This is a genomic window from Faecalicatena sp. Marseille-Q4148 (assembly GCA_018228665.1).
Taxonomy (GTDB): Bacteria; Bacillota; Clostridia; order Lachnospirales; family Lachnospiraceae; genus UBA9414.
Genome location: CP073692.1, coordinates 461,372 through 576,714, shown reverse-complemented (window position 1 = coordinate 576,714; position 115,343 = coordinate 461,372). Strand labels below are relative to the sequence as shown.

Here is a 115,343-nt window from a genome sequence, read left to right as displayed (position 1 = left end):
CACAGATGATTAATGTATCTCCTGTTCCCGGTTTTTCATTCTCTTTAAAAAATCTGTCATGATCGCCGTGAGTGTCCCCTGTAACAAATAACATAGCATTTTCCCCTTTTACATATTTTTCTGAAGATAATCAAGCAGTTCCTGACTCAGCGGGATTAAAGAACTGCTGCTTTTTGAAGAACGGTCCATAGAAATGATTCCGGTATATTCTTCTGTTGCGAACACCAGATAAATATGATTATACTGCTTGGATGAGATTTGAGCCGTTCCGGTCTTCGCATAAACCGTTCCGTAGGCATCTTCCTCATAGCCATAACTCTCGGCTGTCTTTCGAAGATATTCCTTGAGCCTGTCTGCTGTTTTCTCTGCGACTGCGGTACTCAAGATCTCTCTTTTTCCTTCCCGAATGACCTTCCCATCGTCTGTGATCTTGCTGATCAGATACGGTTTTTGCATCTTACCATCGTTCACAACTGCCTGAAGAATCATGGCAATCTGAAGAGGTGAGATCGTCGTTCTTCCCTGCCCGAACGCTGTCTGCTCTGTAAGCTCACGCTGATAGAATTCAAGATCAAGCTGCGAGGTCAGCACAGTAAAATCCAACGGAAGCGTCTCACCGACAAGAAATTTGGAAGCGCTTTCTTCTAACGCTGCACCGCCGAGAATATGTCCGGCCTTAGCAAAATAGGTGTTGGAAGAGGTCACAAGTGCTTTTTCCAAATCGGTTCGTCCCTGCGGTACTTGACCTGCATTTCGGATTCCATGATATTCTCCGGTCGTGTCTTCATAAACAAAATCATCCATTCCATTTTCAAGCATGGCTGCAGCCGTAACTATTTTCCAGGTAGAGCCCGGAGGATCCTGGGCCAGCAATGCTCTATGATAAAAGAATTCCGGAATCTCCTTATAGGTATCAAAAAGCTTATCGATTTCATTTACATTATATTCGATTGTTTCATCGGAGCGGTTGACCATTGACAGAATCTGCGAAGACTGATTCTCCATGATCACAATACTTCCAACCTGATTTCCTAATAGTTGATAGCAAAATGTCTGCAGAGCATTGTCTGTTGTCAATTCGATTGTTGCCCCTGCCTCATCTTTTCCGCCCAGCAGCAGTTCCGAAGAATAGATTTTTCGGATCCCTGAATTGCCGTATCTGTGAGACTGATAACCGATAAGAGAAGAATAGGCTTCCGGAAACAAACAAATCGCCGGAGTTCCAGGCTCTTCTGCTTGTGTGATTGCTTCCTGATTGCGGTCGATGATGGCGCCCTCCACTGTTTTTTTTGCCTCTTCTGTCTGTTTTAATTGTGCGATCTTGGCATCCACATCTTTGTCCGCTCCCGGAATCACACCGGACTCGATGATCAGGTAATAGAGAAAACACACAATGATAAACAAAATCACGGACAGAACCGCTTTTACTCGTTGAGCGTTACTTTTTTTCGTCTGCATACAGCCTCCCTCCTTTCTTTTGTTTTATCGTAAGCGGCATGAGAAATCGCTCTCCGTGTGTAGATGAGATAGCACACCATAGCAAATGCCACCATCTGACTTGATCCACCTGCCGAAAGAAACGGAATTGCTACGCCTATGATAAGAAACGCATTTGTTGTCCCTAGCATTGCAATTAACGACTGAAGATAAATGGTATACACAAATCCATTGGCAGTCATTTCTTCAATCGCACCGGGAGCATCCCATACTGTTTTCTTGTGCGATACATGATATTCTGAATTTTTGATACCTGCAAAAAGAAACAGTAAAAATAAAATCAGTACAACGATAGCCATCAAAAGTCCTAATTTTAATATCATTGCAACAAACACATACTCACTTTCTTGTACTGGTATCTGCAGTTCATAAGAAGATCCGAGAATCCCCCCAAGCCGGATTGCCTTCTGTGCTGTCAATGCCTGCTGTACACTGCCGAATGGATCCATGCTTTCTGGCGCTGTCAAAATTGTAATGCGGTTTTTGAGTTTCCCCCAAACGGCAGCTGCCATTTCCACAAATACGAAATCTACTTTTCCCGGGTGGTCATATCGAGAAAGAAAATATACTCCCCCAATACCTGCCGCCAGAAGTCCGACCATTGTAAAGAACGAAATGAAGAAATATTTTAACTGACGGATAAATAAAAATGTAAATAAGAAAAAGCATAGAAGAATCAAAAACAGCGTTCCCAATTCTTTGATCATTGTAAGACAGATTCCATTCAATAATACAAAAGCGAACATTCTGAATAATTTCTTCTTCTCTTCTTCCTCTCCCAAAAGTGCTGCCGCCATCCCACAAATACTGAGATATTTTGTAAACTCTGTAATCTGAAAAGACATACCGCCGATATAGATCCATGCCCGCGTACCATTGATATTACTTCCAAAGAGAAATAATACAAGATACAGAGCCGTAACCGTAATGAGACAAAGCATCCATTGCTGTTTGTATGTGACTCGTTTCTGTAAAAGGATAACAGCAGCACATAAAAGCACTCCCCCAAAAAAAGCAATGATCTGCAGAAGAATGTATTTGGTCAGCGAACCTTTGTAGACGAATACTTGTATAAATGTCCCAATTTCCTGCAGAATGAGAACCAAAACAGTAATCTTCTGATCAGATCTTAATGCGGCGGTACCAAAAAGTAGGAGAAGTGAGACGATACCGGCGGGCAAAAAGATTGTCGCATAACTATCCAACACTCCCTTCGCGGCCGCGAGACACAAAAGCATAATTTTTACGGCAATCAGCGCCAGAAGATTTTTTCTGAAAGTCGGATCCTGCATTTCTGTTTTTAAATTCGTCCAATAATATGTTAAATTCATCTTTGGCATGTCTTTTCTCTCCCTTCGTCTCTTCCAAAATCTCTTCCGAAAAATTCTTAATTAAAGTCGTTTTACCCGGACAACTGTTTCTTCCTGTTCAAATCCTGATGTCGGATCAACTGTTTTTTTTAGATTCCTGTCGCTTGGTTCACGCTTAAACGGATTTACTGCTCGAAATTGCATTTTTGCATTGCCAAGATAAAATACAACTCCATCTTTGACGTCCAACTGTTGTACTTTCTTCTGCTCACTGTTGTAAACTCCGTTTGTGGAATTCATATCCTGAAGGAACATCCCTTTTTCATCCTGACCAAGCACAGCGTGCCGATGACCGATATATTTGTAAGGCTCTAATTGGATATCACAGTCATCTCCGATTCCAAGAATCAATCCTTCTTTCGGAATTTTCGTAATATGAAAACTTTTCACTACTTTATCTTCGCTGTTTAACTGTTCCAGAACCCAAAAGGACATAATTTCTGTTTTCAAATCAGCCGAAAATATCTCCTTTTCTAATTCCATTTTCTTCTCTTTTTCAGATCCCTTCTTCAAACCTTCCATCTGTTTCAATACATCCTGTTTTGTTTTCGGGCGGATCACACCAAATAGCGACAAAATCACTACCATAATGATAATAATAATCGCAAGTACTGCAATTTGAGAAATAAATGTTGACATAAATCATACCTTCTTTCTGTTGTTTTTGATATCTCCATGATAACATAACTAAAAATCTTTTCTGTTAAAAAATACCTTGTTGCATAGACCTGTCGGAATCATTTCTATGCAGAAAACATAAAACACAATTAATATAAAATAACACCTCCGATTGTCTGTATGATAACCGAACATCCGGAAGTGTTATTTTTAAAAATATCCTTTCTTGAATTTTACTGTGCTGTCATTTTCTAAACCGAATCGCTCTAATACATATCGTTTTGCTTTCCCAATTATAGAAATGGTATCATATACATTTGCTTCAGTTCATCATAATGGAAAATCTCAACTTGAAGCAGCGATTGAATTTCGCGATCCGGAACGTAGTCCAAATGCTGTTCTTTTAGTCTCTTTAAATACCGGATAGCCGGAATATAACCCTTTAACGCAGCATGCTCTAAATACTTGATACCATGCACTCTGTCCACTGCAATGTTTACCGGCGGTTTTACAAACCCCTGACAAAGCATTCTTCCGTAGACATACCCGCCTATTTCACAGCCGTTTTCTGCCGATTGATGCATGTATGCGATGCCATCTGTTTCTCTCCTCGTATCAAATAAATATAATCCATAGAGATATTGTGCCACTGCATCACCACGGTCTGCTATTTTTTTCAAGCGAACCACTTCACTTTCCGGAAACCGATCATAATCATTTTCTATTTTCATTTTGATGTACATATAAATACGAAAACATGCCGTCGCTTCTTTCGCACTGTTGCAGTTATGGCATCCCTTCACAGCAATTTGCTGCGCCGTTTTGAGATCTCCGTCCAGAATTGCCTGTTTGGCCAAAGATACATATCTATTATAGATAATCGGTCTCGTATACTCTGCATTCGATAAAGAGCGGAGTGCCTGAAGCATTTCAGACGGGTGCTGATATCGATCCCGCGGATCCACCCTGATTGCCTTAAGGATAATATTCCGGAATTCTTTGGAACCCTGTTCGATACATGGAGTTTTATTTCGCATATGAAATCTCTGCGGCAGGTCGCCCTGTGTCATAATATAGAACAGACTCGCACCCAGACTGAAAATATCACTGTTATAACCGTGGATCATTCCACGCTCCAATTCCGGCGCCATAAATGCCGGAGTACCACATATTGTTACCTCCCCGTCCTTAAATAATACCGTCCGTGCAAGCCCGAAATCTCCAAGAACAAATTTAGGTGCGCCGTATTCCCATTTAATAAAAATATTGGCAGGTTTGATATCACGGTGCAAAACCTGTTTTTTCTCTAAGATCACCAATGTTTCCAGGATATCTGTCGCCATTTGAATCAAAAGTCCCTGTGTCAGATTCTGTGTACTGATAAACATATCCAGTTCCTGATATTTTTCCTGAAGAATAAAAAAACACTTTTGGGGAGCATCCAACTCATATGCAGCGATCAGTTTCGTAATTCCCTCACATCCCTGTAGCTCCTTTAAGAAATTTACTTCTTTTCTTGTATTTTCTAAAAGCCTTTTGTAATAATCCTGATATACAACTTCTCTGATAGAGCCGCTGATGTCCTTCAGTAGCTCTTCTAATGCCGCTTCAATGTCAATCACTTTCAAAATCGCATCACAGGAATGTCCTTTTATGTCATACACTTCTCCCATTGCACCTTGCCCGAGTTTATCCCCTAAGGCAAGCGCCGGGGTTATATATTGTTTTAAAATCTCACTGATTTTTTCTCTTGTCATACTGTGCTCCATTCTGCTGCACAGACGGCAGCATTCCATTTTTCTTACAGATTAAGCATATTTTTAAAAATTTTCTCCATATGTACAAATATTTCTTCGATTGACATACATCTCTGTTCTCTCTCGATGGAAAAACTGTTCTGCATCGATTTTGGAACAACGGTATTCTTTTCTATCAACAAAAACATCCATACCCAGTCTGTGTTCTTAATTCTGACTTCTAAGAAATCTAATTCTGTTTCCTTATTCTGCCTCAAATTTTCTTCCTTTAATGCTGCAAATGTTTCTCTAATGCGTTGTGTTTCCAACTCATGTCGGTTCTTCCAGTCTGTTTTCGGATATTTTTGTAAATATCGATCCATTAGGATCATTACAATATAATAGCGATCCGCTCCACAGCGTGCAGTATATTCATATGTATCCTTCCTTTTGTATATTCTGTTAAGGATCCGATATTCTTTGTGATTATATTTCAGAATTTTTTCCAACACCTGTGGATCTTCAATTGTCGTTCGATAATGTTTATACAGCGCTTCCGAAACTGCGATCACATGTTTTGCCGCTTCTGTCCTGTCTTCCCGGCGTTCTTTCTTCGGTGTTTCTTTCTGAATAGAGCCTTCCTGAGACGCTTTCTCCCGGAACAGTTTCTCCTGTGTCTCTTTTTCAGGTTCCTTCTGTTCTTGAACAGCTTCTCTTTTTCCCTCTTTTAATTCTTCATGTTCTTTCATCTGTTCTTCTGCACATGGTACTACGGACTCCGGTTCAGGTTCCTGCTCCTCAAGTATTGCCGCCAACATTGACCAATCATCCATTTTCTCAGATTCCAGTTCTGTCATGGCGTCTAAAAGCTCTCCCAGATCTTCATCCGACGTTACTTGTCCTTTTACAAGAAACGGAGACATCTCCTCTGCCGTTTCTTCCGGTCTTCCAAAGCCTCTGTCTTTAAACATCAGCTGTGGACCATCTGACATCATGACAACCATAGCCGGATGAAGTTCGTCTCTTTTGACTGTCTGAAGAAATAGATGCTCATAGGCGTCCTTACTGACAGTGAAATAGGTACGGTAAGACACCTGGATATTCTCGGGTTCTGATGAAAAGCAACTCTGATGTTTTGCATTTGTCATATAAATTGCGCCGTCGCCCAAATGTCCTGTGAGCACCAGATCCTTTGTGATCACTGCAAATACCAGTGTCGCAGAAAACTGACGCAGATCATAACACTGCACATTATCCGCTTTTCCTGCAATTTCACGAAGACACTGCCCCAAAATCATTTGCTTTTGTTCTGCTTCTGTCTTTGCCAAAAATTCTTCCACAGATATCTGACGAAACAGTTCTAAAACTGCATGTACATTACACTCTGCTCCGATCCGAGCATATCCGGCCTGGCTTGCGCCATCAGAAATTACCAGAACTGCAAGATCCTCTTCGTACTGCATGTATGCAGCCGCATCCTGACATTCCGTCCCGGATTCTTCATGTGCGATCCCTTTTCGGAGAAATCGTAAAATTTTCATTGCTCTGTTCACCTCATACTCTCTACATTATTTGATGAATCAGATCTACAATCTCTGTCTCTCTGTTTACCATAGTAGCGCCGATTAGTTTAATAAAGTCTTTGATCGTCTTCATTCCGGAAATATCTTCAGAAATACATACCACATTAGCGCTTAACTCCCGCAATTTCGGGATATTTGCTGACGTTTCTGATCTTGAATTTCTTTGGATACCGGCCGCAGCAAACTGCAGTTTTCTATTGTCTGTCAGGCGGTGGATTTCTTCGGCAGCAGCCTGATAAGAACGCATAATTTTCCTGTATTCCTCATCCGGCGCTCCCATCCATGCACATGGATATCCGTCTGTAATCAAAAATAAGTTTGGTTGCCAATACTCTATCATCTTTGATTTGTATTCATTTTTCTTCTGATTTAACAACTCCAATGCTTTTAATAAAGCTTTTCCTGTATCTGTATAGCCTGTCACCCGGTCAATTCTTAACCGATTAGGATCAATAGATTCCACTGGCTCAAGATTCACCCGGACTTCTGCTTCCCCATTATAAAAAATGACAAGCAGATCCACACTTTTTTCCAGCTTTTTCGTCTCTCTTACGATGTTATAAAGTTCTTTCAAAGAGCAATTCAGTATCTCTCTTACATCCTCCATAGAACTGCTGATATCACACACAATCCCGATCGGCATACGCTTTGATGGCCCATAATTTTTAGCTTCTACATTCCATCCCATATCTTTTCCCTCTTTCTTCTGTTTATTGACAGGCGTTTGTGAAACACCTATTTTTATTCATATCTTTTCAAACACTTTATGCACAATGCTTTCCGCAAATAATACTACTATACTTCTTCATCAAAGATTTTCATTAAATGTCCGATACTGAAGGTACGCCGGAAATGAAATGCCTCTGCGAAAGCACGCTGGAGTCTCTCCGGAAGATCTTTCCATCGTCTGTTGTGATATTGATTCACATTTGGATTTTCCGAAGCATTTTCCACATAAGGAAATTCAAAATTGTCTCCCCAAAATAGCTGTTTTTGCTCTGCGGCTTCAATCGCTGCTTTTTGATAAAGGGGAGAACTTGTCCCACATACGAGAAGCTTAAACAACAGCACACAGAAAGCAAAATCCTGATGCATCGGCAAATATAAAATGGTATTTTTATTGACGAGATCTTTGTGCCTGTAATCCGGTCTGATCAGAACTCCTGAACCATAATGCATATATTGAAAACTGTCTGTATCAATCAAATAGACATTGCTGTGAGTATCCAACATCAGATTATCCATGTCTAAATCTGCGATTTGGATATGGCACAGATTTAATTCCAGAAGTATTAATGCCAAATCTTGAATTACTTTTACCAGATCAGCTTCTGCATCCGGATCTACAATCGTATCCGTCAAACTGCATCCTATGACTTTTGTGATTCCAATACCGACCGGTTCATCTTCTACATACAATAGCTCTTTTGGAAACATAACATATTTCAAATAAGTCTCCAGATGATTCATTGTACTAAATTTAATCAAATGCTTAATCTTTTTCAAATGATTGGCGCTCAGCTTTTCTTTATATAGCTTTAAGAGCACATTCTGATCCTCTGCCGCTGTGAAAAGCCTCCCCTCTCCACCACTGTTAATGTCTTCTGACATATGATAATATCTGAGAAATCCGTCGTCCGCATTTCGCGCTGTAAGCATAGCCTCCGTGTCCAGCTTTTTCAAAATACGTTTTTCTTCTATGACATTTTTCGCAAACCGCTCACAATCCAGAAGCGAGATCCAATTCTTTGCTGTTGCAACAGATGTAATGCTATCCTCTGATGAATATCCATCTTGCGACCAGCGGTTATGGAAAAAGACGAAATAATTTTTCTTGTCTGCTGCGTATGTAAGAAATTCTTTTAATTTTAGCTGGCTTCCGAAAATAAATATATAGTTTACATTTGGAGCAGATAACCATAGCGAGGTATATCTCTCTGCAAGCTGTGTGATTTCATTTTGCGGTGCATAAAAATCCTCCAGATTACAGCACAGTCTGGGACTTCCATCCGCATTAAATGCATCCTTTTTTTTCGCAAGATTCAATACTTGTTCTGCCTTTTTCCCGAACATCTTCGAACGCTTTAACAGTGTTAATTCATAAAATATATTTTCCGGAAGAAGCCACTTATAGGGCAGTTCATTCGCAATCTTATCCAGCATAATCTGAGAAAAATTTAAGATACTTGTATGAAACACCAGATAATATCTCTCATTCGGTTTCATATATCCTAATTTTTCCAATTCATCATATAACATGACTCTCATTCTCCTTTGACTTTTGTATCTGCTACAATAATTTCATCATCTTCTCCAACATATGATCTTCTCCGGCACGAATCTCTTCTTCTTCCAGACGGTTATATATATACTGGACCAGATCATCTTCTTCGAGATGATCCTCTGCTTCCATCAGATCGCACATCTCTTCTGATAACACGAAGTAGGACGGATGACAAAGATACAGATTCTCCAGATAAAAAATCAAGCGACATTCCAGAACGTCTTTGCTGTACAGAGGCATCATTCCTGCATAATCCAATAATTCATTGATCTTCTCCACATTAAGATTCATGTGGATTCCGAGGGCAATCAGAAAAATTCTGGATGGGATTTTCTGCTCCTCCCGGATATTTTTGATCTCCCGGTAATAAATCTGACTGACACTGTTTTTATCATTCTGAAAGTCAAATTTTGAAATACATGTATCCATCTTTCGCATCTGCTGCTCAATAAAATCAATCAACTTTCTGTATCCGTCTGTGATGGAAGGAATGATCTCTTTCATTGCCTGATCAAATTCCACCGTATCTTTTAATTTCCACAGTGCGATCTGTGTCTCCAGAGGCGCCTGAATGTCATTTCTTTTCTGATAGGCCTTATATAAATCCTGATACCGCTTCTGATAGGCATCATATACTACCGGAATCGGCACGTCTTTTTCCCAACCGTTATGCTCGATCATATGAATCCAGATTGCGTCCTCATAAGACTTTGGATATAGCTTATGAAATCTGGCTTCATGCATAAGCATATAATCAATCTCTTCACGCGTCATGCCAAATACCATTCCAAGTTTGATCACATTGTCTCGTTTAGACGGAATCCTTTTTAAGAAATTTCGACCGGTTTTTTCATTGACACCGCAAAATGCAGCAATTTCCTTTTTGGTATAACCGCTCTTTTTGATATATGGTGCAAGAAAGCATTCCCATGATCCAAACTGGGATTTATGTTCCTCATACATATCTGTAAATTCCTGTATATCCTCACATCGACTGATCTGCACATCGAAAATCTTCGTAGTCAACTGCTTTTCCCTGTCCATGCTCATCCCTCCTCATCTGTTCCTTTATTCAAACTAATACTAGTTTCTGATATCAATTACTATTCTGCGACAATCAGCATAGCAGTGCAATTATCGGAATTTTCAGCCTTTGCAGCCTGCTCTGTCAATTCAGCAACACTGTCAGCCCCCTTTTCCTTCACAGTCTGATAAATCTTCTCACAGTCAAAACACTTTGAAATTCCATCGGAGCAAAGGAAAAATTTATCTCCCAGATGCAGCGTTCCCTTAAAAGTGTGCATCATCTCGCTTCCTGATAGTTCTTTCTTTCCAATATAGTTCAAAAGTATATGCTCATCGCCTTTTTCCGGTACGATATCGACCGATAATTTGTATCCTGCAAGCGTATGTGCTTCACTTAATTCTGTAATACGATCTTCACCAATCTGATAGATCGGACTGTCTCCTATGTTCACTGCCCAAAACTGTTCCTGCTTCCAGGCAAACATTGCGATGGTCGTTCCTCCCTGTTCCTTGAGCTTTTCATATACCTGTGCCAGTTTCCTGGCAATATGATCCATAGTTTTTTCTACGAAACCAGCAAGCTCTTCTTCAGAAGTCTGATTTTTTAAACAAGTCGCAGTCATCTCCAGTACGCTAAGCGCTGCCAGCCGTCCAAGTGTTTCTCCTCCAATTCCATCGCAGACACAGGCAAAATGGATTTTCTCATCAGCTTCCATCATTTCCACTGCATCTGCATAATCTTCTCTAATATAAGGTACTTTTGTGTCAATTTGAAAGTTATCTTGATTTTCTTTTCTGCTGCCCTGATCGGTAACCGCTGTAATACAAATTCTCTGATACATGTTTTCTCCCCTTTCAATCATATAGATTTCTCCGCCGTTCCCACACTCTTGCAACTTGCGGATTTCTAAGTTATCTATACTTTACACCGAAAAATAATGGGGGATTTTCATTTTTTTCCTTTTCCGAATCGCATTGCCCAGTATCCATCAGTAGATGAAATGCTTCCCGTTGAACATCGAATTTTTATATATGTCAATTATACCAATCTCAAGTTGATTTTACATTATATCTACGGTTGATTTTAAACTGATTTACAACAACAAACTGCTTCTATAACACATGCCATGTCGGTTTTTCCTCCCGATAGACCGCATACAACAAATATGCTCCAAGAAAAATACCGCAGGTACATAATCCCGCAAAAATAATCATAAATGGTACACAAATCTGTCCGAAGAGCTGAAGCGGCTGGTCGCTATAATCCCACACTGCCCATCCGCACAGCTTATTCACCAAGATCCCGGTTAAAAATTCCATTGCTGTTACAAAGACAGTACAATAAATTACCTGCTTCCAGAGAGGCTCTCGCCAGGCAAACAGAAGTCCCTGCCAGGTACAGAAGAGAAAACACAGTCCGCCAAGTAAAAACATGCTCCAATGTGAAAACCCTCGAAACAGAATTTCAAAAGAATAATAAATGCACCCTCCGAGGGTAAATAAAAATAAGTATTCACTGAATCGTTTCATAACAAAAAAATGCCCCCACTATGAGATATTCTCTCTATAGTGTTGGCATTTTTTTCTGAATTTATAACAGGAATCTTAAATCGCTTCTCCGATATAATAAAATCCTTTACATTCATTTAATCTGACATCTACAAGTGTTCCGATCAACTCTTCATTTCCCGGAAAATGCACAAGTATGTTATTGCTTAAACGTCCTGTCACAAGGGAAGGATCATGTGCATTAACAGATTCTACCAAAACTTTCTGAACCGTACCGCTGTGGATCGCACATACTTCTGCCGAAATCTTCTGTACTTCTGCAAGCAAACGGTCAAACCGTTCTTTCACAATCTCTTCCGGCACCTGATCTTCCATAATCGCTGCAGGTGTTCCGGTACGTTTTGAATAGATAAATGTAAATGCACTATCGTATCTTACTTTTCTGACTACGTCCATTGTTTCTTCAAAATCTTCTTCCGTTTCTCCCGGAAATCCTACGATGATATCTGTTGTCAGCGAAATGTCCGGAATTGCTTCTTTAATTTTTCTTACAAGCTCCAGATAACTCTCTTTTGTATAACGGCGATTCATTTTTTGCAGAATCCGACTGCTTCCGGACTGAACCGGAAGGTGGAGATGACGGCAGATCTTTTTGGAATGTTTCATGACTTCAATCAGCTCATCTGACAAATCTTTCGGATGAGACGTCATAAAACGAATACGTTCCAGTCCTTCAATCTTTTCGATTTCTGTCAAAAGCTGTGCGAAACTGATTGGATGCTCCAATGTCTTTCCGTAAGAATTTACATTTTGTCCAAGAAGCATTACTTCTACAACACCGTCCGATACAAGCTTTTCAATTTCCCGGATAATATCTTTCGGATCACGGCTCCGCTCCCGTCCGCGCACATACGGTACAATACAATAACTGCAGAAATTGTTGCATCCGAACATAATATTCACACCGGACTTGAACGAATACTTTCGCTCAGTCGGAAGATCTTCTACAATTTTATCGGTATCTTTCCAGATATCAATGACCATCCGCTCAGATTCAAATCTTGTTGCAATCAACTCTGCAAATTTATAAATATTATGTGTGCCGAAAATCAGATCTACAAACCGATAGCTCTTTTTCAGTTTTTCTACAACTTCCGGCTCCTGCATCATGCAGCCGCAAAGGGCAATCATCATATGTGGATTTTGCTTTTTTGCATGATTTAACTGTCCAAGCCGTCCGTACACTCTCATATTCGCATTTTCCCGAACGGTACATGTATTAAAAATGACAAAATCAGCGTGTTCTTCATCCTCTGTTTCCTGATACCCAATCTGTTCAAGAATTCCTGCCAGTTTTTCTGAATCTCTTGCATTCATCTGGCATCCAAACGTAGTGATGCATGCCGTCAACGGACGCCCTGCTGCTTCTTCTGCTTTCTTTACATACTCTTTTGCCTTTTTAATAAAATAATACTGTCTCATTGGTTCTTCTGTCGGCGCCGGCTGACTCAGATCAATTTTCTCCAGAAGAACATCCATTTCTTCTTCTGTATTTCTATGGTACTCTGGCATATGTATTTCTCTCCTTCTTATCTTCATTCATAAAAGTACTGCACCGCCTGCCTAAACAAAACGATTGCTGTCTGCATCATATTTATAATCGATTCCGTCAAGGATTCGCTGAATTTCTGCCGCATCTTCATCCATTGCACGGCACAATTCTTCCAATGACGGATACACATCTCTCAGCTTCATATTCACTGCGCTTAGCAGCATCACAGGATCTTTTTTTGGCAACATGATGTTTCCTCCCTAAAATTTATGATGTGAGTTTATTTTTATTGCCGTATTTTTTGCCCAGATCTGTAACCGTTCCATCTGGATTCTGGATAGAAATATTGTTGAGCTGTCCTCTCAGGTTTCTGCGGATCGCCTCAATATATTCCTGGCGGAGCACCTGCTGCTCCTTCGCTTCTTCTTTTGTTAATCCTTCTGCTTTTGATTTTCTATATAATTCATTGATTCGCGCAATTTTTGCCTCGTCCATGTATATCATCCTCTCTTTCGTATTTTCTACCGTTTCTCATTGTACAGGATTCCACTCCAATTGTCCACTGCTGACGTTTATCTTTTGTATTTATGTTAGAAAACGCTGCACCGTACTAGCTGGAGTAATTTTCCAGAAATCCGTACAAAGTTTTCATATCTCTGATTTTCTTTTTCTCTCGAATCTCTTTTTGAAGTTTCTTCGGAAGACCTGACAGCGGAATACTTGTTCGCTCAAATACTGTCTTTTGATCTGCCAGATATACAATGACATAACCATTTTCTTCTGCCAGATAATATTCTGAACCGATCTTGGCTGTCCCCTCCGTCTGGACAGTTTCTTCCTTTAACTTTGTCTCCTGTTCTGAAAGATACCGTTTTTCTGTTCGCTGATAGCTATCTTGATAAAGCAGCATGATTCCTGCAATCATGACGGATGCTGCAATAAAAATGCCAATACTATATCTGGATTTCATTACAATCTCTCCTTTTTACTGATAGTATTGGCATTTATTTTTTTCGTATACTTGTGAAACTGAAAAATTATTTTTCAAAAAGCGCCGGCAGACAAGTCTCCAGAAGCAGTCCGTCCCTCTCCGGATACACATACCGGCTGCTTGTCTGAATACAACATGCTGTAAATTCATGCGCCATCCGCACACACTCCGAGATTTCTTTTCCCTGCATCCATGCTGCAGTAAATACACCGTCAAACACATCTCCGGTTCCGTGATAATGTCCTCCGCAAGAAGGAAAGAAGAACTGTTCTGCTGTTTGATTCTGATACAATGTTACTGCTTTCTTACCGTCCGGAGCCGGCGCACTTGTCAAAATCACCTTCCCTTCCGGTTTCATCTGTACACAGAGCTCCTGACAAAGTTCACGAAGTTGATCCGCGCCCATTTCTTCACAATATGGCGTCTGGCAGAGAAGACAGGCTTCCGTCAGATTCGGAATGATAATGTCGGAGCGTTTTAGAAGCCGCTTCATTTCTTCACAATAACTGCTGTCAAAATTGCTGTAATAACTCCCATTATCTCCCATAATCGGATCAAAAATCACCGGAACCTCCGGAAAATATTCAAGAAATGCTTCACAGGCAGAAATAATCTCCCTGCTCCCAAGATAACCGACAAAAATTCCGTCGAACCTTATTTGCTGTTCCCGGAAATGTCTCGCACAGTCATGCAGATACGCATTTTCCGTTTTCGTAACCGCTGGCTTTCCATACCCTCCGGTATGGGTAGAGAGCAGCATCGTCGGGATTGGACAGGCTTCTATGCCCATCACACTAAGTATCGGCATCATATTCGTAAGCGCTGCCTTTCCCACTGCACACAGATCGTGAAGCAGCGCTACTCTTTTGACTGGTTTCATAACTACTCTCCCTTATCTGAATAAATGAAAACGGCGACAGATCTTTATGAGCTGCGGCCCTTTCGGAAGCGTACGCATATCTGTTTCCGTCAGTCCGCCAAGTTTCAGTAAGCTAATTCCATATACCAACACCGCCACAAAAAGCGACAAAATTGTTGCAAAGTTAGATCCTATCACAAATGACAGCAATTTGTATACAAGGAATGTAACAACTCCCATAATCGCTGCCGCTTCCAGCGGAAGTAAAAAGCTTTTCCGCACTTCCTGACGATATCCGATCGCTTCGTAGATTGACATCGCATTTAAAATACACATGGACAGGGAGAAAATAATGTTACCGACAATCACAGAATAAATTCCCCATTTAAACATCACCATCATGATGACAAGACACACAAGATGGATTGCCAGCGAGATAGATGCGTTCCGCACAGGTACCGTCATTTTATTAATGCCCTGAAGAACTGCATTTGTTACGGTAGACAAGCAGAAAAATACAATACTAATCGCTCCAATATGCATCATCTTTGTAGGCACTTCCACATTTCCGCTGTAAAGTAGTGAAAGGATCGGTCCTCCCATTACTGTCAGTCCTACAAAACTTGGGATTGCAATCAACATTGCCGAACGAACAACAAGCGTAATCTTTGTATGGATCAATCGCTTATTTCCGGTCGTTACAGCTCCTGTCATACTTGGAATCATAGATGCGCCAAGCGCATTTGCCATTGCCAGCGGTACGTTGATCCATACATTATACTTACCGCTGAACATTCCCCAATATTCCATATATTCTTTTCGTGCCACACCTTGCACAGACATGATTTTTGTAAAAATTGCCGCATCTAAAGACTGACTGATATTATATACCGCAGTACTCAGCAAAACAGGTGCGCAGGTTAGAACGAGAATTTTTACAATTTCGCCATAACTCTCCTGTTTTTTAGAACCGTCCCGCAAAAGCTGTCTCCGGATCGTCTTTCGATATCCCCAGAAAATGATCAGAAGAAACATAAGTGCTGTAGCCGCACCGAGCACCGGACCAAGCGTTGCTCCTGCTGCACCGTAAGCTGCCTTCAGCGCTTTTACATTTTCTCTCTTAGCAATTCCGGCGCCGATTTTCAAAAATGCAGTTGCACCGATAATTGCTGCAATGGCATTCACAACCTGCTCAAGTACCTGTGATACTGCCGTCGGGATCATTGTTCCAAGTCCCTGGAAGTATCCGCGGAATGATGCAAGAATTGCTACGACAAAAAGTCCCGGCGCCAAAAATCTAAGCGGATATGCACTGTATGGCGATGTTAATATATTGGCAGCAATAAAATCTGCTCCAAAATAAAATATACAGGCTGCAATTCCGCCAACAATTACCGACAAGAGAAGCGCCGTCTGAAAGAGTCTCCATGAATTCTTTCGCTCTCCCTTAGCAACTCGCGCTGAGACAAGTTTGGATACCGCAAGCGGCATACTGTAAGACGTCAGAAGCAACGCTAATGCGTAAATCTCAAATGCGATACTATAGTACCCCTGCCCTTCGTCTCCCAGAATATTCGTAATTGGAACGCGATATAATAAACTAATTAATTTTACAATAATTCCGGCCGCTGCAAGGATTGCTCCCTGTGCCAAAAAGCTTCCGCTGCCTTCTTTTTTCTTTCGATTTCCCATGAAACTACCCCTTCACTTTATCTTGTAATTCCGAGCTGCTCCAGAATATCACGCTGTTTCTGTTCCATGACTGCACGCTCTTCCTCTTCCATATGATCATACCCCATCAGATGAAGCATACTATGGGCAATCAAAAATGCATATTCCCTGCGAATAGAATGTCCGTATTCTTCTGCCTGAGCGATTACCCGCTCTTTTGAAATTACAATGTCTCCAAGTACAAGTTCTCCGCTCTCCGGATCAAACGCAGAATCGTCTTCTTCCAGAAAATCAAATGTTCCTGCCTCTTCATATGCAATCATCGGGAAAGACAGTACATCTGTTGCCCGATCAATTTCCCGGAAGTTTCGATTCATTTCCTGAATCTCGTTATTCATTGTTAAGAGCAGGCTGACGGTGGCTTCATAAGGGCATCCCTCATAATCCAGCGCCGCCTCAATTACTTCTTCTGCTAATTCCTTTGTCTCTAGCGGAAGTTGTAAATCGCCTTCTTCTTCAAATAATAATGTCATGGTCGTCTCCTTATTTTTTATTCCTTTGTTTTATTCTTTTTATTTCCTTTTGTCCGCTCCTTTGTTCTGCCTTCCTTTGCTCCGGCTTTCGGTTTTGTTTCATATGCTTCATAAGCCTGAACAATCTTTTGTACGAGCGGATGGCGCACAACGTCTTTACTTGTCAGATTGCATATCTTAATGTCCTCTATCTGACTTACGACCTTCACTGCGATATCAAGACCGGATACCTGACCGGATGGAAGGTCTTTCTGTGTTGCATCACCTGTAATAACAACTTTCGATCCAAAGCCAATTCGTGTCAGAAACATTTTCATCTGAGCCGGTGTTGTATTCTGTGCCTCATCTAAAATAATAAATGCATTATCAAGCGTACGTCCCCGCATGTAGGCAAGAGGCGCAACTTCTATCAGACCTTTCTCCGAATTCTTGATAAAACTGTCTGCACCCATAATCTGATAAAGTGCATCGTAAAGCGGTCTTAAATATGGATCAATTTTACTCTGCAGATCCCCCGGAAGAAATCCCAATTTCTCTCCTGCCTCAATTGCAGGTCTTGTCAGAATGATCCTTCCCACCTCATTATTTTTAAATGCAGTAATTGCCATCGCCATTGCCAGATAAGTTTTTCCGGTTCCCGCCGGTCCAAGTCCAAATACAATCATATGATCCCGAATTGCATCCACATATTTCTTTTGTCCTAATGTCTTAGGCTTTACCGGTTTTCCCATGATTGTATGACAAATAATCTCTTTATCAATTTCGACCAGCGTACCGCTTTCATTTTCCATTGACAGAGCAAGTGCATAATTCACATTTTGTTCCTGAATCTCATTGCCGCGCACAGAAAGTTCTGTCAATTCTTTTAACACAGACTTTGCACGGTTCGCCTGCGCCGGCTCACCGATAATCTTAATTCCATCTGCACGGGGAATGATGCTGACATGAAGTGTCCGTTCAATTTTCTTTACATTTGCATCAAACTGGCCAAATACATTTTGCTCATGTCCGCTCGGAATTTCTATCATTGTTTCGAGAATACTCATTTATTCCTCTCCTTTTATATGATCAGTATCTTTGACGGCCTGCACCGTCTCCCCGACAGTTTTGATGACCGTCAGAGTTCCCTTTGCCACAGCATTGCCGTGATCTTTGTATATTTTAACATTATTTTCAAGAATTTGAACCCCTTTTTTCTTTAATTCTTTGCAAAACCGATCAAATTCTTCTGTCATTTTCCTGCGAATCTCAGAATCCGCATATTCTGCATCGGAAAATGTATATGCCCGGATCTCTTTTAAGCCAATCCTGATTGGAAGATCAAAGTGTTCACCGATTCTCAATGTTTTCTTCTTCACATACGTTTCTGATTCCGGAAACCGGTGAAACAATATCCCTGCCTGAATCGCATATGGACCGGCTTCCAGTAAAAGCGCTTTCCTTTTCTGCCCGGTATACACTTTCTTTTGATATGCTATTTCCATCCGACTTTCGTATGGAATTTCCGTTTGAATGTAAATATCTGCATCTGCAATATGATATTGATAGCCGGTAACTTCCTTATTATCATCCAGTACAGGTACCGATCCGGACACAAGCAGATCCCCTTTTTTAATTTCGCTTCCTGCTTCCATCTGCGGCACGCCTTTCCGTGTAATCATTTCTGTAATAATACCATCTGCGTCAGAAATAATATCTGCCGGCGCCTCAATCTCTTCTTCTGGTTCTTCCCGGATCATATCCATATTTTCCTTCATCTGCACGAAAAGCCTTGTTCCCTGAATAGAAGCAGAAACCCATATCACGTCATCATATTCGCTGCGGATTGCTTTCACAATCTGCTCACAATCAATCTTACGTTTCAACATTCCATGACAAATATCCTTTGACGCAAGAAACTGCAGCATCCCTTCATCGGTATGAGAATAATTACCGCTAATGTGGATATTCCAGATCCGAAGTGACATGAGATATACAAGCAGCAGGCAAAGTATCGCACCTGTAAAAAATGCCTGCCGTTTTCGATTTCGGTTTAGAAAAAAAGGAAGTCCTCTCCGCTCCAGAACTTTTATCTTCATATTTGATTTCCGAAGAATCGGTTTTAATTTTCGAAAACTCTTAACCGATAAGTACATTTCATAAGCGTGTCCGCAAGGTCTCAATCCCCACAGACGGATTTGATGATGACTGCACAGATTCAAAAAGCGTTCCGGAGAATACCCGGTTATCCTGATTCGCACATATCCCCGGATATACTGAATTAATTTTACAATCATGAAACTCCTTTCCGGCATTAAGACAGCGGCGGGTATTCAATACTTTTAATACGTCCGCTTACTTTCATTTCATCATTCGTAAAAAAATCTATCTGCATTCCTTCACCTGTCACTTTAATCTGACCGGCTTTTGTACGGATGCGAATCAATACATCTGTATACTCTAATAAGCCGCCATAATTCTCAATATGAAGTTCTATCTGTCCAAGCATGGTAACAATCGGAACTCCAAGCACCACATCTTTCGGCATATTTACGGCATCTGCCATCCTCGCTCTTCGAAGATTTTTTTCCTGGTTATGTGTCTCACTCATAAGAAATGCCATACCTATACTTTTACTGTAGTATATGTATGGCATTTTCAATTATGATTCAAAACTGATTAGATTTCTAATCAGCCCCAATATCGACAAAAAAGTTTCTGCATCTCCCGCTTTGTACGAATATACTGATGATATCCCATTCCGCGTACGGCCCGGTTAATATTCTGCTTGGATGTCTTGAAAATCTCTGCCAGTTCTGTTTGTTTCGGCGGCTCTTCATATCCTGTTTTTAAAATCGTAATCTCCATAATCATACTTTGAAGCGATTTCCAACGCTGCTGTACAAAATCACACATATGAAGACTTTCATTCAAAAAAGAAAGTTGATCTTCATGTGTATCTGCCATTACAAGGATCCTTGATACTTGATAGTCATTCTCATGCTGCAGACTGTTGAGGGCTTTCTTTGCATATTCATAAGCCGGTCCCGCAGCATTTCCCCCGGATGGCAAAAGAGCTGTGAGCATCTCTCCAATCCCAACACCAAATCTTACCGGTATTTTTCGAAATCGAAATTGAATAATATCAAGAATCTCTAAGACATGTCTGCCCGTATAAAAAAATCCACAAAACTTTCCTTCTTCCGTTGGTATCAGATCTGATGCGATATCTTCCTTATAGTAGGTATTAATATACTCCAACGTGCGCATAAGGTCTTCCCGAATCTTCTCCTGATCATCTGATTTTTCCGAAAACAGCATTTCTCCTATTACCGCATAATACATAAAATGCCCCCTTTTCTCTGATAGTTTTATCATACCACCAGAGTCCAAAAAGTCAACCAAAAATTATTTACATATTTATAATTTGCCCGTTTTTCCATTCATTCAGCAGAATTTTAGTCAACTATTTTTAATAGACTTTTTGTAGATTTGTTTTTCTGTGATAACCATGTCTGCCGCAATATCAGATACTTCCTGTGGAAGCACATCTGCAATCTGACATGCATACGCCAGCCCCACACGCCTGCAGCCTGGAACGTGTTCCAAATATCGGTCATAGTAACCTCCTCCATAACCGAGTCTTCTCCCATCCGCGTCAAACGCTACTCCGGGCAAAATCATTAGACTCTCTTCCGAAGGCGATGCTTCCACAATTCCCTGACGTAAAACCGGCTCCAAAATCCCAAACGTTCCTGATATCAAGTCCGCGCGGGAATGGATCTCAAAAAAACGCATCTCTCTGCCAAATACTCTCGGAACATATAAATGCTTTTGCTCCAGTAAAATTTTGTCAATCAACGCTATCGTCTCTACCTCCGACCGAAAGCTCACATAACAGAAAATATCAACCGCCTGACGATATTCTTCCAACCCGCAAAGTGTCTGGCAGATCTGTTTACTCTTCTTCTTTCTCTCGTCCTTAGATAATGTATCTCGCAAATGCAAATACCTTTTTCGCTCTTTTGCTTTCCATTCTGCCAGATGCAATTTTTTCCACCTCATTCCAAAAATCTTTCAGCTGATTTCTTATCATTATTCTATAAATTTTAAAAGGTCTGCAATGTGATCAATTTTTTCTGTTCCGGAAACAGCTCCAAATCCATAGGCTGCAAATATAAATGGAACTCCCGCTTCTCCGGAAGCTTCACAGTCTCCGGCAGTATCTCCCACATACACCGGATCCGTCAGCTGATTCCGTTCTACGACTGCCTTAATATTCATTCCTTTACTCTTTTTTGTATTTCCGTAACATTCAATATCTGTTACATAAGCCTCCAGATCTGTCTTTCTCAGGAACTGCTCAATATATCCGGACTGGCAATTACTTACAATACAAACGCGGCATTTCCCGGATAACGTAATAAATGTGTCTCGCATTCCTTCATAGCACAGATCTTCTTCACATGCCTCCAGATAACTGTGTTCATATTCGCAGCAGAATTCCATAATTCTTTCCCGCTCTTCCTGAGTAAGTTCCGGAAACAGATCCTCTGCAATTACATTCATCGGTTTCCCAAACTCCCGCTTCAAAATCTCGCCTGTAATATGGTTTGCTTCCATTCCCGCCGATGCGACTGCCTGATTCCATGCCTTTGCTACGACATCCGTTGTATCCCATAAAGTTCCATCCACGTCAAAAATAATATCTTTCATTCTCATTCCTCCATCTTTTTCCACAAATTATAAAATTGCTCTTCTGATTTTTGCTAAAAGTTCACCTGGAATTAATTTAGCATTTCAGAAGAGCAATTTCAATAAATTTATCTGATTCGTTATAAGAATTTTACCAAAGATGCATCGCATGCTGCATTACAAGAGAAACAATCGTGATTCCGATCCAACAGCAAAGTCCCATGAAAATCGGCTTTCCGCCACTTTTGATAAGCTTTACTACATCTGTATGGAATCCAATGGCTCCCATTGCCATAATAATAAAGAATTTTGACAGTTCTTTCAAAGGTACAAACATTTCCGCCGGGACTCCCATCGCAGTCGCCGCTGTCGTAATAATACTTGCGCCGATAAAAAACAAGATAAAAAACGGAAATACACTTTTTAAAGATACTTTCTCTCCGTCTGTTCCTTCTTGCCTTTTTGTCCGCAAAAAGGCAAGCACTAATGTAATCGGAATAATTGCAAGTGTCCGTGTCAGTTTTACCGTTACTGCTTTGTCAAGTGTCTGACTCCCCAAATGGTATATGCTGTCCCAGGTGGAAGCTGCTGCCGTAACAGAGGATGTATCATTGACTGCCGTTCCCGCAAAGATTCCGAATGCTTCTCCCGATGTTGTGGAGAATCCAAGCGCACCTCCTAACGCCGGAAAAATTAAAGCCGCAAGAATATTAAACAAAAAAATAACCGAAATTGCCTGCGCCACTTCTTCATCATCTGCATCAATGACCGGAGCTGTTGCTGCAATAGCTGAGCCTCCGCAAATGGAAGAACCTACTCCTACTAACGTAGAAATATTTCCGGGGATATGCATTGCCCGATGAAGTATATATGCGATTATGAGGGATGTTCCGATTGTACAAAGAATAATCGGCAATGACTGTTTCCCGGTTTCCAAAACCACCTCCAGATTCATACCAAATCCGAGCAGGATAACTGCATATTGAAGTATTTTTTTTGAAGTAAATTTAATTCCCGGAGCAAACGTCTCTTTTTTCTTTATCATTGGCGCCAGCGCCATTCCGATTAAAATCGCAAACACCGGTCCCCCAATGATCGGAAACTGTTTTCCCAACAGGAAAGATGGAACTGCCAATGCAGCACACAGCAATACACCTTTCCAGCTTTGTCTCATTGTATTCATAGATACTGCCTCCCTAATGCTGCGCCGCATGGATGGCTGCAATCGTACCATCTGCCACTGCAGTTGAAACTTGTCTTACCTGTTTTACACGAATATCACCAACTGCATAGACACCGGCAAGTTCTGTTTCCATAGTTTCATTTACCGGAATAAATCCATTTTCCAGAGTAAGTTCCTGATATAGCTCTGTATTCGGGACTGTTCCTGCATAGACAAAGATACCACACCCCGGATCTTCGATTGTTTCCACAGCTCCTGTCCGTTCATCGGCAATTTCCAGCGATTCTACCTGATCTACACCATAGACTCCGTGAAGTCTTGAATGAAGCCTAAGTTCCATATTCGGTGTTTGATTTACTTTGTTGCGAAATTCTGCAATACATCCCAACTGCTCTTCAAAATGAATGATTGTCACTTTCGCTGCATATTTAGAAAGATACAGCGCTTCTTTTATCGCTCCATCTGCTCCGCCCACTACATAGACATGTTTTCCAACATACTGCGCGCCATGCTTGGCTGCGTTTAACGCCATTCCTCTTCCGGCAAGTTCCTGTTCTCCCGGTATTCCCAGTTTGCGCGGTGAAGTTCCATTCGCAAGAATTACTTTTTCGGCTGTATAGGTGCCGGAGTCTGTTACAATTACTTTCTTTGCTTCTTTTAAATGTACTTCTGTCACTTCTGCTTTTATAATCTCCACACCTGCGTCTTCTGCCTGGCATCTCATACGGTCTGCAAATGTTTTTCCCGTTTCATTCTCTACAACTGCTGTATAATGTGTTACAGTCGAAACCTTTCCAATCAGTCCACCCACTTCGTTTTTTTCAATAATTGCTGTTTTCATCCCACGGCTGACTGCGTAAATTCCCGCACTGATTCCTGCCGGTCCTGCTCCGATAATAATTACATCATACATAGTAAACTCCTCCTTAAACGATATTGCATTTCTTTCATTCATAGTTTTTCCTTACACGAATACTATATGATAGTTTTATCATTTTGTAAAATTATAATAAATGATAATTATATAAATTTATCTTATGGTAAAATCGTCCACAAAAAAAGGGCATCCGATGCCCTTTTCTATGATTTCAAAAAAACAAGTTCTTTTGATGAAGAATACGCTTCTGCATACTGATATCCGGATTCCTGAAATTTTTTCACACCTTCCAGTGTGTCAATCTGATTCGCTGCAAGCCAGGCACACATCTGACCACGAGCCATTTTGGCAAAAGTTCCCTTTACTTTTATCACTCCGTCCACTTCTTCTCCAAAAGTGCATGTGACGAAGGAAATATCTTTCTCCACATACGGAGCAATCGCACGGCTGTATTCTTTTGACGCAAGATTTAAAATAACTGCAGGATCTTCCGAACGTTTTTCCTGCTTTGCCTCTTCATGAATTTCTTCCGCCAAAACACGATAGATATCTTCTCCCCAAAACTCGTACAAATCTTGTTTCCCATTGACTTCCAGTTTCGTCTGCATTTCCAGGCGATATGGAACAACACCATCTGCCGCATTTAATATACCGTAAAATCCACTTAAAATTTTCAAATGTTTTTGAACATACTCCCACTGCTCTTTTGTAAAAATCTGCGGTGCCATATTAGAAAATGCCAGCCCCTGATAGGTCAGCACGGCCGGAGATAACCCGTTTCTTAAATCCATGTTCTGATAACGTATATAGTTCTCCTCTGTAATGCGGTCATTTGCGCGAAACAGCTCTTTGAGTCCGGCTCGGTCAAATTCCCGCATCCGGGCAAGTATCTGTTCCGTCTTATCCAGAAGCGGCGGCAATGATCTGGCTTTCATAAAATCATTTGCCGTCTTCATTTGTTTTGCAGGTGAAATAATGATTTTCATTTTCTTCTCCTTTTCCCGGAGCCTTTCCTTGCAGAAGACAACAATCTGTCTTCTTACAATTACAAACTCCAGGCTTCTTCATCAATTCGTTTGTCACGAAAATAATATTCTCTGTCCTTATCTCCGATTTCGCGCAGTACCCGGCAAGGGTTTCCGACAGCGACAACATTTGCCGGAATATCTTTTGTCACAACACTTCCGGCGCCGATTACAGTATTATCTCCAATGGTAACTCCCGGAAGAATCACTGCATTAGCGCCAATCCATACATTGTTCCCAATATGTACCGGACAGTTAAACTGCAATGCTTTCTTTCTCAGAGAAGGTTCTACCGGATGTGCTGCTGTTGCAATCGTAACATTCGGTCCAATCATAACATGATCTCCAATAAATACTTCTCCATCGTCTACAATTGTTAAATTAAAATTTGCATAAAATAAATCTCCGATATGGACATGATGTCCACTCCAGTTTGCATAAAACGGCGGCTGGATATAACAATCTGTACCGCAGGACGCAAACATCTTCTTCATCAGTTCTTCTCGCTCTTTTACTGCGCTTGACGGTAATGAATTAAATTCTCCGAGCATATCCAGATACGGAAATTGTTCTTCCATAATTTCCTCATCATTTGGATTATAAATCATCCCCGAAAGCATACGTTCTTTCTGTGTCATTTTTTCTCCTTCCTTTTATGAATATTGTTTTAAAATGGTATCAATCAGCCTGGAAGCATCTCCTCTCGACATCATTTCCAAATCTTCCGAAAGTTCTATCCCATACCATCCGGAAAGCTTCTGCAAATATTCCTTCTGCTTCCATGTAATACGCTGTTCCTTCTTCGGTCGATAAAACAATGGCTGCGGTTCAAATAATTTCGGCTCTTTCTCTTGAAAATAATGTCCAAGACAGTGATATAACTTTGCTGTTGCCAATGCGTCATGATAGGCTCTGTGCGCAGCCTGATTCTCAATCTGATAGTGTTCACATAATGCTCCGAGGCTTTTTGACTCCAGATCTTTATGTACCTTTCTCGCAATCTTCAGCGTATCAATTCCGGAATGTTCAAATCTATGGCCGTATTCCTTTGCATAGATTTTCATAAATTTATAGTCAAACATAATATTATGTCCTATCAGCACATTTTCCCCACAGAACTTCATAAAGGCCGCTATAATTTCTTCTGTCGGTCTTGCATTTGCCACCATCTCATTCGTAATTCCTGTCAGATTTGTAATCAATGGAGAAATAGGCTCCGGCGGCTTCACAAATTGCGAAAAACGTTCCTGTACTTTTCCATCAATAACTTTCAGCGCGCCAATTTCAATAATATGGTCTTTTGTTTCACTCAGCCCTGTTGTCTCCAGGTCAAATGCCACATACGTCTTTAACAAGCGAAATCCCCCTTTCTGCTGCTTAACAAAGTGCAGCAGCTTTTCTCCCATTATACTGCGATTCAGATTTTAGGACAATCCTGTTTTACATTCTTGTTTCAGAACAATTCTATCCATGATCGTTGAAAATAATTTATAAAATCCAAGTGCATACAACGCACCGCACAAATTATGAAAAATCCGAAAAAAAATTGCTCCATCCACACCGAGGAACGTCATTGCGATTGACATTGCACCCCAGGAATTAAATACCGCCTGCCATCCATAACTTGCCGACAGACCGACTCCGATTCCTCCCAGCACCCCAATATATTCATACATCCATTCCGGCAGTATCATATATAACAGGAGGAATGTAACGCCTCCTAAAATATTTCCCGGGATTCTCCCCTGTATCCTCTTTTTCATGTCTTTCTGAAATAGCACAAGTACAGACATGACCGCAATGGCAGCCCACATCACGCGCGGAAGTCTCAGAAGACCAAAGAGAAAAATAATTGATGAAACCCCAAGTGTCACACAAATCTGCCATCTTGTGCGGGAAGAATTCAGATGAAATTCCTCAAAAATATGACGCAAACTTCTTTTATAAGTACAATTTCTATGGTTTTTGTAAAAAACGATTCCCGTCATCAGGCCACCCACAGCCATTGCGCCAATCCTAAGCAGATAACTCCTTCCCGACACATCATATCCATACAACAGAAGATATCCAAGCAGCAATGTGGATTGATTAAACATTACAACATTATGACATCCAAGCAGCATCAATACAAAAATACAGACACTATTCACAAGCAGCTCTGTCAAAAGATTTCCTGCATTTGCCAGACGCGGTCCAAATGTCATAATCCCCCATATCATCATCAAAGAACTAAGTGCATGAGGCGCGTGAATTCCAAGATCTGCAAATCGAAATGCCATTACACTCAACAGCACCACTACTCCCACAATACTATTATCACTTCCAAAGAGAATACTAAATCCGGTCACAAATGCAACGCAGAATATAAGCGTCAATAATATCTTACATCCATAGACAAAAATATGATATCCTTTTTCCTTTCGGCCTTCTGCCTGTTTGATAAGTTGCTTTGAACCCGCCTGGTTCAATTGCAGTTCCTGATAAAATGTCATTCATGTTCCTCCCTTGTTTCTAAACTTATCGGGGAGGCATTATATCATTCGCTGGCATATTTGTCAATTATTTATGATATGGTTCCCCGTTAATGATACGGTAACTTCGATAAATCTGTTCCAGCAAAATGACACGCATCAGCTGATGCGGAAACGTCATCTTTGAAAAACTCAACGCATAATCTGATCGTTTCAGCACTTCCTGCCCAAGTCCGATGGAACCTCCGATTACAAAACAAATATGACTGATCCCCTGTATACCTAGTTTTTCTATCTTCCCGGCAAATTCCTCTGAAGAAAGTAATTGCCCTCCGATCTCAAGCGTAATAACAAATGCATCTTCTTTTATATATTTTAAAATACGCTCTCCTTCCTTATCCCGAATGTGATTCTCTACCACTTCACTGGCCTGATCCGGCGTCTTCTCATCTGCCACTTCCACGATTTCCAACTTACAATATTTGCTCAGCCGTTTGCTGTATTCTGCAATTGCATCTTTTAAATATTTTTCTTTTAGTTTTCCAACAGTAATCACGGTAATCTTCATTAACTTTTTCTCCTTCTTTCCTCTGTTTTATTATTCAACAGAAAAAGGGGCTGTCGGTTAATACCGATTTTTAGGCTCTAAATCTCAAAATACGAATCTCCTTTAGAAATCAGTGTTTTTCGCACCTGATCTTCTATGAGAGATTCGTATTTTGTCTTTTTCGTATGTATTTTTGGGCACAAAAACCCCTCAACCTGCATATTTAAACGTACACATTTTCTAAGCAACTGTTTCTTCGATTTTTTTCTCAAATTTTTGGATTTTTTCATGAAGAAAACGATGGTATTTATTTATATTTCTTCCAATCGCATACAGCATGAATTCTTTATATACTTTTTCGGATGTCCGGTAATTGAATCGGCGGAAACTGTCATTTTCTTTAATGTCTCCAAAATGTCCCTCTGTCTGGATGGAACGAATCTGACGATTTAAGATCCCTTTCTCACTCTGGATGTTTTTATGGGATTCTTCTTTCAAAGCTTCCCATTGTTCGTTGATCTTCATCACTTTATTTTTCTCTCTATCTTTTTCGGCATCATATTTATAGAGACATTTTGCTTTATGTTCACAACCACTGCAGTCTGCACATCCATACACTTCAAAGGTTTGTGTATAACCAGTCTGTGCTTTTGTTTCTGTTCGGATATGATGCAATTCTCTTCCGTCATGGCAAATATAATACAACTCATCTTCAAATATCTGCGTTTTCATGTTGTAATATTTTCCGATTTCTTCTGTATACGCACGTGTTTTCCGTTTTTCATGATCCTGCAGCTTGATATAGCTGGAGATTTTATGTTCTTTTAAGTACAGTAGGTTTCTTTCGCTGCAATACCCGCTATCTGCTGTCACTTCCTCAAGAATATCCCCAAATGCTTTTTGATGTTTTTCCAAAACCGGAATCAACGTATTATAATCTGTCCGATCATTGCTGACATAAGTCTGGACAATGAAATAATTCTCTACTGCAATCTGAACATTATATGCCGCTTTTAATTGCCCGTTCAGCATATGATCCTCTTTCATCCGCATAAAAGTAGCTTCCAGATCTGTTTTGGAATAACTGTTTCTGTCTGTTCCCATGATCTCAAAACACTCTTTATATCCCATAAGACGTTCACCACAGGCTTCCAATTCTTCGTAAAGCTGCTGGATTTCCGATTTTCTTTTTCCTTTTCCATAAACAAATGTAATCTGTTCCTGTTCTGCTATCTGTATCAGATTTTTTTGGAGCTTCAGTATCTCCAACGGAGAACAATTGTCAATCTCTATGATTGTATTATTGGATAACTTTTTATGTTTTGTCAGTTTTCTTTTTCGGTTCTTTTCAATGACATCCCGTACTTTCTCCATTCCTTCGATCACGAATATATGTGCATGGGGAATGTCATATTTGATGCCATACTCATTTTCATCAATCAAAACGTTATACTTTTGATACAATAAATCAATAGTATCCAGTAGTCCTGCAAGATGATAATTGATTGTTCCTCTCCAGACAAACGTATAACGGTTCGCATTGGCTTCTATTTTTGTACCGTCAATAAAAAGATTTTTTAGTGTGATGAATCCTTCTTTTTGCAGGCGACGAAGAAACTGATAATTCAGCTCATCCAGTACATCAGCGGTCAGTTTCTTATTCTTGAAGTCATAAAAAGCATCCCGTTTCGGCTTCTGACCTTTCGTAAGCCAGATAAAGGCGAGATCTCTTTCACATAATTCTACAATACGGTCAACAGCTCTTATCCCACGCATGTTTGCGTAAGTAACTACAGCATACATCATGATTGGGTTGTACCCGGTTCTTCCCTTATCAGAACAATTGGCTAATAAGCCAGAAAAATCTAACTCCTCCATCACTTTTTTCAGGGTATAGACTGGATCGTCGTCTGGTAAACACAATTCGAAGAAACTGAAGTTAATTTTCTGTTGCCCTAATTCAAAAAAATCGTTATAATAGTCTTTGTTTAGCATAGTTCCATTATAACATGGAACGGAGAAAATGATGGTTGTCGTTAGCCATCTTTTTCTCTTTTTATGGAAAAGTTTCAGGGGCAGGTTTGACTCATACAAGTCAAATCTGCCCCTGTTTGGAACTATCATTTCCCGACAGCCCCTCTCTTACTACATTTATAATTGCTTGGTAAAACAGATGATCCTGTTTACAGCTGAAAATCCGGATCTGACATGAAATGAAAAACCATCCGCATTGCTCAGTTCGCAATCACTGGCAAATTCTGTACATCCACAGTTTCTAGCCCATCTTTCGCACGCCTCCAGAAGTTCTGTTCCTATCCCTTCATTACGTCTTTCTTCCCGCACAAAAATTCCTTCCAGATAGCCAACCGGCGAAGTCTCTGTTCCTTCCACATAATCTGTGCGGAGACTGCACTGCGCAAACCCATTCGGAATATCTCCATCCCAATTCAGAAAAATCACACAACTCTTTTTGGAAATATACTCTTCCATCTCATCTTTCAACTCATCAATTGTGTGTTCCGGCCATAACTCAAATGCCAACTCTGCTATATCATATAGGTCACTTAATTCTGCTTGTTTTACCATTTTTATTTCCTCTTTAATCCTTTTAACCTTTCTTTATCTTCCCTGGTAACCCGATAGGATTCCCTAATTTTCTGAAGCGCTTTATTGTGGGTAAAAACATCCAGCGTTTCTTCCTTTAAAAAACGTTCTGTCTTCTCCGGGAACTTTACATAGCAGACAGAAACTGCCCATGCTACTGCCATTTTTACATAATACGCTTCTTTGTGAAGTGCTGAAAAATGTTCAAACAGATGATCGATATATCTTTCATTCACAAAATAATTGAGAAACGAAACTACCGCAAAACGAATCTCATATTCCTGATCACCGGAGACATATTTGCACAGATATTGATACCAGAATTCCTGATCCTCCGCCATGAAACGGTAAGTGGAACAGCAACTGTCACAAACTGCCCAATTATCAATCTTCGGCACAAACTTATCAAGCCATCTGCATCGTTCTTCCTTACTCATTTGCGCATATCCGATGATCATTCCCTGCAGCAGCAGTTCTTCATAATACTCCGGTGTCGCTTCCAGATAAGAATAGAAAGATTCCTTTGAAAGTCTTTTCGCAAATGCACGCAGTATTGGAATCCTCACTCCGATCATAGGTAAAATCTCTCCCGGAACAAGTGAACGATTAAACGCTCGATAAGCTTCATCCGCAAATGCGTGAAGTTCTTCTCGAATTGCCTCTGTCATAACATATTTTCCTTTCCTTCGACTGTTACTATATTACCATAGACAAACTTTTCACGCAATGGGAAAGTGTTTTATTGACCTCATTTTCAAAAGAGTGTAATATATTGTTTAGATCGTTTTATAAAGGAGACTTACATATGAGATTTAAAGGAAAGATTGCAGCCTGGTGGTACATATTTTTACTTTCAGGAAATGCTATTTGTATCTGGGTTATTTTTTCAAAACAGACCTTTTGGGGAATTCTGGGAGGCGCGATAGCCTGTATTATGTTTGATGTGTTATTCGTGCCGACAATTATAAATAATTATGTCGAACTGCGAAATTCTACACTTCAGATTGTTTTTGGACTATCCAGCCAGTCCATTCCTTATCGTGATATCTCTCTTATAGCAGAAAGCCGAAATCCGATGATGTCAACCGCTGCTTCTCTTGACAGACTATATATTATGTACGAAGGCGGAAACGTAATGGTGTCTGTTCGCGAAAAAGACGCTTTTATAAAAGAATTATTGCGTTATAACAACAAGATACAATATATAAAGAAATAAGATTCTCCGACTTATCCCAGAAGTATATTTCAATAGATATAAAGACAGGGCAGGATTTATCAAAATCCTGCCCCAATTCTATTTATCCATATTTAATATCTGACTATTTGTTGGAAAGATATTCGTGAATACCTTTTGCTCCTGCCTTACCAGCACCCATAGCAAGGATAACTGTTGCAGCACCTGTAACAGCATCTCCACCGGCATAAACGCCTTCTTTTGTTGTCTTACCAGTTTCTTCTTCTGCTACGATACATTTCCATTTATTTACTTCCAAACCTTCTGTTGTAGAAGAAATTAATGGGTTTGGTGATGTTCCAAGAGACATGATAACTGTATCTACATCAATCACAAACTCAGAACCGTCAACTTCTACCGGACGTCTTCTTCCGGATGCATCCGGCTCGCCGAGTTCCATCTTAACAACTTTCATACCACTTACATTACCATTCTCATCCACAAGGATTTCTTTTGGATTTGTAAGAAGATCAAAGATAATTCCTTCTTCTTTTGCATGATGAACTTCTTCCACTCTGGCCGGAAGCTCTTCTTCACTACGACGATATACAACATGAACTTCTGCTCCAAGACGAAGCGCTGTTCTTGCAGCATCCATAGCTACGTTACCGCCACCAACAACAGCAACTTTTGTTCCTGCTGCGATCGGAGTATCATAAGAATCATCAAATGCTTTCATTAAGTTACTTCTTGTCAGGTACTCATTTGCAGAGAATACGCCGTTTGCATTTTCTCCCGGAATACCCATGAATTTCGGAAGACCAGCTCCTGAGCCAATAAATACTGCCTCGAAACCTTCTTCTTCGATCAGCTGATCGATTGTTGTAGATTTACCGATAACAACGTTTGTCTCGAAAGTAACGCCTAATTCTTTAACTTTTTCAATTTCTTTTGCAACAACGTCAAGTTTCGGTAAACGGAATTCCGGAATACCATATACTAAAACGCCGCCCAGCTCATGAAGCGCTTCAAATACTGTTACTTCATAGCCTAATTTTGCAAGGTCACCGGCACATGTAAGACCAGCCGGACCGGAACCGATCACAGCAACTTTATGACCGTTTGTCTTCTCAGCTTTCTCCGGTTTGATATCATGCTCTAACGCGTAGTCAGCAACAAATCTTTCAAGTTTACCGATAGAGATCGGCTCACCTTTGATACCACGGATACATCTTCCTTCACACTGTGATTCCTGAGGACATACACGTCCGCAGATTGCAGGAAGTGCTGAAGATTTACCGATAATTTTATATGCTTCTTCGATATTTCCTTCTTTTACTTCATTAATAAATGCCGGAATGTTAATTGCTACAGGACAACCCTGAATACATTTCGCATTTTTACAGTTAATACATCTGCTTGCCTCTTCCATAGCTTCTTCTTTGTTATATCCAAGACAAACTTCATCAAAGTTCGTTGCACGAACCTTTGGATCCTGTTCTCTTACTGGTACTTTCTTTAATACGTCCATTACTCGTCACCTCCGCAATGACCACATCCGCCGTGATGTGTATCACCTTCCTGTAATTTCAGCATTGCTCTTCCTTCTGCTGTTTTATAAATCTGCTGTCTCTTCATAGCTTCGTCAAAGTTTACAAGATGTCCGTCGAACTCCGGTCCGTCTACACATGCAAATTTAATTTCTCCGCCAACAGAAAGACGACATGCACCACACATACCTGTTCCGTCTACCATAATCGGGTTCATACTTACAATCGTCGGAATCTCAAGTTTCTTTGTAAGCAGGCATACGAATTTCATCATGATCATCGGTCCGATTGCAACACATACATCATACTTGTTGCCTTCTTCAACTAATTTTTCGATCATGCTTGTTACCATACCATGATGTCCATATGTTCCATCATCTGTACAAATATAAAGGTTACCTGCAACCTCTTTCATCATATCTTCAAGGATTAACATATCCTTTGTCTTAGATCCAACAATAACATCTACTGCGATGCCATGCTCTTTCATCCATTTTACCTGTGGATAAACCGGAGCGGCACCAACACCACCTGCAACAAACAGGATTTTTTTCTGTCTTAAGGATTCCATATCTTCATGCACAAACTCAGATGCACATCCTAAAGGACCAGTGAAGTCTCTGAATGAGTCTCCTGCCTGTAATTTTGCCATTTTTTCAGTAGAAGCTCCAACAATCTGGAACACAATTGTAACAGTTCCTGCTTCTCTGTCATAATCACAAATTGTAAGTGGGATTCTTTCTCCCTTTTCGTCCATCTTTACGATAACGAACTGGCCAGGCTCGCAATGTTTTGCAACTCTTGGCGCTTCTACATCCATAAGAAAAATCTTATCTGCCAATGTTTCGGCTTTCAGTATTTTATACATCATAGTCCTCCTCTATTCTTAACTCTACTTATTATAATAAAACATAATTAAAAAAATATCAATCTAATTTTGTCATGTTTTGTGTTTTTCGTTTTTTTCAATAATTTTACTGCAAAATAAGCTCGTAATTCATCTTTTTTATCTCACTGAGACGTCCTTTCCCGTCCACCAGTACTGCACAAAAGATATGATTTCCTTCCGGCATATCAATCGGACCGGTGTATTTTGTTGATGCTGCCGTTGGAGTTTCAATTTCGCCATCCGCACTGCTGATCGTATAGTAAGCTGTATAACCGCTTGGCACCTGAATCGTTATCTGCATCTGGCGTTCATAATATCCCGTTGATGGCGAAACTGCCGGCGCATCTGCAACCGGATATTCTACTACATATGTTTTCGACACTACAATGCTTGGAACTCCTTCGTCATTCACAGAAATAGCGCTGATTGTTGTAGTTCCTTCCCCTATCTGTATGGGAGTTTCATACACCGCACTCGCAGTTGTCGGTTCTGTCCCATCCGTTGTATAATAAATCTTTTGCCCCTTAGATGTCAGGGAAAGTTCCTGCACTTCGTCATAGGTCTTCTCCTCTAAACTAAATTTCGGCTCATTGGAAACATACATATTCAGATCGTCTAAAACCCCATCGTCTTCACACTCATCCAAAAGCACCGGAATTTTACTAAGCTGATCTGTCTGCTGATAAAACTCAATACATCCTCTGTACAGCTCTACATTTCCAGGATACTTACTGATCGCTTTCAGATAATAATCTTCTGCTGTATCCGGTTCATTCTGTGCAATATAGACTTCCGCCAAACCATTATAGGCATCCGCTTTCGCGTCATCCTGTTTCATTGCCTGCTGAAACTTTTCTTCTGCCTGACGATAATCTTTCTGATTAAGATAGCGATTTCCGCCTCTGACAAGACCATAGTATGTATTTAAATAAATAAAATACCCAAGTGCACCGAGAATCACAACAACTCCAATGCCAATCAAAATCCGCATACGTTTCTTTGCTTTTTGCTTTTTACGTTTTAATTCATTCTCTCTCCTGCGCCTCGCACGTTCTTCCTGGTGCTTCCGCTCTCTTAGTTCAGACTGTCTGATACTCTCAGCTCTCTCTTTTCTCTGCTCATCCCGACGGAGCCGTTCTTTTTCTTCTCTGCGTTTCTCTGTCAGATGATGCTCTGTCTGATCTTCTGCATTTGGCAAAGGAATATTCATCGTATATGAAATCATCCCATTAGAATTCTTCAGATTCTCAATCGGTATTCTATTTCTTGTACGATTCGATGGTTCTTCCTCAAGCGCCCCTTTCACCTGAGCTGTTAATACGTCATCCAAAGGATTGTAGTCCGGAACAATCTGTACCTCCTGACCGCATTTTTCGCAGTAGAGATAACCTTCCGGGATTGCGGCACCACAATTCTTACATTTCATTTATACCATCCCCCAAATTAGTTTTCTTTTGTTGATTTACATTTCCGCTGTCGAAAGACAATTCTGTAAAAGCATTGTAATTGTCATCGGTCCTACGCCGCCGGGTACCGGAGTAATCGCTCCCACTTTTGAAAAAACATCTTCATAGTCTACATCGCCACAGAGTTTTCCATTTTCATCCCGATCCATCCCGACATCAATTACCACTGCGCCTTCTTTTACATATTCTTTTGTAATCATCTTAGCCTGTCCGACTGCTACGATCAGAATATCAGCCCGTTTTGTCACTTCAGCCAGATTCTCTGTCTTAGAGTGCGCAATCGTTACGGTGGCATTTTCCTGCAACATCAAAAGCGCCATTGGTTTACCGACAATATTGCTTCTTCCAACAATAACGCACTCTTTTCCTGCAATAGAAATGCCGGATCGTTTTAGCATTTCTACAATTCCCGCAGGCGTGCACGGTTTTGGCCCCGCCGCGCCAATGCAAAGATTACCGACATTATATGGATGGAAGCAGTCTACATCCTTTTTCGGAGAAATGCATTCCAACACGTTTTTTTCGCAAATGTGTTTTGGAAGCGGAAGCTGAACAAGAATTCCGCTAACCTTTGAATCCTGATTTAATTGTTTGATCAGTTCAAGCAATTCCTCTTCTGTCGTTGTTTCCGGCAAATGACGGATATCTGAGGTAATTCCTACAAATTCACATGCTTTTGCCTTATTTCTAACATAGACTGATGAGGCCGGATCATTTCCAACCTGTACAACAGTCAGACCAATTTCCACGCCCTTTTCTAAAAACGCGTGCATTTTTTCTTTCATTTCCATTTTCATGTCTGCTGAAATTTCTTTTCCACTAATGATCTTTGCCATATCGCTTCCTCCTGTCCGACAGCTATGTATTCGCAGCTACAGATACTCTTCCGCATATTGCTCAAATTGCTCCATTGACATAAGCACTTTGCGGGGCTTCGTACCTTCTTCCTCACCAACCACACCGGCTTCAGCTAACTGATCCATAATTCTGGCCGCTCGATTAAAGCCAATTTTGAATACACGCTGCAGCATACCGATAGACGCTTTATCTTTCTCGATAATAAATTTAGCCGCATCCATAAAATAGACATCTCTGTCATCTCCGGAACTGCCGGCGGCAACTGCATTACTTGTATTTACATGGTTAGTAATTTCTTCATTATAGGTTGGACTGCCATTCTCATTCACAAGATAATCTACAACAGCCTGTACTTCCTGATCTGATACAAATGATCCCTGAACACGCACAGGCTTCTGATAACCAGACGGATAAAAAAGCATATCACCTTTCCCAAGCAGTTTTTCTGCTCCGTTCATATCAATAATGGTTCTCGAATCCACACCGGACGATACAGAAAATGCAATTCTGGATGGCATATTTGCCTTAATCAATCCAGTAATAACATTCACTGACGGTCTTTGTGTTGCCAGCACCAGATGAATTCCGGCAGCTCGTGCAAGCTGTGCCAGACGGCAGATTGCCTCTTCTACTTCTCCCGGTGCAACCATCATTAAATCAGCCAGCTCATCTACGATAATTACAATTTGAGGCATTTTCTTTGGTTTTGCCGGATCGTCAATCTCTTTAATGGACTCCACTTTCGTATTATATCCGTTCAGATCACGCACATTATACTGTGCAAAAAGCTGGTAGCGTTTCTCCATCTCTATAACTGCCCAGTTCAAAGCTCCCGCCGCTTTCTTAGGATCTGTTACAACAGGAATCATCAAATGCGGAATACCATTATAGACACTTAACTCAACCACCTTTGGATCAATCATAATCAGTTTCACATCTGCCGAATCTGCTTTGTATAAAATACTCATAATCAACGTATTAATGCAGACAGACTTTCCTGAACCTGTGGCTCCTGCAATAAGAAGATGGGGCATTTTCTTAATATCTGCCACGACAACTTTACCTGCAATATCCCTTCCGACAGCAAATGCAATTTTTGAAGGATGGTTTTTAAACTCTTCTGATTCCAGAAGATCTCTCAACAGGACTGCCACATTTTCCTTATTCGGAACTTCAATTCCGACAGCTGCCTTGCCCGGAATCGGCGCTTCAATACGAATATCTGCCGCCGCAAGATTCAACTTAATATCATCTGCCAGACCGACGATCTTGCTGACCTTTACTCCTTGCTCCGGCTGGAGTTCATACCTGGTTACAGATGGTCCGCAGCTCACATTTGTTACATGGACATTCACTCCAAAATTCTGGAGTGTCTGCTGAAGTTTCATCGCAGTCTCCCGAAGGTGTGCATCCGAATCTCCGCCTCCGTTTTTGCCTTTCTTTAACAGCTTGTATGGCGGAGATACATAAACCTTTTTCGGTTCCTGTTCTTCTTTTCGTATCTTTTCATCCAGTGCCTTTGTCTCCTCAGCCACTTCACTTCTGCTTTCCTTCGTAGACCGTTTTCGATGCTCCGGCATCTCTGTTTGCGGCATTTCCGTTTGTGTCATCTCTGTCTGCGGCATCTCTGTCCGAGACACCTCCATTTGCGACATCTCAGCTATCTCGCTATTCGGAAGTTCTTCATTTGACATTTCGTTCGCTTCCGGAATGTTAAATTCCGTTGGCATTGCCCGGTTAATTACAAAGTCGGGAACTTCTGACTCCGGAGAAGGCGTAATTTCTTTCATCTCCGGCGTCTTTTTTACAAAATCTTCTTCATTCAATGTGGTTGCGAAAGAAACGCCTGATACAACTTTTCGATTCTTTCCGCCTTCATGTAATTCCTGACTTTTCTTTATTTCTGCCTGACGGGCGCGCTCTTCCCGTCTGGCTTCTTTTGCTTCCAGATTTTTTCTCCGCTGTTCCAGCTTTTCTTCCTGCTGGATCGCACGCTCTTCTCTTCGGATTACCGCTGTTTCCCGACGGCGTTTTGCATCCGCCTTAGCATTCGAATAAGCTCTGCGTCCCCCTTCTTTGACTCCTTTCAAAAAGGATCTTTCCGTAATTATGACGATACAAATAATAGAAAGAATGATTACGAATACAAACGTCCCCGCTACTCCGATCGCCGGACAGAACAATTTCGCAAAAACACCGCCAAGCAGCCCGCCGTCTGTCTTATACCGGCTTGCAATTGTATAGTATTCCATATATCCAACAGTTTTATCAAATCCTGACATCATTAACTGGATAAATGTACAGACAAGACATGTCAAAACGATCCCTGCCCCAATCTTCACATAGGCGGTTCCATTTCCCTTATTGGAAACGGCAAATGCAATTCCAATAAAAAATATGATAGGAACAATATAGGCAGTAACGCCAAAAAGACCAAACAAAACGCCGGACACCATATCTCCTATAAATCCACCCACGCCAAAATTACTCAGCATCATTAAAATACTGATGGCGATTGCTATTAAAATCACAATCTCATCCCGCAAAAATCCCTGCTGCGGCAGTTTCTTCTTAGACTGTGTTGTTTTTTTTGTACGAGAAGCCGGTTTCTTTTTTGTTCCTCCCCCGGAAGAAGCCGTCTTCTTTGATTTTGTTGTATTTGAAGCCATAAGCTTACCCCCTTATGTTGTATAAGCATACATACTAAATTATAGCATCAATACAAATCTCTGTCATTAGTTATTTTCGAGGTTTCTTTTTTTCGTCAATCAGCTCATAAAGCTTTTGCATTGCTTCATAAATTCCGCCAACTTGATTGATAATTCTTTCACGAACCGCTTCTTCCCCATCCAGCATGGTTCCCACGTCTTTTACAAGCTGCGTAGAATCCAGCATCAGCTTCTCCAGACGTTCGACTGAAATCCCCGAATGTTCCGAGATAAAACGTGTAATCCGATCCTGAGTTTTCTCCATATTCCGATAACTCTGGATCACACCAATCGTCATCCCGTTTGACCGCACCGGATGAATAATCATCGTTCCGCTTGGCACAATAAAAGAATAATCTGCCGCCACTGCCAGCGGACCTCCGATGGAATGGCACCCTCCAAGAACAAGAGAGACTGTCGGCTTACTCAAAGATGCGATCATCTCTGCGATGGCAAGTCCCGCTTCCACATCCCCTCCCATTGTATTAAGCAGGATCAGCACACCGTCAATCTGTGCATCATTTTCAATCTCAGCTAATTTGGGCAGCAGATGTTCATATTTTGTAGCCTTCGTGCTTCCCGACACCGCCTCATGTCCTTCGATTTCTCCAATGATTGTAAGAAGCTGAATATTAGGCTTTCCACTGCCGTTCTCTAACGGAATGCTTCCTACTTCTTTAATCTGCTCATCCTGCTCTTTTTGTTGTTCCAATACATCTTTTGACTGTTCTGTTTTATATTTGGACATACTAAAACCTCCACATCGCTTTTTCTTAGTATGTGGAGGTTTCCCTGCGTTATACGCTTAAACTTTATTCATTTTTAAATTGTACGGTCAAATCCATGTATCCAGTCTACTTTCAAGAAATAGATCAGGAAAATGATCGAACTCAATATCCAGGTAATCGGATATGCCCAGAATATCACTGCAATATTCGGAATTAATTTTGTAAAAATCGTAATATATGTCACACGGATGATGCACCAGCAAAGCATCATAACAAACATTGGCACGGTAGCCCGTCCCGCTCCCCGCATGATTCCGCCTACGCAGTGAGAAAATGCCAACAGACAATAAAAGAGTGACACAACTCTTGCCTGCTGTACTCCAAATGCAACTACAGCCGGATCGCTGTTAAATGCTGCAATAAAATATGGCGATGCCACATACACGATGATTCCGATCACTTCTGCAAGTGATGCCGAACAAAGAATTCCGAAACGCGCTCCCTTTTTCACACGCTCATACTCTCTTGCACCAAGATTCTGACTTACAAATGTTGACATCGACATAGCAAAGCATGTTACCGGAAGGAATCCGAATCCTTCCACTTTCATATAGGCCCCGCATCCTGCCATCGCAAGTTTTCCAAAAGAATTAATATTTGCCTGCACAATCACATTTGCAAATGAAATAATTGAATTTTGTATTCCGGATGGAATCCCGTTTGAAACAATCAGTCGCAGACATTCTTTATCAAACCGAATCTTCGATGGTACAATACGATAAGATTCCTTTACTCTGCAAAGCCGTATCAGACAAAGCACCGCACTGACAAACTGGGAAATGATTGTTGCAAGGGCTGCTGCACCGACGCCATATCCCAACACTCCAACAAACAGTAAGTCAAGCACAATATTGACTACCGATGAAATAATCAGATACATCAACGGGTGCTTGCTGTCTCCAATAGACTGCATGATACCGACAAATGTATTGTAAAGAACAAATGCCAGCGAACCACAAAAATATACTCGGAAATAAACAACGGAGTTCACAAGCACATCTTCCGGTGTTCCCATCAACACAAGAATCTGCGGCGCCAGTATTGTTCCGATCGCCGTCAGAAGTATTCCTGCAACAATTCCAAATGCTACCGCTGTATGTACTGCTTTTTCTACTTTTTCATTATTTCTGGCGCCAAAAAATCTGGCAATGACAACTCCGGCACCTAATGAAATTCCATTGAAAAAACCTACCATCAGGAAAATCAGACTTCCTGATGAACTAACTGCTGCTAACGCTTCACTTCCAAGAAAATTCCCAACAATCAGGGAATCTGCCGTATTATATAATTGCTGAAACAGATTCCCCAAAAACAGTGGAATTGCAAAATGAATGATTTTTCTGGAAATCGATCCCTCCGTCATCAATGTTGACTGTGAATCACTCATAATCTATTACCATCTCCATCCCTTTAATTAAGTAAATCCCTATTTATTCATCCCAGTTATGATATACTTCCTGAACATCGTCATCTTCTTCCAGAAGATCTAATGTCTTCTGAATATTCTTCAGATCGGTCTCATCTGTTAACTCTACATAAGTCTGCGGAATCATCGTCACTTCTGCCGCTGCCATCGGAATACCTGCTTCCTCTAATTTAAGACGTACATCACTGAATGCTTCCGGATCTGTAAGGATTTCGAAGCTGTCTTCTTCCTCAGCAAAATCATCTGCTCCGGCATCCAGCGCCAACATCATCAGTTCGTCGGCATCCATCTCAAAATCTTCTTTTGCAACGACAATCTGTCCCTTTTTGTCAAACATGAAAGACACGCATCCAGGTGTTCCGACATTTCCGCTTCCCTTTGTAAAAGCATTTCTTACATTGGACGCTGTACGATTCTTATTATCCGTCAATGCTTCTACAATGATCGCAGTACCGCTCGGTCCATAGCCTTCATATGTTACACGCTCATAATTGGCTGCGTTAGCATCTCCTGCTGCTTTCTTAATACTTCTTTCAATATTATCATTCGGCATATTATTCGCTTTTGCTTTCGCAATCACATCACGCAGACGACTATTATTATTCGGATCTGCTCCGCCGCCTTCTTTTACCGCAACAGCGATCTCACGTCCAATCTTTGTAAAAATCTTTCCTTTTGCAGCATCGTTTTTCTCTTTTTTATGTTTGATATTAGCAAACTTTGAATGTCCTGACATTTGTATTTCTCCTTTAAACTGTTTTTCTGAATGTTCTACATACTTTTTTATTTTAGCACTTTTTTTTCACTTTTACAATCACTACATTTTCACATGTAATTTTACATATTTTCGTGTATTTGCACAGTCTTTACTTTAGATTTTCACGATTTTTACTGTCTGAATCATATTATTATCTACTGACAGTATATGAAACCGATACCCTTCATAATCAACCGAAGATGATTCATCTTCTGCCGGTATCCGGTCTAACATATCAATCAGAAAACCATTTACTGTCCCATAATCGCTCTTTTCAAACGCAATTCCAAGAAGATTTTCTAAATCTTCCAGGTCAGCGCCTCCCTGTACAAGATAGCTTCCCTCTGACAGCTTCACAACTTCCTCTACATCTTCGTCATATTCGTCCTGGATATTTCCGACAATCTCTTCAATAATATCTTCCATCGTCACAATCCCGGATGTCTGCCCATACTCATCAATGACAACTGCCATATGGTTTTTTCTTGCTTTCATTTGTTTTAACAGCCGCTCGATATTTCTTGTTTCCGGAATGCATGCCACCGGTTTTAAACAATCTTTCAGCGCATGAAGCTCTACGGATCGATTCTGTTCTGACATATATGCTTTTAAAAGATCTCGAATATGTACAGAACCGATGATCTGATCGATTGTTTCCTGATATACCGGAAATCTGGAATATCTTCTTCCCATAATCTCCTGCATACATTCTTCCAGGGTACATGATGCATCCAGCGCACAAATATGCTTGCGGTGAGTCATCACATCTTTGGCATCCATATGTTTAAATAAAATAACATTTCGCATCATAGATGCTTCTTCCGGGACAAAAATACCTTCTGTTTGTCCTTCACTGATCCATTTTAAAAGCAGTTCTTCTCGTTCATCCTGGTCAATTTCTTCCGAAAATACTGAACGCATTTTTCTTAAAAGACGTTCTTCTTCCATAATGTTCTCCTTCTCATTTTATGTATGAAGCTCCAAACTGATGCGGAGCGCTTCATCCACTCGTCTCATTAGTTCCCGGTCCACATGACAGACAAGCTCTTTCAGTCTTTGCTTATCAATGGTCCGGATCTGTTCCAGCAAAATTACTGAATTCTTCACAATATGATATCTTCTGGCATCCACTTCAATGTGAGTTGGAAGTTTTGACTTATTCATGCGCGACGTAATTGCAGCACATATAACCGTTGGGCTGTGTCGGTTGCCTATATCATTTTGAATAATCAACACCGGCCGTATCCCTCCCTGTTCGGAGCCGACGACCGGACTTAAATCTGCATAATAAATATCTCCTCTTTTTACCTGCATTCTTTCACACTCCGATAATGTTAATGATAATGGATAGTCTTTCCAGATTTTTCGGATGTATTCCAAATGCACGCAAAATCATTTATGCAAAATAATCAATCTGTTCTATGATCTTACCGTCCCGGCAATATACTCGTGGAATTCGCTTGCCAAGATCGCAGACAAATTCATAATTAAACCGGTCTGCCAGTTCACTTAGCTGATCTACCGTAATCGTTTCTTCTCCGTCTGTTCCTATGAGTACTGCCTGATCGCCGAACTTCACGTTGTCAATTCCTGTTACATCGACCATAAACTGATCCATACAGACTCTTCCGATAATCGGCGCCTTTTTCCCGTGGATCAGCACATAAGCCTTGTTGGAAAGGCTTCTCGGATATCCATCTCCATATCCAACCGGAATGGTAGCAATCTGCATTTCTTTCTCCGCCACGAAGGTTCCCCCATAGCTGACAGATGTTCCGGCAGAAATTGTCTTCACATATTCCACATGGCTGATCAGCGACAGTGCCGGCTTTAGTTCTACCGCTTTCTTTGATACTTCCTGAGATGGATACAGCCCATAGATTGCAATCCCGGCTCTTACGAGATCACAATTCGCCTCTCGGACATCGATAATTCCGGCGCTGTTTGAGCAATGTTCATAGGGAAATGTCACTCCCCGCTCTTTCAGTTTTGATGTCATCTCATGGAAAATCGTCAGCTGCTGTCTCGTATAAGTCTTATCCTCCTCATCTGCTTTGGCAAAATGTGTAAAGATTCCTTCTGCTTTCATATGCGGCAGATCAATAATTCGTCTGATCGCCTCTACACTGTCATCCGTCGGAGCAAATCCGAGTCTTGACATCCCTGTCTCCAGTTTCACATGAAAATATGCCTGTCGATCTAACTGTACTGCCAAATCTGACAATTCCTGCATCTGCTCCTCCTGATACACCGTCATTCGAATCTCATGCTCTAGCATCTCTTCAAATTGATCCGGGAAAATACATCCCAGCACCAGGATTGGTTTCCTGATCCCGCTCTTTCTCAACAGCACTGCTTCATCAAGTGTTGCTGTGGCAAATCCCCACACATATTCATATGCTTCCAACATTCTGGCTACAGGAATCGCGCCGTGTCCATAACCATCTGTCTTGACCACACCAATCATCTTTGTCTTTGCATCAATATTTCGATGCATTTGTTCCATATTATATGCAATTGCGTCCAGATCTATCCTGGCCATCACTCTGCTGTATTTCTTCATCTTTCTATTTGCTGCTCCTTTTATTTTTTCAGTATCTCTCCTATGGCATCGATCACATCACTCGCAAGCACACTGTACTCGCCTTTCTTATCTCTTGCCTTATCTCCGGCAAGTCCATGAAGAAAAACACCCGCGCAAGCTGCCTCATAAGGTTTTTGGCCCTGAGCAAGCAATCCGCCAACGATTCCGGCAAGTACATCTCCGGAACCACCCTTCGCCATCGCCGCATTCCCGCTTGTATTTAGATAAATGCGTTCCTCCGCTCTGTGTATCATTGTACGGGCATCTTTTAATACACAGATAACCGGGTATGCTGCTGTCAGTTCTTTGATAGCTGCGATGCGCTCTTTTCTGATTTCTTCAACCGCTTTTCCTGTCAGACGGGACATTTCTTTCATATGAGGCGTCAGAATTACCGGTACCTGACATTCACCCAGTAATCCCATTTCTTCTGAAATCAGATTCAGCCCGTCTGCGTCAACCACACAAGGAATCGTTGCCTCTTTCAGCACCGTGCGCACAATCTGTCTGGCTGTCTGACTTTTTCCAAGTCCGCACCCGAGCACCGCTGCATCTGCCCAGGCAAGTTCTTCCAACAACTGCTCTTTTTCAAAAAATTCATAAGTACTAATCAATGCTTCCGGCAAAAGCTGCTGAAGAATCATCCTGTTTGATTCATCGGTATAGATTTTTACAAGTCCGGCTCCGGTACAGTATGCTGCCTTTGCGCTTAAATAAGCAGCGCCGCACATTCCACGGCTTCCCGCAATTACAAGCACTTTCCCATAAGTTCCTTTATGACTATACTGACTGCGTGCCGGGAAAATCTCTCTAAGATCGTTCATCTCATAAGTATAGGCAACTTCTGTCTGTTCGTCAAACAAATCTGTCTGAATTCCAATATCTTTTACAAAAACAGTGCCGCACCATGCTCTTCCCGGATCACACGCCATTCCATATTTCTCACAGGCAAACGTTACTGTTATATCTGCCCGAAACGCTGTACCAAGAATACTTCCATCAAAGGAAGATACCCCTGACGGAATATCGATGGCCACTTTTGCTCCGGAAAGCCGGTTCATCTCCTCAATCACTGCTTTATAATGCCCTTCCACGGTTCTTGACAAACCAATGCCAAACACCGCATCTATAATAACACTATATGCTTTCGCCGGAATCCCGTCACAATCTTTTATTCCATAATTTTCAAGGATCTTCCGCTGAAGCTTCGTCTCTTCACTCATAGATGCTTCTCTTCCAGCCAGTACAACTGTCACGTCTGAACCCTTCAAATGCAAAAGTCTTGCGACAGCATACCCATCTCCGCCATTATTTCCCGCTCCGCAGACAATCAGCGGTTTTGATAAATCGATTTCTGTTTCTTCCAGTACCTCTACTGTCTTTAGTGCCGCACGTTCCATCAGCACCATCGACGGCACTTGTTTCTGAACGATTGTCTCCTCATCTGCATGTTTCATCCATATTCCATCCGGCAAATATCTCATATCCACACCCCTGTCTGCAGAGCAACACTGTCTGCATTTATTTCTATTAGTATTCCCCAAACCTGTCCTTGTTATCTCTGTTAATTTTTAAACAAACGACGTGTAACAGAACCTTTCTATTACACGCCGCCAAGCAATTTTATTTAGTCTCTTTATGCTGATGCTGACTAACGTTATACGACAGCCGCATCAAACTTTCAGATAAATGTACATTCTCTACAATCACGTCTGAAGGCACATTCAAATCTGTATGTGCGAAGTTCCAGATTGCCTTTACCCCATTATCTACAAGCACCTTCGCTACTTCGGATGCTTTCGCTTTCGGAATTGTAAGCACTCCGATCTCAATTCTGTTTTCTTTTACAAACTCTTGCAGTTCATCCATCATCCGGATCTCCACACCGCGAATGGAAACTCCCGCAAGTCGTGGATTCACGTCAAAAATCCCCTTCAGAAGAAAGCCTTTCTTCTCAAATGAAGTATAATTAGCCAGAGCCTGTCCCAGATTACCGGCGCCAATAATTACCATGTTATGCGTCACATCCAGTCCAAGAATCTTACCAATCTCTTCATAAAGACTCTTCACATTATACCCGTATCCCTGCTGTCCAAATCCTCCGAAATTGTTCAAATCCTGTCGTATCTGAGATGCTGTCACTTTCATGCGCTTGCTCAGTTCATTAGACGAAATTCGCTCAACTCCATTATCCAATAATTCACCTAAATACCGATAATATCTAGGCAATCTTCTTATAACAGCCTGTGATATCTTTCTTTCATTCATTTCGTCAACCTCGTCTTTCCGTAATCCGCATATTTACTAAAATATTATAGCGAATTGTCATATTGATGTCAATTATTTGTTGTAATTTGCAATATTTGCGCTATAATTGAACATGGAGATTTTTATGTCAAAACAGCATAGAAACTTGGCGATACGATCCAGCCAAATGAAAGATAAACAAACAGGAGGATACACATGGTACTCGCATGTCATAATATCAGCAAAGCATTTTTAGAGCAGGTCATTGTTAAATCCGGCTCTTTTCATATAGAAGACCGTGAAAAAGCGGCTTTAATCGGTGTCAATGGCGCCGGAAAATCAACTATCCTGAAAATGATCGTAGGTGAACTTACGCCAGACTCCGGTGAAGTCGTCCTTACCAAAGGAAAAACGCTCGGATATCTTGCTCAGCACCAGATCCCGGATACAGAACATTCCATTTATGAAGAATTAAAAACTGCAAGAAGTTACCTGATCCAAATGGAAAAGGAAATCCGCAAAATTGAAGGCGAACTGTCTTCCCTTACCGGAGACGATCTGGAAGAACGGCTTCATACCTATCATCGACTTACCGCCCAATTTGAACGCGAAAATGGATACGCCTATGAAAGTGAACTCACAGGTGTATTAAAAGGACTCGGATTTTCTGAAGAAGAATTCCAAAAACCGGTCAACACTCTCTCCGGAGGACAAAAAACCAGAGTAGCCCTCGGCAAGCTGCTTCTGACAAAACCAGACATTCTTCTTCTTGACGAACCGACAAACCACCTGGACTTAAATTCCATCGCCTGGCTTGAAACTTATCTTATGAATTATCCGGGTGCTGTTCTCATTGTTTCTCATGACCGCTACTTTTTAAATCGTGTTGTCACAAAAGTAATTGAAATTGAACATGGAGAAATCATGAGTTTTCCCGGAAATTATACTGAATTTGCTGAAAAGAAGAAACAGGTACGGGAAGCAAAACTGAAAGAATATTTTAAACAACAGCAGGAAATCAAACATCAGGAAGCCGTTATCGAAAAGCTGCGCTCGTTTAACCGGGAGAAATCCATCCGCCGCGCAGAAAGTCGTGAAAAAATGCTTTCAAAAATGGTACCGGTAGAAAAACCGCTTGAAGACACAAACGAACTTCATTTTCACCTTGAACCGTCCTGTGTCAGCGGAAATGATGTCCTATCCGTAGAAGATCTCAGCATGTCCTTTCAGACACAAAAATTATTCCAGCATGTAAGCTTTTCTCTGAAGCGCGGAGAACATGTTGCAGTCATCGGAGATAATGGAACCGGAAAAACAACGCTTCTTAAAATTCTGAATGGTCTTCTTGATGCCGATGAAGGACGGTTTCAGCTTGGAACCAATGTACATATTGGATATTATGATCAGGAACACCATGTACTCCATCCGGAAAAAACTATTTTTGATGAAATCTCTGATGATTATCCGACACTTACCAATACCGAAATCCGCAATGTTTTGGCTGCATTCTTATTTACCGGTGAAGATGTCTATAAATTGATCGGAGATTTAAGCGGAGGCGAGCGCGGACGGGTATCTCTGGCAAAGCTCATGCTCTCTGAAGCAAATTTTCTAATTCTGGATGAGCCTACCAACCATCTGGATATTGCCTCCAAAGAGATTCTGGAAAAAGCTTTGAATGACTATACCGGAACAATCCTGTACGTTTCTCATGACCGGTATTTTATTAACCAGACCGCACAGAGAATCCTGGAACTGACGAATCATACTTTCGTAAATTATATCGGAAACTATGATTACTATGTAGAGAAGAAAGAAGAACTGACAAGAATCTATGCCCCGTCTGACGAAAATCCTTCTCACGTTCAGGAAACGCTTTCCGATACAAAACTTGACTGGCAAGCCCAAAAAGAAGCACAGGCCAGAGAACGTAAGCGAAAAAATGAATTTCAAAAAACCGAAAAACGTATCGATGCACTGGAAACAAGAAATGCGGAAATTGATGAATTAATGACTCAGGAAGATATTTATACAAATTCTGTCAAATGCCGGGAACTGGCAGAAGAAAAATCTGCAATCGAAGAAGAACTCTTAGAACTGTATGAAACCTGGGAAACATTGGCAGAAGAACTGTCTTAATTAATTGCCGCCGGAAATGGATTCTTTTAAAAAGAAAACAATTCTCCGGCGGCAGCTTTATTTCTATCGTACTTTTTTGATATTTTTTCTAACGCTTACAGAAGCTTCCTAAGATTCTCTGCAATCGCCTGGATAAATTCTTCACTGTTTAAGGTTATTACATTCTCCAATGCAGTAATCGCCGCCAGATCCTTTGTCATTTTACCGCTTTCGATCGTGTCAATGACCGCTTTTTCAAGGCTGTCAGCGAATTTCATCAGGCGATCGTTCTGATCCAGCTCTCCTCTCTTTCTAAGAGCTCCGCTCCAGGCAAAAATTGTCGCAACCGGATTCGTAGACGTTTCTTCCCCCGCCAGATATTTGTAATAATGTCTCTGTACCGTTCCATGTGCAGCCTCATATTCGTAGTTACCGTCCGGCGTTACAAGAACAGATGTCATCATGGCAAGAGAGCCAAAAGCCGAGGAGATCATATCACTCATCACGTCCCCATCGTAGTTTTTACACGCCCACACATAGCCGCCTTCTGATTTCATAACGCGGGCAACTGCATCATCAATCAGCGTATAAAAATAATTGATTCCTGCTTCCTGAAACTTTTCCTCATACTCTTTTTCATAAATTTCCTGAAAAATATCTTTAAACGTATGATCATATTTCTTTGAAATGGTATCCTTTGATGCAAACCACAAATCCTCTCTTACATCAAGTGCATAGTGAAAACAGCTTCTGGCAAAGCTTTCGATAGACGCTTTCGTATTATGCATTCCCTGAATGATACCTTCTCCGGAAAATTCATGGATCAGTTCTCTTTGTACCGTTCCGTCCTCTGCTGTATACACAAGTTCTGCTTTCCCAGCCCCAGGTACTTTCATCTCTACACTCTTATACACATCCCCATAGGCATGGCGGGCTACTGTAATTGGTTTTTTCCAGTTTTTCACACATGGTTCAATCCCTGCTGCAAGGATCGGCGCCCGAAATACGGTCCCGTCCAAAATTGCACGGATCGTTCCATTCGGACTCTTCCACATTTCTTTCAGATCATACTCTTTTACTCTGGCTGCATTTGGAGTAATCGTCGCACATTTCACTGCTACATGATACTTCTTTACCGCATACGCTGCATCTGCTGTTACCTGATCTTCTGATGCGTCTCTGGACTCCAGTCCCAGATCATAATATGCTGTTTTTAGCTCTACGAACGGACAGATCAAATGCTTTTTAATCATTGCCCACAAAACTCTTGTCATTTCGTCTCCATCCATCTCTACAAGCGGTGTTGTCATCTGAATTTTATCCATAGCCCTTTTCCTCCTGTTTCATTTTACTGATTTCTCATATTGTTTTCCATTACGTTAAATTATCTACTACATGACGGATATGTTCATCTGCCAATTGTTCTGCCAGCCTGGCATCCTTTGCTTTGATCGCCTCATAGATCCCGCGATGCTCTGCAATGGATTTCTCCGCCCGATCTTTCTTCTCTACGGATGTCTCTCTCGCTTTGCGCACATAATTGTGAAAATCTGTCATCACATGCTGAAGAATCCGACTGTTGGAAGCTTCGTACAATACTTCATGAAATTCACTGTCCAGTTCTACTACATGCCCTCCGTCTTCTTTCTTTCTGCCGTAAAATTCCGATAGCAGCAGCACTTCTTCCATCTTCTCTAATTGTTCCTGTGTAATATGCTCTGTTGCCCATCTCGCGCAGAGCCCTTCCAGCCTGGATCGTATTGCATAGATATCTGCAATGTCCTTCTCATTAATTCCGGTTACATAGGCGCCCTTATTTGGAATGATCTTCACAAGTCCTTCCAGTTCCAGCTGACGGAGCGCTTCCCGCACCGGTGTACGGCTGACTCCCATCTCTTCTCCTATCGTAATTTCTCTTAATTCTTCGTTCTCTTTATATTTTCCCGACAGAATATCTTCCCGCAAAACATGAAACACCCGTCCTCGCAGAGAATGATCCTGATATTCCTTCACTTCTATCACTCCAATTCCTGATTTTGTATAATTGTATACAATTATATTTCTTTTGTCAATAAAAAACAGGTGAAATCTCACCTGTTTTCAAAAATTTTATAGATTTATCAGACGATTTAATATAACTTTGCTCCAACCTGACGAGGCTGATATCCTTCCCGCACAAGCGCTTCTAATATTTCCTCTTTATGCTCTGTCCCAAATGCCTCCATCGTAATTCGAAGTTCCACTGCCGCATTACGATTTGTATTCACAAACTGATTGTGTTCCAGACGAATGACATTTCCCTGCGCATCTGCAATTGTCTTGGCAACATGTACCAGTTCTCCCGGTTTATCCGGCAGGAGTACCGAAATAGAAAAGATACGATCTCTCTGGATCAGACCGTGCTGAACAATCGAAGACATCGTAATAACGTCCATGTTTCCACCGCTCAAAATACAGACTACTTTTTTTCCTTTCAAATCAAGCTGGCGAAGAGCCGCCACAGAAAGAAGTCCGGAATTCTCTACGATCATTTTGTGATTTTCTACCATATCAAGGAAAGCACCGATCAATTCATCATCTTCTACTGTTATTACCTTATCTACATTCTCCTGTACATACGGAAAAACTTTCTCGCCTACGCGCTTCACTGCTGTACCGTCTGCAATCGTATTGGCGCTGCCAAGCGTAACAACTTCTCCCGACTTTAGAGCCTCCGTCATACTTGCCGCCTCCGACGGTTCTACTCCGACTACTTTAATCTTTGGATTCAGCATTTTGGCAAGGGTAGAAACACCACTGATCAGACCGCCTCCTCCAATCGGAACAATGATATAATCAACTGTCGGGAGTTCCTGAATAATCTCCATTGTGATGGTTCCCTGCCCGGTTGCCACATCAATATCATCAAACGGATGAACGAACGTATAGCCATGTTCTTCTGCAAGCTCATAGGCCTTTTCGCAGGCATCGTCATAAACATCGCCGTAAAGAACTACCTCTGCACCTAATTCTTTCGTACGGTTCACTTTAATGAGTGGTGTGACTGTCGGCATTACAATCGTGGCTTTACAGCCAAACGCTTTTGCTGCATATGCTACACCTTGCGCATGATTTCCGGCAGATGCTGTGATCAGCCCCTTCTCACGCTCCTGCGGTGTCAGTGTGCTTATTTTATAATATGCCCCCCGCAATTTATAAGCACCGGTATGCTGCATATTTTCTGGTTTCAGATACACTTTCGCACCGGTATCTTTACTCAGATATTCGCTGTATACCAGTTTTGTAGGATTCGTTACTTTTTTTACGAGTTCACTTGCCTCTTCAAATTTCTCTAAAGTAAACATTGTCATTCCTTCTTTCTTCTGTAAAAAACTATTCTTCCTCTTCTTTCTTGACATCAAATAACGCATTCACAAAATCATCTGCATGGAATTTCTGCAGATCGTGAATCGACTCTCCAACGCCAATATATTTTACCGGAATTCCAAGTTCTGACTGAATTGCAATTGCAATACCGCCCTTTGCAGTTCCATCCATCTTTGTCAAAATAATTCCTGTAATATCTGTCACTTCACTGAATTGTTTTGCCTGCGCAAGAGCATTTTGCCCTGTAGTTGCATCAAGTACAACAAGTGTCTCACGAAATGCTTCCGGATATTCCCGCTCCAAAACGCGGTTGATTTTACGAAGTTCTTCCATTAAGTTCTTTTTATTATGAAGTCTTCCTGCCGTATCTACAAGAAGTACATCCGCATGACGTGCCTTCGCTGCCGCAACTGCATCATAGACAACTGCTGCCGGATCAGAACCTTCCTGGCCTCCAATCAGATCCGCATCTGCGCGATTCGCCCATTCTTTCAACTGTTCCCCTGCTGCTGCACGGAATGTATCTGCCGCCGCCAGAACAACCTTTTTATGCTGTTCCCGCATCTTCCCTGCAATTTTCCCGATTGTTGTTGTCTTTCCAACACCATTGACTCCGATGACCAGTACTGCAGAAGTACGATTTTCAAATTCGTAGGCTGCTTCCCCCACATCCATCTGCTCTTTAATACTCTCAATCAAAAGTTCCTTGCATGCCTGCGGCTCTTTGATATGCTGCTCTTTTACCTTTTTCCGCAAATTATCAAGAATCTCCATCGTTGCCCGCACACCGAGATCCCCCATGATCAGAACTTCTTCCAGTTCCTCATAGAACTCCTCATCAATATGGGAGAATCCTTTAAAAATGTTATCGATACCGGACACAATATTATTTCTTGTTTTTGTCAGCCCTTCTACAAGACGTTTAAATAAACCACCTGCCATATGATATCACCTGCTTTTCTTTTTATTACTTTTATTTCTTTTATCTCTATTCTGACTGCATTTATGTCTCCAGCTCATTTTCCAATAAGTCTACGGAGACTAATGTGGATACCCCTTTCTCCTGCATCGTAATCCCATACAGACGATCGGCAGCAGTCATAGTTCCACGCCGATGTGTAATGACAATAAACTGTGTGTTCTTCGTCAGTTTATGCAGATACTGTGCAAAACGAACTACATTATTGTCATCTAATGCCGCCTCAATCTCATCCAGAAGGCAAAACGGCGACGGTTTCAGATTCTGAATTGCAAACAGCAGAGAAATCGCAGTAAGGGCTTTCTCTCCACCGGACAGCTGCATCATGTTCTGCAATTTCTTTCCCGGAGGCTGAGCGATGATCCGGATACCTGCTTCCAGAATATCTTCCTCTTCCATTAATTCCAGTGTCCCTTTTCCACCGCCAAACAACTGTTTAAATACCTGATCAAATTCTTTCTGAATCTCTGCAAAGCGCTCCTGAAACTGTGCTCTCATCGCTGCATCAAGTTCATCAATGATTGCCAGAAGCGTTTTCTCTGCTTCCACGAGATCTTGCTGCTGCGTTTTCAGAAATTCATAACGCTCAGATACATTCTTATAGTCTTCGATCGCATTGACATTGACAGAGCCAAGTCCCCGAATTTCTGTTTTTAGATTCTGAATCTGCTTTTTAATATCTGCCAGATCTACCAGCGTCTCATCCCGCTGTTCTTTTGCGCTATAGTAAGTCAGTTCATATTCTTCCCACATATAATTCGTCTGCTTTTCGGAAGCTTCTTCGCATGTTTCTTTCTGATTTGTTAAACGGAAAATTTCCTTATCAAGATCCCCCATTCGCTTCTGCAAAGACTCTCTTTGCTGAAGAAATGCCTTATGTTTCTGCAAGAGCATTTCTTTTGTTTTCGTATCTTCTGCAATTGCCGCCTTGATTTCTTCAAACAGCTCTTTCGAATTACTGATTGTTTCCTCGATTTCCAGAATTTTTTGCTCTTTTGCTGCAATCTCACCGGACATGTCATTCTTATTTCGCTTTAATTCCTCTAACGCTTCTGCTGATTTTCCAAGTTCTTCTGACAGACGTTCTGTATTCTCTACAAGAAATTCCAGCTTCTGCTCCAAGCCGGCGCAGGTCAAATGAATCGTTTCATTCTTATGCATTGCATCATTTTCTTCTTTACGGGCCTGTTCTGTTTCCTGCTGCCATATTTCTATCTGTGAAGATATATCCCGCTCAAGAGATTCTGAAATCTCAAGTTCCACCTGGATTGACTCCTGATTCTCCCGGATTTCTTTCATCTGTTGTTCCAGATCCGTTCCTTCCCGATAAATCTGATCAATTTCTTCTTTTGCAGTCACCCGTTGGCTTTTTGCCTGTTCCAGATTCATTTTCGCTGTATTTTGTTTCACATAGAGTTCCTGCAGCTGTTCTTTGATCTGTTCCAGTATCCCATAACTGTCGGTACGCTTTTGTTTGCTGGCATTTAGTGCAGTCTCTGTTTCAACCATTTCGTCTTTTAAACGTCGAACCGTTTTCTCAAGCTCTTCAATCTCCCGCCGTCGGCTCAGAAGATTGCTGGAGTTCTTAAAGGCACCTCCCGTCATTGCTCCGCCGGGTGTAATCAAATCTCCTTCTATCGTTACAATTCGGAGTGTCTGCCTATATTTTCTTGACAAAGCAATTCCATGATCAATGTGGTCTACCACAACCGTTCTTCCAAGTAAATGATCCGACAGCTTGCGAAAGCGTTCTTCCACTGTTACAAGTTCATTCGCAAGACCAATCACCCCCGGTTCTTTCAGCGCTTCCGGTGTCCGAAACCCTTGACTTTGTCCAATGGCTGTCAGCGGAAGAAACGTAGCGCGTCCATATTTATTCTGTTTTAAGAACCCGATCATACGCTTAGCTGTATCCTCGTTATCTGTTACAATATTCTGAATACTTCCGCCAAGCGCTGTCTCAATCGCGCTTTCATAATTCTTCTGTACCTTAATGATATCTGCCACAACCCCGAGAAGACCTTTCTCCTTCACACGCTGCTCCATAACGCGGCGGATACTGTTTCCATAGCCGTCATAGCGCTCTGTCATATTTTTTAGAGAATCTAACCGTGAATGTTCTCTGTGATAGGCTGTCTGTCCGACACGAAGCATCTCATTTTTCTTTCCAATCTCCTCCTGAAGTGTCTGGATCTGCTGCTCTACCTTCTTTTGTTCCTCCAGGAGCTTTCGGATTGCTTCTGCTATCTCCTTCAACTCCTCCTCATACACATGACATCTCTCATCGTGTTCACTGTCTGCACTCTTCATCTCGATCAGCCGTTTATGAATCTCTGCACGCCGCATCTGAATTTGTCCAAGCATCGTATCATAATGCTGAATCTTAGCTTTTGTAGAAGAACGGCTATTTAATATCCCGAAAATGTCGCTCTGAGCATTTTCTACTTTCGAAGAAATATCTGCAATCTGAGACTGAATCTGGATAAGAGCTTTCTTAGCCTCTTCTTCTAATATCTGCTTCTCTGAAAGTTCTCTTTTCAGTTTTTGCTTTTCTTCTGCAAACGCTTCTTTTTGCTTCTGTTTCTCCTTCATTTCACTTTGAATTGCCTGATATCTCTGATCATAGTGCTCATCACTCATACGCACACTATGAATCTGTTCTTTCAGAAGATTAATCTCTCCTTCCAGCTGCTGCTTCAAAAGTGTCGTCTCATTCAACTGTGTCTTAGATTTCTCAATTCTGGCATCCACAGCATCTGTTTCTTCTTCCATAGCCTCATATGCTGTCTTCGTCTCCTCATAACTTTGATTTACCGCATCAAGCTCCTCTGAGGCAATCTGTAATTTCTTCTCCAACGCATCCAACTGTTCTTTCAGCCGATCCGATTCCAGAAGAAATAGATTAATGTCATATTTTTTCAGTTCTTCTTTCTTCTTCAAATAAGCCCTTGCCGTCTCCGCCTGACGTTCCAACGGTCCGACCTGACGCTCCAGCTCTGAGAGAATATCATTGACGCGAACAAGATTCTGCTTCTCGTCTTCCAGCTTCTTGATCGACATATTCTTTCTCCGCTTAAATTTCACAATACCTGCTGCTTCATCGAAAAGCTCCCTGCGTTCTTCTGGTTTTCCGCTAAGAATCTTATCAATCTGCCCCTGACCAATAATGGAATATCCTTCTTTTCCAATACCGGTATCATAAAACAGCTCGTTCACATCTTTCAGACGGCATGTGCTTCCATTAATCAGATATTCGCTCTCTCCCGAACGATACAGCTTACGAGTTACCGTCACTTCCTTGAAATCAATCGGCAGCTGTCCGTCGGAATTGTCAAGCGTAATCGCTACCATCGCGTAGCTTAACGGCTTACGGTTCTCTGTTCCGGAAAAAATGACATCCTGCATTGTTCCTCCGCGCAGCTGTTTCACCCGCTGTTCTCCAAGTACCCAACGCACAGCATCTGCCACGTTGCTCTTACCGCTTCCGTTTGGTCCGACAATGCCTGTAATTCCATTATGAAATTCAAATATAATCTTATTGGCAAACGACTTAAAGCCCTGCACTTCGATACTTTTTAAATACATCCTGCACCTACTTCATCTCTCTCATCTTACGGATCGCACAATATGCCGCGGCCTGTTCCGATGCTTTTTTCGTTCTTCCGGTTCCCGATCCATAACAGAAGTCTCCAATGTAGACGGCTGTCTCAAACGTCTTGTCGTGATCCGGTCCCTCTTCTTTGACAAGCACATAGGATAATTCTTCCTCATGTCCGGCCTGTACCATCTCCTGCAGGATAGTCTTGCTATCATAAAAGAGAAGTTTATTTTCCAGATCACTCAGTACAAATCTGTGAATAAACTCTTTTGCACTAGCAAAACCACCATCAAGATAAATTGCTCCGATCAACGCCTCAAGTGCATCCGATGTTACAGAATCTCTCCTGCGTCCTCCCGTTGCCTCTTCGCCTTTGCCAAGCAGCAGATAAGATCCAAGCTCGATTTCCCTTGCACAAAATGCAAGTGCAGGCTCACATACCATACTCGCTCTTGTTTTTGTCATCTCTCCCTCTGATTTCGTCTCATAGTTTAAAAAGAGATATTCACTGGAAATCAATTCCAGTACTGCATCGCCCAAAAATTCCAGACGTTCATTACATTGATATTTTTTTAAATGCTTCTCATTCGTATAAGAGCTGTGCATCATAGCATGTCTTAAAAGTTCAAAATCATGAAACTGATACCCGATGCGCTCTTCTAATTGTTTTAAATTACGACTCATAGTTTCCTCTCTTTAAAACGAAAAAGCCCATGCGGGCTTTTTCGCGAACATCATTTAATTTGTTGCGCTTTTGATTTTTTCAACAGCATCGCCAACTGTTACAATAGACTCTGCCTCTTCATTCTCGATCTCGATATCAAATTCTTCTTCAATTCCCATAATAATCTGGAAAATATCAAGAGAATCTGCTCCTAAGTCATCCACAAAAGCTGACTCCTCTGTAATCTCATTCTCATCCAGGTTTAATACATCTGCAATAATTGCTCTTACTTTTTCAAATTCCATAACAGGTCAATCCTTTCTCTTCTATTAATTTACTCTTCTGAATTTTCTGATATATTCTGCATACATTCCTGTATCTTTTCATTGATACGCTGTTCTTTGAATGTTACGCACTGAATAATAGAATTCGACACTTCCTTCGCTGTGGAACTGCCATGTGTTTTCACAACGAGACCATTCAGTCCCAAAAGCGGTGCACCGCCATATTCACTTGCATCAAATGACTTCAATGTCTTCTTCAGCGCCGGTTTCACTAATAATGCCCCGATCTTACTTCGAAGCGAAGTCATCATGCCATCTTTGATCTTCTTGATCAGTACTGCTCCCATGCCCTCATAAAGCTTAAGGATCACATTGCCGACAAACGCCTCACAGACAATAACGTCTGCTGCACCGTGAGGAATCTCCCGGGCTTCAATGCTTCCGATAAAATTGATATCCGAGCACGCCTTCAACAGCGGAAATGTCTCTTTCACAAGGGCATTTCCCTTCTCCTCTTCTGCTCCGATATTGACAATTGCAACCCTAGGATTCTTAATTCCAACAACATGTTCCATATAAATGGAGCCCATTTTTGCAAATTGTACCAGATGGGAAGCTCTGGCGTCTACATTCGCTCCGCAGTCAATAATAAGTGATACGCCATTCTTCGTCGGAATCAGTGGCGCCAATGGCGGACGTTCCACTCCTTTCACTCTTCCTACAAGTACCTGACCGCCTACAAGGATGGCCCCTGAACTCCCTGCTGAGACAAATGCGTCTGCTTCTTTCTTCTTGACCATCTGCATTCCGATTACAATAGAAGACTTCTTCTTCTTCCGGATCGCCATTACCGGCGGCTCTGCCGTCTCAATCACTTCCGGAGCTTCCACAATCTCTATCTGATCCTTCGGATACGTATAGGCCGCAAGTTCCTTCTGGATTGCTTCTGTAATTCCGACCAGATAAACCTTAATGTCTTTTCTGCTTGTCACAGCAGTTACAGCTCCCTTTACAATCTCTGCCGGGGCGTTATCTCCGCCCATAGCATCCAGGGCAACTCTTGTAATTTCTGACATGTAAATTCCTCCCTGCTTCCTGTCATCCCAGAATTTCTGGTACTGACTAAAACTAATTCTACTAAACATTGGTATAAAAAGCAATATTTGTTGTAAGGTTTTTATGAAAATTTATCTCATTTCTATATTGACTATAGGGTTACTCTATTCTTTATAATATAATCGTACACAAAAGGAGGTAATTTATTTGAAACACAAACTAAGACAGATCCTTAGAAAACTTACTGCCGGTTTATCCTGGCGCAAAGTATTTCCAATTATTCTTGGCGCTACGATCTGCTCTTTCGGAATCTATAACATTCATCAACAGACAGGAATTACGGAAGGCGGAGTCATTGGCGGAATGCTTTTAGTCCACCACTGGTTCGGTATTTCTCCCTCTATCATCACTCCGATACTGGATCTTTCCTGCTATCTTCTCGCCTACAAATATCTCGGCGGAAGATTCATCAAAATTTCGATCGTATCAACAGCAAGCGTTTCTCTGTTCTTCAAGCTATGGGAAATGTTTCCTCCGGTACTTCCGGACTTGTCTGATCATCCTCTTACCGCAGCGATTGCAGGAGGACTTTTTGTTGGAATTGGTGTCGGTCTCATTGTACGTCAGGGAGGTTCCAGCGGCGGTGACGACGCTCTCGCCCTGACAATCTCCAAACTCAGCGGATGGCGGCTTTCCAGAGCCTATCTGTTTACCGATTTACTTGTACTTGCCTTGTCACTGTCCTATATTCCATTTCAGAGAATTGCCTTTTCTGTTATTACCGTCACGCTTTCTTCCTATCTGATTGACTGTATCCAGAACTGGCAGCCGAGATCAGCGAAAGATCCGGAATTGATCTGATTTTCTCATTTAAGGATACTTTTACAAAAGAATGCCTTTACACAGCGGTTATCTAAGCGTTTTAACATCTGTGCAGGCATTCTTTTTTTGACTCCGGTTGACTATTTCTACCAATAGCTTATAATCCCATCTTTGACAGTTAGGAAGAGCAAAAATCGCTGTATCCCTTGTGGTTACTGGGCTGCAGCGATTTTTGCTGTTGTCACGGATTATAGTATTTTATTCTTTCCCTTTACTTTTTTTCTGAATATTTCTCATTTTGCTTTTTGTTATGAACTGATAATCTGTTCGGAAACCACAGACGTCATGAAGATCATCCGTAATTCTTTCTCGTTTGTATAAAGGAATGAATCCCTGTTCCTGTATTTCGGCGAAATTCATTTCTTTTAGAATATCTAATAATTCTTCACATGTATATTTAGCATCCAGTTTTTTCTCAAGGAAGCGGTATATGGTCAATGCAAGAAAACAGATTAGAAAATGTGCTTTGATCCGGTTTTCATCCTGTAAATAGACAGGTCTTGCAGAAAAATCTGTTTTCATAATCCGGAAACACTCTTCTATCTGCCATCTTCCTTCACTTACTTTTAAAATATCACCAACTTCGTCATCTAAAAGATCTGTGCATACTGAGTAAAATCCATCATACTGGGCTTCTTCAAAAATCTTGATTTCATCTAGATAATGCTTTACATCAGCAGCTTCGCCTTCTTCTGTTATAGCCATAGTTCCGATGAAACGTGCTGGATCATTTGGATTTTTGCGGTTCTTTTTTGTGCTCCCTGAATCCAGCATCTTTTGTGCCCGTTCAATCTGTTTGTCTCGAATAGATTTTTGATAAAGGGCATATTTAGGAGAATAGGTAATGATCAGGCGTTGATGCAGCGTCTTTGTGGTGTAGGGCTCGTCTTTATAATAAAGTCCTTTATCATCTTCGGGTAGTTTTGTGATATCAACAGGGGTTCCATCGGATACTCTTTTAAATCCCTGTAAATTTAATGCCCATTCTTTTTCTTCTTTCTTCAGCTTTTTGATGGACTGGGTTACGATATAAGCACGTTCTCCCATGTGATTGTATTCCCGGATTGATTCAGAGCCAAGCCCGGCATCGCTGCAATAAATAAATCTCTGACAACCAAAATCTCCAAGAACTTTCTTTTCTAACGGTTTGAGAGAGGTCTGCTCGTTTGCATTTCCCGGAAAAAGAGAAAAAGCAAGAGGAATTCCATCTCCATCCATAAACAATCCCATTTGGATGATTGGGTTTGGTCTGTGTTCTTTACTTTTACCGTATTTTTTCTTTCCATCTTCTTGTTCAATTTCAAAGTAATAATTCGAGCAGTCATAATAAAGGATCTTATCATTTCTTTTCCCAAGGAAGTGGGAGTTTTTATAAACTTCCGTCTGAATAAGATCACATTCCGTACCAAGTACATCCAATGCCCGGTAGACATCATGAAGTTCGTAGGATGGTTTTTCTAAGAATTCAGATGCAACTTTGTAAGAAGAACGTTTGCTGCAAGGTTCTAAGATTCTTGCATAAATCAAATCCGAGAGGATTGCATTGATATCATACTTGAATTTATATTTTTGTTTCAATTTCCGGCAGATTTTATTCATTTGTAGTTGATAATAAATAGATTGGAGAAACAGATAGCCACCACGGAAGAAGACCTGCTTGTCATAATCTAATTGTCTATCCGCATGGAATGGTATCAATACTGTCTGTGCTTCTTTTTCCTTTTTATATTTTTCAGTTTCTATTTTCACTTCATTTTTCGCCCATGCAACGACATCATCTCTTGTAGGACCATGTTCAGGCAAAAGTTGTTCTAAGGTTCCCAGCTTGCGGACGATAGCTGAAGTAGTGCTGCCATTTGCTTTTGTATAAGATTTACAGATATAAAAGGACTCTGCATTTTTTGATTTTGTTATGTGAAGATTCATCTGTCATCCCTCCTATCCCTTATTATACCATACAATAACATAAAATAACAGCCATAAAAACAGAAAATTTGACATAAAAAAAGCAGGTTTTATGCGACCTGTGAGTACTTTTTTCGATATTCAACTGTCAAACTCCCGTGCAGGCATTCTTTTTTTGACTCCGGTTGACTATTTCTACCAATAGCTTATAATAAATTACATGGAAAACTATAGAAAAAGAAAGGGTAAACTTTACTTATGAAACCACAAACAAAACAAAAGAATCATGCAAGTGTAGAAAATGTCTACCAGCTAAACGGACGTGTTCCGCTCGGAAAAGCAATTCCCTTCGGACTGCAGCACGTTCTTGCCATGTTCGTTTCTAATTTGACACCGGTTCTTATCGTCTGCAGTGCCGCATTGCTTCGTGGAACCAATCAGACGCTAAGCTCCGCAGACATCACACGCCTTCTCCAGTGCGCTATGTTTGCTGCAGGAATCGGTACTTGTCTCCAACTTTATCCCATCTGGAAGATTGGCTCAAGACTTCCAATCGTCATGGGTGTCAGCTTTACTTTCCTCGGAAGTCTGCTTATGATCTGCACGAATCCGGATCTCGGATACGAGGGAATGGTAGGCGCTGTCATCCTCGGCGGTATTTTTGAAGGGATCGTCGGACTCAGCGCCAGATATTGGAAACGATATCTGACACCGGTCGTTTCTGCCTGTGTTGTTATTGCCATCGGTCTGTCACTCCTTCCGGTAGGTATGGATTCCTGGGGCGGCGGCTCCGGGGCCGAAACCTTCGGAATGTGGTATCACCTCGTCATCGGCGGCGCAACCTTAATTGTCTGTCTCGTTTCCCGCTATAAGTTACACGGAATTTATAAAAATCTCAATATTCTTGTCGGTCTGGCGTTTGGATATCTCCTGTCCGCAATCTTTACGATTGCCGGAATTGCTCCAATCATTGACTTCTCCGGAATCACAAAAGTAATTGATGAAATCGGATTTTTCGGTATTCCACAGCTTGTCTTTTTCTCAGACCACAAACCTGTATTTGATCTCGGTGCATTTCTGACGATCGCCATCGTTTACCTTGTATCTGCAGCTGAGACAACCGGTGCAACCACTGCCGTATGTAAGGGCGGGCTGCATCGCGATATTACAATGGAAGAACTTCAGGGCGCTCTGGCTGTTGACGGATTCTCAAGCGCTGTTTCCGGATGCTTCGGCTGTCTTCCTTTAACCTCTTTCAGTCAGAATGTGGGACTGGTCACGATGACCGGTGTTGTAAACCGTTTTACAATCTTAATGGGTGCACTGATCATGATCATCACATCATTATTCCCGCCACTTGGAGCATTTTTTAATTCTCTTCCGCAATCTGTACTTGGCGGCTGTACAGTTATGATGTTTGGCTCTATCATGTACGAAGGCGTAAAAATGCTAAAAGAATGTGAATTCAATGACCGTACTATGATCATTGTCTCCCTTTCCTTCTGCATTGGCGTTGGACTGACTCAGACTTCCGGAGATTTCTTTGCTGCATTTCCATCTTTCATAGGAGATATTTTCAACGGAAATGCTGTAGCCGGAGTCTTTGTTATCTCACTGCTTTTGAGCCTGTTTCTCCCAAAAGAGAAATCAAATGAAATAAAATAAAAACAAACTTTTCCTTTCATATCATAATAAATCCCGAAAGTATCTGTGTTCCTTCAGATTCTTTCGGGATTTATCTTTAGATTTATTATTTTCCATATAAAAATGAGAACTACCACTATGATAGTTCTCATTTTATCTTTTCATTAATCTTCAACGCTTACAACTTCGCGTTTGTTATAGCTTCCACAAGATTTGCAAACTCTGTGAGGCATCATTAACGCACCACATTTGCTGCATTTTACCAGATTCATAGAGCTCATTTTCCAGTTTGCTCTTCTTTTATCTCTTCTTGCTTTGGAAGATTTATTCTTTGGACAAATTGACATGACATTTACACCTCCTTAAAATTGTTGAACAAATCGCGGATAACTGACATTCTAGGGTCAAGACTCGTATCTTCACAGTCACAAGTTCCCTCATTTAGGTTTTGACCACATACACTGCAAACACCTTTACAGTCTTCACAGCATAGAATTTTCATCGGCCATCCTATCAATATCTCATTATAGAGTAATTTGTCTACGTCAAGCTCATATCCGTCAATATAATTTGCTTCGTCTAATTCGTCTGTCGTCACGGCATCTTTATCATCAAGATTCACATGCTTATCAATCGCAATCGCAAGCGGAACTTCCGTTTCTTTCAAACATCTGTCACACGGCGCTTTTAAAATCAATTCAACATGTCCTCTGATCAGCAGCTCCCGGTTCTTGAGATGTGATATCTCAAGATGCAGTGGAGTATCTATCTGAATCGGATAATCTGCTTCTTCTTTTCTGAATTCCTTCAGATCAGGCAGAACATCTTCCTTGATTGTCTTATGCTGTTCAGACAGTACACTTGATAGGTTCACTAACATATCTGTTACACTCCTATTCATACCTAGACTATTATATCATGCAAAAAGATTTTGTCAATAAATATTTTTATATTTATTGAATTATATCTTTTTATTGAATAAATCTTTTACTACACAAGTGCTACTGTCTCGCGGCAGATTGCAAGTTCTTCGTTTGTAGGAATAACAAGTACTGTTACTTTAGAATCTGGTGTAGAAATTACGATTTCTTCGCCGCGTTTTCCATTTGCCTCATCATTGATCTCAATTCCAAGATATCCGAGGTAAGCACAGATTGCTTTTCTCATTTCGCAGTCATTTTCACCGATACCTGCTGTAAATACGATATTGTCAACACCGTTCATAGCTGCTGCGTAGCTTCCAACGTATTTTGCTACACGGTATGCAAATACATCCAGAGCAAGCTGAGCGCGTTCATTTCCTTCTTCTGCTGCACTTGCAAGGTCACGGAAGTCGCTGGATACACCAGAGATTCCTTCTACACCTGATTTTTTGTTCAGAACTGTCATCAGACCATTGATATCAAGGTTTTCTTTCTTAGCGATGAATTCCATGATTGCCGGATCGATATCTCCTGAACGTGTTCCCATTACAAGACCTTCCAGTGGTGTAAGTCCCATAGAAGTATCTACAGATTTTCCATTGTTTACTGCACAGATAGAAGATCCGTTTCCAAGATGACAAACGATTGTCTTTGTTGCATTGTAGTCTTTTCCAAGTACTTCTGCAACTCTCTTAGATACGAAGCTGTGGCTTGTTCCGTGGAAACCGTAGCGTCTTACTTTGTAGTTTTCATAATATTCATATGGAAGACCATATGTATAAGCTGTTGCAGGCATTGTCTGATGGAATGCTGTATCAAATACTGCTACCATCGGTACGCCCGGCATTAATTTCTGGCATGCTTCGATACCGATTAAGTTAGCCGGATTGTGAAGCGGTGCAAGATCGTTGCACTCTTCGATTGCAGCTTTTACTTCATCTGTGATAACAACAGATGATGCAAATTTCTCTCCGCCGTGTACAACACGGTGTCCAACTGCATTGATTTCTTCCAGACTCTTAACAACACCTGTCTCAGCATCTGTCAGAGCATCGATTACAAACTGGATTGCCTCTGTGTGTGTTGGCATTGCTTTCTCAGTTGTAACTTTCTCTCCGCCTGCCGGCTGATATGTCAGTCTTCCATCGATACCAATTCTCTCGCAAAGACCTTTTGCAAGAACGCCTTCTGTGTCAGAGTTGATGAGCTGGAATTTCAAAGATGAACTTCCACAGTTGATTACTAATACATTCATTGTGATTATCTCCTTTTTTTCTCTCTATTGTACTGCTTACGCAGTCAATTTCAAATGTGTGTGATGCTCTTTATGTTCTGAAACGAACTACTCCTGAGCCTGTACTGCCGTGATTGCTGCAACGCCTACGATATCTTCTACGCTGCATCCACGAGATAAGTCATTGACCGGTTTTGCGATTCCCTGTGTCAGAGGACCGTATGCCTCTCCTTTGGCAAGTCTCTGTGTCAATTTGTATCCGATATTACCTGCATCCAGATCTGGGAAGATCAGAACATTTGCTTTACCTGCCACTGGGCTTCCCGGTGCTTTTGATTCTGCCACTTCCGGAACAAGCGCTGCGTCAAGCTGCAGTTCTCCATCTACCAGAAGGTCTGGTCTTGCAGCCTTTACGATCTCTGTTGCTTCTACTACTTTTGTAACGTCTGCATGCTTTGCACTTCCCTTTGTAGAGTGAGAAAGCATAGCAACACGAGGTTCAGCTCCTACAAGCTGTCTGAAAGACTCTGCTGAAGAATCCGCAATTGCTGCAAGCTCTTCTGCTGTCGGATTCTGGTTCAGACCGCAGTCACCATATACAAATGTTCCATTCTCGCCCATATCGCAGTTTGGTACTACCATCAGGAAGAATGCAGAAACAATCTTTGTTCCCGGTTTTGTCTTTAAAATCTGAAGACATGGTCTCAATGTATCTGCAGTAGAATGGCATGCTCCTGATACCATACCATCAGCATCTCCCATCTTAACCATCATTACACCGTAATACGGGTAATTTGTCAGAAGAAGCTCTCTTGCCTGTTCTTCTGTCATTCCTTTATTCTTACGGAGTTCAACCAGTTTTTCAATATATTCTTCTGTCTTAGAATATGTCTTTGGATCTACGATGATTGCGTCTTCGATAGCAAATTCAGCTTTCTTTGCCTGAATTGCGTCTGTATCGCCAATCAGTACAACCTTTGCAATCTGCTCTTTTAAAATAATTTCAGCTGCCCGGAAGATTCTGTCGTCTTCTGTCTCCGGAAGTACGATTGTCTTCTGCAATGCGCGGGCTTTTTCTTTAATTCCATCAATAAATCCCATCTTTAGGACCTCCTCTTTTTTTCTCATATATTGTTTATTATAACTTATTTTCCTCATGTATACAACCCAAATTCTGTCTATTTTCCGATACAATGGTCTACTTCTTTTGTAAATCTGCTCATAATATGATATATTGAATATAATTTTTATAACAGAAGGAGTGACATCACTATGAAATTGACCGGACTGATTACTGAATATAACCCCTTTCACAATGGACATGCCTACCACTTAAAGAAAGCTTTGGAAGTTACGGGCGCAGATGCAGCCGTCGTTATTATGAGCGGTGACTTTGTACAGCGCGGCGCACCTGCCCTTCTTCCAAAACATATGCGGGCAAAGATGGCATTGTCTGAAGGCGCCGGGGCTGTTTTCGAACTTCCGGTCTGCTATGCCTGCGGAAGCGCTGAATTCTTTGCCGGAGGCGCCATTTCCCTCCTGACACAGCTCGGATGCATTGATTCTGTCTGCTTTGGCTCCGAATGCGGTTCTATTGAGCCTCTTATGAAAGCCGCCAAAGTCCTTTCGGATGAACCTGCCGCTTTTCAAAATATTTTACAAGAACATTTGAAGCAGGGACTTTCCTTTCCAAAAGCAAGGCAGAAAGCTCTGATCTCCTTTCTGCCGGAGTTTAAAGATGCCGGCTCTTTCCTTGCGTCTCCTAACAATATTTTGGCAATTGAATATCTCAAAGCCATCTTACAGCAGAACAGTCCGCTCAAACCATTTACCATTTCAAGAACAGGCACCCATTACCATGATACCAGCCTTGACAGCCCTCTAAGTTCCGCATCCGCAATCCGCAGTGCAATTTCAGAGGGGACTGCCCTTGATGCCCTGGAGACTTTTATGCCGGTATCGGCGCTTCACATTCTGAAAGAAGCTTTTTCCTGCGGTTATCCTGTTACTTTGGAAGACTTTCGGCTGCCTTTAAAATACCGTCTTCTCACAGAGTCTCGTGATTCTCTTTGCCAATTTGCTGATGTCAGTCCTGAACTGGCTGACCGGATCTGCAATCAGCTTGGGAATTTTGATTCCCTCGCCCAATTTACTGCACTTCTAAAGACAAAAGAAATGACACATGCGAGAATCAGCCGGGCGCTGTTTCATATTCTGCTTGGAATTACGCAGGAGAAACTTCTTGCATATCGGGCGGAGGGTTTTACTTATTATGCACGGCTTCTTGGATTTCGCACAAGCCAGAAGGAAATCCTGACCGCCGTCAGCAGATCATCTTCCATTCCTCTGCTGACAAAGATTACAAAAAGTTCTTCACTATCGCCTGTCGGACAAGATATGCTTTCTCTCGATATCCGCTCTTCGGATTTGTACGAAATAATAGCTGCCGATAAATACCGGCAGCCATTTCGCTCTGAATATCAAAAACAAATTATTAAATTACCTTAGAGCAGGCCACGGCCATTGCTCCCGGACCAATATGGCATGCCACACTCAGCGACAGGCGTGCCATATAAACTTCACAAGTTGGGAACCTGTCCTCAATCTCTTCTTTCCATTTTGCCGCTTCCTCATCTGAACAAGTATACGCCGCTTCTAAATGGATCTTCTGATTCTGGAAGCGATGCAGCATATCTTTCTCCATCGCATCCAGCATCGTTTTCTTCGCCTGCTTCCAACCCCGTACCTTTGCAAATGCATCTAATTTTTCTCCCTGGATCTGAAGCACCGGTTTTAAATTCAGCACTGTTCCGATTGCTGCTGCTGCAGGTGTGATTCTGCCGCCCTTTTTCAAATATTTTAATGTATCAACTGTAATATAAATACTTGCCGCAAGACGATTTTCTTCCAAAATTTCTTTTATTTCTGCTGCATTTTTCCCTGCTGCGGCAAGCTGCATCGCATCCAGTACCGACTGACGCTGTGTTACAGAAATACGCTGATTATTTACAACATGCACCCTGCCTGCATATTCTTCTTCCATTGCAAGACTCATAGCGGTCTCACAGGAGCTGCTCAAGCCACTTGACATCGGAATATGAAGCACTTCCTCATGCGTGCGCAGCAGTTCATCCCAAAGTTCCATTACATCTCCCGGAGATGGTTGGGATGTGGTGATTTCCGCATCATTTTCTAACTTTTTATAGAATTCTTCCTGCGTCAGCGTAATATCTTCTAAAAACAGTTCTCCGTCAATAAAAAATGGCATTGGAAGGACTGTAATCCCAAGTTCACGCCCTTCTTTTTGTGTGATTCCGCTGTTGCTGTCCGTAACAATTGCTATTTTCCCCATATTATTTACCTCATTAAATCATTACACTTTCTGAAATCTGATCCCTTTTCGCCACTGTGATAGGAAGTTCTTCCCCCCGGTAAGGATTATCTCCCAGTGTCACTTCAAGCTTCACTGTCTCGTATGCAAGCTGTTCATAATTATTCTCTTTGCTCAGATGCCCCAACATAATGCTCTTCATATGATTATTCAAAATATCGCAGAGCAGTCGTCCCGATGTTTCATTGGATAAATGGCCCTTATCACCTGCCACACGCCGTTTCAAATGATATGGATACACACCAACTTCCAACATATGGATATCGTGATTCGCTTCAAGAAGGATTGCGTCCAGATCTCTTAAATGTTCCACCGTATAGTCATCATAAATCCCCATATCGGTTGCTACTGCTACCGATTTGCTGCCGCTTGCAAAACGATATGCCGCCGGTTCTTTGGCATCATGGGAGATCCGAAACGGATTTACTTCAATATTTCCTATGGAAAATGGATGGTCAATCTGTACTTCATGAAGCAATCCTTCCGGCAGCTTTCCAAGAGATTTGCTCTGACGGATGCCTTCAATTGTTCCTCGTGTTGCATAAACCGGAATCTCATATTTACGGCTAAATACGCCAAGCCCCTGAATATGATCAGAGTGTTCATGGGTAATCAGAATCCCATTCAGCTCATTCCCCTTTACATCCAGTTCCTTTAACCCTTCTTCAATTCGTTTCTTACTGATTCCCGTATCTACAAGTAAATGTGTGGATTCACTTCCTACATAGATACAGTTGCCGCTGCTTCCACTGGCAATGCTGCACATTCTCATGTTATCTATCTCCTGATTGTATCATCTATTTCGTTAACATACTGATTCTAACGCATTTTTTAACTGACTGCAAGTCTCTTTCCACAAACCGCTGTTATCGATTGTTCTGTCGCAGGCTTCGCGAAATTCATTCTCACTTTTCTGTGCCTGAAGCATGGAAGTTATTTTTTCATCTGAATACCCCCGGGACGCTTTCAGCCGCGCCCGCCTTATTTCCTCACGCGCGTAAATATACCAGATCTCTTCACAGATCTCTTCGTACCCGTCTTCCAAAAGCAGCGCAGCCTCCAGCACAAACAGTCTTGTTCCAGCTGATTCTTCCTCCCGGATACATTTTTGTACATATTGTTTCACTTTCGGATGAACGATCTGATTCAGCCTTTCCAGCTTTATCGCATCTGAAAACACAATACTTCCAAGTATTTTTCGATCGATCTTTCCATCTTCTTTCAGAATTCGCACGCCAAATTCCGCAACGATTTCTTTATAGCAGCATGCTCCCGGTTCCTGGAGCAAATGAGCAATTTGATCCGCCTCGTATACTTTCGTATCCGGCAATTCCTGAAACCAGGAAAGCACCTTACTCTTTCCGCAGCCTACGCCTCCCGTAATTCCAATAATTTTCATTTTTCTGTCTTCCTTTGCTTCCTGCAAGCGCTTTCTTCTTAAATTCTCTTTGTGATTTCGTATCTCTTTATTATTTAGCGTCATACCAGTTCTCGCCAGTCTGCACATCGATGACAAGCGGAACACTCAGAGAGACAGCCTGCTCCATTTCTCTTGCTAAAATCTCTCTCACTTTTTCTTCTTCTTCCACAAATGTTTCAATCAGTAACTCATCATGAACCTGCAGAACAATTCTGGAACGCAGTTGTTCTTTCCGCAATGATTCATTTACCCCGATCATAGCGATCTTCATAATATCTGCCGCCGTTCCCTGGATTGGGGAGTTCATAGCTACACGCTCCCCGAAGCTGCGCTGCATAAAATTAGATGATTTCAATTCCGGAATCGGACGTTTTCTTCCAAACAAGGTTGTTACATATCCTTTTTCTTTCGCATGAGTCACTGCATCATCCAGAAATTTCTTAATTCCGGGATAGGTTTCAAAATAGCGCTCAATATATTCTGCTGCTTCCTTTCGCGTAATGCTTAGATCCTGACTCAATCCAAAAGAACTGATTCCATATACAATCCCAAAATTAACCGCTTTGGCATTTCTTCTTTGCAGTTCTGTCACTTCCTCAAACGGCGTATGGAATACTTGGGAGGCGGTTGTTCTGTGAATGTCTTTCGCTTCCCGATACGCATCAATCAGCGCCTGATCCCCCGAACAATGAGCCAGCACCCGAAGCTCAATCTGCGAGTAGTCCGCATCTACAAAAATACATCCTTCCTGCGGAACAAATACCTTCCGGATCCGTCTTCCCAGTTCCATTCGTACCGGAATATTCTGAAGATTCGGGTCCGTACTGCTGATCCGCCCGGTTGCTGTAACAGTCTGGTGGAATTTTCCGTGAATTCGCCCGTCTTCTCCAATAAAACCTGCCAGGCCGTCTGCATAAGTAGATTTCAACTTTGTTAACTGTCGATACTCAAGAACCGATGCCACGATCGGATATTCGCCTGCAAGTTTTTCTAAAATGTCCGCTGCTGTCGAGTATCCGCTTTTTGTTTTCTTCCCATGGGGAAGCTGCAGTTTTTCAAACAAAATTACCCCTAACTGTTTTGGCGAATTAATGTTAAACTGTTCTCCGGCCATTTCCCAAATTACTTTTTCCAGTTCTTCGATTCTTCCTGTCAATGCTTCTCCGTACGCTTTTAATTCCTCGGCTTTTACACGGACGCCCGCTTCTTCCATATCGTTCAGTGCAAAGACAAGCGGCAGCTCGATTTCTTCATACAGCTTTTCCATCTGTTCTTCTTCCAATCGTTTCTGTAAAACCGGTGCAAGTTCATACGCCGCATAGGCCTCATAGCATGTCCGGTCTTCTCTCTTTGTTTTCTCACTGATTGAAAGATGTAAGTATTCTTCTGCAATTTCTTCAAATCCATATGCATTTTTCAGTGGATTCAAAAGATATGCCGCAATATGTACATCAAAAACAAATGCTGTCCGGCTCACGTTTGTTTCCTTCAAAAGCTTCTTCAGATCAAACAATGCTATTTTCTTCCCTGCCTTCGCCAATTCAGAAAATGCCTCATAGATCATCTTCATCGTAATGTCTTTGCCTGCCGGGATTCGATAAACTTCTGCATCTCCTATCGCAATCGCAGCCGCACTGTAACCACCCATGCCTGCAAAGAGCGGTAAAGAATGTTCTTCATCCTTTTCAAGAGAAACACCGATCCATTCTGCTCCTTTTGCCTTTTCAAGCACTTTTTGAAGTCCTTCCCTTTCTGTTACTTCAAGGAAATGTTTTTCCACTTCATTTACCGGAACCTCTACTTCAAACTTTGCCAGCAGATTTTTAAACTGAAGTTTCCGAAAATATTCATACGCTTCCGGTGTAAAAAGATTTCCAATTCTGGCTTCCCCTACCTCATACTCCAAATCCGCATTCAGGCAGATTGTCGCCAGCGTCTTACTCATTTGTGCCAGATCGTAGTGTTCCTGAAGCGCTTTTGATGCCCGCGGCGGCTTCAGTTCACTGACATGTGCATACGCATTTTCAACGCTTCCGTATTCTACAATAATTTTCGTAGCAGTCTTTTCTCCAATGCTCGGAACTCCCGGAATATTATCTGACGTATCTCCCATCAGCGCTTTCACATCGATAAACTCTTTCGGAGTTACCTGATAGCGCTCTTTCACATCTGACGCATAGTAATCTTCTACCTCTGTACGTCCCTGCTTTGTCTTAGGAATTCGGATTTTTACCCGATCCGTAGCAAGCTGCAGCAAATCTCTGTCTCCGGAAAGAACAGTCACTTCCATCCCCTGCTCTTCGCAGCGTTTTGACAGTGTTCCAATCAAATCATCTGCTTCTAATCCTGCTTTTTCGATCACGCGAATTCCCATAGCTTTTAGCACTTCTTTCATGACCGGCACTTGCTGACGCAGTTCCTCTGCCATTGGTTTTCTCGTTCCTTTATATGCATCGTACATCTCATGCCGAAATGTAGGTGCATGCACGTCAAACGCAACTGTCAGATACTCCGGCTGTTCCTCATCCAGAACTTTGAATAAAATATTCAGAAATCCATATATCGCATTCGTATGGAGTCCTTCATCATTGGTCAGATCCGGCACACCAAAAAAAGCCCGGTTTAATATACTATGTCCATCGATTAATAAAATTTTTTCGCTCATTGATACACTCCTGTCCCGACGGCAAAAGCCCGTACGTTCTCATACCCATTTATGATATCATATTTTAGAGTCAATGAAAACACGATTATCACAAATCCGGGCAACAAAAAAAGTACCGCAAATGCGATACTTTTCTTATGCCGGCGGCGGGACTTGAACCCGCACGTAGTTGCCCACAACAGATTTTGAGTCTGCCTCGTCTGCCATTCCGACACACCGGCCGGTTTCTCAACCGTTTTGTATCATATCATAGTTTTATGATAAATGCAAGCTTTTTCTTTATAAAACCATCTTTTTCTCACATTTTGTTTTTTAAGCAACTAAATGACAAGATATTTCTCAGCAAGACATCCTTCAAAATACTCTATTACATTCTGAGCTGCCCGAAGATTCATTTCACCAAAATTTTCACTCGTAAAAGATGCTGTATGTGGTGTCAGCACTGCCCGTTCACTTGACGCCAGCAGAGAATCTGTGCACGGCTCATGATCAAATACATCTACACAAGCTCCCCGAAGCTGCTTTTGATCTAACGCTTCTCTCAACGCTTTCTCATCCATGACCGGCGCCCGCGCAACATTAATAAAAACACTCTCCGGCTTCATCAGTGCAAATTTTTCTGCATCAAACATGCCTCGTGTGCTGTCTGTCAAGGGCACATTCACTGAGACATAATCACTCACAGCCAGAAGCTCCGGCAAATCGCAGTAACGAGCATGATATGTTTCTTCCCATTCTTTTTTCGGATGACGACAATAGTATCGTACTTCCATTCCTAACGCGTTGGCACGCTTCGCAATCTCTTTGCCGATTCCGCCAAAGCCCACTAGTCCAAGACCCCGATTCTTAGCTCCGTACATCATTTTCCGATTCCAGATACCACGATGCATCTCTTCATTCTGTAAGAAAATCTCCCTGGCAAAATGAAGGATATACGCAATCACATGCTCTGCAACAGCGCCTTCCACCGTCCCTGTCGTCCGCGCCACAGAAACACCCCGTTTCCGACATGCTTCAATATCAATCGAATCATAGCCGATTCCCCGCCTAGAAATAAACTTCAACTTCGGACATTTTTGAAGTACAAAATCATTAATCTCTTCCATCGCAACAATTGCTGCATCTGCGCCTTCCAGAAGTTTTGCATTTTCTTCTGCTGAAGATGTTCCCTGATTCCATCCGCTTTTATCCACTATTTCACAACCGCTCTCTTTCAAAAGTGTGATTGCTCTTTTGTCTTCTTCCAGTACAAAATTTCTTGCTGTAATGACAACTTTCATTTATTTCATCAGCTTCTTTCCAATCTCAAAACAATCGAATGTCGCAAAATAATCTGCCGGAGTTTCTGCCCTTCGGATCAGCTGCACTTCTCCATTCTCTTTCAGAAGAAGTTCTGCTGACTTTAACTTTCCATTGTAGTTATATCCCATAGAAAACCCATGCGCACCTGTGTCATGAATGATCAGATAATCACCAATTTCAATCTTCGGAAGCATCCTGTCGATCGCAAACTTGTCATTATTCTCACAGAGTGATCCGGTAATATCGTACTTGTGGTCACAGACATGATGTTCTTTCCCGGCAACTGTGATATGATGATAAGCACCGTACATGGCCGGCCGCATAAGATTAACCGCACAGGCATCACAGCCTATATACTCTTTATAGATATGCTTTTCGTGAACAGCTTTCGTTACAAGACATCCATACGGTCCCATCATAAACCGTCCAAGTTCTGTATAAATTGCCACATCTCCCATTCCTGCCGGAACAAGCACTTCCTCATATACTCTGCGTACCCCATCGCCAATCACTCTGATATCATTCGGTTCCTGATCCGGTGTATACGGAATCCCGATACCACCTGATAAATTGATAAATGAGATATGCGCTCCCGTTTCTTTCCGGAGCTGTACTGCCAGCTGAAACAACACTCTTGCCAGCATCGGATAGTATTCGTTCGTCACCGTATTACTTGCCAGAAAGGCGTGAATTCCAAATTCTTCTGCGCCCTTTGCCTTCAGTATCCGAAACGCTTCAAACAACTGCTCTGTTGTCATTCCATATTTAGAGTCTCCCGGATTATCCATAATATCATTACTGATCTGGAACAATCCACCCGGATTGAATCTGCAGCTGATTTTTTTCGGGATATAGCCAATCGTATCTTCCAAAAATTGAATATGGGTAAAATCATCCAGGTTGATCGTCGCTCCAAGCTTCGCCGCATAAGCAAATTCCTCTGCCGGCGTCGCATTAGATGAAAACATAATGTCTTCGCCGGTTGCTCCGATTGCTTCCGAAAGCATCAATTCTGTATAAGAAGAGCAGTCACAGCCACAACCGTACTCCCGCAAAATCTGCATCAGATATGGATTCGGCGTTGCTTTCACCGCAAAATATTCCCGAAATCCTGGGTTCCAGGCAAATGCATCTCTTAATGCCTGCATATTCTTCCGGATTCCTCTCTCATCATACAGATGAAATGGCGTCGGATATGTCTTTACAATCTCTTCAATCTGTTCTTTCGTCACAAATGGTTCTTTCTTCATCAGTAGCACTCCTAGTTATTTTTTATGTTCATGTGTGAATAAATGATCCTGGCAATATTCATAATTGCCATTACACTTTGAGCAATAGCGGAATTCCAGATTCGGATCATCCAGCTCTGTCCTGCCGCATACTGCACAGCGATGCCGCGGCCCGTCTCCTGACGGCGCTGATCGCTTCATTTCCTGCTGAAATTTGCGTTTTCTCTGTATTTCTTTCGGATTGTATGGAGAAAGATTTCTTGTTGATAAGAAAAATACAATAAAGTTCAGAAGCGACGCTAAAATAACACCCTTCGTTGGCCAGCCTCCTCTTAAGAAATCATATCCGATCAGTACGAAATACAAAATTCCCATCCATTTCATCTTAATCGGAATCACAAAATAAAGCAGTACCTGCATCTCCGGATAACTTGCTGCAAACGCAAGGAAAATAGACATATTAATGTAATACGTTGAGAAGAAAGCTCCCATAATGCCTCCGACTCCTGCAAATCCCGGAACAAGTATTGAAAAAATTCCATACAGCACAAATGCACCAATTACCGTAAAGATAATTCCCGAGAGAATATATACATTATACCGGAAAGTTCCCCATGTCTGCTCCAATGTTTTTCCAAGTGAATAGTAAAACAGCAGCATAATGATCGTAAAAAGATCAAAACTTGATGGCGGAATCAGCACCCAGCTTACAATCCTCCAAACCTGTCCTCTCAGAATCAGCGCCGGCTCCAGCGTCAGATACGAAAACATATTCGGCATAAACACGGAAATAGCAAAACCAAGTACATAACATGCAATCAGATAAAATGTTAAATTCGGAATGGCATACTTTCCAAACTTTCTTTCCAGTTTATTCAACCAGTTCATATCATTCTTCCCCTTTTCATTTTTTATATGATAATGTACACATTGTAACTTTTCCTTTGACGTTTGTCAATTTGAAGCCTGCTGTTTATTTCTTTTTTAGAAATTATTAAATTCTCATTTCCAACCTTCGTCAAAAAATGTCATATTTCACAATTTGTTCATAATATTTAACAATCTTTTTAGCTATTTGGAAATTGTGTTTTTTCCCTTTCTGTCGTATAATGTACATTGGTACGCAGAAAGCATATTAAATAAGTAATAACACTATATTTTTAAGATAAAGGAGTGACAGCATGAGTCAAAAAGATTTGTATACACTAGGGATTGACATCGGCTCCACCACTGTTAAAATTGCTGTATTAAACGACCATAACGAAATACTTTTTTCTGACTATGAACGGCATTATGCCAACATTCAGGAAACCCTCTCAGATCTTCTGGGACGGGCAATCTATACTGTCGGTTCTGTCAAAGTATCCCCGATGATCACCGGTTCAGGAGGCTTAACCCTGGCAAAGCATCTCGGGGTTCCTTTTGTTCAGGAAGTAATCGCTGTATCATCTGCACTGCAGGATTATGCACCTCAGACAGACGTTGCCATTGAACTTGGCGGTGAAGACGCCAAGATTATTTATTTTGAAGGAAAAAATGTCGAACAGCGTATGAACGGGATCTGTGCCGGCGGTACCGGTTCATTTATCGATCAGATGGCTTCTCTTCTTCAGACAGACGCTACCGGGTTAAATGAATATGCTAAACATTATAAAGCCCTTTATACCATTGCGGCACGCTGCGGTGTGTTCGCAAAATCAGACATCCAGCCTTTGATTAATGAAGGCGCCACAAAGGAAGACTTATCCGCCTCTATTTTCCAGGCAGTTGTCAACCAGACAATCAGCGGACTCGCCTGCGGCAAGCCTATCCGCGGCCATGTTGCATTCCTCGGCGGACCGCTGCATTTTCTTTCGGAACTTCGGGAAGCCTTTGTCCGTACACTGAACCTTGATGAGGAACATACAATTATTCCAACTTATTCTCATCTCTTTGCTGCCATCGGATCTGCCCTGAATTCCAAAAAAGATGTCGTTACATCTCTGTTGGAACTTAGGGATAAGCTTGCAAACCGAATTGAAATGGAATTTGAAGTAGAGCGCCTTCAGCCTCTTTTTGCTTCTGAACAAGATTATCACGAATTTAAAGAACGACATGACAAGCACCAGGTGCCAATGATGGATCTAAGTACCTATCGCGGGAACTGTTTTCTTGGAATTGATGCCGGTTCTACAACAACAAAAGCAGCACTTGTAGCGGAAGACGGAACACTGCTGTATTCTTTTTATCAGAGCAATAACGGCGATCCGCTTGGCACGACAATTTCTGCCATAAAAGATATTTACCGGCATCTTCCGGACGGAGTACGCATTGCTCACTCCTGTTCCACCGGCTATGGAGAAGTATTGATCAAGTCCGCTCTTTTGCTTGATGAAGGTGAAGTAGAAACAATTTCCCACTACTATGCTGCATCTTTCTTTGAACCGGATGTAGACTGTATCCTTGACATCGGCGGTCAGGATATGAAGTGCATTAAAATCAAAAACCAAACGGTAGACAGTGTCCAATTAAATGAAGCCTGCTCCTCCGGATGCGGTTCTTTCATTGAAACTTTTGCAAAATCTCTTAATTATTCTGTAGAAGATTTTGCTCATGAAGCTTTATTTGCCCGCAATCCCATCGATCTTGGAACGCGCTGCACTGTGTTTATGAATTCTAAAGTAAAACAGGCACAGAAGGAAGGAGCTTCTGTTGCAGATATTTCTGCCGGTCTCGCCTACTCTGTCATTAAAAATGCTCTGTTTAAAGTAATCAAAGTATCCGACGCTTCTGAACTTGGTTCTCACATTGTAGTACAGGGTGGAACCTTTTATAACGATGCTGTCCTGCGAAGCTTTGAAAGTATTGCCGACTGTCACGCTGTACGTCCGGATATTGCCGGTATTATGGGCGCTTTCGGCGCTGCGCTTATCGCAAGAGAACGCTATCAGATGAAGGGATGCACCGGCACAACCATGCTTCCGATCAAAGAAATCGAAGCACTTACTTATACAACAACCATGACAAAATGCAAGGGATGTACAAACAACTGCCGCCTGACAATTAATAAATTCAGCGGCGGTCGGAGCTACATTTCCGGAAACCGCTGTGAGCGTGGACTCGGTAAGGAAAAATCACAGAATAAACTTCCGAACCTGTTCGACTACAAATTCCACCGCTACTTTGATTATGAACCGCTCGCTCTTTCCGAGGCAAAGCGCGGCATTGTCGGAATTCCACGCGTTTTGAATATGTATGAGAACTACCCGCTCTGGTTCACGTTTTTTACCGAACTTGGCTACCGGGTACTGCTTTCTCCGGCTTCCAGTCATAAGATTTATGAAATGGGAATTGAGTCGATTCCAAGTGAGTCTGAATGTTATCCGGCCAAATTGGCTCACGGTCATGTAGAATGGCTGATCCGGCAGAATGTGCCTTTTATCTTCTACCCTTGTATTCCTTATGAACGCCAGGAATTTGAAGATGCAAACAATCACTATAACTGCCCGATCGTCACTTCCTATGCGGAAAACATTCGAAATAATATTGACACCATTGTAAATGGAGAAGTTCGTTTTCTCAATCCATTCCTCTCTTTAAAAGATGAGGCAACATTTACAAACTGTCTTGTGAAAGAACTTGGAAACACTCTTTCAATTCCTGCAGAAGAAATTCGAAAAGCTGCTTCAAAAGCCTGGACTGAACTTTCCAATGCAAGAAATGATATCCGCAAAAAAGGTGAAGAGACGCTGGCGTACATGAAAGAACACCACAAACACGGTATTGTTCTTGCAGGACGTCCATATCACGTGGATCCGGAAGTAAATCACGGAATTCCCGAGCTGATTAATTCATATGATATTGCTGTTTTGACAGAGGATTCCATTTCTCACTTAGCTCCGGTAGAACGACCGCTGCTCGTAATGGATCAGTGGATGTACCACTCAAGACTTTATGCCGCCGCTAACTATGTCAAGACAAGAAATGATCTGGATCTCATTCAGCTCAACTCTTTTGGCTGCGGTCTGGATGCCGTTACAACCGATCAGGTATCCGATATTTTAACCGGATCGGGCAAGATCTATACTTCTTTGAAAATCGATGAAGTAAATAATCTGGGCGCTGCAAGAATTCGTATCCGTTCCCTGCTCGCTGCAATTCGTGTGCGGGAGCAGAAACAGGAGGCACGAGAGCTGCATTCAACTGCCATTACAAAAGTTCCGTTTACAAAAGAAATGAAAAAAGATTATACGATTCTCTGTCCACAGATGTCGCCAATTCATTTTGACCTTGTAGAGCCGGCTTTCCGCAAATGCGGTTACAACATCAAAGTGCTTCCGAACAGCAATAAAGCAGCCATTAACACGGGCTTAAAATATGTAAACAACGATGCCTGCTATCCATCCCTGATTGTTGTCGGTCAGATTATGGATGCGATTTTGTCCGGCGAATATGACACAGATAAACTTGCGGTTATCATCACGCAGACCGGAGGCGGTTGTCGTGCCTCCAACTACATTGGCTTTATCCGCCGTGCACTTGGCAAAGCCGGCTACGGGCATATTCCGGTTATCTCATTGAATTTGAGCGGTCTGGAGAATAACCCTGGTTTTCAGATTACGCTCCCACTTTTGCTAAGAGGCGTATATTCTCTGCTTCTCGGCGACATTTTCATGCGCGTACTCTATCGTACCCGCCCTTACGAAAAGATTCCGGGATCAGCCAATGCACTCCACGAAAAACTAAAGCAGGAATGTATTGATTTTCTCCAGAGCAATCATCTCTCTAAGAGAAAATTCGATCAGCTCTGCCGCCGGATTGTAAAAGAATTCGATCAGCTTCCAATGCTGGATATCCAAAAACCAAAAGTAGGAATTGTCGGAGAAATTCTTGTCAAATTCTCTCCGGTTGCAAACAACTATCTTGTGGAACTTCTGGAACAAGAAGGCGCTGAGGCAGTTGTTCCGGATCTGACAGATTTCTTCCTGTACAGTTTCTATAATATGAACTTTAAGTCCGAACATCTCGGTATGAAGAAATCTTCTGCCTGGAAAGCCAATCTTGGAATTCGTGTACTGGAATCCATGCGAAAATCTGCCTGTGATGCACTCAAAGAAAGTAAACACTTTCTCCCGCCGTCTCATATCAAAGACACCGCTGATATGGCAAAAGAAGTGGTATCGCTTGGAAATCAGACCGGAGAAGGCTGGTTCCTAACAGGAGAAATGCTGGAACTCATTCACAGCGGTACAAAGAATATTGTCTGTACACAGCCATTTGCCTGCCTGCCGAACCATATCGTAGGAAAAGGAGTTATCAAAGAGCTGCGCCGGCTTCATCCCGACTCTAATATCGTTGCAATCGATTATGATCCGGGTGCCAGCGAAGTAAATCAGCTGAACCGCATTAAATTAATGCTTTCAACCGCATATAAAAATCTGGAGTAATTCCTTAATATTAGAACAAAAAAACTCTTTCCCACAGAAAGAGCCTTTCCAAACATCCTTTTATACAGAACGTCCGAGTAAAATAACTTTGGACGTTCTGTTTTTATTGCTTCTATCCAGAAGCTTTCTACTGAAACACCCACAAATTTTTAATCTGCGGCTCTAATATTTCATACTCCCACAATGTTTTGCTATTCTTTTTACTATTAGAATCGTTCACTTTAATTTTTCCATCCTCGATTCCAACTAGTGTAATAAAATGCCCCGTTGTCGTAAAATCGCCCGGCCGCATACTGCAAATAATCGGCTGCCCGTTTTGCAGTGCCTCAAACACCGTATCTTTTGAAAGACTCATTTCTGTACCGGTAATCCCGAAAGAACGAACTCCACTCGTAAACAACTCCCAGCTTGTTCCTACACCCTCAACACAATACCCCTGTTCTTCTGCAAATTTAGCAATCGTATATGGCGTAACTGTATTTTCTCCCGTAAGACCTGCAATGACAGATGCCAGCGCTGTTGGGCCGCATCCGCTCACAGCAATCAAGCTATTTCCATATGCGCCATATCCCCAACGGTGATCCCACTGCAGTAAAAGCGGAAACTCCCCTTTGGTTACTTCTCCGATCGTATCGGCATATACCTTTCCCTTTTTATCCGGATAATCTAATACAAATTCTCTCATTTCCGGATTTCGTGATAACATCTCCAATAACTCTTCCGGATAATCTTCTTTTTGCGTAATCACAGGTAAATTTGCTCCCATTGCCTGCAAGATTATGAATCCACTGCTTAGCGCCCGGAGTGCAATAACTCCAAGACATAAAATTATTATTGTAATGATCAAACGCATCCTTTGCTTTATCTTTCTTCGATTTCGTTTTCTAGCTTTTAACCTCTGTTTTGTCATAGTGTATACCTCCATCTGTGTATTAGTTTATCTAAAATAAAGCAGATGGTTTTCTCTTTTCTCTCTCTAAATTCTTAAGAACTTCTTAGTTTTTACGGCACACAAAAAGACGCAGCTTCCAAAAGGAACTGCGCCTCTATATTGCTTTCTATTCCATTTCTGATAAAAGTTTCTCAATACTTACCAGCTTGACACTTAAAATAAAAATATCCGTTGCCATTGCAAGCTCTTCTTCTGTAGGAAATGTCGGAGCAATCCGGATGTTACTGTCATGCGGATCTTTGCCATACGGAAACGTAGCGCCGGCCTCTGTCATAATTACACCGGCTTCTTTTGCTTTTTCCACAATCTTCTTCGCACATCCGTCCAGTGCATCAAAAGAAATGAAATAACCTCCGCGTGGTTCCATCCAGGAACCGATTTCCAGTTCTCCCAACTCTTCTTTCAGTTTCCCGAGAACAATCTCAAATTTTGGCCGGATAATATCGGCATGTTTTTTCATATGCTGTACCATACCGTGAATATCTCCAAAAAATCTTGCATGGCGGAGCTGGTTTACTTTATCGTGTCCAATTGTCTGAATTTTCATCTGTTTACGGATATCGATCAAGTTTGCATCGGAAGCTGCAATCGCCGCAATCCCGGAACCCGGAAAACTAATCTTGGAAGTAGAAGCAAATTTATAAACCATGTCCGGATGTCCTTCCTTCTTACATTCCATCAGAATCTCAATAAGATAATCCTGCTTATCTTCATATAAATGATGAATTCCATAAGCGTTATCCCAGTAAATACGGAAATCCTCTGCTGCCGGTTCCAGACACGCAAAGCGATGCACCGTCTCATCCGAGTATGTAATTCCCTGCGGGTTAGAGTATTTCGGCACACACCAGATTCCTTTAATAGCCGGATCGCTGCTTACTAATTTCTCTATAAGATCCATATCCGGCCCGGATTCTGTCATTGGAACATTGATCATCTCAATCCCAAAATATTCTGTAATTGCAAAGTGTCTGTCATATCCCGGAACCGGGCATAAAAACTTCACTTTATCAAGCTTGCACCACGGAGTACTCCCCATAACGCCGTGTGTGAAAGAACGTGCAATGGTGTCGTACATCACATTCAGACTGGAATTTCCAAAAATAACAATATTGTCCTTTGGCACTTCAATCATATCCGCAAGGAGCTGCTTTGCCTCTTTAATTCCATCGAGAACACCGTAATTACGGCAATCCACTCCCTCTTCACAGATCAGATCTGAATCACTTGTCAATACATCCATCATTCCCATGGAGAGATCTAACTGCGCCTTTGACGGCTTCCCTCTTGACATATCCAGCTTGAGTCCTTTTGCCTTTACCTCTGCAAATTGTGCCTCTAATTCTTCTTTTAATTCCAGCAGTTCCTCTCTGCCAAGTTCTCTGTACGCTGCCATTGCGTATCCCTCCTACCTGATTTTCTTTTTCACTCCTTGCATCATACTAAAATTTTGACGTTTCGTCAATCATTTCTTGCAATTATTTCTTGTTTCATTTGTATTTTTATGGTTTTTAACATATTTTTTGAAATATATTTATATTATTTATTCATTTTGTTTTCCAACATCCTAATCCACAAGATTTTTTCATTACCAAATTGCATAATAAAACCTTGCATGAAGCTGCATACTCTTGTACGCTTCTCCTTGCAAGGTTTCTCGTTGCCGTTATTTCATCTTCTGCTATTTCACTAAGATATTATTTTTCAATCAAAAGGGATTTTCCTGTCATCTCTTTTGGCTGTTCCATTCCCATCAGTTCAATTAATGTCGGTGCAATATCTGCAAGACATCCACCTTCGCGAAGTCCATACTTCTCATCTGCATTGATTAAGATAAATGGAACCGGATTCGTTGTATGTGCTGTAAACGGAGCGCCTGTTTCTTCGTCAATGAGCTGCTCTGCATTTCCGTGGTCTGCACAAAGGAACATCTGTCCTCCCACTTCTTTTAACGCTTCCACTGTCTTTCCGACACATGTGTCAACCGCCTCGATTGCTTTGATTGCTGCATTTTCCACTCCGGTATGTCCTACCATATCCGGATTTGCAAAGTTCACAATAATGACATCGTATGTTCCTGACTGAATTGCAGCAACCAGTTTATCGCATACTTCCGGCGCACTCATCTCCGGCTGAAGATCATACGTTGCCACCTTCGGAGATTTAACAAGAATACGGTCTTCTCCTTCATTCGGCTCTTCTACGCCGCCATTAAAGAAGAACGTTACATGCGCATATTTCTCTGTTTCAGCAATACGTGCCTGTTTTAATCCATTTGCTGCAAGAAATTCCCCAAATGTATTTGTAATTTCTGTTTTAACAAATGCAACCTGTTTGTTTTCAATTGTTACATCATACTCTGTAAAGCAGACATAAGTTGTTTTTACGCGTTCGCCTCTGTCAAATCCTGTAAAGCTGTCATCACAGAATGTTCTTGTAATTTCTCTTGCACGGTCCGGGCGGAAGTTAAAGAAGATCACAGAATCCTTCTCCTGAATCATTGCTGTAGGAGCTCCGTCTTTCATAATCACAGTTGGAAGTACAAATTCATCTGTCTTGCCATTATCGTAAGAAGCCTGAATGGCATCTGCTGCCGCTTCTGCCGGAACACCTTCACCTTTCACCATGGCTTTGTATGCTAATTCTACTCGATCCCATCTGTTATCACGATCCATTGCGTAATAACGTCCCATGACAGTCGCTACTTCTCCTACTCCGATTTCTTTCATCTTCGCTTCCAACTCTGTCACATACTCTTTACCGGATGCCGGCGGTGTATCTCTTCCGTCTAAGAAGCAATGTACATATACCTTTGAAAGTCCCTGTCTTTTTGCCAGTTCCAGCAGACCATAAATATGTGTGTTATGACTATGAACGCCTCCGTCAGATACAAGTCCGAACAGGTGAAGCGCACTGTCATTTGCCTTTGCATTTTCGCAGGCAGCAAGCAATGCTTCATTTTCAAAGAAGTCTCCGTCCTGGATTGCTTTTGTAATCTTTGTCAGATCCTGATATACAATCCGTCCTGCTCCCATATTCAAATGACCAACTTCTGAATTCCCCATCTGACCTTCCGGAAGTCCCACTGCCATTCCACTGGCATTTCCTTCAACAAACGGATAGTCTGCCATTAATTTATCCATAACCGGAGTTGCAGCTTCTGCCACTGCATTTCCCTTTGTTTCTGTATTTAATCCGTAACCATCTAAAATCATCAATACTGTAGGTTTTTTACTCATCATATTCTCTCCTTCTCTGGTATTTTGAATATATGCTCTTTCCAGAGTTCATTTTACATGATTTTAAAATGGCTTGCAAGTTATATTCTTAACAATTTTGATATAAAACAAGGGATTCATATGGGCGAAGTGTCAAATGTGCTGCTATCTTGGCATCTTCATAATTTGCAATCAGAAGTTTGGCATTCTCTGCGGAAAATTCTTCCGGCACTTCGTAAGACAGCTCTTTTTCTGAAAAATTACATATAACAAGAAGCCTTTCTTCTCCCAGTTTTCTTTCATACACAAAGAGCTCCGGATCTTCCGGCAGCAATAATTGGTATGTACCATATGGAATGATATCGTACTCTTTTCGCAGCCGGATCAGTTTCTTATAAAAATAAAATACAGAATCTTTTCTGGACAGCTGTTCTTTCGCGTTGATTTCTTTATAATTCGGATTGACCATGATCCACGGTGTTCCTGTTGTAAATCCTGCATGCTCACTGTCGTCCCACTGTACCGGTGTTCTTGCGTTATCACGGCTTCTGCAGCGAAGGTAATGCAGCATTTCATCCGGTGTAACACTTCCGCGCCCTACTTCTTCCTCATATGCATTCAGACTTTCAATATCTCTGTAATCTTCCAGTTTTTCAAACGGAACATTTGTCATGCCAAGTTCTTCTCCCTGATATACATAAGGAGTTCCCTGCATCATATGGAGACAGACTGCCAGTGTTTTGGCAGAATACTCCCGAAACTGCGGCGAATCATTGCCAAGCCTTGATACCATTCGCGGCTGATCGTGATTGCACCAATACAGACTGTTCCATGCCTTTCCTTCCAGACCGGTCTCCCATCTGGACATTACCTCTTTTAGTTCCCGCAGATCGATCTTTTTGTCTGTCCATTTTCCAAGCGGTCCATTGGAAGATAGCCCTGTATGTTCAAACTGAAAGACCATATTTAGCTCTTTTCCGTTCAGGGATGCATATTTTGCTGCCTGTTCTACCGTTGCTCCCGCACATTCTCCGACAGTCAAAAGATCATATTTGGACAGCACCCGCCGATTCATCTCCTGCAAATATTCATGTACATGCGGTCCGTGGACACTGTAAGGTCCGTAACTGCCGTAAAGAGCTCCCGGAGCTTTCGGTCCGTCCGGAAGTCCCGGCACTTTCGAAATCATGCTGATCACGTCCATTCGGAAACCGTCAATTCCCTTCTGACACCACCAGTCCATCATATCAAATACTGCATCCCGCACCTTCGGATTGTCCCAGTTCAGATCCGGCTGCTTTTTGGAGAATAAATGCAGATAATACATATCTGTTGTTTTATCATACTCCCAGGCGGATCCGCTGAAACAGGACCCCCAGTTGTTCGGCTCTTTTCCGTCCTTACCTTCTCTCCAAAAATAATAATCGCGGTATGGATTCTCTTTCGACTTACGGCTTTCTACAAACCACGGATGTTCATCAGAAGTATGATTTACAACAAGATCCATCACAATCCGGATTCCACGCTCATGCGCCGCTGCCAGCATCCGGTCAAAGTCTTCCATTGTCCCGAATTCTTTCATGATTCCCCGGTAATTGCTAATATCGTACCCATTGTCATCATTTGGAGATTCGTACACCGGAGAAAGCCAGATTACATCAATTCCCAATTCCTTTAAATAATCCATTTTAGATGTAATACCATTCAAGTCACCAATCCCGTCTCCATTGCTGTCACAGAAACTGCGCGGATAAATCTGATATACTACCGCTTCTTTCCACCATGTCTTTTCCATCGTTTTCTTCTCCTTCATTCTGATTTCATCAGTTATAGGTTTTACGTTAAACTTGTTTTGTAAAAATATACAGGCTCCTTCAAAAAAGCCCGCATATTTTCTTTCTGCTATTGTTTTATCACACTCGTTTTGAACTGTCAATAAGTGTTTTCACAGATTCCCTCTCTACAATCCGCACAGGCAGTCTGATATCTTTTTCTTCGACTATTTCACCGCGAATCTGCCGCAGCAGCTGCTGTACCGCCAGAATTCCTTTTTCCGGAACTCCCTGATGAATTGTTGTAAGACGCGGCGAAGAAAAATGAGACATTAAAATATCATCAAACCCAATGATTGACAGTTCTTCCGGAATCTTAACGCCTCTATGCCGAAGCATGTCCATCAGTGCAAGGGCATAATAGTCCGAACTGACAACAATTCCGGTAAAATTTCTCAACCGCTCCAAATCTTCTCCAAATACGACCATCTGCTCACTCCACATAAGCCCTTTCTCCATACACGCCCTGCGAAACCCATGCAGACGAAGTCCATCCGCACATCGATCAGCTTCCCTTTCTGTAATCCGATGTTCTGTTGCAAATCCAATGCGGCGGTGGCCATGCTCCAGAAGATAATTTGCTGCCAGATATCCTCCTTCTTCATCCTCGGTTCCAACATTGACATACTGTTTTTCATGGAAAAAACAATCTGTAAACACAACCGGAATCTGCAGCCATTCTTTCAACAAATCACAAAAATCCATTCCCAGTCCGACAGTAATAATACCGTCCACATTCCAGTTTGCCACAAGATTTTTGATCTCTTCCGGAGAATCCGAAGCATACAGCATCATGTAATAACCACTCAAACGGATTTCCCTTTCCATTGCCCCTATTATCTCGGCTGTGAACGGACTGTGAAATATTCCGTCTTTCGCTTCCCGGTAACCGTGGATAATCACCCCTATAATTTTCGATTGATTTCGCACAAGCATTCTGGCTCCCATATTCGGAATGTAATGCATTTCCTTCATAATCTGTTGAATCTTTTCAATAGTTGCCGGAGAAACTCTCCCTGTATTGCCGTGAATCACATTGGAAACTGTTGTGACACTGACTCCGGCCGCTTTTGCAATATCCTTAATTGTTGTCATATTGTTTTCTCCACTCCTTGTTTAATCTTCCCGCATCATTCGTTTCTCTGTCATATAAGTAATCAGGAAATATCCTCCGTAAATCAATACAATCACTCCTGCTGTCAGAAACAGGGAAGAACCCATATTCACATATCCTACCGTTCCAAGCAGAAATTGTGCAAACTGAATTCCAAATACCGAATGAATCATTGCCAGAAGCAGGGGAAGACCGAAAAATATCGCTGTCTGCTGCAGCATGGAATGATGAATCATCTTCTCATCCACTCCAATCTTTCGAAGCATCTCATACCGTACTTTGTTATCCAGGTGGTCGGATAATTCTTTGAGCGCCAACACTGCTGCACTGGAAATCAGAAAGATAATTCCCAGATAAATACCGATAAATGTCACAATTGTCCCAAGACCTGCACTGCTCTCCATATGGATAATTTTCGTACTGATTTCAAAAATATAGGCAGCATCCGTTGTCGTTTCCAGCTGACTCAATGCGTTTTTCTCAACAACTTCATTTACTGCATACAGCTTATCTAAAAACGCTTTTTCTGTCTCCTTCTTTTCTTTCTGCGGCACATTATAATCTGCCGTTAATGTGCTAAACACACAGGTCATCTGTTTTACCGCATCATCGGGAACAATGTAAATTCCTGTATTGATCCGGCTTCCGGTCATGTATACATATCCATTCTGACAAGTGTCATACTTTGGTTCGTACGCTTTCCCGTCGATTGTAACCGGAACTCCTTCCTGAAGAGAGCGGTTTCGCACTTCTGCCATCTGTTCAAAACTTGCCAGAAGCACATACTGATTCTCTTCCAGTTCATAAGTCTTCTGTCCTGTCTGTTCAGCCAGTCGATTGTATTCACTAAGTGGAACAAATTCCTCTTTTGTTCCATATGCCAGCATCGGAAATTCCTTTTTTACTGAAGCGCTGAGCGTATCTCCCATCGTCAGTCCGCTTTCGTAAATCCGGACTGTTGTCGGCGCTTTCAGGAGCGCCAGATCTGCTCCTGCTTCCTGGATTTTTGTTTCTACATCCTCTCCCGGTGTTGTAATCTGAACATCCTTCGGGACATTCTCTTCCACTTCCCGTTTTGCCGTCTCATTCAGCGCTAATCCTGCTGACAGTACGCAGATCGTTAAAAACAGCATAAGACAGGTTACCGTCATCGAAAATACCATTGTATGTATCTTACTGTGAAGCTGACGCAGTGTAAAAGAATGAAGCGCCCGAAAATAAATTCGTTTTGTATTCATAACAAATTTCAGCAGCAGTCCGGAAAGAGACCAGAAGATAAGAAATGTAGCCACAATTCCTTCCAAGATCGGAGTTATGAGCGCATCTGCATACTGCATCTCTTCTATGCCTCCGGTTACTTGCCAGTATGCGTGTCCGAGAACAAGTACCGCTATCAGAAATACAATCGTACAGATGGTTGTATTTTTCATTTTCAGCTCTTCATTTTTCCTGCCCGACTGCAGCAGTTCAATCGGTCTGCTCCTTCTTACAGATACGGTATTGAATATCATAACAATCACATACATGATGCTAAAGTATAAAATTGTTTTCCCAAAAGCATCCGGAGAAAATGTAAAGGTAAAACGACTCATATCCACCTGGAACATATTTGCCACTGCAATGGACGCAAGCTGAGCCCCGAACACCCCAATGCAAAGACCGACTGCCAATGATATGACTCCAATAAATACCGTTTCAAAAAATAAGATTCTGGACACTGCGCCCTTCCCCATACCGAGGAGCAGATATACACCAAATTCTTTCTTTCGTCTGCGGATCAAAAATCGATTTGCATATACCATAAGGAATCCAAGCACTGCTGCCACAAATACACTTACAATTTCCAGTGTCCGTGTCATTAATATAATAATAGATTTGGTAGATTCGCTCAGCTGTTCCATTACGGTCTGCGTCTCCAGCGAATTAAACACATAAAAGATTGCAACGCCAATTACAAGTGTGAAAAAATAAATTCCGTAATCTTTTATGCTCTTTTTCATATTTTTTATGGAAAGGCTAAATAACATCATTAAAATCGCCTCCCAATAAACTCATCATATCGATGATCTTATCAAAAAAGGCTTTTCGCCCTTTCTCTCCTTTGCGGATTTCACTGTACAGCCGTCCATCCTTAATAAAGATCACCCGATCGGCATAACTTGCAGTAAACGCGTCATGTGTTACCATGAGAATTGTCGCCTCGCGCTTTTTGTTCAGCTCTAACAGATGCTCCATCAAATTTTTCGCATTTTTAGAATCAAGAGCTCCGGTCGGTTCATCGGCCAAAATCAATTTCGGACGCGTGATCACTGCACGGGCAGATGCAGTCCTCTGCTTCTCTCCACCGGAAATCTGATACGGATATTTGTTCAAAATCTGTTCCAGATTCATAAGGTGTGCAGCTTCCACTACTCTTCGGTCAATTTCTTCCGGTTTTACCTTCTGGATCTGCAGCGCCAGCGCGATATTTTCATAAACAGTAAGTGTATCCAGTAAATTAAAATCCTGAAAAATAAATCCCAGCATCTCCCTCCGAAACCGGTTCATCGCCTCTCCGCGAATCTTTGTAATATCTGTTCCGCTAAGATAAATATGTCCTGCCGTTACCTTATCGATCGTTGCAATCATATTTAGCAATGTTGTTTTTCCGGACCCGCTTGGTCCCATAATCGCCGCAAATTCCCCCTTATCTACGCTTAATGAGATTTTATCAATCGCTTTCGTTAAATTTGACTTATTTCCATAATACTTTTCTACTTCTTCCACTCGCAACATTTCTGCCATGTGTATTCGTCTCCTTTCCTGTTCTTTTCTTACACTTGTGAGTATAGCGAAACAGGTGGATTCCATCCATCGATTTCTATAACAGAACCTTACAGTTTTGTAAGCTTTCTGTCATCTTCCAACACCTGGTAGAACTCATGTTTCCAAAATCGTATTTCAACTTCCGTATAACTGTTCTTCACAGAATGGATCAAAATATCATGTCCCAGCTTTCCACAGAGTTTTTTGCATAAGTACAATCCCATTCCTGTAGAAGACTGAACGCGTCTTCCATTTTCTCCGGTAAAAGATTTCTCAAACACACGAGAAAGTTCACTTTCCTCTATTCCAATTCCATTATCCCATAGAGAAAGTATTGTGCAGTCCTTTTCTTCCCGCCCAGTGATACGGATCTCATCCTCTTCTCCTTTTAAGTACTTTAGACTATTATGCAAAATTTGCCGCACAATAAACTCCATCCACTTGCTGTCCGTCTGTACTCGACATTTTAACCCTTCCAGCTTTAGATGAATCTGCTGTCCCAGAATCGCTTCCTTTTCTGACTGCAGGACTCTTCCAATAATCTGTTCCAGTGAATACGTCTTAATCAGATAATCTTTCTCCGTATTCTGCCCCCGTGTATAATACAGGATTTGCTCTACCGCACATTCAATTCTCTTTACCTGTGCCTTTACTTTCTCTCCTGACAACAGGCTGTCATTATGCAGCATGAGAACAAGGCTTGCGATTGGTAATTTGATTTCATGAACCCAAAGTTCCATGTAGTCTTGTAATTCCTTCATCTCATCCCGGTACTGACGCAAATACTCATGCATTGCCCGGTCAGTCTCATACAAAACCTCTGTCAGCACCTCTCCTTCTCCAAAATCCGGATGTTCCAGAAGCTCCGGCAGAAGATATTTCTGATCAAGCTTTGCAAGTTTTTGAAAAACACTGTCATAAAACCGCTTCTTTTTCCAATAGTCAAAACAAACTGCCAGTACCTGACTCCCAATCATTACTCCGAGAAGTAAGATACTGACTTGTCGGTTGATACGCAGTCCAAAAAGCAAATAGGCAGCCAGAATATCTGCTGTAATAAAAATCAATGCAGGAACAAATTTCCCACGGCAATATCGATTCCATGTCATAATAAAATGTACCCCTGTCCTCTTCTTGTTTCAATTACATCATGCAGCCCCGCCTCTTCCAGCTTTCTGCGAAGACGCGTAATATTAACGGTCAATGTATTATCATCTACAAATTTCTCGTTATCCCAAAGATAACTCATAATCTCCTCCCGAGTTACAATCTCTCCCACATGCTCTAAAAGATAGCTGAAAATCCCGAATTCATTCTTAGACAGCAGAATCTCTTCCTCCCCTTGCACAAGGCAGCTTTTTGCCGGACAGATCTGAAGTCCGCGGTATGCCTGCATCTGTCCGCTCGTTTCCCCTGCCCGCTTCAGTACTGCTTCGATATGCAGAAGAAGCAATGCCGGATGATAAGGCTTTGTAATATAGTCATCTGCCCCATAACTCATGCATAATACTTCATCCATATCTGAATTCTTGCTCGTTACCATAATAACCGGAATCTGTGATGTCTTACGCACTTCCCGCAGGATAAAATCTCCTGTCATTCCGGGAATCTTAATATCCAGAAGAACAAGATCTGCATCCGTATTAATTATCTGCGATACTACTTTTTCAAACACAGTAACAATTTCCGCCTCATAACCACTGTTTACAAGCAATGTATAAAGTTCCTTCTGAAGACTTTCGTCATCTTCAATAATCAGTATCTTTTTCATATGGATTCCTCACTTCAGATTTTTGTAACCATTATACTATACTTGTCAATCCCGGAACAGAATTTCCTGAAAATTTCCCATTGAAAAAAAAGAGGACAGACGATCCTGCCCTCTATCCTGCCAGTTTCCATATAGCAATCCCAATAGAGAATACGGCAATTGCCTTTTTTAAAAATTGCTGCGGAATTCGTTTTGCCTGCAGGCTTCCACAGTAAACTCCGGCTGCATGAGCAATTCCCGCAATCACAAGAGGGAATACAAGTTTTGCCATGTCAGACTGCATAAAATATCCCATTCCTGCCGGAATTGCAATGAATATCGAGTCAAACAGTGACACTCCGACTGCCGTCCGAACTGCCATTCCTCCGGCTACGAGAAGCGGCATCACAAGGATCGGTCCGCCCGCTCCGGACATGGAACAGATTGCTCCTGTTACAAATCCAAGAATTCCTACGACCGCCGTTCCGATTTCTTTTTCACTGTCAGCAGCTCTTTCTTTCTCTCTTCGCACAAAAATGGAAATACCTGATAATAATACAACTAAGTATAAGATCATCTTCACAGTCTGTTCCGGAATCATGGAATTCAAATAAACACCAAGCACCGCTCCTAAAAAGCTCCCTGCGCTAAGCGGTATGGCAAATGACAGATCAAGCGCCCCGGCTTTTTTATAATTCCACGCTCCAATGATTCCTGAGATCAGAAATGCAAAGAAACTAAGCGCCAGTGATTCTGATACTGCCAGGTTCATATAGCCGGCATACAAAATCGGAAGAAGAAATCCTGCGATCCCTGTCATTCCAATCAGACCTCCGACAACAAAGTTTGCGGCTCCGATAATAAGATACTGCATCTACCATTCCTCCTTTTCCAGATACTCTTTTGCCTCATATAAAATGCGCTCCTCGTCCAGCGTTAAGACTTCCCGATTCTTCATGACGAGTTTTCCATTTACAATCATATGTGTTACATCATTTGCATTCACACTTTCAACCAGTGTATTAAGCAGATTTCCACTCGGGAAAATGTGCGGCTGGTCGAGATTGATTCCGATAAGATCTGCCCGGTACCCTTCTTTCAGACATCCACAGCTGTTTTCCTCTCCCAATGCTGCCGCACCGCCTTCCAATACCATTTGCAAAATCTTTTTAGCCGGCATAATAGCCGGTTCTGCCATCGGTACTCCGTGGAGCAGATTCATAACTGAACGAAAAATTTTCATTTCATTCCAGAGACTCATGCCACCATGAGCCGTTCCGTCTGTTCCAAGACCTATAGAGATGCCGCGGGCAAATAAGCCCGGAGTATTCGGCGCTGCTTTGCCGCAATTGCTAAAGGGACAATGACATACTTTTACCTCGTATTCCTTAAGTAAATCCATTTCTTTTTCTGATACAAGGAGGCTGTGTGCTCCCAGAAAATGATCGCTTAAGACGCCAAGCTTTGCAAGATACTCATACGGCCGCAGATGTTCCCGGGTTACAATTGCATTAACTTCTCCGGCATATTCATTCATATGCGCCTGTATCCAGGCATTTCGCTCAGAAGCATGTTCCTTTACAAGACAAACCAATTCTGATGAACATGACATCAGCGATCGAAGGGAATAATACACTTTCAAAGTTTTCTCCTGATTCTCTTTCATCTGCTCCTGAACAAATTCATACAATCGATCTGTCCGTTCCACTGCAGACTGTGCTGTATCCGCGATTGTCTCCGGGAGTCCGGGCTGATCCATTGTGGAACAGGACAATACGCCGCGTAGTCCGGAATCAGCATACACTGCCGCTGCTTCTTCCATAAAATAACTTCCTGCCTCCACAAACCCCGAAGTTCCGGATTTCATCATCTCAAGTGAAGCCAGTTCTGCGCTCAAACGCATCTTCTCCTTTGTCAGCCTGCTCTCAAAAGGCAGCATAATCCGTGTCCAGATCATTGGCAGCTCATCCAGCACCCTTCCTCTTAACAACTGCTGTCCGGTGTGCATATGACTGTCAATCAGCCCCGGAAGAAAAAGCAGATGTCTTCCATCAATCACTTCTTCTGTCTTCTCCCTCACTCTGAAGCAATCTGTACTGGATTTTGTATCAAGAATTTTCTGAATCCGTCCATCCGCGATTAAAATGTCTTTATGGCGTATGATCTCATACTGTTCATTTAAAATGGTTGTATCCAATATACGCATATTTATGTTCCTCTCCTTCGCCAAACTAAATCGCATGTGTTGCAGACAGAACGAACTGCGCAATCAGCGCCGAGCCCAAAAAGGTTCCTGTCATAACAAACACACCGATGATAATCATCTTCCACCCCTGTCTGGCAAATGTCTTAATCTGATCTCCAATTGAAATTCCTGCAAACGCCCCAACCATCGTAAGCGGCGCTGTAAAATTAATCTTTCCGGCTGCCGCAATCACAAACTCTCTGATTGGCGACAGCGGACATGCCAACAAAAGACCAATCAAAGAACAATATGCAACTACCGGAAGTTTCAGCGGAATTACCTTCGTACATACAACCGCCAACATCGAAATGGTCAAAAGTACCGCAATCCCCGGAAGAGATTCGAAAAATCCCACTTCAAATCCTACCAGGTTGGCAAGACCAATGCCAAGTCCGGCAATAACAAATAATACAAACCATTCTACATATCTCATACTACTTTTCCTCCCGTTTTTCATGGCGAAGCTTCGCAATCTTTGGTTCTAAATGTTTATACAGCCAGTTACAAAGCGGAATTGCAATAAACATTGCCACATAAATCCCATCAATGCCGGACAACGTCTCGCTGGTACTTGCAAGCGCAGAAATCTGTTCCGCCATCTCCGGATAAATCTCTGTCAGGCTGGCTGTCGCGCTTGCCATCATAATTCCTGCACCAACACCGGACGCCATTCCCAACGCATACGGATGAAAAATGTTAAATGCCGCTACAACTGCTGCCATAAATCCAAAATAAATCGTACCAACCATTCCTCCTACTACATAAATAGAAAGACTTCCCCGGGCTTCCGGAGAATCCGGACCGTACATATCTGTAATCAGAGCCAGATTCGTTTCACGATTAATCGAATGTGTTGCTCCAATCGCTTCCCGTTTCAGACCGAGCAAAAGCGCCAACGGCATCGCCAGAAAAAGCGTACCCAGATTGCCGATTTCCTGTAGAAACAATGCCGGCCCTGCTGAAATCACTGTCTCAATACTTGCTCCCGCATTGATCCCAAGCTTAGCGATGAACGGACAAATTGCCACAATTACTAATTTTGAAGCTGCCTTTACCTCTTTTCGGTTTACAAGTTTCAGTACTTGCGGTCCGCTTAATACGCCAAGAATAATTGCGTAAAAAATCGGAAACAGGATAAACGTTCCCGGTCCAAAAGGAATCTTAATCTGTCCTATCGTATCTGCAATCAAAATAAACAAAAATGCCAACAGAACAATCTTATATTCTGCTTTCAAACGTTCTCTCACTGAATTATAACTATTCTCACCCATCTTTTTTCTCCTTGTTGTTATCGTTCTTCCTGCATTGTACAGAACAATCTCTGTTTTACAAAAGGACAAATGAGCACTTTTATCACTTATTTTAATAAATATATAGATTTTTCCAAAAAAATTCTGTATAATATTTGTGAATCTTATTATTATTCATTAGTTTTTCTTATATATAGGAGAATTATATGACCATCGAAGAAGTATTAGAAAAAGTACCGGCGCTGCAGGAGTATATTTGCACTATGCCCGAAGATATTCGAAAGCGCTGTGTTGTCAAAGTCCACCCTCCCGGTTTCATTATTCATCAGAAAGATGCGGCGCTCGACTATTTTGGCATTGTCGCATCAGGAGAGCATCGGGTGATCAATGAGTTTGAAAATGGAAACGTATTTATGATTGAGAGAAATGAACCCATCGATTTTATTGGAGAAGTAACAATTCTCGCCAATCAGCCCAGAACCTCCGTTACAATTGAAACAACAACCGAAAATATTATTCTCTATATGAGCCGGCAAGACTTTGAAAACTGGATCAAAACAGATATTCATTTTCTGCGGCTTGTTGCTTCCAAAATTGCATTCAAGCTCTATCGTTCTTCCTATAACCGTGGCGCCAAACTTTTCTATCCTCCTCAATATCTTTTGCTGGATTTTCTTATCCAATATGCATATCAGCATCAGATTGAACGAAAAGGACAGATTACCGTTCCTTTTACACGGCAGGAATTATTCGAAGAAATCGGTGTTTCCGTAAAGACACTCAACCGGACCATCGCAAAATTAAAAGCCGAACAGCTCATAAGCATTACAAAAGGAAAAATTACAATGACCGTCAAACAGATCGAAGCAGCTCAGACGTATCTCAAAGAGATTAAAATGTTTGGCAAATAAAAGAAATCTATTTCTTCTCTAACTTATGATTTGATTGCTGCGGCAGCCGAACAGCTGCCGCGATTATTTACTTAATTACTCTAATTCTTTCTCAAGAATATATCTTTGGACTTCCAGCCCAAGCGATCGATAGAACTGCACCGCATTCTCATTGAATGCCCAAACCATCAGATCCAGTCGTTTTGCACCAAGACGTTTTGCCTCTTCTTCACTCGCTTTCACAAGTGCTTTTGCAATCCCTCTTCCGCGAAACTTTTCATCGACAATCAGGTCATCCATATAGGCGATTTTCTGATCTACCATCATACTTTTGTCACGCATCTGTGTAATTGCAAGGCCGGCAATTTCATTATCCCATTGTGCAATATAAGAGATGATTTCCTCGCTTGCCACTATCTGAAAATATTCATCAAGCGAATATGGATGTTCTTTATTGGCAAACAAATCCGGTCTCGCCTCGACGTGCAGTTTGTGCAGCTTCTGCATCAACCGATCCACTTCATGATAATCGATCATTTTCATCTTTCGAATCGTCAGCATTTTTTCACTCCTCTACAGAAACACATGTTTCAAGTCGTTAAAGAGTACAAAGACCATTAGAAGCATCAATGCCACAAATCCTGCGAAATGTACCATTCCTTCTTTCTCCGGCGGAATCCGTTTTCCCCGGATTGCCTCAAGAATCAAAAATACAAGCCTTCCGCCATCCATCGCAGGAATCGGAAGGAGATTCATTACCCCCAGGTTAGCGCTCAGCAAAATTGCAATATTCATAAAAGTAATCACAACTGCCGATATCCCGTATTCTTTCGTTTCCTGATAAGAGTCATCTACAAAGTCTACAACACCGACCGGACCGGACAGCTGATCCAGACCGATTGCTCCGGTTACAAGCATTTTCAAACTGTCAATAACCGAGTCGATCCAATACTTGACTTCATAGACACCATATTGAAGAGAAGTAAGCACATTTGCTTTTTCATACTGATTCGAACGCATGATCCCCATGAGGTATCCTCCGGACTCTTCATCATATGTTCGCTCAACCATAACCGTATGCTTCTTACCATCTCTCTCAAATTCTACTTCAACAGTCTTATCTTTATTCATCTGGTTAAAGAGTGTGATTTCCCGTGAGAGATGAATTCGCTTATCATTCAGTCTTACAATCTTATCTCCTGCCTGAATTCCCTGTTCCTGTGCGGAAAGACCGTCAATGACATCTGCTACCACCGGAACATCACAGCCATTCCAGGCAACAAGAATCACGGAGAGTACAAATGCCATAAGGAAATTAAACAGCGGTCCGGCAGCAATTACTGAAATTCTTGCCCAGACAGATTTACTATTGAAGCTTCCTTCCTCGTTTGTATCTTCCTCGTCTTCTCCCATCGCGCAAAATCCACCGATCGGAAGAAGTTTCAAGGAATACACGGTACCGTTTTTCTCGGTACTGACAAGTGTCGGTCCCATTCCGATCGCAAATTCAGAAACATTAATACCGTTTTTCTTGGCAAGCAGAAAATGTCCCAGCTCGTGAAACATCACGATAATGCCAAACAGCAATAATGCCAGTATAATTCCCAACTAGTTCCACCTGCTTTCTATTTGTTCATAAGTCTCTGCTTCCGCCGAAAGGATTTCTTCCACCGTCGGCGCTTCTTTTCGTTTATGTGCATCCATGCAGTAATGAATGATTTCCGGAATCTCCAGATATTTTATCTTTCGATTAAGAAACAGACTGACCGCACGCTCGTTGGCAGCATTGAATACTGTCGGCATCGTTCCTCCCGCCCTTCCTGCTTCATAGGCAAGGCGCAGTCCATAGAATGTTTCCAGATCCGGCTGTTCAAATGTAAGCTCTGTCAGCTTCCAGAAATCAAGCCGATCTCCGGACAAATTTCTGCGCTTTGGATAATACAGTGCATACTGGATCGGAAGCTTCATATCCGGTGTACCTAACTGTGCAATGACTGCTCCATCTTCATATTCTACCATAGAATGGATCACGCTCTGCGGCTGCACCACAACCTGGATTTGATCAAAGTCTACATCAAAGAGCCATTTTGCTTCGATCACTTCCAGACCTTTATTAATCATTGTAGAAGAATCAATGGTAATCTTGCGTCCCATTTCCCAATTCGGATGTTTTAAGGCATCTTCCACTTGAATGTTTGCAAGTTCTTCCCGCTTTCTGCCACGAAACGGTCCACCGGAAGCAGTCAGAAGGATTTTCTTAATAGAATTCTTTTCATTTCCCTGCAATGATTGAAAAATAGCGCTGTGTTCGCTGTCTACCGGAAGAATTGATACATGATGTTCCTTTGCAAGCGGCATAATGATATGTCCTGCCGTCACAAGTGTTTCTTTATTGGCAAGTGCAATATTTTTTCCCGCGCAGATTGCAGCAATGGTAGGACGGATTCCAATCATTCCCACGATCGCTGTTACAAGTATGTCTGTCTCTTCCAGTACAGAGATTTCCAAAAGACCATCCATTCCGGATACGATCTTCACAGGAAGGTCTTTCACCCGTTCCCGAAGTTCTTTTGCTTTCTCTTCTGTCCAGACTGCTACTGTCTTTGGCGCAAATTCTCTGATCTGCTGCTCCAACAGCGCAATATTATTTCCGGCAGCAAGCGCTGCCACCCGGATATCCTGATTCTCCCGCACAACCTCCAGCGTCTGTGTTCCGATGGAACCGGTTGAACCAAGAATTGCTATTGTCTTCATCTCATATCATCCCCTATTTCATAAATAGCACTGCCATATAATAAATAATCGGCGCTGTAAAAATCACACTGTCAAACCGATCCAGAATACCGCCGTGTCCCGGAATTAATTTGCCGTAATCTTTGATATTATGATTTCTCTTAATGGCTGATGCTGCCAGATCGCCTACCATGGAGATCAAACCTCCCACTGCGCCGATCGCCGCATACATCCCAACAGGCGCTCCTACTTGTGCAAAGTGATTTACTGCCAATGCATAGAGCGCTCCGATCAGCGCTGCCCCTGCTACACCTCCGACTGCGCCCTCAATGGATTTCTTCGGACTTAATTTCGGCGCCATTTTATGTTTTCCAATCAGCACACCGACACAATAAGCACAGGTGTCACATCCCCAGGAACAGATAAATACAAGCCATACGAGGAATGCACCCTGAGGCAGTTCCCGTGCCTGATATACATAGGACAGCATCATCGCCACATAGAATAATCCAAAAAATGTCATCATCACCTGGTCTGCATGGTATTTGGGATAAGAAAATACATATACAGCCATAAGAAGAATCAGAAATCCAATGCTCATGCAAATAATCCATTCTTCATATCCAAACCAGAGCAGTCCGTAATAAATGATTGCTCCTACATATCCTACGCATCCGAGCAGTTTATTATGCACATCCAAGATTTTATAAAGCTCAGACATGCCGATCAAGCTGATAATCAAAAGTGTCGCAAATAAAATACCGCCCCCACTGATCACGGTCACAAGCGCAACGATCATCAGAAGAATCCCGCTCAGTAGTCTTGTCTTAAACATGTTATTCCTCCTTCACGCCTCCAAAGCGTCTATCTCTGCTATTATATTGTTCGATAGCCTTTGTCAGTTCTTCTTTCGTAAAATCCGGCCATGGAACATCTGTAAAATAAAACTCCGTATAAGCCAGCTGCCATAATAAATAATTCGACAGTCGAAGCTCTCCGCTTGTGCGGATAAGCAAATCCGGATCCGGAATATCGTGTGTATCAAGATAACTTTCGAATATCTTTTCACTAATTGCTTCCGGCGCAAGTGTCCCTGCTTCCACATCTTTTGCCATAGCACGCATGGCACGGATCATTTCATCTCTGCTTCCATAATTGATCGCAATTTGAAAATTCAATCCGTCATTATGTTCAGAAGCCTTCTCCAGTTCCAGAATTCTCTTTCTGATATCTTTATCCAGACGGCTGATATCACCAATAACCCGGACTCTCATCCGATTCTTTTCAGCTGTCTTCAGACATGTTTTCATGTAGTTTCTCAGAAGCTTCATCAGCGCATCTACTTCATCCTTCGGACGATTCCAGTTCTCCGTGGAAAATGCATATACTGTCAGATATTTGATTCCCATTTTATACGCATCTTCACAGATTCGTTCTACATTCTTACTTCCCTGCACATGTCCGTAATTGCGCGGCATCCCCCGCTTCTTTGCCCAGCGTCCATTCCCATCGAGAATGATCGCAACATGCTGTGGTATCTTCATATCCTTCCTCCTCCACTTAGGAATATATATCATACTTTTTTCGTCGATCTTTCATGTAAATCAAGAAGGATAAGCAAGAAGCGTCACCGCCTCCGCTTATCCCTGCCTCATTTCACACTAGACTGTCATAACTTCTTTTGTCTTTACTTCTACAGCCTTATCGACTTCTTTGATATATTTGTCTGTCAGTTTCTGAAGTTCCTCTTCCAGATCTTTGATCTCATCTTCGGAAACTTCACTTCCTTTTAATTTCTTAAATACATCATTTCCATCGCGGCGGATGTTACGAACTGCGACTTTGGCAGCCTCTCCCTTCTTCTTAACATCCTTCGCAAGTTCTTTACGACGTTCTTCTGTCAATTCCGGGAAAATCAGACGGATACATGTTCCATCATTCGTCGGATTGATTCCAAGATCGGATACCTGAATTGCCTTTTCAATTTCACGGATCATGCTTTTCTCCCACGGCTGGATCTGAATCATACGCGGTTCCGGCACAGATACATTGGCAACCTGCTGAATTGGTGTCGGGCTTCCATAATAATCTACAACGATTCTGTCTAATACATGTGGATTTGCACGTCCTGCGCGAATTGTAGCCAGTTCTCCTTCTAAACTGTGAATTGATTTCTGCATCTTTTCATCGTATACTTTTACTCTTTCATTCATGTCTTATTCCTCCGGTTTTATTATTTTACACAGTTACTTTCGTACCTGTAAAACTTCCTTTCATAGTCTCTACGATACTGTTCTCTTCATTCAGTCCAAATACAAGCATCGGCATATGATTCTCTTTGCACAAAATGGAAGCAGTCATATCCACTGCCGCAAGTCCCTGTGCGATCACATCATCAATTGAAATTTCATCATATTTCTTTGCTTCTGGATTGAGCTTCGGATCACTGTCATAAATACCATCGATTGCCTTAGCAAGCAGCATTGCATCCGCTTCAATCTCTATCGCATGAAGTACTGCACCTGTATCTGTAGAAAAATACGGATGTCCTGTTCCTCCCGCAAAGAAAATTACCTTTCCTGCTTCCAAAGCTTCAATCGCTGCATCTTTTGAAAACAATGTCGTAAATGCACCGCAGACAAACGGTGTGAAGATCTCTGTCTGCATTCCTACATGACGGAAAATCTCAGATACATACAGACAGTTCATAACAGTTGCAAGCATTCCGATCTGGTCTGCTTTCACCCGGTCAATCGTCTCACTCGTTCTTCCTCTCCAGAAGTTGCCTCCGCCTGTAACAATTGCAACCTGAATTCCGCTGTCCACAAGCTCTTTTACCTGCTTCGCCACTCCAATACAAGTAGCTTCATCAAATCCTGTCTTTTTATCCCCTGCAAGCGCTTCTCCGCTTAGCTTTAACAATACTCTTTTCATAAGTAATAGCTCCTTATCTTAAGATTTTCATTATCCGTTTGGCAAAAGTATACCATACCTTACATTAAAATGGAACAGCAAAATTAACCTCTCTCCCCTTCGGAGTGCAATTTTTCCCGACAAAGCTGTTCCAGATGATCGTGCACTTCCGCTTCATTTTTCTCATTGGTCAGAATCACGATCATATCGCTTGCCTTTAAGAGTGTATCGCCATGCGGAAGAAGTTCCCGCTCTCCTCTTTTCACTGCCACAAGCAGACAATGCTTCGGCCACACAATCTCCCGGATTCTTCGATTCTCCAATTCGGAACCCAGCATAATCACCTGCTCCTGAAGTATCTTTCCCCGTTCATCCCCTTCCGGCTCTATACCGCGCTTTTGCAGAAGACGTTCCAGAAGGCTCTCATAGATTGGAGCAGATTTCAGAAGTGATGCTGTTACATAAGCAATGATCGATATGATGGAAAGAGACAATAACTGACTTAAACTTCCGGTCATTTCAAAAATCAATATAATTCCGGTCAGCGGCGCCCGCACAATGGCTGTAAAATATCCTGCCATCGAAAGCAGTACAAAATTATTCACATAGTCAAGCTCCATTCCAAAGAAAGAGACGCCCGCCATACCGAAGATTCCCCCGATCAGTGATCCAAGCACAAGGAGCGGGAAGAAGATTCCTCCCGGCGCTCCGGAGCCAAAGCTTAATCCTGCAAAAAGAAATTTCAACAGAAATAGAAGTATCAGAACTCCAAGCGTATATTCGTGGCTTGTCAGCCCTATGATCAGATTGTGGCCGCTTCCCAGCAGTTCCGGCATCGTAAATGCCAAAATCCAGGCTGCCGTCAACGGAATCAGTAGCTTTCCCCACGTTGGAATCTTTGTCAGCTTCTGGTACAGCTTTTGCATCATCAACGTAAACCAGTTATAGAAAGCTCCCATAGCTCCCAAAATCATACCAAGCGGAATTAATAGCCAATAGTAACTGTGCGGCAGTACATTTCCAATATCAAATTGAAACACCGGTTCAATTCCAATGATACTTCCGGCAATCAGATCCGCTGTCAGAGACGATGCCATTGCTGAAACAAGCACAGCTGTGGAAAAATTCTTATGTACTTCTTCCAGTGAAAACATAACTCCTGCCAATGGCGCATGAAACGCAGCAGAAAGTCCCGCACTGGCTCCGCATGTCATCAAAAATTTTTCTTCTGTTCTCCCGCATCTCAGCGCCCGTGCAATTCCCTTTCCGCTCATGGCGCCAAGCTGAATGGACGGACCTTCCCGACCAAGAGATAATCCGCCGAGCAGTGAGAGAAAGCCGCCCACAAACTTAGCCGGAATTACTTTCCACCATGTCTGTTCCAGCTTTCCTGCCATCTCGCCTTCCAGCTGCGGAATCCCACTCCCCGAAATCATTGGTTCATAAGTAACCAGTTTGCCAATAACCAATGCCATTGCTGTAAGGCATAGAAACCATAGTCCCATTCTCAAGCCATTGCCTTCTGCCCATGTAATTACTTCATTCAGCCAAGTAGACGCATACGTCAGCGCAATCCGGTAAGCCAGAACAATCAAGCCACCGACAGCCCCTACAAGAACACCTCTCCCGATCAGGCGCACTTGAAATGCTTCTGCATCTTTCATGACTTCCGATGTATCCTGTTTCATTTTCTCATTCCCTTTCTAATATTTCTGTTTTATCCATCCCATATGCCGCCGTCAGAAAAGCAGATACGCGATTCCAATCCCTACACTAAGAAATGGTCCAAAGACAATTCGATCTTTCAACCTCAGATGCTGCAAAAGAACGCCCGCCGCCCCATAGCATCCTGCTGCAGTTACTCCGATCAATAATCCAGTCAGACTGCCTTTCGGTCCAAGTCCAATTCCTGCAGCTGCCATCAGCTTTATATCACCTCCGCCAAAAGCTCCCGGCGCAACAAGAGTCGCAAGAAACATCGGCACACTCCCTGCTGCCGCTCCCAATAATCCCCGGCAGATACTCCATGTACATTCCGGACAGACAAATATCCTAACCAGCCCGATTCCTGCCAGCCAGATACAACATCGATCCGGAATCCGCTTATGCTGCAGATCATGCCATGACGCCCTTGCCAATATACAAAATACCATTATATCATAACTGATTCTCCACATATGCAATTCTGACTGCCGCATATCTTCTTTCGCTATTATCTTAGCAGAGTTGCTCTCTGCATACAAGGTCAAAACAGTACAACTCCGGTTCTGCGATATATCGAAACAGCAAAAAAGAGCCCTATGGCTCTCTTTTGCTCACACATTTATTTTGAAAGGATTTTCACAAAAAATCTACTCTGCCTGTTTATTGATAGTCCATGACATCAATCCATTTCATTAGAAATTCTTTCTCTAATTCATTATTTTTTGAAAGCTGCGCTGCTGCAACGATCGGAAGCCAGTGCTGCACATATTGTCTCGCAGTATCTGTCTGTTTACAGAATTCTTTCAGATACAGTTCTGCTTTCTTTTCATCGTTCAGTGCAAAGAGGAGATACGTCATTGCTGCATCGGCACTTGCATTTCCTCTTGTTGCATGGGCCCAGTCCACAATTGTCATAGTTCCGTCTTCTGCTACAATCACATTACTTGGATTAAAGTCTCCGTGGCAAAGCTTTGTATGCTTTGGCATCGCTTCCAGTCTTGTCAAAAGCTCATAACGGGCTGTCGCATCCAATTCTTTCAATCCGTTAATCTGTCTTGTCAGCTTCATTTTCATATTCGTCAGAAGCGGGGCAGATTTCTTATGCACTTCTGTCTGAAGCGCTACGAACTGCTTCATATATTCTTCTAATTTCTCCGGATGTTCCTGCATGAGCTCTTCCATTGTCTTTCCTTCTTTATACTCAAACACAAGCGCCCATTTACCGTCAATCTGTGTTACTTCACAGAGTTTTGCCACCGGAATTTCTGCCTCTTCTACTCTTGCTGTCTCAAGAGCCTCATTAAAAATATCTGACTTTGGATGTGTTGTCTCAAATAATTTTACGATTTTATCATCACAGCGATAAACTTTCTTGTAAGGACGTTCCACAATTAAAGTACAAGTTTCTAAATTCATAGTAATACCTCCTGGCGTATACGTTTCTGAATGATTCTATTATAGTTCCTTTAGTTTCCGTAGTAAACTTTCAGATACATTTCTTTGATTTCTTTCATCAGCGGATATCTTGGATTTGCTCCGGTACACTGATCGTCAAATGCCTGTTCTACCATTTCATCTAATGTATCAAGGAAATATTTCTCGTCAACACCATATTCTTTAATTGTCTTCTTGATACCAACAGCCTCTTTCAATTCCTCAATCTTCACAAGGAATTTCTCAAAAGTTTCTTTATCGTCTTTTCCAACAACTCCACAGAATCTTGCGCATTCCGCATAACGCTCCAATGCGTGCGGATACTGATACTGTGAAAATGTTCCCATCTTAGTTGGCACATCTGTCGCATTAAATTTCATCACTTCAGTAATTAAAAGTGCGTTAGCCACACCGTGCGGCAGATGATGGAATGCGCCTAATTTATGTGCCATAGAATGACATACACCGAGGAATGCATTTGCAAATGCCATACCTGCCATACAAGATGCGTCTGCCATCTTTTCCCTTGCAATCGGATCGTTCGCACCATTTTCATACGCTGACGGAAGGTATTTGAAAATATTCTTCATTGCCTTTAATGCAAGACCATCTGTATAATCTGTTGCCATAATAGATGCGTATGCTTCTAATGCATGTGTCAGTGCGTCAATACCGGATGCACTTGTCAGTCCCTTTGGCTGGCTCATCATATTATCCGCATCAATAATCGCCATCTTCGGAAGCAGTTCATAATCTGCCAGCGGATATTTTACTCCTGTTTTCTCATCTGTAATAACCGCGAATGGCGTTACCTCAGAACCAGTTCCTGATGATGTCGGAATTGCTACGAAATAAGCTTTTTCGCCCATTTTCGGGAATGTATAGATTCTCTTTCGGATATCCATGAAACGCATTGCCATATCAAGGAAATCTGCTTCCGGATGCTCATACATTACCCACATAATCTTACCTGCGTCCATAGCAGAACCGCCGCCAAGTGCGATAATCACATCCGGCTCAAAAGATCTCATTGCCTCTGCTCCGGCTTTGGCACATGCAAGTGTCGGATCCGGTGCCACATCATAGAAACATGTATGCTGGATTCCCATTTCATCCAGTTTCTCCTCGATTCCTTTCACATATCCATTATGATATAAGAAGCTGTCTGTAACGATAAATGCTTTCTTCTTACCCATTACATTTCCCAATTCATCTAATGCAACCGGCATACATCCTTTTTTAAAGTATACTTTCTCAGGAACTCTGAACCAAAGCATATTTTCTCTCCTCTCAGCAACTGTTTTAATATTGATCAAGTGTTTTACTCCTACATTTTCTGATACAGAGTTACCGCCCCAAGAACCGCATCCAAGTGTCAGTGACGGAGCCAGTTTAAAGTTGTAAAGATCACCGATACCACCCTGAGAAGATGGTGTATTTACTAAAATACGACATGTTTTCATTGCAGCCGCATGTTTTGCAAGTTTTTCTGTTTCAGCCGGATTAATATAGATAGAAGATGTATGACCATATCCTCCGTCAGCAACTAACTGCTCTGCTTTTGCAAGCGCTTCGTCAAATGTTTTTGCTTTATACATGGCAAGTACCGGTGATAATTTTTCATGAGCAAATTCTTCTGAAATGTCAACAGATTCCACTTCGCCAATCAGAATTTTTGTATCTTCCGGAACGTTAACCCCTGCAAGCGCTGCTATTGTATGTGCAGTCTGTCCAACAATCTTTGCATTTAATGCACCATTGATGATGATTGTTTTTCTTACTTTTTCAATTTCGTCTTTTTTAAGGAAATAGCATCCTCTCAGTGCAAATTCCTCTTTTACTTCTTTATATACATTTTCCAGAACAGTTACAGACTGTTCAGAAGCGCAGATCATACCATTATCAAATGTTTTTGAGTGGATAATCGAGTTCACTGCCAGTTTCACATCTGCAGTATCATCAATGATAACCGGTGTATTTCCCGCACCAACACCAAGAGCCGGTTTTCCTGAAGAATACGCCGCTTTTACCATTCCCGGACCACCTGTAGCAAGAATAATATCCGCACTCTTCATAACTTCATTTGTTAATTCCAGTGACGGCACATCGATCCAACCGATAATTCCCTCCGGCGCTCCTGCTTTTACTGCTGCATCCAGTACAACTTTTGCAGCTGCAATTGTAGATGCTTTTGCACGCGGATGCGGGCTGATAATAATCGCATTTCTTGTTTTTAATGAAAGCAATGTTTTGAAAATTGCTGTTGATGTTGGGTTTGTTGTCGGGATTACCGCCGCAACAAGACCGATCGGCTCTGCAATCTTTTTGATTCCATATACGCTATCTTCTTCAATCACGCCGCATGTTTTTGTATCCCGGTATGCGTGGTAAATGTATTCAGAAGCATAATGGTTTTTGATTACCTTATCTTCTACAATTCCCATTCCCGTTTCTTCTACAGCCATTTTTGCCAACGGAATTCTCATTTTATTTGCTGCCATAGCAGCCTCAAAAAAGATTTTATCTACCTGTTCCTGTGTATAGCCAGCAAATACTTTCTGTGCCTCTCTCATGGCATTCATTTTTGCTACAAGACTTTCAACATTATCAATAATTTCTGGTACGATTTCTGCTTTCTTAGCCATCTTAACATCCTCCGTAATTGATTGTTTCTTCCTTACAGTTGCCATTATATTACTTTGTTATTTTTTTGTCAATACTATATTGATATTTTTTTAACGTAAATGTTAATTTTATATCAAGTTAATTTTATTGACAAACTTAAAGCTATAGAATATAATATATTGAATAAAAAATTTGCACTGCATTTTATCTACAGTACAAACTGAACAGGCAGTAATCAGATTGATTATGTGCCGGGTCACTTACATTTCGTATTTTCGTGACAGCAGACAGCATAGCATCTGCGGGACAGTAGTTACATGACAACTACCCGACCGCGGATGTTTTTTATTATATAGGAGATTCCTTCGGGATCCTGCATAATAAAAAACACACTTCATATTTCAGGAGGTTTCTTATGACAACACAGACAACTGTACAAAACCCAAATACTTCTGGCAGCAAATTAAGTTCAGAAGAAACAAAAGCAATCGTAAACCGTGTCTCCTTTGTGGGGATTGCGGGCAATATTATTCTCTCCGCGTTTAAACTGTTTGCCGGAATCATCGGTCATTCCGGCGCTATGGTTTCCGATGCGGTCCATTCCCTTTCAGATGTATTTGCTACCTTTATTGCTCTGATTGGCGTTCGCCTGTCCCAACACGGCGCTGATAAAGAACATCCTTATGGTCATGAACGGCTTGAATGTGTCGCTTCCCTGATCCTCGGAGGTATCCTTCTCATTACCGGAGCCGGAATCGGTATCTCCGGCATGGAGAAAATCTTCTCCGGAAATATCTCCGGTCTGGAAGTTCCGGGAGCAATCGCTCTGGCTGCTGCCATTGTTTCTATCGTAGTAAAAGAGGCTATGTTCTGGTATACACGCTGGTATGCTTTGAAGATTAATTCTTCTGCCTTCATGGCAGATGCATGGCACCACCGGTCAGATGCATTTTCATCTATCGGCTCTCTGATCGGTATCGTCGGCGCCAGACTCGGATTCCCCATTCTGGATCCAATCGCCAGTGTCATTATCTGCATTTTTATTCTGAAAGTAGCCATTGACATTTTCCGGGACGCAATTCGCAAAATGACTGACAGTTCCTGCGATGACCAGTTCGAAGAACAAATGCGTCGTTTCATTCTCGCCCAAGACGGTGTACTTGGTATTGATGTTCTGCGCACCCGCATGTTCGGCACAAAAGTTTATGCGGATGTAGAAATTGCCGCAGATGGAAACCGTACACTGAATGAAGTCCATGAAGTGGCAGAACATGTTCACGATGGTCTGGAAGAACATTTTCCTGATCTAAAGCATGTCATGGTACATGTAAATCCTTATCAAAAAGAAACATAACTTCTCACGAAAAAGCAAAAATACTTCAGGAGATATTACGTTATCAACTGAAGTATTTTTTCATGCCGCTTTATACATAGCTTTTATCGATATTTACTTGCTTCTTTAATTCTTGTCATTGCACGAGACAGCGACGCCTGTGAAATGTGATATTCCTGCAGACTCTGTTTCTGTCTTAACTGTTCTTCTGCCCGCTCCTTCGCTTCCTGGGCGCGGCGAATATCAATTTCTTCCGGTTTTTCTGCAGATAGTACAAGTACAAGAACACGATTGTTAATGATTTGTGCAAACCCTGAACTGACCGCCGCTTCGATCCACGCTCCGTCTTCTTGCTGGATTTTCATAACACCGTTTTCAATGGCAATAATCATATTTTCATGGTGCGCAAGAATCCCTTTCTCACCATCCAGCTCCGGAAGCACAAGAGAACGGCATTTGCCTTCGTAAAAGATACGATTGCTTGCAACCACTTTTACAGAAAATAACTGCATATTTATTCCTCCCACCGAATTATGACATCGGCTCAGAAGTATTCTTTGCCTTCTCAATTACATCTTCCAGCGTTCCCACATTGAAAAATGCCCATTCCGGGTATTCATCCATCTCGCCGTCAAGAATCGCTTTGAAACCGCGGATCGTATCTTTTACAGATACATATTTCCCCGGAATGCCAGTGAAATTCTCTGCTACATGGAATGGCTGGGAGAGGAATTTCTGAACTTTTCTTGCACGATATACGAGAAGTTTATCTTCTTCAGACAGCTCTTCCATACCGAGAATTGCAATGATGTCCTGAAGTTCTTTATATTTCTGAAGAATCTCCTGAACGCTTCTCGCTGTTTCATAATGCTCTTCTCCCACAATTTCCGCCTCAAGAATACGAGAATTGGATTCCAACGGATCTACAGCCGGATAGATTCCCTGCTCCACAATCTTTCTCGACAATACGGTTGTCGCATCCAGATGAGCAAATGTTGTTGCCGGCGCCGGGTCTGTCAAGTCATCCGCCGGCACATAGACTGCCTGAACAGATGTAACAGAACCGTTTTTCGTGGAAGCGATACGTTCCTGAAGTTCACCGACTTCCGTTGCCAGTGTCGGCTGATACCCTACTGCGGACGGCATACGGCCAAGCAGTGCAGATACTTCCGAGCCTGCCTGCACATAGCGGAAAATATTGTCAATAAAAAGAAGTACGTTCTGATGCTCCTGATCACGAAAATATTCTGCCATTGTAAGACCGGTTTCTGCCACTCTCATACGGGCTCCCGGCGGCTCATTCATCTGTCCGAAAACTAAAGCCGTCTTCTCCAATACACCTGATTCTTTCATCTCAGACCAGAGATCATTTCCTTCCCTGGAACGCTCTCCAACTCCGGTAAAAATCGAATATCCTCCATGTTCTGTGGCAATATTTCGGATTAATTCCTGAATCAGCACAGTTTTTCCGACACCTGCTCCACCGAACAATCCGATCTTACCGCCTTTTGCATACGGCGCAAGAAGATCAATTACTTTGATTCCGGTTTCCAGAATCTCAACGACCGGACTTTGTTCTTCAAAAGTAGGCGGCTCCCGGTGGATACACCAATGTTCCTCATCTTCAAGAGATGTGCCGCCGTCAATACAATCTCCGAGGACATTAAACAGACGGCCGAGTGTCGCTTTTCCTACCGGAACCTGAATTCCGCTGCCGGTTGCTTTTACATCCATTCCGCGGCAAAGCCCTTCACTTGCCTGCAGCATAATACAGCGCACGATCCGGTTTCCAATATGCTGTGCAACTTCCATAATGCATCGTTTTCCGTCATTTTCTACCTCCAGGGCATCTTTAATATCCGGGAGGCTGCCTGTGGCAAATTCTACGTCAACGACAGGTCCCATAACCTGTACAATTTTACCTACGTTCACAATCTTTCCTCCTGTCTGTCAGTGTTTTGACTTCTGTGCGAGGGCGCCTCCGATTACCTCTGTGATTTCCTGTGTAATCGCTGCCTGCCTTGCACGGTTATAAATAATAGATAGTTCCCGAAGCATTTCTTTCGCACTTTTTGTAGCTGCTTCCATTGCCATCATTCGGGCATTCTGCTCACTGGCAAAGGATTCTACCAATGCTCCGTAAATAAATCCGGTCAGATAATTCGGAACAATATAATCAAGCACAACTTCCGGAGACGGGGAGAAGTTAATTTCCTCCATCAAAATTCCCTGCGGAATTTTTGTGCTGCCAAAATCTGCCTTCTCCAGCGGAAGAATCTTCAGCATTTCCGCTTCTTCTTTCACAGCGCTTTCCATCTGTGTATAGATTACATAAATTTCATCCAATTCCTGCTTCTGATACAGCTCAAGAACGGTTTCCATAATCACCCTTGCCCGATGCATCGTTGGATTTTGTGCTGTATAGTGAAAATGTGTGGCGATCTCTACACCTTTCTTTTCGAAATAATGATGTCCGATCTGCCCTACAATAAATAATTTGTGCGGTTCCTTTTTCTCAAGCTGCTTTTCTGCAAGTTTGATTACATTATGATTATATGCTCCTGCCATTCCCTTATCCGCCGTAATGACAATATAGCCTTTCTTACGCTCTTCCGGCTTTTTCTCCCGCCCCTGATCAAAATAGATATGCTCCATATCCGGGACATGTCTAAGCAGTCGCCCAAGCGCTGTCTGCAGATTATAGAAAAATGGCTCAGTCTCGCTTAACATCTTCTTTGCCTTTTTTACTTTTGAAGAAGAAATCATATACATCGCATTTGTAATTTTCAGCGTATCTTCAATGCTGTGCATCCTGCTCTGTATTTCTCTCATACTTGCCATAATATCACCTGCTCTTAAACTCTTTCGCTTCTGCCACGATTTTTTCTGCCAGCTCGTCTGTCAGAACTTTCGTTTCTTCCAATTCTTGTATAATTTCAGGAGCATTTCTCTTCACATAATCTAACAGATCCATTTGAAATGCTTTAATTTTCGATGGTTCTATCCCAAGCATTACTTTATGCGTTGCTGCGCAGAGTGTAATTACCTGTTCTGCCATTGTCAATGGACGATAAAGCGACTGTTTCAACAGTTCCATTAAACCATTTCCATACTCAAGTAATTCCTTCGTAGCCGGATCAAGGTCGGAACTGAACTGGGTGAACACTTCCATTTCGCGGAACTGTGCCAGGTCAATACGAATACTTCCGGCTGCTTTCTTCATCGCTTTTGTCTGTGCTGCACCACCGACACGGGACACCGAAAGCCCTACATTGACTGCCGGACGCATTCCTGCAAAGAAAAGGCTGCTTTCCAAAAAGATCTGTCCGTCTGTAATAGAAATCACATTGGTCGGAATATACGCTGATACATCCCCTGCCTGTGTTTCAATAATCGGAAGGGCCGTGATCGAGCCTCCTCCAAGCGCATCGCTTAACCGGCTGGAGCGCTCAAGCAGTCTGGAATGTAAATAGAATACATCCCCCGGATATGCTTCCCGTCCAGGTGACCGCTCTAACAGCAGAGACAGCGCCCGATATGCAACTGCATGCTTTGACAGATCATCATATACGATCAGCACATCTTTTCCCTGGTACATAAAGTATTCCGCTAACGCTGTTCCTGCATATGGTGCAATATACTGTAAAGAAGCCGGATCACTGGCAGTTGCTGACAATACAATGGAATATTCCATCGCATCATACTTCTTTAACGTCGATACAATCTTTGCTACAGTCGATGCTTTCTGTCCAATGGCTACATAGATACAGATCACATCTTTTCCTTTTTGATTCAATATTGTATCAATGGCAATCGCCGTTTTACCTGTCTGACGATCTCCAATGATTAGTTCGCGCTGTCCTCTGCCAATCGGAAACATGGAGTCAATGGCAAGAATTCCCGTTTCCATCGGTACACTGACTGATTTCCTGTCTACGATCCCCGGTGCTTCCTGTTCAATCGGACGATATTCGTCTGCCTCAATTTCTCCCTGACCGTCAATCGGTTCTCCGAGGGCATTGACAATTCTGCCGACAAATTGTTCTCCGACAGGAATACCGGCTTTTTTGCCGGTACGCGTTACTTTTGTTCCTTCTTTAATTCCGACATCTCTGCCAAATACAATGCAGCCGATTTCATTCTGCCGGATATCCTGGACCATTCCCTTGACACCATTTTCAAAAATAACAATCTCTCCATACATTGCATGATCCAGACCGTAGACAGTTGTTATTCCGTCTCCAACCCAGATTACCGTGCCAACTTCCTGGTCTCTCGTATATAATTCATAATCTTTGATCTCACTTTTCAGGATTGAAATAATCGCTTCTGAACTGATTGAGCTCATCTGGCTCACCTCCGGATTAATTTTTGCTCTAACTGTTTTATTCTTCCCCGTATGCTCCAGTCAAATTCTCTTTCGCCTGCGCGAAGCACAAATCCGCCGATCAGCTCCCGGTCTTCCAGAAGCTTTAATTCCACACCCCGACAGCCATATCTCTCTTTCAAAAATACTTTGAATTTTTCTTTCTGTTCCTCTGTCGGCTCTGTTACATAAACCAGCGTTGCCTGCAATATATTTTTCTGGCTTTTTGAATAGGTCTGGTATACATCAAAAATCTCTCTGATCTGTCTCATTCTTCCATTTTTACAGACCGTCTTAAGAAAGTTTTTCATCTGATCTGTAAACAGATCTTCTATTACTGCATATTTTTCGTTCAACGGAATTACCGGATTGGCTAATGCACTACAAAGCTCCGGTACATTCTGAAAATACGTTTCTGCCTCCATGATAATTTCATCAGGAATTTGAAGCTCATACAAAACTTTTGCGTAATTAATTACCGTCTGTGTCATCCGCTTCACCTGCTTTTACTAAAAATTCATCATACAACGCCAGGTTATCAGCATCTTTTGTGCCTTTTCCCGCAATTTTTACCGCCGCGTCAAGGGCAAGTTCCGCGATCTCTGATTCCATTTCACGGATTGCCTTTGCCCGCTCGATCTCAATATTTTTCCGGGCATCTGCAAGCACTTTTCCCGCCTGTTGATCTGCTTCCGTCACAACTTTATCATAAGCTGCACGGGCATCTGCCTTTGCCCGGTTAATAATCTTATCTGATTCCTCCTGCACAGTTCCAAGCTGCAGCTCATACTGACGTTTCAGTTCATCTGCCTCCAACTGTGCAGTGCGGGCTGAAGCAAGCCCTTCCTCAATGATTGCTTTTCTCTGTTCCATAATCTTTGTAACCGGCCCGATCAGAAATTTCCTCAAGAGCAGATACAGAACGATTAGGTTGACGACGGTAAAGATAAGGTTCCAAACATCTAATTTCAGCACCTTATTCACCTGCCTTTCTCTACTCTCTTTCTTAACCTAAAAACAGAATGATTACAAGACC

106 protein-coding genes and 1 tRNA gene (2 of these 107 running past the window's edge) are annotated in these 115,343 nt (G+C 42.0%); 8 read left to right on the top strand and 99 right to left on the bottom strand.

Features of this window, described 5'->3' with window-relative positions; genetic code table 11:
• From KFE17_02750 to KFE17_02585, 34 genes are all read right to left on the bottom strand, one after another.
• A protein-coding gene (locus KFE17_02750; GenBank protein ID QUO32690.1) for a metallophosphoesterase crosses the window boundary here: on the bottom strand, positions 1-94 show its 5' portion. 605 nt of this gene lie to the left of the window's left edge; only the first 94 of its 699 coding nucleotides appear in the window; its start codon is at positions 92-94; its stop codon lies off the left edge, out of view.
• Positions 95-108: 14 nt separating this feature from the next.
• Positions 109-1,458 carry a hypothetical protein gene (locus KFE17_02745; GenBank protein QUO32689.1) on the bottom strand — a complete coding sequence of 450 codons (1,350 nt, stop codon included), beginning with the start codon at positions 1,456-1,458 and terminating at the stop codon, positions 109-111.
• Positions 1,425-2,837 carry an FtsW/RodA/SpoVE family cell cycle protein gene (locus KFE17_02740; GenBank protein QUO32688.1) on the bottom strand — a complete coding sequence of 471 codons (1,413 nt, stop codon included), beginning with the start codon at positions 2,835-2,837 and terminating at the stop codon, positions 1,425-1,427. Before KFE17_02740 ends, KFE17_02745 begins: the two co-directional genes overlap by 34 nt.
• 51 nt (positions 2,838-2,888) lie before the next feature.
• A complete protein-coding gene (locus KFE17_02735) occupies positions 2,889-3,506 on the bottom strand; it encodes an FHA domain-containing protein (protein ID QUO32687.1) in 618 nt (205 codons plus the stop codon).
• Between the two features lie 272 nt (positions 3,507-3,778).
• On the bottom strand, positions 3,779-5,242 hold the full coding sequence (locus tag KFE17_02730; GenBank protein QUO32686.1) for a protein kinase: 1,464 nt from the start codon (positions 5,240-5,242) through the stop codon (positions 3,779-3,781).
• A gap of 44 nt (positions 5,243-5,286) precedes the next feature.
• Positions 5,287-6,762, bottom strand: coding sequence for a protein phosphatase 2C domain-containing protein (locus KFE17_02725; protein ID QUO32685.1), 1,476 nt, complete (start codon positions 6,760-6,762; stop codon positions 5,287-5,289).
• A gap of 22 nt (positions 6,763-6,784) precedes the next feature.
• Entirely contained in the window at positions 6,785-7,492 is a 708-nt protein-coding gene (locus KFE17_02720) for a VWA domain-containing protein (GenBank protein QUO32684.1), read from the bottom strand.
• 107 nt (positions 7,493-7,599) lie between these two features.
• Positions 7,600-9,063, bottom strand: coding sequence for a hypothetical protein (locus KFE17_02715; protein QUO32683.1), 1,464 nt, complete (start codon positions 9,061-9,063; stop codon positions 7,600-7,602).
• A gap of 31 nt (positions 9,064-9,094) precedes the next feature.
• On the bottom strand, positions 9,095-10,132 hold the full coding sequence (locus KFE17_02710) for a hypothetical protein (protein ID QUO32682.1): 1,038 nt from the start codon (positions 10,130-10,132) through the stop codon (positions 9,095-9,097).
• Between the two features lie 59 nt (positions 10,133-10,191).
• Positions 10,192-10,956 (bottom strand): protein phosphatase 2C domain-containing protein, encoded by a 765-nt coding sequence (locus tag KFE17_02705; GenBank protein QUO32681.1) that lies wholly within the window; start codon positions 10,954-10,956, stop codon positions 10,192-10,194.
• A gap of 271 nt (positions 10,957-11,227) precedes the next feature.
• Complete coding sequence (locus KFE17_02700; GenBank protein ID QUO32680.1) at positions 11,228-11,644, bottom strand: hypothetical protein; 417 nt, start codon at positions 11,642-11,644, stop codon at positions 11,228-11,230.
• Positions 11,645-11,719: 75 nt separating this feature from the next.
• A complete protein-coding gene (gene miaB, locus KFE17_02695) occupies positions 11,720-13,195 on the bottom strand; it encodes a tRNA (N6-isopentenyl adenosine(37)-C2)-methylthiotransferase MiaB (protein ID QUO32679.1) in 1,476 nt (491 codons plus the stop codon).
• A 51-nt stretch (positions 13,196-13,246) separates the two neighbouring features.
• Positions 13,247-13,423 (bottom strand): DUF4250 domain-containing protein, encoded by a 177-nt coding sequence (locus KFE17_02690; GenBank protein ID QUO32678.1) that lies wholly within the window; start codon positions 13,421-13,423, stop codon positions 13,247-13,249.
• A 19-nt stretch (positions 13,424-13,442) separates the two neighbouring features.
• Positions 13,443-13,670 carry a DUF896 domain-containing protein gene (locus KFE17_02685; protein ID QUO32677.1) on the bottom strand — a complete coding sequence of 76 codons (228 nt, stop codon included), beginning with the start codon at positions 13,668-13,670 and terminating at the stop codon, positions 13,443-13,445.
• Between the two features lie 115 nt (positions 13,671-13,785).
• On the bottom strand, positions 13,786-14,145 hold the full coding sequence (locus KFE17_02680) for a hypothetical protein (GenBank protein QUO32676.1): 360 nt from the start codon (positions 14,143-14,145) through the stop codon (positions 13,786-13,788).
• A gap of 67 nt (positions 14,146-14,212) precedes the next feature.
• Positions 14,213-15,046, bottom strand: a complete 834-nt coding sequence (locus KFE17_02675) for a pyridoxamine kinase (protein ID QUO32675.1) — start codon at positions 15,044-15,046, stop codon at positions 14,213-14,215.
• Between the two features lie 12 nt (positions 15,047-15,058).
• A complete protein-coding gene (locus tag KFE17_02670; GenBank protein ID QUO32674.1) occupies positions 15,059-16,717 on the bottom strand; it encodes a polysaccharide biosynthesis protein in 1,659 nt (552 codons plus the stop codon).
• Between the two features lie 17 nt (positions 16,718-16,734).
• A complete protein-coding gene (gene ybeY, locus KFE17_02665) occupies positions 16,735-17,229 on the bottom strand; it encodes an rRNA maturation RNase YbeY (GenBank protein QUO32673.1) in 495 nt (164 codons plus the stop codon).
• A 17-nt stretch (positions 17,230-17,246) separates the two neighbouring features.
• Positions 17,247-18,275 carry a PhoH family protein gene (locus KFE17_02660; protein ID QUO32672.1) on the bottom strand — a complete coding sequence of 343 codons (1,029 nt, stop codon included), beginning with the start codon at positions 18,273-18,275 and terminating at the stop codon, positions 17,247-17,249.
• Positions 18,276-19,505: a sporulation protein YqfD gene (locus KFE17_02655; GenBank protein QUO32671.1), complete on the bottom strand. Its 1,230-nt coding sequence runs from the start codon at positions 19,503-19,505 to the stop codon at positions 18,276-18,278.
• Between the two features lie 17 nt (positions 19,506-19,522).
• Positions 19,523-19,831 (bottom strand): sporulation protein YqfC, encoded by a 309-nt coding sequence (gene yqfC / locus KFE17_02650; protein QUO32670.1) that lies wholly within the window; start codon positions 19,829-19,831, stop codon positions 19,523-19,525.
• A gap of 68 nt (positions 19,832-19,899) precedes the next feature.
• Positions 19,900-20,553: a hypothetical protein gene (locus tag KFE17_02645; protein QUO32669.1), complete on the bottom strand. Its 654-nt coding sequence runs from the start codon at positions 20,551-20,553 to the stop codon at positions 19,900-19,902.
• A gap of 117 nt (positions 20,554-20,670) precedes the next feature.
• Entirely contained in the window at positions 20,671-21,273 is a 603-nt protein-coding gene (locus tag KFE17_02640) for a 5-formyltetrahydrofolate cyclo-ligase (protein QUO32668.1), read from the bottom strand.
• A 30-nt stretch (positions 21,274-21,303) separates the two neighbouring features.
• Positions 21,304-21,924, bottom strand: a complete 621-nt coding sequence (locus KFE17_02635; GenBank protein QUO32667.1) for an HAD family hydrolase — start codon at positions 21,922-21,924, stop codon at positions 21,304-21,306.
• Between the two features lie 130 nt (positions 21,925-22,054).
• A complete protein-coding gene (locus KFE17_02630) occupies positions 22,055-23,086 on the bottom strand; it encodes a YeiH family putative sulfate export transporter (protein ID QUO32666.1) in 1,032 nt (343 codons plus the stop codon).
• A gap of 13 nt (positions 23,087-23,099) precedes the next feature.
• A complete protein-coding gene (locus KFE17_02625; GenBank protein QUO32665.1) occupies positions 23,100-23,999 on the bottom strand; it encodes an FAD-dependent oxidoreductase in 900 nt (299 codons plus the stop codon).
• 167 nt (positions 24,000-24,166) lie between these two features.
• On the bottom strand, positions 24,167-24,949 hold the full coding sequence (yaaA, locus tag KFE17_02620; GenBank protein QUO32664.1) for a peroxide stress protein YaaA: 783 nt from the start codon (positions 24,947-24,949) through the stop codon (positions 24,167-24,169).
• A gap of 59 nt (positions 24,950-25,008) precedes the next feature.
• Complete coding sequence (locus tag KFE17_02615; GenBank protein QUO32663.1) at positions 25,009-25,626, bottom strand: sugar O-acetyltransferase; 618 nt, start codon at positions 25,624-25,626, stop codon at positions 25,009-25,011.
• Positions 25,627-25,641: 15 nt separating this feature from the next.
• Entirely contained in the window at positions 25,642-26,343 is a 702-nt protein-coding gene (locus KFE17_02610; GenBank protein QUO32662.1) for a 3'-5' exonuclease, read from the bottom strand.
• 69 nt (positions 26,344-26,412) lie between these two features.
• Entirely contained in the window at positions 26,413-27,480 is a 1,068-nt protein-coding gene (locus tag KFE17_02605) for an FUSC family protein (GenBank protein QUO32661.1), read from the bottom strand.
• A gap of 67 nt (positions 27,481-27,547) precedes the next feature.
• Complete coding sequence (rlmH, locus tag KFE17_02600; GenBank protein ID QUO32660.1) at positions 27,548-28,027, bottom strand: 23S rRNA (pseudouridine(1915)-N(3))-methyltransferase RlmH; 480 nt, start codon at positions 28,025-28,027, stop codon at positions 27,548-27,550.
• A 219-nt stretch (positions 28,028-28,246) separates the two neighbouring features.
• Positions 28,247-30,001 carry an IS1182 family transposase gene (locus KFE17_02595; GenBank protein QUO33597.1) on the bottom strand — a complete coding sequence of 585 codons (1,755 nt, stop codon included), beginning with the start codon at positions 29,999-30,001 and terminating at the stop codon, positions 28,247-28,249.
• A 156-nt stretch (positions 30,002-30,157) separates the two neighbouring features.
• Positions 30,158-30,592, bottom strand: coding sequence for a GNAT family N-acetyltransferase (locus KFE17_02590; GenBank protein ID QUO32659.1), 435 nt, complete (start codon positions 30,590-30,592; stop codon positions 30,158-30,160).
• A 2-nt stretch (positions 30,593-30,594) separates the two neighbouring features.
• On the bottom strand, positions 30,595-31,278 hold the full coding sequence (locus KFE17_02585; protein ID QUO32658.1) for a DNA alkylation repair protein: 684 nt from the start codon (positions 31,276-31,278) through the stop codon (positions 30,595-30,597).
• A gap of 137 nt (positions 31,279-31,415) precedes the next feature.
• Here KFE17_02585 and KFE17_02580 point away from each other — a divergent pair, with 137 nt between their 5' ends.
• Positions 31,416-31,826, top strand: a complete 411-nt coding sequence (locus tag KFE17_02580; GenBank protein ID QUO32657.1) for a PH domain-containing protein — start codon at positions 31,416-31,418, stop codon at positions 31,824-31,826.
• Between the two features lie 103 nt (positions 31,827-31,929).
• Here the strand turns inward: KFE17_02580 and gltA are convergent, their stop codons facing one another.
• The 13 genes from gltA to KFE17_02515 all read right to left on the bottom strand — a co-directional run bounded on the left by gltA (position 31,930) and on the right by KFE17_02515 (position 47,078).
• On the bottom strand, positions 31,930-33,315 hold the full coding sequence (gene gltA, locus KFE17_02575; GenBank protein QUO32656.1) for an NADPH-dependent glutamate synthase: 1,386 nt from the start codon (positions 33,313-33,315) through the stop codon (positions 31,930-31,932).
• A complete protein-coding gene (locus KFE17_02570) occupies positions 33,315-34,202 on the bottom strand; it encodes a sulfide/dihydroorotate dehydrogenase-like FAD/NAD-binding protein (protein ID QUO33596.1) in 888 nt (295 codons plus the stop codon). Before KFE17_02570 ends, gltA begins: the two co-directional genes overlap by 1 nt.
• A gap of 106 nt (positions 34,203-34,308) precedes the next feature.
• A complete protein-coding gene (locus tag KFE17_02565) occupies positions 34,309-35,649 on the bottom strand; it encodes a chitobiase/beta-hexosaminidase C-terminal domain-containing protein (GenBank protein QUO32655.1) in 1,341 nt (446 codons plus the stop codon).
• A 36-nt stretch (positions 35,650-35,685) separates the two neighbouring features.
• Positions 35,686-36,525: a bifunctional methylenetetrahydrofolate dehydrogenase/methenyltetrahydrofolate cyclohydrolase FolD gene (gene folD, locus KFE17_02560; protein ID QUO32654.1), complete on the bottom strand. Its 840-nt coding sequence runs from the start codon at positions 36,523-36,525 to the stop codon at positions 35,686-35,688.
• A gap of 36 nt (positions 36,526-36,561) precedes the next feature.
• Entirely contained in the window at positions 36,562-39,216 is a 2,655-nt protein-coding gene (locus tag KFE17_02555; GenBank protein QUO32653.1) for a DNA translocase FtsK, read from the bottom strand.
• A gap of 70 nt (positions 39,217-39,286) precedes the next feature.
• Positions 39,287-40,003 carry an ATP-dependent Clp protease proteolytic subunit gene (locus tag KFE17_02550; GenBank protein ID QUO32652.1) on the bottom strand — a complete coding sequence of 239 codons (717 nt, stop codon included), beginning with the start codon at positions 40,001-40,003 and terminating at the stop codon, positions 39,287-39,289.
• A 74-nt stretch (positions 40,004-40,077) separates the two neighbouring features.
• Complete coding sequence (locus KFE17_02545; protein QUO33595.1) at positions 40,078-41,433, bottom strand: MATE family efflux transporter; 1,356 nt, start codon at positions 41,431-41,433, stop codon at positions 40,078-40,080.
• Positions 41,434-41,473: 40 nt separating this feature from the next.
• On the bottom strand, positions 41,474-42,205 hold the full coding sequence (locus tag KFE17_02540) for a YebC/PmpR family DNA-binding transcriptional regulator (protein QUO32651.1): 732 nt from the start codon (positions 42,203-42,205) through the stop codon (positions 41,474-41,476).
• A gap of 135 nt (positions 42,206-42,340) precedes the next feature.
• Positions 42,341-43,174 carry an HlyC/CorC family transporter gene (locus KFE17_02535; GenBank protein QUO32650.1) on the bottom strand — a complete coding sequence of 278 codons (834 nt, stop codon included), beginning with the start codon at positions 43,172-43,174 and terminating at the stop codon, positions 42,341-42,343.
• Between the two features lie 18 nt (positions 43,175-43,192).
• On the bottom strand, positions 43,193-43,540 hold the full coding sequence (locus tag KFE17_02530) for a type II toxin-antitoxin system PemK/MazF family toxin (protein QUO32649.1): 348 nt from the start codon (positions 43,538-43,540) through the stop codon (positions 43,193-43,195).
• An 82-nt stretch (positions 43,541-43,622) separates the two neighbouring features.
• The gene (gene alr / locus KFE17_02525; protein ID QUO32648.1) at positions 43,623-44,789 is read right to left on the bottom strand and encodes an alanine racemase; all 1,167 of its coding nucleotides are present in this window, start codon (positions 44,787-44,789) and stop codon (positions 43,623-43,625) included.
• A gap of 20 nt (positions 44,790-44,809) precedes the next feature.
• A complete protein-coding gene (locus tag KFE17_02520) occupies positions 44,810-46,294 on the bottom strand; it encodes an NAD(P)H-hydrate dehydratase (GenBank protein QUO32647.1) in 1,485 nt (494 codons plus the stop codon).
• Between the two features lie 139 nt (positions 46,295-46,433).
• On the bottom strand, positions 46,434-47,078 hold the full coding sequence (locus tag KFE17_02515) for a redox-sensing transcriptional repressor Rex (GenBank protein ID QUO32646.1): 645 nt from the start codon (positions 47,076-47,078) through the stop codon (positions 46,434-46,436).
• Positions 47,079-47,273: 195 nt separating this feature from the next.
• On the opposite strand from KFE17_02515, the gene abc-f reads away from it, so the two are divergent.
• Positions 47,274-49,196, top strand: coding sequence for an ABC-F type ribosomal protection protein (gene abc-f / locus KFE17_02510; GenBank protein QUO32645.1), 1,923 nt, complete (start codon positions 47,274-47,276; stop codon positions 49,194-49,196).
• 95 nt (positions 49,197-49,291) lie between these two features.
• Here the strand turns inward: abc-f and KFE17_02505 are convergent, their stop codons facing one another.
• The 8 genes from KFE17_02505 to plsX form a co-directional block, all read right to left on the bottom strand.
• A complete protein-coding gene (locus tag KFE17_02505) occupies positions 49,292-50,500 on the bottom strand; it encodes an NADP-dependent isocitrate dehydrogenase (GenBank protein QUO32644.1) in 1,209 nt (402 codons plus the stop codon).
• Positions 50,501-50,549: 49 nt separating this feature from the next.
• Positions 50,550-51,188 (bottom strand): GntR family transcriptional regulator, encoded by a 639-nt coding sequence (locus tag KFE17_02500; GenBank protein ID QUO32643.1) that lies wholly within the window; start codon positions 51,186-51,188, stop codon positions 50,550-50,552.
• Positions 51,189-51,304: 116 nt separating this feature from the next.
• On the bottom strand, positions 51,305-52,519 hold the full coding sequence (locus tag KFE17_02495; protein ID QUO32642.1) for a threonine ammonia-lyase: 1,215 nt from the start codon (positions 52,517-52,519) through the stop codon (positions 51,305-51,307).
• Positions 52,520-52,547: 28 nt separating this feature from the next.
• A complete protein-coding gene (ftsY, locus tag KFE17_02490) occupies positions 52,548-53,483 on the bottom strand; it encodes a signal recognition particle-docking protein FtsY (protein ID QUO32641.1) in 936 nt (311 codons plus the stop codon).
• A 61-nt stretch (positions 53,484-53,544) separates the two neighbouring features.
• Entirely contained in the window at positions 53,545-57,105 is a 3,561-nt protein-coding gene (gene smc / locus KFE17_02485) for a chromosome segregation protein SMC (protein ID QUO32640.1), read from the bottom strand.
• Positions 57,106-57,112: 7 nt separating this feature from the next.
• Positions 57,113-57,802, bottom strand: coding sequence for a ribonuclease III (rnc, locus tag KFE17_02480; protein ID QUO32639.1), 690 nt, complete (start codon positions 57,800-57,802; stop codon positions 57,113-57,115).
• Between the two features lie 54 nt (positions 57,803-57,856).
• Positions 57,857-58,087, bottom strand: coding sequence for an acyl carrier protein (acpP, locus tag KFE17_02475; GenBank protein ID QUO32638.1), 231 nt, complete (start codon positions 58,085-58,087; stop codon positions 57,857-57,859).
• A 29-nt stretch (positions 58,088-58,116) separates the two neighbouring features.
• Positions 58,117-59,142, bottom strand: a complete 1,026-nt coding sequence (plsX, locus tag KFE17_02470; GenBank protein ID QUO32637.1) for a phosphate acyltransferase PlsX — start codon at positions 59,140-59,142, stop codon at positions 58,117-58,119.
• Positions 59,143-59,323: 181 nt separating this feature from the next.
• On the opposite strand from plsX, the gene KFE17_02465 reads away from it, so the two are divergent.
• Positions 59,324-59,983: a YitT family protein gene (locus KFE17_02465; protein QUO33594.1), complete on the top strand. Its 660-nt coding sequence runs from the start codon at positions 59,324-59,326 to the stop codon at positions 59,981-59,983.
• Positions 59,984-60,202: 219 nt separating this feature from the next.
• On the opposite strand, the gene KFE17_02460 is transcribed toward KFE17_02465, so the two are convergent.
• Complete coding sequence (locus tag KFE17_02460) at positions 60,203-61,930, bottom strand: IS1634 family transposase (GenBank protein ID QUO32636.1); 1,728 nt, start codon at positions 61,928-61,930, stop codon at positions 60,203-60,205.
• Between the two features lie 237 nt (positions 61,931-62,167).
• Between KFE17_02460 and KFE17_02455 the strand changes: the two genes are divergently transcribed.
• Complete coding sequence (locus KFE17_02455) at positions 62,168-63,574, top strand: purine/pyrimidine permease (protein QUO32635.1); 1,407 nt, start codon at positions 62,168-62,170, stop codon at positions 63,572-63,574.
• Positions 63,575-63,717: 143 nt separating this feature from the next.
• Here KFE17_02455 and rpmF read toward each other — a convergent pair whose 3' ends face one another.
• From rpmF to pta, 4 genes are all read right to left on the bottom strand, one after another.
• Positions 63,718-63,900 carry a 50S ribosomal protein L32 gene (gene rpmF / locus KFE17_02450; protein QUO32634.1) on the bottom strand — a complete coding sequence of 61 codons (183 nt, stop codon included), beginning with the start codon at positions 63,898-63,900 and terminating at the stop codon, positions 63,718-63,720.
• 5 nt (positions 63,901-63,905) lie between these two features.
• A complete protein-coding gene (locus KFE17_02445; protein QUO32633.1) occupies positions 63,906-64,433 on the bottom strand; it encodes a DUF177 domain-containing protein in 528 nt (175 codons plus the stop codon).
• Between the two features lie 110 nt (positions 64,434-64,543).
• Positions 64,544-65,731, bottom strand: coding sequence for an acetate kinase (locus KFE17_02440; protein QUO32632.1), 1,188 nt, complete (start codon positions 65,729-65,731; stop codon positions 64,544-64,546).
• An 87-nt stretch (positions 65,732-65,818) separates the two neighbouring features.
• Entirely contained in the window at positions 65,819-66,868 is a 1,050-nt protein-coding gene (gene pta, locus KFE17_02435) for a phosphate acetyltransferase (GenBank protein ID QUO32631.1), read from the bottom strand.
• Positions 66,869-66,982: 114 nt separating this feature from the next.
• Here pta and KFE17_02430 point away from each other — a divergent pair, with 114 nt between their 5' ends.
• Positions 66,983-68,218 carry a nucleotidyltransferase gene (locus KFE17_02430; protein ID QUO32630.1) on the top strand — a complete coding sequence of 412 codons (1,236 nt, stop codon included), beginning with the start codon at positions 66,983-66,985 and terminating at the stop codon, positions 68,216-68,218.
• Here the strand turns inward: KFE17_02430 and KFE17_02425 are convergent.
• The 8 genes from KFE17_02425 to KFE17_02390 form a co-directional block, all read right to left on the bottom strand.
• Positions 68,205-69,062: a DegV family protein gene (locus KFE17_02425; GenBank protein QUO32629.1), complete on the bottom strand. Its 858-nt coding sequence runs from the start codon at positions 69,060-69,062 to the stop codon at positions 68,205-68,207. The genes KFE17_02430 and KFE17_02425 overlap by 14 nt on opposite strands.
• A 13-nt stretch (positions 69,063-69,075) precedes the next feature.
• Complete coding sequence (locus tag KFE17_02420; GenBank protein ID QUO32628.1) at positions 69,076-69,873, bottom strand: MBL fold metallo-hydrolase; 798 nt, start codon at positions 69,871-69,873, stop codon at positions 69,076-69,078.
• Between the two features lie 33 nt (positions 69,874-69,906).
• The gene (gene coaE / locus KFE17_02415) at positions 69,907-70,500 is read right to left on the bottom strand and encodes a dephospho-CoA kinase (GenBank protein QUO32627.1); all 594 of its coding nucleotides are present in this window, start codon (positions 70,498-70,500) and stop codon (positions 69,907-69,909) included.
• A gap of 70 nt (positions 70,501-70,570) precedes the next feature.
• Entirely contained in the window at positions 70,571-73,186 is a 2,616-nt protein-coding gene (gene polA / locus KFE17_02410) for a DNA polymerase I (protein QUO32626.1), read from the bottom strand.
• A 138-nt stretch (positions 73,187-73,324) separates the two neighbouring features.
• A tRNA-Leu gene (locus KFE17_02405) sits at positions 73,325-73,407 on the bottom strand.
• 99 nt (positions 73,408-73,506) lie between these two features.
• Positions 73,507-74,466, bottom strand: coding sequence for a phosphoglycerate dehydrogenase (locus KFE17_02400; protein QUO32625.1), 960 nt, complete (start codon positions 74,464-74,466; stop codon positions 73,507-73,509).
• A complete protein-coding gene (locus KFE17_02395) occupies positions 74,467-75,738 on the bottom strand; it encodes a diaminopimelate decarboxylase (GenBank protein QUO32624.1) in 1,272 nt (423 codons plus the stop codon). It abuts the gene before it with no gap.
• 15 nt (positions 75,739-75,753) lie between these two features.
• On the bottom strand, positions 75,754-76,605 hold the full coding sequence (locus KFE17_02390; protein ID QUO32623.1) for a hypothetical protein: 852 nt from the start codon (positions 76,603-76,605) through the stop codon (positions 75,754-75,756).
• Between the two features lie 293 nt (positions 76,606-76,898).
• Between KFE17_02390 and KFE17_02385 the strand changes: the two genes are divergently transcribed.
• Positions 76,899-81,143, top strand: coding sequence for a 2-hydroxyacyl-CoA dehydratase (locus KFE17_02385; protein QUO32622.1), 4,245 nt, complete (start codon positions 76,899-76,901; stop codon positions 81,141-81,143).
• 127 nt (positions 81,144-81,270) lie between these two features.
• On the opposite strand, the gene KFE17_02380 is transcribed toward KFE17_02385, so the two are convergent.
• From KFE17_02380 to KFE17_02320, 13 genes are all read right to left on the bottom strand, one after another.
• A complete protein-coding gene (locus KFE17_02380) occupies positions 81,271-81,909 on the bottom strand; it encodes a C39 family peptidase (GenBank protein ID QUO33593.1) in 639 nt (212 codons plus the stop codon).
• A gap of 292 nt (positions 81,910-82,201) precedes the next feature.
• Positions 82,202-83,491: an aminotransferase gene (locus tag KFE17_02375; protein ID QUO32621.1), complete on the bottom strand. Its 1,290-nt coding sequence runs from the start codon at positions 83,489-83,491 to the stop codon at positions 82,202-82,204.
• A 301-nt stretch (positions 83,492-83,792) separates the two neighbouring features.
• Positions 83,793-85,334, bottom strand: coding sequence for a 2,3-bisphosphoglycerate-independent phosphoglycerate mutase (gene gpmI / locus KFE17_02370; protein ID QUO32620.1), 1,542 nt, complete (start codon positions 85,332-85,334; stop codon positions 83,793-83,795).
• An 88-nt stretch (positions 85,335-85,422) separates the two neighbouring features.
• Positions 85,423-87,108, bottom strand: a complete 1,686-nt coding sequence (locus KFE17_02365) for an alpha-glucosidase (GenBank protein ID QUO32619.1) — start codon at positions 87,106-87,108, stop codon at positions 85,423-85,425.
• A 118-nt stretch (positions 87,109-87,226) separates the two neighbouring features.
• The gene (locus KFE17_02360) at positions 87,227-88,240 is read right to left on the bottom strand and encodes a LacI family DNA-binding transcriptional regulator (protein ID QUO32618.1); all 1,014 of its coding nucleotides are present in this window, start codon (positions 88,238-88,240) and stop codon (positions 87,227-87,229) included.
• A gap of 21 nt (positions 88,241-88,261) precedes the next feature.
• Positions 88,262-90,289: an ABC transporter permease gene (locus KFE17_02355; protein ID QUO32617.1), complete on the bottom strand. Its 2,028-nt coding sequence runs from the start codon at positions 90,287-90,289 to the stop codon at positions 88,262-88,264.
• Entirely contained in the window at positions 90,276-91,043 is a 768-nt protein-coding gene (locus KFE17_02350) for an ABC transporter ATP-binding protein (protein QUO32616.1), read from the bottom strand. The genes KFE17_02355 and KFE17_02350 overlap by 14 nt, the downstream gene beginning before the upstream one ends.
• Positions 91,044-91,132: 89 nt before the next feature.
• Positions 91,133-92,173, bottom strand: coding sequence for a sensor histidine kinase (locus tag KFE17_02345; protein ID QUO32615.1), 1,041 nt, complete (start codon positions 92,171-92,173; stop codon positions 91,133-91,135).
• Positions 92,170-92,835 (bottom strand): response regulator transcription factor, encoded by a 666-nt coding sequence (locus tag KFE17_02340; protein QUO32614.1) that lies wholly within the window; start codon positions 92,833-92,835, stop codon positions 92,170-92,172. Before KFE17_02340 ends, KFE17_02345 begins: the two co-directional genes overlap by 4 nt.
• Positions 92,836-92,947: 112 nt before the next feature.
• Positions 92,948-93,688, bottom strand: a complete 741-nt coding sequence (locus KFE17_02335; GenBank protein QUO32613.1) for a sulfite exporter TauE/SafE family protein — start codon at positions 93,686-93,688, stop codon at positions 92,948-92,950.
• A complete protein-coding gene (locus KFE17_02330) occupies positions 93,689-95,020 on the bottom strand; it encodes an amidohydrolase family protein (protein ID QUO32612.1) in 1,332 nt (443 codons plus the stop codon).
• Between the two features lie 25 nt (positions 95,021-95,045).
• Positions 95,046-95,492 carry a hypothetical protein gene (locus KFE17_02325; GenBank protein QUO32611.1) on the bottom strand — a complete coding sequence of 149 codons (447 nt, stop codon included), beginning with the start codon at positions 95,490-95,492 and terminating at the stop codon, positions 95,046-95,048.
• A 1-nt stretch (position 95,493) separates the two neighbouring features.
• Positions 95,494-96,330 (bottom strand): DUF3100 domain-containing protein, encoded by an 837-nt coding sequence (locus KFE17_02320; protein QUO32610.1) that lies wholly within the window; start codon positions 96,328-96,330, stop codon positions 95,494-95,496.
• A gap of 185 nt (positions 96,331-96,515) precedes the next feature.
• Between KFE17_02320 and KFE17_02315 the strand changes: the two genes are divergently transcribed.
• Positions 96,516-97,220, top strand: coding sequence for a Crp/Fnr family transcriptional regulator (locus KFE17_02315; protein ID QUO32609.1), 705 nt, complete (start codon positions 96,516-96,518; stop codon positions 97,218-97,220).
• A 75-nt stretch (positions 97,221-97,295) separates the two neighbouring features.
• Here KFE17_02315 and KFE17_02310 read toward each other — a convergent pair whose 3' ends face one another.
• The 11 genes from KFE17_02310 to adhE all read right to left on the bottom strand — a co-directional run bounded on the left by KFE17_02310 (position 97,296) and on the right by adhE (position 108,628).
• On the bottom strand, positions 97,296-97,760 hold the full coding sequence (locus tag KFE17_02310) for a GNAT family N-acetyltransferase (GenBank protein ID QUO32608.1): 465 nt from the start codon (positions 97,758-97,760) through the stop codon (positions 97,296-97,298).
• Between the two features lie 12 nt (positions 97,761-97,772).
• Complete coding sequence (rseP, locus tag KFE17_02305) at positions 97,773-98,807, bottom strand: RIP metalloprotease RseP (protein ID QUO32607.1); 1,035 nt, start codon at positions 98,805-98,807, stop codon at positions 97,773-97,775.
• The gene (locus KFE17_02300) at positions 98,808-99,953 is read right to left on the bottom strand and encodes a 1-deoxy-D-xylulose-5-phosphate reductoisomerase (protein ID QUO32606.1); all 1,146 of its coding nucleotides are present in this window, start codon (positions 99,951-99,953) and stop codon (positions 98,808-98,810) included.
• 13 nt (positions 99,954-99,966) lie between these two features.
• Entirely contained in the window at positions 99,967-100,767 is an 801-nt protein-coding gene (locus KFE17_02295; GenBank protein QUO32605.1) for a phosphatidate cytidylyltransferase, read from the bottom strand.
• A 1-nt stretch (position 100,768) separates the two neighbouring features.
• Complete coding sequence (locus KFE17_02290) at positions 100,769-101,476, bottom strand: isoprenyl transferase (protein QUO32604.1); 708 nt, start codon at positions 101,474-101,476, stop codon at positions 100,769-100,771.
• Positions 101,477-101,593: 117 nt separating this feature from the next.
• A complete protein-coding gene (gene frr / locus KFE17_02285; GenBank protein ID QUO32603.1) occupies positions 101,594-102,145 on the bottom strand; it encodes a ribosome recycling factor in 552 nt (183 codons plus the stop codon).
• Positions 102,146-102,170: 25 nt separating this feature from the next.
• Complete coding sequence (gene pyrH, locus KFE17_02280; protein QUO32602.1) at positions 102,171-102,866, bottom strand: UMP kinase; 696 nt, start codon at positions 102,864-102,866, stop codon at positions 102,171-102,173.
• Between the two features lie 83 nt (positions 102,867-102,949).
• A complete protein-coding gene (locus tag KFE17_02275; GenBank protein QUO32601.1) occupies positions 102,950-104,533 on the bottom strand; it encodes a ClC family H(+)/Cl(-) exchange transporter in 1,584 nt (527 codons plus the stop codon).
• Between the two features lie 51 nt (positions 104,534-104,584).
• Positions 104,585-105,094: a prepilin peptidase gene (locus KFE17_02270; protein ID QUO32600.1), complete on the bottom strand. Its 510-nt coding sequence runs from the start codon at positions 105,092-105,094 to the stop codon at positions 104,585-104,587.
• Between the two features lie 115 nt (positions 105,095-105,209).
• Entirely contained in the window at positions 105,210-105,965 is a 756-nt protein-coding gene (locus KFE17_02265) for an aminoglycoside phosphotransferase family protein (GenBank protein QUO32599.1), read from the bottom strand.
• 50 nt (positions 105,966-106,015) lie between these two features.
• Entirely contained in the window at positions 106,016-108,628 is a 2,613-nt protein-coding gene (adhE, locus tag KFE17_02260) for a bifunctional acetaldehyde-CoA/alcohol dehydrogenase (protein QUO32598.1), read from the bottom strand.
• A 395-nt stretch (positions 108,629-109,023) separates the two neighbouring features.
• On the opposite strand from adhE, the gene KFE17_02255 reads away from it, so the two are divergent.
• Positions 109,024-109,962 (top strand): cation transporter, encoded by a 939-nt coding sequence (locus KFE17_02255; GenBank protein ID QUO32597.1) that lies wholly within the window; start codon positions 109,024-109,026, stop codon positions 109,960-109,962.
• 83 nt (positions 109,963-110,045) lie between these two features.
• Here the strand turns inward: KFE17_02255 and atpC are convergent, their stop codons facing one another.
• The 7 genes in view from atpC to atpE are tightly spaced (at most 31 nt apart) and all read right to left on the bottom strand, a layout consistent with a single transcriptional unit that may run on beyond the window.
• A complete protein-coding gene (atpC, locus tag KFE17_02250) occupies positions 110,046-110,453 on the bottom strand; it encodes an ATP synthase F1 subunit epsilon (protein ID QUO32596.1) in 408 nt (135 codons plus the stop codon).
• A gap of 19 nt (positions 110,454-110,472) precedes the next feature.
• Positions 110,473-111,873, bottom strand: coding sequence for a F0F1 ATP synthase subunit beta (atpD, locus tag KFE17_02245; protein QUO32595.1), 1,401 nt, complete (start codon positions 111,871-111,873; stop codon positions 110,473-110,475).
• Positions 111,874-111,891: 18 nt separating this feature from the next.
• Positions 111,892-112,782 (bottom strand): ATP synthase F1 subunit gamma, encoded by an 891-nt coding sequence (gene atpG, locus KFE17_02240; protein ID QUO32594.1) that lies wholly within the window; start codon positions 112,780-112,782, stop codon positions 111,892-111,894.
• Positions 112,783-112,786: 4 nt separating this feature from the next.
• Positions 112,787-114,289: a F0F1 ATP synthase subunit alpha gene (atpA, locus tag KFE17_02235; protein QUO32593.1), complete on the bottom strand. Its 1,503-nt coding sequence runs from the start codon at positions 114,287-114,289 to the stop codon at positions 112,787-112,789.
• Between the two features lie 5 nt (positions 114,290-114,294).
• On the bottom strand, positions 114,295-114,798 hold the full coding sequence (gene atpH, locus KFE17_02230) for an ATP synthase F1 subunit delta (protein QUO32592.1): 504 nt from the start codon (positions 114,796-114,798) through the stop codon (positions 114,295-114,297).
• Positions 114,779-115,282, bottom strand: coding sequence for a F0F1 ATP synthase subunit B (gene atpF, locus KFE17_02225; protein ID QUO32591.1), 504 nt, complete (start codon positions 115,280-115,282; stop codon positions 114,779-114,781). Before atpF ends, atpH begins: the two co-directional genes overlap by 20 nt.
• A 31-nt stretch (positions 115,283-115,313) precedes the next feature.
• On the bottom strand, positions 115,314-115,343 hold the 3' portion of the coding sequence (gene atpE / locus KFE17_02220; GenBank protein ID QUO32590.1) for an ATP synthase F0 subunit C. The gene runs 195 nt beyond the window's last position; only the last 30 of its 225 coding nucleotides appear in the window; its start codon lies off the right edge, out of view — the gene reads right to left on this strand; it ends in the stop codon at positions 115,314-115,316.

What these genes read in the sequence shown, in the direction of transcription:
- KFE17_02745 (QUO32689.1), bottom strand. Translation starts at nt 1,458, where the DNA reads ATGCAGACGAAAAAAAGTAACGCTCAACGAGTAAAAGCGGTTCTGTCC.
- KFE17_02740 (QUO32688.1), bottom strand. Translation starts at nt 2,837, where the DNA reads ATGCCAAAGATGAATTTAACATATTATTGGACGAATTTAAAAACAGAA.
- KFE17_02735 (QUO32687.1), bottom strand. Translation starts at nt 3,506, where the DNA reads ATGTCAACATTTATTTCTCAAATTGCAGTACTTGCGATTATTATTATC.
- KFE17_02730 (QUO32686.1), bottom strand. Translation starts at nt 5,242, where the DNA reads ATGACAAGAGAAAAAATCAGTGAGATTTTAAAACAATATATAACCCCG.
- KFE17_02725 (QUO32685.1), bottom strand. Translation starts at nt 6,762, where the DNA reads ATGAAAATTTTACGATTTCTCCGAAAAGGGATCGCACATGAAGAATCC.
- KFE17_02720 (QUO32684.1), bottom strand. Translation starts at nt 7,492, where the DNA reads ATGGGATGGAATGTAGAAGCTAAAAATTATGGGCCATCAAAGCGTATG.
- KFE17_02715 (QUO32683.1), bottom strand. Translation starts at nt 9,063, where the DNA reads ATGTTATATGATGAATTGGAAAAATTAGGATATATGAAACCGAATGAG.
- KFE17_02710 (QUO32682.1), bottom strand. Translation starts at nt 10,132, where the DNA reads ATGGACAGGGAAAAGCAGTTGACTACGAAGATTTTCGATGTGCAGATC.
- KFE17_02705 (QUO32681.1), bottom strand. Translation starts at nt 10,956, where the DNA reads ATGTATCAGAGAATTTGTATTACAGCGGTTACCGATCAGGGCAGCAGA.
- KFE17_02700 (QUO32680.1), bottom strand. Translation starts at nt 11,644, where the DNA reads ATGAAACGATTCAGTGAATACTTATTTTTATTTACCCTCGGAGGGTGC.
- miaB (QUO32679.1), bottom strand. Translation starts at nt 13,195, where the DNA reads ATGCCAGAGTACCATAGAAATACAGAAGAAGAAATGGATGTTCTTCTG.
- KFE17_02690 (QUO32678.1), bottom strand. Translation starts at nt 13,423, where the DNA reads ATGTTGCCAAAAAAAGATCCTGTGATGCTGCTAAGCGCAGTGAATATG.
- KFE17_02685 (QUO32677.1), bottom strand. Translation starts at nt 13,670, where the DNA reads ATGGACGAGGCAAAAATTGCGCGAATCAATGAATTATATAGAAAATCA.
- KFE17_02680 (QUO32676.1), bottom strand. Translation starts at nt 14,145, where the DNA reads ATGAAATCCAGATATAGTATTGGCATTTTTATTGCAGCATCCGTCATG.
- KFE17_02675 (QUO32675.1), bottom strand. Translation starts at nt 15,046, where the DNA reads ATGAAACCAGTCAAAAGAGTAGCGCTGCTTCACGATCTGTGTGCAGTG.
- KFE17_02670 (QUO32674.1), bottom strand. Translation starts at nt 16,717, where the DNA reads ATGGGAAATCGAAAGAAAAAAGAAGGCAGCGGAAGCTTTTTGGCACAG.
- ybeY (QUO32673.1), bottom strand. Translation starts at nt 17,229, where the DNA reads ATGACATTATTATTTGAAGAAGAAGGCGATTTACAACTTCCGCTAGAG.
- KFE17_02660 (QUO32672.1), bottom strand. Translation starts at nt 18,275, where the DNA reads ATGAGTATTCTCGAAACAATGATAGAAATTCCGAGCGGACATGAGCAA.
- KFE17_02655 (QUO32671.1), bottom strand. Translation starts at nt 19,505, where the DNA reads ATGATTGTAAAATTAATTCAGTATATCCGGGGATATGTGCGAATCAGG.
- yqfC (QUO32670.1), bottom strand. Translation starts at nt 19,831, where the DNA reads ATGGCATTTCTTATGAGTGAGACACATAACCAGGAAAAAAATCTTCGA.
- KFE17_02645 (QUO32669.1), bottom strand. Translation starts at nt 20,553, where the DNA reads ATGTATTATGCGGTAATAGGAGAAATGCTGTTTTCGGAAAAATCAGAT.
- KFE17_02640 (QUO32668.1), bottom strand. Translation starts at nt 21,273, where the DNA reads ATGAGGTGGAAAAAATTGCATCTGGCAGAATGGAAAGCAAAAGAGCGA.
- KFE17_02635 (QUO32667.1), bottom strand. Translation starts at nt 21,924, where the DNA reads ATGAAAGATATTATTTTTGACGTGGATGGAACTTTATGGGATACAACG.
- KFE17_02630 (QUO32666.1), bottom strand. Translation starts at nt 23,086, where the DNA reads ATGAATACAATGAGACAAAGCTGGAAAGGTGTATTGCTGTGTGCTGCA.
- KFE17_02625 (QUO32665.1), bottom strand. Translation starts at nt 23,999, where the DNA reads ATGTATGATGTAATTATTATCGGAGCAGGACCGGCAGGAATCAGTGCG.
- yaaA (QUO32664.1), bottom strand. Translation starts at nt 24,949, where the DNA reads ATGAAAATCATTATTTCACCTGCAAAACAAATGAAGACGGCAAATGAT.
- KFE17_02615 (QUO32663.1), bottom strand. Translation starts at nt 25,626, where the DNA reads ATGACACAGAAAGAACGTATGCTTTCGGGGATGATTTATAATCCAAAT.
- KFE17_02605 (QUO32661.1), bottom strand. Translation starts at nt 27,480, where the DNA reads ATGACATTTTATCAGGAACTGCAATTGAACCAGGCGGGTTCAAAGCAA.
- rlmH (QUO32660.1), bottom strand. Translation starts at nt 28,027, where the DNA reads ATGAAGATTACCGTGATTACTGTTGGAAAACTAAAAGAAAAATATTTA.
- KFE17_02595 (QUO33597.1), bottom strand. Translation starts at nt 30,001, where the DNA reads ATGCTAAACAAAGACTATTATAACGATTTTTTTGAATTAGGGCAACAG.
- KFE17_02590 (QUO32659.1), bottom strand. Translation starts at nt 30,592, where the DNA reads ATGGTAAAACAAGCAGAATTAAGTGACCTATATGATATAGCAGAGTTG.
- KFE17_02585 (QUO32658.1), bottom strand. Translation starts at nt 31,278, where the DNA reads ATGACAGAGGCAATTCGAGAAGAACTTCACGCATTTGCGGATGAAGCT.
- KFE17_02580 (QUO32657.1), top strand. Translation starts at nt 31,416, where the DNA reads ATGAGATTTAAAGGAAAGATTGCAGCCTGGTGGTACATATTTTTACTT.
- gltA (QUO32656.1), bottom strand. Translation starts at nt 33,315, where the DNA reads ATGGACGTATTAAAGAAAGTACCAGTAAGAGAACAGGATCCAAAGGTT.
- KFE17_02570 (QUO33596.1), bottom strand. Translation starts at nt 34,202, where the DNA reads ATGTATAAAATACTGAAAGCCGAAACATTGGCAGATAAGATTTTTCTT.
- KFE17_02565 (QUO32655.1), bottom strand. Translation starts at nt 35,649, where the DNA reads ATGAAATGTAAGAATTGTGGTGCCGCAATCCCGGAAGGTTATCTCTAC.
- folD (QUO32654.1), bottom strand. Translation starts at nt 36,525, where the DNA reads ATGGCAAAGATCATTAGTGGAAAAGAAATTTCAGCAGACATGAAAATG.
- KFE17_02555 (QUO32653.1), bottom strand. Translation starts at nt 39,216, where the DNA reads ATGGCTTCAAATACAACAAAATCAAAGAAGACGGCTTCTTCCGGGGGA.
- KFE17_02550 (QUO32652.1), bottom strand. Translation starts at nt 40,003, where the DNA reads ATGTCCAAATATAAAACAGAACAGTCAAAAGATGTATTGGAACAACAA.
- KFE17_02540 (QUO32651.1), bottom strand. Translation starts at nt 42,205, where the DNA reads ATGTCAGGACATTCAAAGTTTGCTAATATCAAACATAAAAAAGAGAAA.
- KFE17_02535 (QUO32650.1), bottom strand. Translation starts at nt 43,174, where the DNA reads ATGGAAGAAGAACGTCTTTTAAGAAAAATGCGTTCAGTATTTTCGGAA.
- KFE17_02530 (QUO32649.1), bottom strand. Translation starts at nt 43,540, where the DNA reads ATGCAGGTAAAAAGAGGAGATATTTATTATGCAGATTTAAGTCCGGTC.
- alr (QUO32648.1), bottom strand. Translation starts at nt 44,789, where the DNA reads ATGAAGAAATACAGCAGAGTGATGGCCAGGATAGATCTGGACGCAATT.
- KFE17_02520 (QUO32647.1), bottom strand. Translation starts at nt 46,294, where the DNA reads ATGAGATATTTGCCGGATGGAATATGGATGAAACATGCAGATGAGGAG.
- KFE17_02515 (QUO32646.1), bottom strand. Translation starts at nt 47,078, where the DNA reads ATGAATGAAAGAAAGATATCACAGGCTGTTATAAGAAGATTGCCTAGA.
- abc-f (QUO32645.1), top strand. Translation starts at nt 47,274, where the DNA reads ATGGTACTCGCATGTCATAATATCAGCAAAGCATTTTTAGAGCAGGTC.
- KFE17_02505 (QUO32644.1), bottom strand. Translation starts at nt 50,500, where the DNA reads ATGGATAAAATTCAGATGACAACACCGCTTGTAGAGATGGATGGAGAC.
- KFE17_02495 (QUO32642.1), bottom strand. Translation starts at nt 52,519, where the DNA reads ATGTTTACTTTAGAGAAATTTGAAGAGGCAAGTGAACTCGTAAAAAAA.
- ftsY (QUO32641.1), bottom strand. Translation starts at nt 53,483, where the DNA reads ATGGCAGGTGGTTTATTTAAACGTCTTGTAGAAGGGCTGACAAAAACA.
- smc (QUO32640.1), bottom strand. Translation starts at nt 57,105, where the DNA reads ATGTATTTAAAAAGTATCGAAGTGCAGGGCTTTAAGTCGTTTGCCAAT.
- rnc (QUO32639.1), bottom strand. Translation starts at nt 57,802, where the DNA reads ATGAGTCGTAATTTAAAACAATTAGAAGAGCGCATCGGGTATCAGTTT.
- acpP (QUO32638.1), bottom strand. Translation starts at nt 58,087, where the DNA reads ATGGAATTTGAAAAAGTAAGAGCAATTATTGCAGATGTATTAAACCTG.
- plsX (QUO32637.1), bottom strand. Translation starts at nt 59,142, where the DNA reads ATGTCAGAAATTACAAGAGTTGCCCTGGATGCTATGGGCGGAGATAAC.
- KFE17_02460 (QUO32636.1), bottom strand. Translation starts at nt 61,930, where the DNA reads ATGAATCTTCACATAACAAAATCAAAAAATGCAGAGTCCTTTTATATC.
- KFE17_02455 (QUO32635.1), top strand. Translation starts at nt 62,168, where the DNA reads ATGAAACCACAAACAAAACAAAAGAATCATGCAAGTGTAGAAAATGTC.
- rpmF (QUO32634.1), bottom strand. Translation starts at nt 63,900, where the DNA reads ATGTCAATTTGTCCAAAGAATAAATCTTCCAAAGCAAGAAGAGATAAA.
- KFE17_02445 (QUO32633.1), bottom strand. Translation starts at nt 64,433, where the DNA reads ATGTTAGTGAACCTATCAAGTGTACTGTCTGAACAGCATAAGACAATC.
- KFE17_02440 (QUO32632.1), bottom strand. Translation starts at nt 65,731, where the DNA reads ATGAATGTATTAGTAATCAACTGTGGAAGTTCATCTTTGAAATTCCAG.
- pta (QUO32631.1), bottom strand. Translation starts at nt 66,868, where the DNA reads ATGAGGAAAATAAGTTATAATAAACAATATATGAGAAAAAAAGAGGAG.
- KFE17_02430 (QUO32630.1), top strand. Translation starts at nt 66,983, where the DNA reads ATGAAATTGACCGGACTGATTACTGAATATAACCCCTTTCACAATGGA.
- KFE17_02425 (QUO32629.1), bottom strand. Translation starts at nt 69,062, where the DNA reads ATGGGGAAAATAGCAATTGTTACGGACAGCAACAGCGGAATCACACAA.
- KFE17_02420 (QUO32628.1), bottom strand. Translation starts at nt 69,873, where the DNA reads ATGAGAATGTGCAGCATTGCCAGTGGAAGCAGCGGCAACTGTATCTAT.
- coaE (QUO32627.1), bottom strand. Translation starts at nt 70,500, where the DNA reads ATGAAAATTATTGGAATTACGGGAGGCGTAGGCTGCGGAAAGAGTAAG.
- polA (QUO32626.1), bottom strand. Translation starts at nt 73,186, where the DNA reads ATGAGCGAAAAAATTTTATTAATCGATGGACATAGTATATTAAACCGG.
- KFE17_02400 (QUO32625.1), bottom strand. Translation starts at nt 74,466, where the DNA reads ATGAAAGTTGTCATTACAGCAAGAAATTTTGTACTGGAAGAAGACAAA.
- KFE17_02395 (QUO32624.1), bottom strand. Translation starts at nt 75,738, where the DNA reads ATGAAGAAAGAACCATTTGTGACGAAAGAACAGATTGAAGAGATTGTA.
- KFE17_02390 (QUO32623.1), bottom strand. Translation starts at nt 76,605, where the DNA reads ATGAACTGGTTGAATAAACTGGAAAGAAAGTTTGGAAAGTATGCCATT.
- KFE17_02385 (QUO32622.1), top strand. Translation starts at nt 76,899, where the DNA reads ATGAGTCAAAAAGATTTGTATACACTAGGGATTGACATCGGCTCCACC.
- KFE17_02380 (QUO33593.1), bottom strand. Translation starts at nt 81,909, where the DNA reads ATGGGAGCAAATTTACCTGTGATTACGCAAAAAGAAGATTATCCGGAA.
- KFE17_02375 (QUO32621.1), bottom strand. Translation starts at nt 83,491, where the DNA reads ATGGCAGCGTACAGAGAACTTGGCAGAGAGGAACTGCTGGAATTAAAA.
- gpmI (QUO32620.1), bottom strand. Translation starts at nt 85,334, where the DNA reads ATGAGTAAAAAACCTACAGTATTGATGATTTTAGATGGTTACGGATTA.
- KFE17_02365 (QUO32619.1), bottom strand. Translation starts at nt 87,108, where the DNA reads ATGGAAAAGACATGGTGGAAAGAAGCGGTAGTATATCAGATTTATCCG.
- KFE17_02360 (QUO32618.1), bottom strand. Translation starts at nt 88,240, where the DNA reads ATGACAACAATTAAGGATATTGCAAAAGCGGCCGGAGTCAGTGTCACA.
- KFE17_02355 (QUO32617.1), bottom strand. Translation starts at nt 90,289, where the DNA reads ATGATGTTATTTAGCCTTTCCATAAAAAATATGAAAAAGAGCATAAAA.
- KFE17_02350 (QUO32616.1), bottom strand. Translation starts at nt 91,043, where the DNA reads ATGGCAGAAATGTTGCGAGTGGAAGAAGTAGAAAAGTATTATGGAAAT.
- KFE17_02345 (QUO32615.1), bottom strand. Translation starts at nt 92,173, where the DNA reads ATGACATGGAATCGATATTGCCGTGGGAAATTTGTTCCTGCATTGATT.
- KFE17_02340 (QUO32614.1), bottom strand. Translation starts at nt 92,835, where the DNA reads ATGAAAAAGATACTGATTATTGAAGATGACGAAAGTCTTCAGAAGGAA.
- KFE17_02335 (QUO32613.1), bottom strand. Translation starts at nt 93,688, where the DNA reads ATGCAGTATCTTATTATCGGAGCCGCAAACTTTGTTGTCGGAGGTCTG.
- KFE17_02330 (QUO32612.1), bottom strand. Translation starts at nt 95,020, where the DNA reads ATGCGTATATTGGATACAACCATTTTAAATGAACAGTATGAGATCATA.
- KFE17_02325 (QUO32611.1), bottom strand. Translation starts at nt 95,492, where the DNA reads ATGAGATATGTAGAATGGTTTGTATTATTTGTTATTGCCGGACTTGGC.
- KFE17_02320 (QUO32610.1), bottom strand. Translation starts at nt 96,330, where the DNA reads ATGGGTGAGAATAGTTATAATTCAGTGAGAGAACGTTTGAAAGCAGAA.
- KFE17_02315 (QUO32609.1), top strand. Translation starts at nt 96,516, where the DNA reads ATGACCATCGAAGAAGTATTAGAAAAAGTACCGGCGCTGCAGGAGTAT.
- KFE17_02310 (QUO32608.1), bottom strand. Translation starts at nt 97,760, where the DNA reads ATGCTGACGATTCGAAAGATGAAAATGATCGATTATCATGAAGTGGAT.
- KFE17_02300 (QUO32606.1), bottom strand. Translation starts at nt 99,953, where the DNA reads ATGAAGACAATAGCAATTCTTGGTTCAACCGGTTCCATCGGAACACAG.
- KFE17_02295 (QUO32605.1), bottom strand. Translation starts at nt 100,767, where the DNA reads ATGTTTAAGACAAGACTACTGAGCGGGATTCTTCTGATGATCGTTGCG.
- KFE17_02290 (QUO32604.1), bottom strand. Translation starts at nt 101,476, where the DNA reads ATGAAGATACCACAGCATGTTGCGATCATTCTCGATGGGAATGGACGC.
- frr (QUO32603.1), bottom strand. Translation starts at nt 102,145, where the DNA reads ATGAATGAAAGAGTAAAAGTATACGATGAAAAGATGCAGAAATCAATT.
- pyrH (QUO32602.1), bottom strand. Translation starts at nt 102,866, where the DNA reads ATGAAAAGAGTATTGTTAAAGCTAAGCGGAGAAGCGCTTGCAGGGGAT.
- KFE17_02275 (QUO32601.1), bottom strand. Translation starts at nt 104,533, where the DNA reads ATGAAACAGGATACATCGGAAGTCATGAAAGATGCAGAAGCATTTCAA.
- KFE17_02265 (QUO32599.1), bottom strand. Translation starts at nt 105,965, where the DNA reads ATGAATTTAGAAACTTGTACTTTAATTGTGGAACGTCCTTACAAGAAA.
- adhE (QUO32598.1), bottom strand. Translation starts at nt 108,628, where the DNA reads ATGGCTAAGAAAGCAGAAATCGTACCAGAAATTATTGATAATGTTGAA.
- KFE17_02255 (QUO32597.1), top strand. Translation starts at nt 109,024, where the DNA reads ATGACAACACAGACAACTGTACAAAACCCAAATACTTCTGGCAGCAAA.
- atpC (QUO32596.1), bottom strand. Translation starts at nt 110,453, where the DNA reads ATGCAGTTATTTTCTGTAAAAGTGGTTGCAAGCAATCGTATCTTTTAC.
- atpG (QUO32594.1), bottom strand. Translation starts at nt 112,782, where the DNA reads ATGGCAAGTATGAGAGAAATACAGAGCAGGATGCACAGCATTGAAGAT.
- atpA (QUO32593.1), bottom strand. Translation starts at nt 114,289, where the DNA reads ATGAGCTCAATCAGTTCAGAAGCGATTATTTCAATCCTGAAAAGTGAG.
- atpH (QUO32592.1), bottom strand. Translation starts at nt 114,798, where the DNA reads ATGACACAGACGGTAATTAATTACGCAAAAGTTTTGTATGAGCTTCAA.